The organism is Streptomyces sp. Rer75 (assembly GCF_013414305.1).
Lineage (GTDB): Bacteria > Actinomycetota > Actinomycetes > Streptomycetales > Streptomycetaceae > Streptomyces > Streptomyces himastatinicus.
The window spans coordinates 8,707,880-8,823,222 of sequence record NZ_CP058693.1; the positions used below are offsets into that span (position 1 = coordinate 8,707,880).

A 115,343-nucleotide genomic window follows, 5' to 3' on the forward strand; every position below is an offset into this window, starting at 1 on the left:
AGGCAGGCTCGTGTCGAACAGCTGTGGCAGGAAACTCGAGCGGGTGGCCTCGCTCGGTGCTGCGCCGTCGGGACCGCCGTACTTGCCCGACAGCCAACCGCCCGCGAGAGGACTCCAGGTGAGCGCGCCCATTCCGTACTTCTGCACGGCGGGCAGCACGTCCCGCTCGATGGCGCGGGCCAGGATCGAGTACGGCGGCTGCTCGCTGCGGAAGCGGACATGACCGCGCTTCTCGGCGACCCACTGGGCCTCGACGATCTCCCCGGCGGGGAAGGTGGAGGAGCCGACCGCCCGGACCTTGCCGGAGCGCACCAGGTCGGACAGCGCCGACAGGGTCTCGTCGATGTCGGTGTTCGGGTCGGGGCGATGCACCTGGTAGAGGTCAATCCAGTCGGTTCCCAGGCGGCGCAGGCTGTCCTCGACCGCACGGACGATCCAACGCCGGGAATTGCCCCGGTGGTTGGCGTCCGGGCCCATCGGGTTGTGGAACTTGGTGGCGAGGACGACGTCGTCCCGGCGGCCCTTCAGGGCCTTCCCGACGATCACCTCGGACTCGCCGTCGGAGTACATGTCGGCGGTGTCGATGGTGTTGATGCCGGCGTCGAGGGCGGTGTGCACGATGCGGACGGCCTCGTCGTGATCCTTGGTGCCCCACGCGCCGAGCATCATCGCGCCGAGGGTGTACTCGCTGACGGATATGCCGGTGCCGCCGAGGATCCTGCGGTTCATACCTGTTCCCATGCCCTTCGCGTGTCTGGTGTCGGAATCCACCCTGCCCGCCGGCCCCCGCACCAGCCAGACCCGGCGGATCCTGGTACCCGCAGGGCCAGGCTGGCCCCGACATGCCGGAGAATGGTCCGATGCATGCCGAGCCGGAGATCAACGCGTTCCTGAAGGCCCGCAGGGCGACCCTCGACCCGGCCGACGTCGGACTGCCGCCCGTCGGGACACGGCGCAGGGTGCGCGGGCTGCGCCGCGAGGAGGCCGCCCGGCTGGCGGGGATCAGCGTGGAGTACTACACGCGCATCGAGCAGGGCCGCGGCGGGAACGTCTCGCCGGAGGTGCTGGATGCCCTCGCCCGCGGGCTGCGGTTGACCGCGGCCGAGCACGAATACCTGCGGAACGTGGTGCGCCGGGCAGCGCGCGGTGGGGCCGCGCGGCGGCCGGTCCGGGAAGTACCGCAGGTCGTGCGGCCCGGCCTACAGGCGGTGCTCGACGCGATGGACGGCGTCGCGGCCCTGGTCTACGGCCGTGCCATGGACGTGTTGGCATGTAACCGGCTGGGCGGGCAACTGCTGTGCGGTTTCGCGCAGCGGTCGCCGGAGGAGCGCAACATCGCCAGGCTGATGTTCCTCCACCCGGACGTGGCGGCTACGCACCCGGAGGTGGCGCAGATCCGCCGCGAGGTCGTCGCCGTGCTGCGCGCCCAGGCCGGCCGCATTCCGGACAGCGATCGACTGTGCGAGGTGGTCGGCGAACTGCGGGAAAAGAGCCCGGAGTTTGCCCGACTGTGGGAGTCACAGGAGGTCGAGGGGAAGGGACATGGCGTCAAGCGCCTCGAGCACCCCGAGTACGGGCCGCTGGAGCTGCACTTCCAGGCAATGCGACTGCCGCCACCGGACCAGGAGCTGACGATGCTGCTGTACGCGGCAGAGCCCGGCTCGCCGTCCCAAGCGGCACTGCTTGCGCTCTCGGGAAGAGCCGCACCTCATGCAGACGCCGTTGGTTAGTTCGGGGCCGTGGGGGCTTGGAATTCCTCACGCGAGGCGGGTCGCCGTTCAGGGGGTGCGGTTCCGCGTGCGCTGACGGTGGCCCCTGACGTCGGGGCGGCTGATGTGGCCCGTCGGGCGCTGGGACTCGCCGAGCCAGAGCTGGGGGACGTGGCTCCGGACCGCGTCGACCACCGGCTGCTTGTTGGGGGCGGTGAGGGTGACGCGGTGGCGCAGGCGGGGGAGGCCGGGGTGCAGGGGCTCCTCGTCGCGGACCAGGCCCCACAGGATCGGGTCGTCCCGGTCGATGGGGCCGGTGGGGTACAGCTCCAGGGAGTAGATCTTCCCGTTGCGCCCGAAGTCGCTCCAGTAGAGGGCGACTCCGGAGAGGCTGTTCCAGGGAATGACGTTCCGCAACTCTCCCTTTTCGAGCCAGAGGCCCGTGTGGTCGATGAGGAGCCTGTTGCGGCGGTTCGCCCAGAAGGGCACGAAGAGGATGACTCCGAGAACACCGAGGGCCACCATGAACGCGAGTCCCACGAACCCGCTGACGGTGGACTCTCCCTTCTGCTGCCCCGTGGCGACCAGGACGGCACCGAAGATGCCGACGGCGCCGATGGCCATGAGGACGAGGGAGCAGGGGAGCCCGGTCATGGCGCTGCGGCGGCCGATGCGTATGACCGTGGCGTTCGGCGCGGGGGAGGGCGTGTGCGGCGACGACATGGTGCGTGAGCTTAGTTGGCCCTGATGCCCGGCCCTGCGGGGAGGGCCGGGCATTCCACGGAAGAAGGGTCAGACGGTGAGCAGGGCCTTGATGGCGCGGCGCTCGTCCATGGCCCGGTACGCCTCGGCGGCCTCGTCGAGCGGGACGGTGAGGTCGAAGACCTTGCCCGGGTTGATCTTCCGCTGCCAGATCAGGTCGATCAGCTCGGGCAGGTACTGGCGCACCGGGGCCGGGCCGCCGACCAAGTGGACCTGGGAGAAGAAGAGTTCCTCGCCGCTGAGGGAGACGTCGTGGTTGACGCCCACGAAGCCGACGTGCCCGCCGGGGCGGGTGCTCCGGATGGCCTGTTCCATGGACTCCTGGGTGCCGACCGCTTCGACGACGGAGTGGGCGCCCAGGCCGCCGGTCAGCTCCTTGATCTTCGCCGCACCGGCGTCACCGCGTTCGGTGACGATGTCGGTCGCGCCGAACTCGCGGGCGAGCCGCTGGCGCGGCTCGTGGCGGCTCATCGCGATGATCCGCTCCGCGCCGAGCTGCTTGGCGGCCAGGACCGCGAGCAGGCCGACCGCGCCGTCGCCGACGACCGCGACCGTCTTGCCCGGCCCGGCCTCGGCGGCGACCGCGCCGAACCACCCGGTGCCCAGCACGTCGGACGCGGCCAGGAGGCTCGGGATCAGGTCGGCGTCGGGCGTGCCCGGCAGGGGGACGAGGGTGCCGTCGGCGTGGGGGATCAGGGCGCGTTCGGACTGGGTGCCGACCTGGGCCATGAACACGCGGTGGACGCAGGAGGAGGGGTAGCCGGAGCGGCAGATCTCGCAGGTGCCGCAGGAGGCGACGAACGAGCCGAGGACGAACTGGCCGGGCTCGACGTTCTCGACCTCGCTGCCCACCTCCTCGACGACGCCGACGTACTCGTGTCCCATGGGCACGGGACCGTCGACGGAGTCGATGCCGCGGTAGGGCCACAGGTCGGAGCCGCAGACGCAGGCAGCCGACAGCCGGATGATCGCATCCGTCGGGGCGGTGATCTTCGGGTCGGCGACGTCTTCCACCCGGACGTCGCCGGGAGCGTGCAGGACAGCAGCGCGCATGAGGGTTACTCCTAAGGATGTGGAGAGAGCGGTTCAGGTGTTATCGGGGTGTGCGGCGGCCGCACGGGCGACGACCGTGCCCGTGGGTGCCGCCGATCGGCGTCGTTGGACGACGGCGATCGCGATCGTGGGGATCAGCGTGAGCGCGGCGATGGCGGTGCCCACGGCGGCGGGACCCGTGACTCCCAGCGGCGAACCGAGAGCGAGACCGGCGACCCAGGAGCCGACGGCGGTGCCGAGGTTGAACGCCGACACGGTCAGCGCGGACCCCAGGGTGGGGGCCCGGCCCGCGAAGCGGACGCCCAGGGAGATCAGCACCGGGTTGGCGCCGAGCCCGAACAGCCCCAGCAGCGTGACCAGCGCGATCGTGGGCGCGGCATAACCGGACAGCAGGCAGATCGCCAGCAGCAGGACCGTGGTCGCCGCGGCGGCCACGATCGTCGTCGCGTGCGGACGGTGGTCTCCCAGACGGCCTCCCACCAGGAAGCCCGCCAGGGCGCCGACACCGAAGCCGCCCAGGACCAGCGGTACCAGACCGGCGGCCAGCTGGGCCCGGTCGGTCAGCAGCGGCGAGACGTAGGAGTACGTCGACAGCACACCGCCGGTCGTGGTCGCGCAGGCAGCCAGCGCCAGCCACAGGCGCCCGGAGCGCAGAGCGGACAGCTCGGCCCGGACCGAGACCGTCTGATGGCCGTCGGCATCGCGCGGAACATGGCGGCCGATGAGCGCCATGGCGGCCACCGCGAGGGCGGCGAGTGCCCAGAACGGTCCTCGCCACCCCATGAGCTGCCCGGCGAATGCGCCGAGCGGCACACCGACGACGTTGGCGAGCATCGCACCGGAGCCCACGACGCCCAGGGCGCGGGATCCCGCGGCGGGACCTGCGGCACGGGCGGCCACCACGTTGGCCACGGCCCAGAACGCGCCGGTCGCCAGCGCCGTCAGAAACCGCGCCGCCAGCAGCAGCGCGAAGCCGGTGCCGAGAGCCACGACGACGTGCCCGGCCGCGAAGACGCCCAGGGCCAGGACCAGCGTCGACCGTCTGGGCAGCCGCAGCGTCAGCATCGCCATCAGCGGTGCGCCGACGATCATCCCGACCGCGAAGACCGTGATCAGCAGCCCGGCCTCCGCCACGCTGATCCGCACATCGCCCGCGATCTCCGGGAGCAGGCCCGCCACCACGAACTCGGTCGTGCCCATCAGGAACGTGCCCAGGGCGAGCACGTACACGACGAGCGGAAGCCGGGTGGGCGGATGCTCGCGGTCACCGACGCGCCGTACGTCGGCGGGGGCGTGGAGGGTTCCTCCTCGCGTGGTCATACATCGTCTCCGCAGCGGATCGAACTCAAGGTGCGCACCCCACGAAACCCCTCCTATCGCAGGCGTGGGAGGCCGGGTTTATGGGGGGTACAAGCTCAACCCCCCTCCGCCGGGATCCCGGCCGTAGCGTGGAAGGCATGGAACACCGCCCCGGCAACCGCTCCGACAACCGCGCCGACATCCGTGACTTCCTCTCCCGTCGGCGCGCCCAGCTCACTCCGGAGCAGGTCGGGCTGCCCACCAGCGGCCGGCGCCGGGTGCCCGGGCTGCGCCGCGAGGAGGTCGCGGTCCTCGCGGGGGTGAGCACCGAGTGGTACACCCGGCTGGAGAGGGGCCACATCAGCGGCGTGTCCGAGGACGTCCTCGACGCGGTGGCCCGCACCCTCCAGCTGAGCGACGACGAACGCACCTACCTGTTCGACCTGGCCAAGGCCGCCCAGCCCAGCCCCGCGGCCCGGCGCCGCCGCAAGGCCGTCGACGTCCCGCCCCGCGTCCAGTGGCTGCTCGACTCCATGACCCTGTCCGCGGCGTTCGTCAGCAACGGCCGCCTGGACATGGTGGCCACCAACGCCCTCGCCCGCGCCCTGTTCGCGCCGGTGTTCCACAGCCACACCACGGATGAGCGCGGCCGCCCCAACTTCGCCCGGTTCTACTTCCTCGACCGCGGCTCACACGACTTCGTCGACGACTGGGACGACGCCGCCGAGATCACCGTCGCGCTGCTGCGCGCCGAGGCCGGGAGGTTCCCCCACGACAAGGCGCTGCGCGAGCTGGTCGGCGAGCTGTCCACGGTCAGCGCCGAGTTCCGCACCCGGTGGGCCGCCCACAACGTGCGCATCCACCACGGCGGCGTCAAGCGCTTCCACCACCCCGACGCGGGTCCCCTGGAACTCACCTACCAGCCGCTGAACCTGCCCATGTCCGCCCACGAGGCACACTCCCTCACCATCTACACCGCCGAGCCCGGCACCGCGGACGAAGACCGGCTCAAGCTCCTCGCCAGCTGGGCGGCGACCCGGGCTGAGGCAGCAGGCCCTCCCAGGGACAGAGAGTCATAGGCGCTTCAGGCGCCACTTCGCACGGCCGCGCCGGGATTCGCCGGGCCCGGGCCGTGGGTATGTGTTTCCGGAACGCCGCGCACCAGGCACCGCGCCCGCCCCATCGCTCACTCCGCTCCACGTGTCACCGTCGTGCACCGCCGCCGTACGCCACGCCACGCCACGGAGGAGATGTCCATGCGCCGTAGCTCAGGCCCCCTGGCCGCTGTGATCGCGTTCCTCACCTTCCTCGGGCTGCTGCTGCCCACCGGCGCCACCGCAGCCACCGACGCCGCCTCCGGGGACGCGCGGGCGGGCGGGGCGGCCGGCCCGTTGCCGTCCGTCGTCCCGCGCCCGCAGGAGATGGCCCGGCTGGGCCCCGACGTCAGGGTGCCCGCCCACGTGCGCGTGGTCTACGGCGACGGGGTGGACCGACCCACGCGCGAACTCGTCGCCTCCGTATTACGCCGGGCCGGGGCGCAGCGCCTGCGGGGCGGCCCCGGACCGGGGCTGACGGTGACCGTCGGGCGGCTCGCCGACGCGCCGGTCGCGGCGGCGCTGCGGGCCGCCGGGGGCCGGGTGCCCGCGGAACTGCCCGCGGAGGGGTACGCGCTCGCCGCGCGCGGCAGCGCGGTGGCGCTCGCGGGCGCGGACGCCGACGGGACGTACTACGCGGCGCAGACGCTGCGTCAGCTGGTCACCGGCGCCAAGAGGATCGCCTCGGTGGCGGTCGTGGACCATCCGCTGATGCCGCTGCGCGGCGTGATCGAGGGGTTCTACGGAAGCCCGTGGACCCACGCCGAGCGCATGGACCAGCTGGCGTTCTACGGGGACGTCAAGATGAACACGTATGTCTACGCACCCAAGGACGACCCGTACCACCGGGAGAAGTGGCGCGAGCCGTACCCGGCCGACAAGCTCGCCCAGCTCGGTGAGCTGGTCCGGCAGGCCATCGGCCACCACGTACGGTTCACCTTCGCGCTGTCCCCCGGCAATTCCCTCTGCTACAGCGATCCCGCCGAGTTCACGGCGCTCCGGGCCAAGCTGGGGGCGCTGTACGACCTCGGGGTGCGCAGCTTCTCGGTGCCGCTGGACGACATCAGCTACACCCGGTGGAACTGCGCCGCCGACCGCGCCGCCTACGGCGAGCCCTCGCAGCGGGCCGCGGGCGAGGCGCAGGCCGATCTGCTGAACCGGGTGCAGAAGGAGTTCCTGGACGCCCGCGAGGGCACCGCGCCGCTCCAGACGGTGCCGACCGAGTACGGCGACGTCACCGACACCGCGTACAAGAAGGCCCTGCGCGAGCGGCTCGACCCGCGGGTCGAGGTCATGTGGACCGGCACCGATGTGGTGCCGCCGCGCATCACCGTGGCCGACGCCGCGCGGGCCGCCGCCGTGTGGGGGCGCAAGGTGTTCGTCTGGGACAACTACCCCGTCAACGACTACGGCCAGGCCGGGGGCCGACTGCTGCTCGCCCCGTACGACGCCCGTGAGCCCGGTCTGCACCAGCAGCTCTCCGGTCTGGTCCTCAACCCGATGAACCAGGCCGCCGCCAGCAAGGTCGCCCTGTTCGGCGGGGCGGACTTCGCCTGGAACGACACCGCGTACGACCCGGACCGCACCTGGCGGACCGCCGCCGCGTATCTGGCCGGGGACCATCCGGACGCGGCCACCGTGTCCGCGCTGCTCGCCTTCTTCGACACCCAGCACCTCGCGCCCACCTTCGGTGACGAACCCTGGCAGCCCCAGGCGCCCGAACTGACCGCCCGGCTCGCCCGGTTCCGTACCGACTGGGACGCCGGACGGCAGCGGACGGCGCTGAACGCCCTGCGCCCCTCCGCGGCGCTGCTGGCCACCGCGTCGGCCACCATCAGGGCGCGCGTGGCCGACCGCGGCTTCGTGGCGGACTCCGCACCCTGGCTGGACGCGCTGGCGCTGTGGGGCCGCGCGTTCGAACGCACCCTGGACGCGCTGGGTGCCCGGCTCGACGGCGACACCGCGCAGGCGGAGCGCTGGTTCGCCGAGGCGTCGTCGCTGGCCGCGCGGGCCGGGCGGATCCGCACGATCCCGGGCGAGACCCGCCCCGAAGGTCCGGTCCGCGTCGCCGACGGAGTGCTCGACACCTTCCTCGCGGCCGCGCCCGGACTCGGGGGCCGCCTGCCGCGATGAGTTCCGGCCGGGCCGCGAGTCTCTACTGATGAGCGTCGTAGCACGCCGTACGCTGCCCGGCACGAGACACCGCGGAGGACACCATGACGACCACGCCCGGCAACGCGAGCAGCAACCTCCCCGGCAAGCCGCCCGTCGTCGACCTGGCCACCTGGCAGGCGGCGCGGGCGGATCTGCTGGTCCGCGAGAAGGCGCACACCCGTGAGGGCGACGCGATCGCCGCGGCCCGGCGGCGGCTGCCGATGGTCGAGCTCGACGGGACGGTCGAGGTCACCGGCGCCGACGGGCCGGTCCCGTTCCTCGACCTGTTCCAGGGGCGCGACGAGCTCGTCGTCTACCAGCACATGTGGTACGACGGCGCGCCGCACCAGGGGCAGTGCGAGGGCTGCACCACCACGGCCTGGCACGTGCGGGACGCCGTCTACCTCAACGCCCGCGGCGTCTCGTTCGCCATCCTGACCACGGGCCCGTGGGACGAGGTGGCTCGCTACGTGGAATTCATGGGCTACACCCAGCCCTGGTACTCGGTGCGGGACGTGGAGGCGCCGGTCGGCGGCGAGATGGGGCACATCGCGTGTTTCCTGCGCGAGGGCGACCGCGTGTTCCTCACCTACTCCACGACGGGCCGTGGCAACGAGCGGGTCAACGGATCCCTCGGCCTGCTCGACATGACGCCCTACGGCCGCGGCGAGGCGTGGGAGGACAACCCCGAGGACTGGCCCGTGATCGGCGATGTCCGCGAGGGACACCCGGCCGTGGGCCGCCAGGCGTGCTGGTACTGGCGCACGGACGCCGACGGGAACGCCACCTGGGGCCCGACCAGCCGCCCCGTACCGCAGTGGACCCGGCCCGGCGCGACCCCCGTGGAGACCCTCGGACGGCAAGGCCACCACCACTGACCCCGGCTCTCACAGGGAGACGGGAAGTGAGCAGCGCCATGGTCGGTCATGATCGTGCCACGAACGCCGCTGTCGGCGAGGCGGACTTGATCATCGCCCGCCATGGCGTGGCACGGTTGCCGTTCCGGATCACACCGGATCACCAACGGGATCGTTCAGGAGCGGCATGGACATCGGCGTCTTCATCCCCATCGGCAACAACGGCTGGCTCATCTCGAAGAGTTCTCCGCAGTACATGCCGTCCTTCGAGCTGAACAAGGCCATCGTGCAGAAGGCCGAGGAACACGGCCTCGACTTCGCCCTGTCGATGATCAAACTCAAGGGGTTCGGCGGCGAGACCGAGTTCTGGGACCACTGCCTGGAGTCGTTCACGCTGATGGCGGGCCTGGCCGCCGTGACGGAGCGGATCAAGCTGTACGCCTCGACACCGATCCTCGCCCTGCACCCGGCGATCACCGCGCGCATGGCCACGACGGTCGACTCGATCGCCCCCGGCCGGTTCGGCGTCAACATCGTCACCGGCTGGGCGCCCGGCGAGTACTCCCAGATGGGCCTGTGGCCCGGGGACGACCACTTCGCCAACCGCTACGCCCGGGCCGCGGAGTACGTCACCGTGATGAAGGAGCTGTGGCACGAGGGGGTCAGCAACTTCAAGGGCGAGTTCTATGCCATGGACGACTGCGTGCTGTCCCCTGGTCCGGCGAACGGCCACATCGACATCGTCGCCGCCGGGCAGAGCACCACCGGCATGAAGTTCTCCGCCGAGCACGCCGAGTACAACTTCATCCTGGGAAGCGGCGTCAACACCCCGCTCGCGCTCTCTGACACCACGGCCACACTCGTGGAGGCGGCGCGCGAGACCGGCCGCGACGTCGGAGCGCTCTCGCTGTTCATGGTCATCGCGGACGAGACGGACGAGGCCGCCCAGGCGAAGTGGAAGGACTACCACGACAACGCCGACCACGCGGCGCTGGCGTACATGGCGGGGGAAACAGCCACGGACACGACCTCCGACGGCTCCTCGACCGTCAGGACCATCTCGCTGCCCGAGGGTGCCGTGAACTTCAACATGGGCACGCTCGTCGGCTCGTACGCGACCGTCGCGGCGATGCTCGACGAGGTCGCCGGGGTCTCCGGCACCAAGGGGATCATGCTGGTGTTCGACGATTTCCTCGAAGGCATCGAGAACTTCGGTACGCGCATCCAGCCGCTGATGCGGTGCCGGTCGTGACCGGAAGTCAATGAGCGATTGTCCGGTACGTATCGCGTCTATCTTTCCCGTATACGTGCCGAGTACGTGTTCTTCCTGTCACCGCTGTCGTGCTGGGGAGGCTGAACGCGGTACGCCTCCGGAAAATGCCTTGCCGACCGTGGTGGGGTGACAAGAAGATGCCGAGTCATGGGACATCTGGAGGCCGCGCATCTGGCCTACTTCCTGCCGGACGGGCGACTGCTGCTCAACGACGTCTCGTTCCGGGTGGGCGAAGGCACGATTGCCGCCCTGGTGGGGCCGAACGGGGCGGGCAAGACCACACTGCTGGGGCTTCTCTCCCAAGAGACGGAGCCACATGAGGGCACGGTGACCATCAGTGGCTCACTGGGGGTGATGCCGCAGTTCGTCGGTTCCGTGCGGGATGAGCGGACGGTGCGGGACCTGCTGGTATCGGTCGCGCAGCCCGCGGTACGGCAGGCCGCCCGAGCGGTCGACGAGGCGGAGCTCGCGGTCATGGAGCGGGACGACGAGGCAGCCCAGATGGCGTACGCCCAGGCGCTCAGCGACTGGGCCGAGGCGCGTGGCTACGAGGCCGAGACGCTCTGGGACATGTGCACCACGGCGGCGCTCGGGGTGCCGTACGAGAAGGCGCAGTGGCGCGCGGTGCGCACGCTCAGCGGGGGCGAGCAGAAGCGACTGGTGCTGGAGGCGTTGCTGCGGGGCCCTGACGACGTCCTGCTGCTCGACGAGCCGGACAACTACCTGGACGTGCCGGGCAAGCAGTGGCTGGAGGAGCGGCTCCGGGAGACAACCAAGACCGTGCTGTTCATCAGCCACGACCGGGAACTGCTGTCCCACGCGGCTGAGCGGATCGTCAGTGTCGAGCCCAGCCCGGCGGGCAGTGACGCATGGGTGCACGGTGGCGGTTTCGGCACGTACCACACGGCCCGGGAAGAGCGGTTCGAACGGTTCGAGGAACTGCGTCGGCGCTGGGACGAGAAACATGCCCAGTTGAAGCGGCTGGTGCTGGACATGCAGCGGTACGCGGCGCGCAGTGATGAGATGGCGTCGCGCTATCAGGCGGCGAAGACCCGGCTGCGGAAGTTCCAGGAGGCGGGCCCGCCTCCGGAGCCACCGCGCAAGCAGGACATCAGGATGCGCCTCGCGGGCGGACGTACCGGGGTCCGGGCGCTGACCTGCCGGGGGCTGGAGCTGGAGGGGCTCATGCGCCCCTTCGACCTGGAGGTCTTCTACGGCGAGCGGGTGGCCGTCCTGGGGTCCAACGGGTCGGGCAAGTCCCACTTCCTGCGCCTTCTGGCCGGCGAGGACGTCGCTCACCGGGGGGAGTGGAAACTCGGCGCGCGCGTCGTGCCCGGCCACTTCGCGCAGACCCATGTGCGTCCGGAGCTCGTCGGCCGCACGCTCGTCGAGATCTTGTGGACCGAGCATGCCCGAGACCGCGGCCGGGCGATGAGCGCCCTGCGGCGGTATGAGCTGGAACGCCAGGGCGACCAGCTCTTCGACCGGCTCTCGGGTGGCCAGCAGGCCCGTTTCCAGATCCTGCTTCTCGAATTGGCCGGAACGACCGCGCTGTTGCTGGACGAGCCGACCGACAACCTGGACCTCGAGTCGGCGGAAGCGCTTCAGGAGGGTCTGGAAGCGTACGAGGGCACGGTGCTGGCCGTCACGCATGACCGCTGGTTCGCGCGCTCCTTCGACCGTTTCCTGGTCTTCGGTTCGGACGGCGTCATCCGCGAGACACCGGAGCCGGTGTGGGACGAGCGCCGGGTCGAGCGACCCCGCTGACCAACTCGTGCATGCTCGCGCCGCGCCGCAGCCGCCGACGGGAACTCCCGGCCCGTCAACGGCCTGGCGCGGGGCGCCCCTGGACGGGCCGGGCTCACACGAAGGCGCTCCGGCCGGTGATCGACTTGCCGACGATCAGGGTGTTCATCTCACGGGTGCCCTCGAAGGAGTAGATGGCCTCGGCGTCGGCGAAGAACCGGGCGATGTCGTGGTCCAGCAGGATTCCGTTGCCGCCGAACACCTCCCGGCTCCAGGCCACGACCTCCCGCATCCGGGAGGTGACGAACGCCTTGGCGAGGGCGGAGTGTTCGTCGCGGAAGATGCCCGCGTCCTGCATCCGGGCGAGCTGCACCAGCATGCCCCAGGACGCGGTGATGTTGCCCAGGCTCTTGACCAGCAGGTCCTGGACGAGCTGGAAGCCACCGATCGGGCGGCCGAACTGGTGGCGCTCCCGGGCGTAGTCCAGCGCCAGTTCGTAGGCGCCGACCATCAGGCCCAGCGCCTGCCACGCCACCCCGCCCCGGGTGGCGCGCAGGATCTCCGCGACGTCCCGGAAGGAGCCGATGTTCCGGAGGCGGTCGGCCTCCGGCACCCGGACGTCGGTCAGGGTGATCTCGGCGTTCTCCACGATCCGGAAGGCGAGCTTGTTCTCGATCTTCGCCGGGCTGAAGCCGGGTGTGCCCTTCTCGACGACGAAGCCCTTGACGTGGTTGTCGTCGACGTCCCGGGCCCACACCACGACGTAGTCGGCGAAGGTCGCGTTGCCGATCCACTTCTTGGCGCCGTTCAGGACCCAGGTGTCGCCCTCGCGCCGGGCGGTGGTGCGCATGCCGCCCGCGACATCGGAGCCGCCGAGCGGCTCGGTCATGGCGAACGCGCCGATCTTGTCCATCGCGGCCATCGCCGGAAGCCAGCGGTCGCGCTGCTCCTGGTCGCCGCCCGAGTAAATGGAGTACATCGCCAGGCCGTTGTGGACGCCGAAGAAGGTGGACACCGAGGCGTCGGTGCGGGCCGTCTCCAGGGCCAGCATGCCGGACAGGAGGTTGCTGACGGCGGGGCGGTGCTCGCCGTAGCCCTCGTAGGGAAGCCCGGCGAGGCCGCTGTCGCGGAACAGGGCGACCAGCTCCTGCGGGAACTCGCCCCGCGCCCAGCTCTCGTTCACCAGCGGCTTGATCTTGTCGCGCATGAGGGAGCGGGCCTTGAGGAGGATCGTGCGCTCCTCTTCCGGCAGCAGCGACTCGTAGTGGTAGAAGTCGGCGGTCAGTTCGTCCGCGATCGGGCCGACGGCCGACGGCTGCACGGTGGTGGTCATCTCGGTTCTCCTCAGCGGGTGGCGTCGAACTCGGCGAGGACTTCCGCGGTGTCCTGGCCCGCGACCGGCGCCAGGCGGCGGATCGTGCCGGGGGTGGCGGAGAAGCGCATCGGGATGCCGATGGTGCGGACCGTGCCCTCGGTCGGGTGCTCGGCGGTGTCGAGGAGGTGGCCGTCGCGGACGTACGGGTCCTCGTGGGCGCGGTCCAGTTCCAGCACCGGGGCCATCGGGATGCTGTGCTTCGCGCACACCTCCGCCCACTCCGCGGTGGTCAGCGCCGGGGCGCACGCGTCGATCAGCGCGGCCAGGTCCTCGTGGTCGGCGCTGTCGATCGCCTCGCCGCCCACGCGCGGGTCCTCGGCGAGGTCCGGGCGCCCGGCGGCGGTGAAGAAGTCGCGGAAGTTCTGCGGGTTGTACGGGATCACGCAGGCCAGACCGTCCTTGGTGCGCACCGCCTTGTGCCCCTTGGTCATCGACAGCGGGAAGCCGGTGGGGCCGAGCTCGGGCTCGTAGGTGTGTCCCGCCAGGTGCTCGACCAGGTTGAACGCGATCAGCGTGTCCGTCATCGGGACCTCGACGAGCTGGCCCCGGCCGGTCCTGTCCCGGTGCAGCAGGGCGGCGAGCACGCTGTAGGCGATGGTCAGCGAGGAGACCTTGTCGCCGATGATGGTGGGCAGGTAGACGGGCTCGCCCAGCGCCCGGTCGGCGATGTCGACCAGGCCGGACGCGGCCTGCACGGTCTCGTCGTAGGCGGCGTTGCCGACCCGGTCCGAGTCGCTGCGGAACCCTTGCGCGTGGGCGTAGACGAGCCGCGGATTGCGGGAGGCGAGGGCGTCGTAGGACAGGCCCAGGCGGTGCAGCGCGCCGGGCCGCATGTTCGTGATCAGGACGTCGGCGGTGTCGATCAGTTCGAGGGCCCGCTCGCGCTCCGTCTCGTCCTTGAGGTTGAGGGCCACGCTGCGCTTGTTGCGGTTGACGTTGAGGTTCAGCGCGGTCATGCCCGGCGTGGTGCGGTAGTGGCCCACCCGTACCGTGTCGGCGGGCGACTCGATCTTGATCACGTCGGCGCCCAGGTCCCCGAGGATCTGGGCCGCGTAGGGGCCCATCACCACGGTCGACAGGTCGATCACGCGCACGCCTTCCAGGGGACCGGCGATGGTGTCCGTGATGTCCGTCATCGTGTGTGCCTTCACTCCTTGCCTCACCGCATGTGTGTATCCGGAAATCAAATTAACAAGGGTGGGGCGGGGAGTGGAATGATCATGTTGCTAAAGGCGGTGTGACCGCAGTGGTCATACCGCCTTTCGGATGCTCCGCGGGAGCTATACGTGGAGCGGCTCGGCAAATATCTCCCGGGCGGCGGCAGCGACTTCCTCCAGGTCACCGCCGTGGGCGCGGTCCTGACGCCACAGCAGTCCGGTCTCCAGACGGGGATGGAAATCGGAGAAGGGGAGGACGGTCACATTGTCCAGACGGTAATTCTGCATGGGGCTTTTCAGGTCCAGCATGGAAATCGAGAACGCCAGACCGCTCGAAACGATTTCGGAAACCGCGTCGAACGTGGCGCTGTTCAGGGTGATGCGTTTCTTGATGCCGAGGTCGGACAGCTGCTGGTCGAGTCCGCGGAAGTACGCGTGGGTCCCCGCCGCGGGGGAGCCCGCGTAGGCGAGGTCGGCCAGTTCCGCGAGCGCGACCGACTCCCGCCCCGGGAACTTGTCCCGGGGCACGACCGCGCCGAGCCGTTCCGACATCACCGGCAGCTGCTCCAGCGCCGGGTCGCCGCCGACCGGGAGCCGGGCCAGGGTCAGCGCCAGTCTGCCGTCGCACACCGCGTCGACCAGACGGTCGGTGGCGCCCGGCCACCGTGTGACCTCGAACCGGTCGCGGACCCGCTCGGCGAGGGCGTCGATCCGTTCGCGCAGGTCCGGGTGGATGCCGGTGGGTACGCCGAGCAGCAGGGTGGTCCGCCGCGGTCGAGTCGTCTCGTCCAGCCGCCACTTGATGGAATCGACCTGCTCCAGGACACCGCGCGCGATCGGCAGCAGTGCGCTGCCCGCCGGGGTGAGCCGCACATGGTGGGTGTCGCGGTCGAACAGCCGGTGTCCGAGTTCGTTCTCCAGATCCTTGATCCGCCGACTCAGCGGGGACGCCGCCATGTGCAGTTTGCGGGCCGCGGTGGAGAAGTTCAGTTCCTGGGCGACGGCGGCGAAGTAACGCAGGTGTAGGAGCTCCACGCGTCCACCCTAGCCACTGCGGAACCCACCCCCGGTCCGGTCGGCCCCCGCGCCGGGGCGGCGACCGCGGCAGAGGCCGCGGCGGCAGGCGACTGGGTGGTCGTGAGCGTGCCGTTCACGGCGTCCGTCTCGGCCGACCGGAATCAAGGGGCCGTTCCGCGTGGCACAGCGCCACGTGGAACGGCCCCGATGTGTGTGAGCACTCCGCAATCGGTGCCGATCAGTGGGTCCCGCACGAGCTGGAGTCGGACGCGCCCAGATTGACGGGGACGGTGACGAAGGAGAACTGGTTGCTGGCGCACACGCCGGGGAAGGCCGTGTTGCTGGAGTTGTAGACGTTGACGTCCGGTCCGTCGGCGGCGGCGCCGGTCGCGCCGACGGTGAGGGCCGCGGCGGTGAGGGCGAGCGTGGACAGGGCCGTCTGGATACGCATGGGATCTCCTTGCTGGGCTGGATGGCCGGATATGCCCGACTCCCTACGTATATTGCCCTTTGGTGGGGGATTGTGGGCTCAGGGTCCCTCCAATGGCGGAAGACGGCACCAGCATCACCAGCGCGAGGCTGGGGATCAGTGGCGGACCCCGCGGCAGCAGCACCGCCAGGGCGGCGGCCGCGCACCAGGCCACCCACAGGCGGCCCGCCCAGGCCATCGCGCCGCCGAGGGAGGTGTGTCGCAGGGCGCGGCGACTGGGGGGCTCTGTCACTCCCCCGATCACCACTCCCCGGCACAGCGCGGCCTGCCACCGTGCGCCGATGCCACGGAGAGTGGAGGACGGCGACACACCTGACCCATCCACGCCGGTCAGGAGCCCTCCCGCACCCGCCTCAACCTGGCGCGGTTCGCCCCCTGAGCCCCACCAACGGAGAATCATGCTCACCGTCAACGCCTACGCCGCGACCTCCGCCACCGCACCGCTCACCCCCACGACCATCGAGCGCCGGGACGTCGGCCCGCACGATGTGCTCATCGAGATCAAATACACGGGCATCTGCCACTCCGACATCCACCACGCCCGCAGCGAATGGGGCGGGCAGACCTACCCGATCGTCCCCGGCCATGAGATCGCGGGCATCGTCACCGAGGTCGGCTCCGAGGTCACCGCGCACGCCGTCGGCGACCGGGTCGGGGTCGGCTGCATGGTCAACTCCTGCCGGGCCTGCGAGCCCTGCCGACGGGGCGAGGAGCAGTACTGCCTGAACGGGCACACCCTCACCTACGGCGCGATCGACGAGGACGGCACCGTCACCCAGGGCGGCTACTCCACCCATGTCGTGGTGAACGACGACTTCGTGGTGCGCATCCCCGAGGGCATCGGCCTGGACGAGGCAGCGCCGCTGCTGTGCGCGGGCATCACCACCTACTCACCGCTGCGCCGCTTCGGCGCGGGCCCCGGCAAGAGGGTCGCGGTCGTCGGGCTGGGCGGCCTCGGCCACATGGCCGTCAAGCTCGCGCACGCCATGGGCGCCGAGGTCACCGTCCTGTCGCAGTCGTTGAAGAAGCGGGAGGACGGTCTGCGCCTGGGCGCCGACCACTACCACGCCACCAGCGACCCGGCCACCTTCGAGCAGCTGGCGGGCACCTTCGACCTGATCGTCAACACGGTCAGCGCCAGGCTCGACCTCGACGCCTACCTCCGGCTGCTGGCCGTGAACGGTGTCATGGCCAACGTCGGCGCCCCCGCCGAGCCGCTGTCCCTCAGCGTGTTCTCCCTGCTCATGCAGGGCCGGACACTTGCCGGATCGCTGATCGGCGGCATCCGCGAAACGCAGGAGATGCTCGACTTCTGCGCCGAGCACGGCGTGGGCGCCGACGTCGAGGTCATCCCGGTCGAGAAGATCAACGAGGCGTACGAACGGGTCCTCGCCTCGGACGTGCGCTACCGCTTCGTCATCGACATCGCCACCCTCGCCACACACCACCGGTGACACCCACCGGGGCCGGGGTTCAGCGTGCGGAGACCCCGGCCCGCTGGGCGAGGTACATCGGGTCGGTGGTCAGCCAGTCGTAGTCGATCCCGTTCCAGAAGGAACACCGGTGTCGTGCCGCGTACGCTCCGGAGTTGACGGCCCTGCTGCGGTCGCCGGGCAGCAGCGACATGAGCTTGGCGTCGCGGTACGACGGCCACGGCACCTGCCGGTGGGTCGTGGGGTTCCCGTCCCTGACGAACGCGCCCCAGTAGCGCATCATCGCCCGGGACAGTTTCCGTTGCTCCGGTGTCAGCGGCTTGGGGGACATGCTGGGCCACAGGTAGGGAAGCTCGGCGGCATGGGCCGCGCCCGCCGCGAAACCGGGCTGGGTGGGGCCGTGCGAGGGTGGGTTGCGGTCGCCGAATTCGTAGAAGTACGTCCGGGGCTGCCGGGACGCGAACTGGTCCGCCAGGCGCTGGTATTGGCAGCCGCCCATCCCGTAGAACACGCTGCTGTCGGTCCACAGCGCGCCCAGGGCGTACGCCGCGCCATACGGGCGGTTGCGGGCGTCGTAGGGGTAGCGGGCGAGCACCCCGTCGGCGTGGGGGCCGAATTGCTGCCCGATCACCCGCTCGTACTGCTCCTTGGTGGCGTGCGCGAACGGCAGCGCCCACTTGCGTATCTCGTCCCGGTTGGCGCCGATGAGGAGGGGAACGTCGGCGAACCTGCCGGAGCGCACCGCCACGCCCGGCGCGACGGGCAGTTCGGGAACCCCGGACACGGGCAGGGGGCCGTTCAGGATGCCACCGAAGTCGCGCCCGGCGGCCAGCAGCTCGTCCGGCCGCTTGGCCCGCAGACAGGCCGCGGCCGCCGCGGAACCACCGCAGCCTGCGGCGGTGGCGTAGCTCTTGCCCCGCGCGGTGGCCTGCGCGGACGTGAGACTCGGGCAGCCGCCGCTCTGCATGATGGCGCGGTCGAACAGGCCGCGCGCCGGGGGCGAGGCCATCAGGGCGCACACGGACTGGCCACCGGCCGACTCGCCCGACACCGTCACGCGGCCGGGGTCCCCGCCGAACGCGGCGATGTTCCGCTGAGTCCAGCGCAGCGCCGCCTGCTGGTCGAGCAGGCCGTAGTTGCCACCGCCCCGCTCGCTCAGTCCGGGCAGGTCGAGGAAGCCGAACACGCCCAGCCGGTAGTTGATCGTGACGACCACGATGTTGTTGGTCCGCGCGAGCTGTGAGCCGTCGTAGAGGTCGCCCGAACCGCTCATGAAGCCCCCGCCGTGGATCCAGAACAGCACCGGCAGCGGACGGTCCGTGCGCCGTTCGGGGGCGTAGACGTTGAGGTGCAGGCAGTCCTCGCTTGTGTCCGCGCCACCGCCGGGGGCCGTTTGGGCGCAGGCCGCACCGGGCCGGTCCGCCGACCGGACACCGGGCCATGCGGGTGCGGGCGCGGGTGGCTGCCAGCGTCGGTCGCCGACTGGTGGCGCGGCATACGGGATGCCGAGGAACCGGCCGACCCCGTTCGCCGCCGCGCCCTCGACCACGCCCTTGTCGGTGGCCACCGTCAACGGGCGCGACACCGTGGGGGCGGCCGAGGGGACGGTGATCAGTGCGGCCAGGCTCACGACGGCTGCGAGTACTCGTCGGATCATGGTTGCCCTGGACCTCCCGGACGGAAGCAGGACTCCATCGAATCACGGGCCGGTTCTCACTCCTCGACCGGAGGCAGCCCCGTGGAGCTTGCGGATCTGGTCGAGCATCGCCGTAGCCTCGCCGACCGCGTCGGCCGCCGCCGTCACCCCGTCCGTGCTGCTCCTCTCGGCGCTGGACCTCGCTGGGCGCCACCGCCGGAGGCGCCCTGCTGGGCGCGCTGGTCGACGTGCCACCGATGGCCACCCCCTGAGCAGAGGAGGTTGTTTGGGGGCCATCGCGCCGGGCAGGCGCATGGTGTGCTTCGGACTGGAGGCACGCCCACGGGAGCAGCTCGGCTGCCCGGGGTGTGCTCTGTCCGGCACCCCAGGCAGTCGGCTTTTCTCCCACGGTGCTACCGACCACACGACGAGGGAGACAGGCGCATGACTGCCGTACGCACATGGGGCAAGCACTCGCACGATGACGCTCCCGACACTGCCGTCGAGTTCCGGCGCATTGCCACTCTGCCCGAGGGGCCCGAGAAGGAGGCGCTGCGGCAGGAAGTCGTACGGGCCTGGATGCCGATGGCGGAGCGGCTGGCCCGGCAGTTCCGCAACCGCGGTGAGTCCGCGGACGATCTGCGGCAGGTCGCGATGCTCGGCCTGGTCAAGGCCGTCAAGCGGTATGAGCCGGACCGCGGCAGCGCGTTCGCGAGCTATGCCGTGCCGACCATCGTGGGGGAGATCAAGCGCCACTTCCGGGACCACATGTGGGGCGTGCATGTGCCGCGCCGGGTCCAGGAGTTGCGCAACCGTGTGCGCGCCGCCGCCCAGGAGCTCACGCGCACCCCGGACGACCGTTCCCCGAGCGTGTCGGACATCGCCGAGCACACCGGGATGAGCGAGGAGGACGTGCTGCTGGGGATGGAGGCGATGGAGAGCTTCTCGGCGCTGTCCCTGGACGCCGAACTGCCGGGCGCCGAGGACGGCTACTCCCTGGCCGACACCCTCGGCGCACCGGAGCCCTCCTACGACCGGGTCATCCAGCGCGAGGCCCTCAAGCCGAGGCTGCGCGCCCTGCCCGAACGCGAGCGGCACATCCTCTACCTGCGCTTCTTCCGCGAGGAGACCCAGGGCCGCATCGCCGAACAGCTCGGCATCTCCCAGATGCACGTCTCCCGGCTGATCAACCGGACCTGCGCCCGGCTGCACGACCAGATCGAGGCCCCGGCGGCGTGATGACGCCCGCACACCGGCTCCAAGAGCCCTACCCGCACACCGCGATGCCCCGCTCCAGCAGACTGCCCAGCACCAGGCGGGAGCCGTGTTCGCACACACTCGTGGCCATCCGGTACGGGGAGCGGCGGAGCAGCAGATGGCGGGCCACGCTTCCGTCGGGGCGGATCGCCAGCACGCGCACGGTGGGGCGCGGATGGGGGCGGAACCTCCTCACGGCGGTCGATGCCGCCCTTCTGAGGGCGGGGGAGGCGTGGTGCAGCGCGTCCACGGCGGGTTCCCGCGGCCCGGCCAGGGCGACCCAGAACACCCCGTCGGCGCCCCGGGAGAGGTTGTCGGGGTAGCCGGGCAGGTCGGCCACGAGGGTGTCGTCCGTCCCCGTGCGCCGACCGGTCAGCCAATGGCGCCTGATCCTGCGGGCGCCGCTCTCCGCCACGGCGACGAACGACTCGTCAGGGGCCAGCGCGACTCCGTTGGCGAACCGCAGCCCGTCCCGCAGCACCTCCGGCTCGCCACCCGGCCGCAGTCGCAGCAGCCGCCCGGTACCCGTGTCCTCCAGGATGTCGCTCAGCCAGTCCTCCAGGGCGTAACGGCGGCTGGAGACGGTGAAGTAGAGGGTGCAGTCCGCCGACGTGGCGACGTTGCTACAGAACCGCAGCGGGACGCCGTCCACCTCGTCGGCGAGGACACCCACCGTCCCGCCCCGCGGGTCGACCCGCAGCAGACCGCGCCGGGCGTCGCACACCAGGAGTTCGCCGTCGGGGGAGGGGACCATCCCCAGTGGCCTGCCACCGGTTTCGGCGATGACTTCGCCGCGGGCGAGGCCCGCCGTTTCCGACAGGGTCAGCCGCCAGATCGCCCCGTCCGCGGTCCCGGTGAGGATCCGGCCCGCGCCGTCGAGGGCCACGTGTTCGGGCCCCCGCGCGTCACGGGCGACGATGCGCGGGCGGGGCAGCGGCTCGACCACGCCGTCTGCCGCGGCGGACGAAGAGCGGTGTCGTCGCGGCATGGTTCAGCTCGCCCCGCGGGCCCTGGCCGCCTTGACGCACCGTGTCATCTCCTCGGCGTACGGCAGGGCGACGAAGGCGCCGATGGCCGCTCCTAGCGCCGCCAGATAGCGGGCGGGCAGCGGGTTCTCCTTGGGCAGCAGCTTCCAGTCCTCCGCCGTGTCGCCCCCGCGCAGCGTGGCGCGCACCTGCTCCCAGTGCAGACACGAGGTGAAGGCCAGAGCCGAAAGCGGCAGCACCTCCAGGAAGCTGTGGATGTGCTGTTCCACGGGGCGTACGTCACGCTTGCCGGTGGCCAGGCTGACGTCCCACAGGGCCGTCGCGCCGTGGACCACGGCCGCACCGCCCATGACCGACAGCACGAGCGGATTGACCCGGGCGAGCAGCCCCATCGCGACCGGGACGCCCGCCTCGGTCATCATGAGCGCGTGCAGCGCCGACTCGCGCGTGCCGGAGGTCTCCTCGATCCGGGTCCTGCGGTGCATGGCCCAGTCCGCCACGGCCGGTACGAACCACAGCGGCAGCACCCCGTACATCAGAAAGCGCCGGTTGGCGTCCTCGACATCCATGGGTTTCCGCGGAACGTGCAGGTCGCGTGGCCGTCGCCAACGCCGCCATGCGCGGGCCACCGGACTATGGGACAGAGCCATACCGCCTCCAAAGGAAGATCGGGTAAGCCGGGTCCCCCGTCGGCGTCCGGGGCAAACTGCGCTCTGATCCGTTCGGCGGAGGCCGGTCGGGCCGCTGCTGCCGGTGGCTCCCGGGCGGGAACCACCGGACGGCAGCCAGGTGTTCCGGAGCCCAGGGGGTTCGCCTGACGGCGCACCAACTGGATCGCGCGGTTCCCGCGGCGGTCCTCCCGGGCCCGCTTGACCTTGCCCGAAGGGGAGGGCCGATGGTGTCCCCGACCCGGAGGACCGGAGGAGAGGAACCCCCGTGGATGACGACGCGCTCCTGGCGGAGCAGATGGCCTACTACAGGGCGGGCGCGGCCCAATACGACCGGCCGTACGCGGAGCGCGAGGAGCTGCGGGAGCTGCTCGCCGCCGTCGACGGCCTCCCGATCGCAGGTGACGTGCTGGAGCTGGCCTGCGGTACGGGGCAGTGGACGCCGCGGCTCGCGGCGCGGGCGCGGTCGGTGACGGCCGTCGACGCGGCGGCGGAGGTGCTGGACCTCGCCCGGGCGCGTACCGCGTCCGCGCCGTGCGCCGTCCGGTTCGTCCAGGCCGACCTGTTCGCGTGGCAGCCGCCACGGCGCTACGACACGGTGTTCTTCGCCTTCTGGCTCTCCCACGTCCCGCCGGCGCGGCTGCCCGGCTTCTGGAACACCGTCGCCGCGGCGCTCGCGCCGGGCGGCAAGGCGATCTTCATCGACGACGGTCCCGCCGCTGCCGCGGAGGAGGAGGTCCTCGTGGACCAGCCCGCACCGGCGGCGCTGCGACGGCTCGATGACGGCAGCCGGTACCGCATCGTGAAGGTGTTCCACGAGGCCAGGACGCTCACCGGCGACCTCACGGCGCGGGGATGGTCGGTCCGCATCCGGACCGTCGCCGCCGGGAATTACATCGGCATCGCGGAACCGCCGACCGCCGACAGCGGCTGATACGGCTGTGGCAGCTGAGGTGACTGGGAGTCAAGTGGTAGATATATGCCAAGTTTGTTGGCCGGAATGGGTACTTCCGCCCTTCATCCGTGCCACACTGAATGCAGGCCCTCACCGCATCCCCCGTCGGTGAGGGCCTCTTTGCGGTCAGGCCCGCAGGTCTCTTCGCGGTCAGGCCCGCAGGGCCGCCAGGTGGGCCGTGCGGACCTCGGAGGTCTGGCCCTGGACGACGAGGAACAGGCCCTCCCGGGCGAGGCGCTGCGCCGGGTGGGAGAGGCCGAAGGCCCGGCCGCCGCCCGCGGCGATCGCGGCCGTGGTGGCGGCCCGCATCAGGTCGTACGCCCGGGCCTTGGCCACGAGCCGGTCGTCCAGCCGTTCGGCGGGCGGCACCTCGTCCACCAGGGCGTAGGCGTCGCGGCGTACCGCGTCCAGGCGGTCGCGCAGGACGCCCGCCGTGTCCTCCGCCTCGGCGTCGCCCGACGCGTCGAGGAGGTCGAGGGCGGCGCGGGCCACGCCGAAGACGGCGGGGTTGGTGTTGGTGTTCTTGGGGCGGTCCTCCGTCGCCCAGCGCTCGTGCGGCAGACGCACCGCCACCGCCTCGTCGGGCACCACCAGCCCGTCGAGCAGCAGTCCGACCGTGTGCGAACCGGTGAGCGCGGCGAGCTGGAGCGGGCCGGTGGCGGTGAGGCCCGGCTGCTCGTGGGCGTCGGTGACGCCGAAGACCACCTCGCCGTCCTCGGTGGCGCCGCCCAGCAGGAACAGGTCGTTCAGCCCCCAGCCGGTGTACCAGGGCACGCGCCCGTCGAAGCGCCAGCCGCCCGCCACCCGGGTGGCCCGCACCGGCAGCTTCGGGTGGGCGCGCAGATGCGAGAAGGCGATTCCGGCGAGCAGGGTGCCGTCGCTCAGCGGGCGCAGCCAGCGCTCGCGCGCCGCCTCCTCGCCCGTGGCCAGGGTCCGCACCGGCGTGTGGTGCTGGGCCTGGATGAAGAACGTCGAGCAGCAGGCGCCCGCCAGGATCTCGGCGATCTCCCGGCCGACGGCCGCCGGAGCCTCCGCGCCGCCGTACGCCGCCGGGGCGTTCACCCCCAGCACGCCCGACGCCTTGACGGCGTCGATGGCCTGCTGGGTGACGCCCTCCCGGTCGTGCGCCTCGGCGGCGGGGGCGAGGACGTCGTCGGCCAGCCGGCGGGCCGCGGCGACGAGGGGGTGGTCGGGCGTGGCGGTCATGCGGGGTGCTCCTCTGTGGTGGAACGAGGGGAACGGGGCTCGCCCAGGGTGAGCATCAGACGGTTGGCCCAGGCGAACACGGCGACGACGTGGACGAGGTCCAGGATCTCCGTATCGTCCAGGCCCGCGTCCGTCCGCAAGCCCGTGAGGTCGAGCGGCTGGTTCGGCTCGCGGGTGAGGCGTACCGCGAAGTCGGCCACGGCGCGCCGCCGCGCCGTGCCCAGGTCCGCGCCGGGGCCCGCGTCGAGGAGCGCCTGCGCGGGGCCTGCGTCCTTGGCGAGCTGCGCGAAGCGCCGCGCGTGGACGGACGCGCAGTACACGCAGCCGTTGACGTGTGAGACGGCGAGCGCGGCGATCTCCCGGTCGCGGCGGTCGAGCCCGCGCGGCGCGTACATGATGGCGTTGTAGAGCCGCGACCGCTCGCGCAGCGCCGTCACATCGTGGACGAGGGCCAGGTAGTACGGCGAGGTCTTCGCCGTCGGCAGCGACTCCTCCAGTACGGCGATCTGCTCGGGCGTGGCGCGGTCGACGTCCACCGTTTCCACCCAGGCGTCCCACTCCAGCGTGTCGAGCGTGAACGGGCGCCCCTCGCCCGCCACGCCGTACGCGGGGACCTCGCCGCCCTCCGTCGGGAGCCCGCCGAGCGCCCGCAGCCCGGCCGCGAGCCGCGCCTGGTACGTGACGAACGCGACGAGCTGCGAGGCCGCGACGACATCGGGGGCGCCCCAGCCCGCCTCCGTCAGCGCCGCGATGTCCTCCGGGCCCGCCGTGGACGGGGCCAGGACGAGGAGTTCGGCGTGGCGCAGCAGCGCCGCGAGGCGTGCGGTGGGGGCGGGCGCCGGGGCGAGACCCCGGTAGTGCGCGGCCAGCGCCCGCGCGCCGTCCAGCTCGGCGGTGTGGGCGGCGAGCGCGCCGCGCTCGGCCCGGGGGAGGCTGTCGGTGCCGGTCAGCAGCGCGTCATGGGCGCCCTGGGTGTGGACGTACGCCTTCTCGCGGTACGTCCGCAACGCGGCGGGCGTACCGGCGACGGCGTCGATCACGTCGGCCGTTTCGGACATGGGGGGTGCCTTTCGGGGGTTCCTGGCCTTCGAGGGTTCCTGGGGAGTGCTCAGCCCGTCGCGTCCTCGCTCGCCCGGTACGCGCGCAAGTACAGCCGCGCGCCCGCGACCAGGAGGATCGCCACGCACACCGCGAGCGCGGAGGCGAGGCCGAGGTCCTGGTCGGCGAAGGCCAGCTTCCTGATCTCCAGCGGGACGGTCGTCGAGGTGTCCATCGGGCCGCCGCCGGAGAGCAGATAGGGCAGGTCGAAGTCGTACGCCGTCCAGATCGTGCGCATCAGCATGGCGACGATCAGCGCGGGCGCGATCCACGGCAGCGTCACGTACCGGAAGACGCCGAACCGCCCGGCGCCGTCCAGCGCCGCCGCCTCGCGCAGCTCGCCCGGCAGGGTCTGGAGGCGGGCGAGGACGACGATGACGATGAACGGCACGTACTTCCAGCAGTTCACGGCGACCAGCGCGAACATCACGGTGGCCGGGTCGGCGAAGGGGTTCACCAGGGTGTCGCTCAGTCCGAGCGTCCGCAGCAGATATCCGGCCATGCCCGAGGTGTCGTTGAACGCGAAGCGGAACACCATCGCGGCGACCACGGCGGGCACGACGTACGGGAAGAGCACGAGCCCGCGGGCCAGGGTCTGGCCGCGCAGCCCGGCGTTGAGGAGCAGCGCGACGGCCACCCCGGCGGCGGCCTGGACCACCATGTTCCCCGCGACCCACAGCACACTGCGCCCGAACGCGCCGCGCACCGCCGGGTCCTCCCACAGGCGTCGGTAGTTGTCGAGGCCGAGGAAGGTGTGTTCGCGGGTGAGGAAGTCGACGTGGAAGAAGCTGTCGAAGACCGAGGCGAGGAAGGGGTAGACGGCGAAGACGAGCAGCAGCAGGAGCGCGGGCACCAGCATGAGGGTGCCGAGCGCGCGGTCGGACAGGCCCCGGCGCCGGGCCCGCTCGCGTGGCCCCGCGGCCGTGCGGGGCGTAGGGGATACGGCAGTCACTTCACGGCCCCCTGTCCGATGCCGCCGACGAGGAACTTCTGCACGATCACGAACAGCACCAGCACGGGTGCCACCACGATCAGCGCGGCGGCCATCAGCACGCCCCACGAGTAGACGCTCGTCTGGTCCATGAGCAGCGAGAGCCCGGGACTCAGCGTCAGCTTGTCCGGCTCCGCCATGAGCGTGGAGGCGAAGAGGTATTCGCTCCAGGCCGCGTTGAAGGCGAACACGGCGGTCGCGATGAGCCCCGGCACCGACTGCGGCAGCACCACCCGGACGAACGCGCCGAAGCGGGTGCAGCCGTCGACCATCGCCGCGTCCTCCAGCTCGACGGTGAGCCCGTGGAAGTACGAGCGCAGGGTCCACAGCGCGAACGGCAGCAGCGTGGCCGTGTAGATCACGACCAGCGCGCCGAGGTTGTTGGCGAGCCCGAACCGCGCCACCAGCTGCGAGACCGGCACCAGCACCAGGATCGGCGGCACCAGATACGCGAACAGCGACAGCTCCCCGATCCACCGCAGCCCCGGTATCCGGAACCGGACGAGCGCGTACGCGGCACAGGTGCCCAAGCCGACGACCAGCAGCGTCGAAACGGCCGCCACGAGCAGCGAGTTGGTGAGGTACGTGCCGAAGGACGAGATTTCGAAGAGGGTGCGGAAGTTGTCGAGCGTGAGCGTGTGCGGGAGGAACGTCGGGGGATAGGAGATGATCTCCTCGTCCGGTTTGACGGCCGTGAACAGGATCCACAGCAGCGGCAGATCGGCGATGAGCACGACGGCGGCCAGCGCCGCGTACTGGAGGGCACGCCCGAGGCGGAGCGGGCGTCCGTGGCGGAGCGTCTTCATGCCGCGGGCCTCCACTCCGGGTTGGCCGACTTCCAGTCGCGGGCCGCGAAGGCGAACTGGTCCACGGCCCGGCGCCACGCCTGCTCGGGGTCGTCGCCGCGCAGCAGGATCGACTGCACCATCGAGGCGTCGGCCGGGGGCGGTGCCCACGCCTTGCCCGCCCAGGGGCAGGGGTTGGAGAGCTTGCCGTCGTAACGCCCGTTCACGACCGAGCCCATGGCCATGTCGGGGCTCAGCGCGTGCGGCACGAGGTCGAGGATGGTGCGCACCCAGTCGCCGTGCTTCTTCAGGTAGGGGTCGTCCGAGACGTCGATCTCCTCGCGGAGCCGGGCGCCCACGGACTTCAGCGGCGGCACGAGGTGGCCGGGGACGGTGAGGGAGAACTTCAGCGCGTTCTCGCCGGTGGTCAGCTCCTTGAGGAACGCCCTGGCCGCGCGTCTGTGCCGGGTGTGCGCGAAGACGCTGTACTGGTTCTTGCCGCCGTACGCCAGCCGCCCGGTGCGGAACGGGCCCGCGGGGACCGGCAGGACGCCGGTGACCTCGGCGATCCGCGGGTTCTGCTCGGCGAGGTTGACGCCGAGCCTGCCCGCCATGGTGGCGAAGGCGGCCTTCCCGGAGATGTAGGTGTTCATCAGGTCCGGGTAGTTGGTGTTGTACGCGCCCTTGCGCGCGTACCGCATGATGGCGACGTGCCGCTTCACGGCGTCGAGCACCTCGTCCTTGCCGAACAGGACCTCGCCGTCCGGGCCGTAGTAGTCCCAGCCCGCCTGGTAGACGTACGGGGAGAGGAACTGGGTCGTCATCCCGGGGGTGTTGCCCGCGCCGGAGGAGATGCCGTCGATGCCGTCCCTGCCGTGCAGCTCGCGCACCGCGCCGAGGAACTGGCCGTAGGTGCGCGGCGGGTCGATGCCCGCGGTGTCGAGCAGGTCCTTGCGGTAGTAGAGGACGGAGGCGTTGGCCTGGAACGGCATCGCGTAGTCCTCGCCGCGGTGGACGATGCGGGTGCCGGGCAGGAAGTCGTCCTCGCCGATGTCCTCGATCATGCCGGTGAGGGGCAGCAGATAGCCCTTGACGGCCCAGTCGAGGATGTTCGCGGCCGGAGGCGCGAAGACGCCGATGTCGGTGCCGGTCTGCATGGCCGTCTGGAGGTACTGGAGCTGGTTCTCGTCCGAGTACAGCGTCATCTTCACGGTGACACCGGGGTGCCTGCGCTCGAACCTTTTGATCACGGAGCGGTAGAAGGCGAGCGATTTGGGGTCCGACTCGGTCGTGTAGAAGGGCACGACCGTGCCGCCGGACTCGGCGTCGGAGCACGCCGACAGCAGGGCGGCACCGGAGGAGGCAGCGGCCAGCGACAGCAGGCCGCGCCGCGACACGCGGGCGGGGGGCATGGTGGTCCAGGGGAGGGAGCGCGGCGGAAGAAGGGAGGTGCGGGAAGGGAACCGCTCAACATCCCGTGGTGGTGGACCTGCGAAGATCGAGGTACCGGCGCTTGGTGAGAAGCAGGGTCCGCACGGCCGCTCCCCCTCGGATACTTGTGCGCTACAGGTGGGCTTGAAGCTATGCGGTGGACTCGTCCGCTGTCAAAGGAAAGGTAAAAGTCATGCCGATGAACGCCGCCCCGGCGCCGTGTCGCCTGGTCGTGTGCCGGGACTGCTGCTGTGGCAGCCCCAAGATCACCCGCGTCGATCACACGGCCCAGGCCGAGCGGCTGCGCGAGGTGGCACCGGTGCGGATCTCCGACTGCCTCGACGTATGCGACCAGGCCAACGTGGTTGTCGTGCAGCCCTCCGCCGAGGGCCGTGCCGCCGGTGCGCGGCCGGTCTGGCTGGGGCTGGTCAACGACCCGGACGCGACCGAGGACATCGTCGCGTGGGTTCGCGCGGGAGGCCCCGGCGTCGCGCCGCGGCCGGAGATCCTGGACCTGTACGCGTTCGTCCCCCGTACGCGTCGTACGGATCCCTGAGGCGCGGGTCCCCGCCGGATCCCCGTGCGGCCGCGACACCGCGGCGCTCCACGCCACCGGCAGGAGGGTACGATTCCTCCCAGGGCTGACCAGTAAAGCCCTGAAGCCCTGGGATTCCTCAAAAGAACACGCTGAAACCCTTGCGGTTCGCTTCTGTCACAGCGTCATGCCCCGCCACATCCATCGCGCGTCACCTCGACCGACGATCGGAGTCCGAGCATGTCCCAGACCCCCTCCCGCCGCCACGCGCTGCGGCTCGCGGCCGGAGCCGCGGCCGCCGCCCCGTTCGCGTACGCGCTTCCGCAGGCCCACGCCGCCCCGGCCGCCAACGCCCCTGCCGACCCGGCCAGTTGGTCCGTACGCCCCTTCCCGCTGGGCCATGTGGCCCTCGGCGACGGTGTCTTCCGCCGCAAGCGCGATCTGATGCTCGACTACGCCCGGTCCTACCCGGCCGACCGCATCCTGGCCGTCTTCCGCGCCAACGCCGGGCTCGACACCCGCGGCGCCCGGCCGCCCGGCGGCTGGGAGACCTTTGATGGCAATCTGCGCGGCCACTACGGCGGCCACTTCCTCACCCTCATCGCCCAGACGTGTGCCGACACGGGGGAGACCGCGCTCAAGACCAAGCTCGACTACCTGGTCGGCGCGCTCGGCGAGTGTCAGCGGGCGCTGGCGGAGCACGGTTCGCCGAGACCCAGCCACCCCGGCTATCTGGCGGCGTACCCGGAGACCCAGTTCATCCTGCTGGAGAGCTACACCACGTATCCCACCATCTGGGCGCCGTACTACACCTGCCACAAGATCATGCGCGGTCTGCTCGACGCGCACACCCTGGCCGGGAACGAGCAGGCCCTTCAGATCGCCTCGCGCATGGGCGACTGGGTGCACAGTCGGCTCGGCCACCTGCCGAAGGCCCAGCTGGAGCGCATGTGGTCCATCTACATCGCGGGCGAGTACGGCGGGATGAACGAGGTGATGGCGGACCTGTACGCCCTCACCGGCCGCCCGGAACACCTCGCCGCCGCCCGCTGCTTCGACAACACCCCGCTGCTGGGCGCGTGCGCCGAGGACCGCGACACCCTGGACGGCAAACACGCCAACCAGCACATCCCCCAGTTCACCGGCTATCTGCGGCTGTTCGACCACACGGGGGAGACCGCGTACGCCACCGCGGCCCGCAACTTCTGGGGCATGGTCGCGGGCCCCCGGATGTACAGTCTGGGCGGCACGGGGCAGGGGGAAATGTTCCGGGCCCGGAACGCCATCGCGGCCACCCTGGACGGCAAGAACGCCGAGACCTGTGCGACGTACAACATGCTCAAGCTGAGCAGGCAGCTGTTCTTCCGCGAGCCGGACGCCACGTACATGGACTACTACGAGCGCGGCCTGACCAACCACATCCTCGCCTCCCGCCGCGACGCCCCGAGCACGACCAGCCCGGAGGTCACCTATTTCGTCGGGATGGGCCCGGGGGTGCGGCGCGAGTACGACAACACCGGCACCTGCTGCGGCGGCACGGGCATGGAGAACCACACCAAATACCAGGACTCGGTGTACTTCCGCTCCGCCGACGGCACCGCGCTGTACGTCAACCTCGCCCTCGCCTCGACGCTGCGGTGGCCGGAGCGGGGCTTCGTCATCGAGCAGACGGGCGACTACCCGGCCGAGGGTGTCCGTACCCTGACGTTCCGCGAGGGCAGCGGGCGGCTCGAGGTGAAACTCCGGGTTCCGGCCTGGGCCACGGGAGGCTTCACCGTCACGGTCAACGGGGTCCGGCAGCGCGGCAAGGCGGCGCCCGGCAGCTACCTCACCCTGAGCCGGGACTGGCGACGCGGGGACCGGATCCGGATCTCCGCCCCCTACCGCCTGCGCATCGAGCGGGCGCTGGACGACCCCACCGTCCAGTCGGTGTTCTACGGGCCGGTCCTGCTGGTCGCCCGGAGCGGGGAAACGGCGTTCCGCGCGTTCTCCTTCTACAAGGACTTCACGCTCCGCGGCGATCTCGCCGACGCGATCGCGCCCGGCGACCGGCCGATGCACTTCACCACGCACGGCCTGACCCTCGCACCGTTCCACCTCGCCGACGACGCCCCGTACCACGCCTACTTCAGGCGCGCGGAACCCGTCGTCGTGTTCGGCGCGACCGACTCCGGCGTACCGAACCGCGCCCGCGGCGACGACCTCACCTTCCTCGACGTGCTCTGGGGACAGGCCCCCTTCGCGACCTCCGGCCGCTTCGTCCGGGCGGTGCGCACCCTCGCCGACGCCTGGCTGTCCGAGGGGCTGTTCAGCCGCGTGGAGCGGGACGAGGTCGTCGCGGCCGCCGTCCGGGCGGAGCTCAGGGGCGGGGAATAGATCCGATGACATGAGCTGACGCCCGTCGAAAGTTTCGTAGTGCTGCGTCCTCTCTCGACAGGCAGGTCGGAATGCGCATCAATTCATCCGATCACTCCACTGTTGAGAGAGGGAACGCCCCATCATGCAGAGACCTGGCTTACCCGTCCGCGCCCTGGGCATCCTGGCCGCGACCGCCGCCGCCCTCGGCGTCGTCCTGGCCACCGGAACCGAGTCCTCCGCCGCCCAGGCCGCCGCCCGGTCCGCCGCCGCGCCCGCAATGCCTCCCGCCCCGCGCTCCTCCGTCGTCACTTGGGGCTCCAGCGCCTACCCGGCCGGAACCGCGACCCAGGACCTGACCTACCGGTTCGTCATCCACACCAGCGTCGGCGGCCGGGACCTGCGCATCCGGCTCTCCAACGCCTACGGCGACCAGCCGGTGACCTTCGGCCACGCCTACGCGGGCGTCCGCGCGTCCGGCGCGGCGGTCGTGCCCGGCAGCAACGGGCGGCTGACCTTCCGCGGCGCCTCGTCGGTGACCGTACCGGCGGGCGGCGTCGTGTACAGCGATCCGCTGCCCGGCCGGGTGCAGCAGCAGTCGGACCTCGCGATCAGCCTCTACGTACGCAGCGCGGGCACCCTCGCGACCGGCCACAAGGGGGCCCGCGCGACCCAGTACGTCGCACCGGCCGGTGACCACACCGCGGAGGAGGGCGCCGCCGCGTACACCCAGCAGATCACCTCCTGGTACTACCTGGACGCGGCCGTCGTGCGGCCGCGCCCGGGCACCGGCGCCGTCGTCGCCTTCGGCGACTCGATCACCGACGGCTCCGCCTCCTCCGCGGACACCAACCGCCGCTGGCCGGACTTCCTCGCCCGCCGCCTGCTCGCCGACCCCCGCTCCCGGCTCAAGGGCGTGGCCAACGAGGGAATCTCCGGCAACAAGATCCTCGCCGACGGCTCCGCCGAAAGCGCGCTGAAGCGGCTCGACCGGGATGTGCTCTCCCAGGCCGGAGTGCGCACCACGATCCTGCTGGAGGGCATCAACGACATCAAGGCCACGCCGGGCCCCACCGCCGATGAACTGATCGCGGGCTACCGGCAGATCATCGCCAGGTCCCATGCGCGCGGCGTCTGCGTGGTCGGGGCGACCGTCATGCCGTACGAGGGCTGGCGGGAGTACGAGGCCGTCGACGAGACGGTCCGACAGCAGGTCAACGCCTTCATCCGCACCAGCGGCGAGTTCGACGCGGTCGTGGACTTCGATCAGGCCGTACGGGACCCCGCGGCGCCCTCCCGGATGCTGCCCGCCTACGACAGCGGCGACCACCTCCACCCCAATGACACCGGTATGCGGGTGATGGGCGACGCCATCCCGCTCCGCGCCCTGCGCTGCGGCCGCTGACGCCTTCAGCCCTCTCCAGCCCCACCGCCACGGCCCCCGGCGCGCGCCGGGGGCTTCAACTCGACCCGGTACCGGGCATCTTGGCAACTCCCCGCCCGCCCCTTACCGTCACGAGCATCAGTGCAATGTCACACAGCGCCCTGTCGGTGGCCCAGCTCAGGCCCAGCCCCGAAAGAAGGCACAGTGAAAAGATCGCACTCTCTCCGGATCGCCACGCTGACCTCATCGCTGGCCCTGGCACTCACCGCCTGCTCCGGCGGCGGCCCGCAGGGCGCCTCGTCCGCGGCAGGACCCGGCGGCAAGGCGGCCAAGGGCGGCACCGTGCGCGTCCTGACCAGCGTGGCGTTCTCCCACCTCGACCCGGCCCGCGGCTTCGACGGCGGCGTGAACAACTTCTACCGCCTCATCTACCGCACCCTGACGACCCAGGGAGCGGCGCCCGGCAAGGGCGGTACGACGATCCGGCCCGACCTCGCCACCGACACCGGCACCCCCTCCGACGGCGGCAAGACGTGGACGTTCACCTTGAAGAAGGGGCTCCGCTTCCAGAACGGCGACCCCATCACCAGCGCCGACGTGAAGTTCGGCGTCTCGCGGGCCTGGGACCCCGAGATCGGCATCGGCTCCCCGTACGCCAAGCAGCTCATCGACGCCCCGGACGGCTACCAGGGCCCGTACGCCTCCGGCGACCTGCCCACGATCAAGACCCCGGACGCGCGGACGATCGTCTTCCAGCTGAAGAAGCCCTACGCGGACTTCGGCAGCGTCGTGGCCCAGCCCACGTTCGTCCCCTTCCCCAAGGGCACCGGCGGCAAGGGGCAGTTCGACCGTGAGCCCATCGCCTCCGGCCCGTACCAGGTCGCCTCGTACAAGCGCGGCGCCTCGCTGACGCTGGACCGCAACGAGCACTGGGACCCCGGCACGGACACCGTCCGCAAGGCCCTGCCCGACCACTTCGCCTGGACCTTCGGCCTGGACGGCGCCACGATCGACGAGCGCATGATCGCGGGTCAGGGCGACGACGCGAGCGCCATCGCGGGCGGGTCCGGCATCCAGCCCGCCACCGTCGCCCGGATCCAGACGCCCGCGCTGCGGGGGCGCACCCTGACCGGACTCACCGGCTGCACCACCTACCTGGGCCTGAACACCACCAAGAAGCCCCTCGACCGGGTCGCGGTGCGCCGGGCCATCGCCTACGCCGTGAACAAGGCGACCCAGGTCGACGCGGTCGGCGGCACGGCGAAGGCGCAGCAGGCCACGTCCCTTCAGCCGCCGACCGTCGTCGGCCGGAAGGCTTACGACCCGTACCCCAGCGAGGGCGGCAAGGGCGACCTCGCGGCCGCGCGGCGGCTGCTCGGCGAGGCGGGAGCCCTGGGCGGCTTCACCCTCACCCTCGACATCCGCTCCCAGCCGTCCATGCAGGCCCAGGGCGTGGCGATCCAGCAGGCGCTGGCCCCGCTGAAGATCAAGGTCAAGCTCAACACCATCGACACCGCCACCTATTACGAGGCCATCGGCACCCCCTCCCAGCAGCACGACGCGGCGATCACCGGCTGGTGCCCGGACTGGCCGTCCGGCGCCACCTTCCTGCCGCCGCTGTTCGACGGCCGGAACATCACCGCCAAGGGCAACTCCAACCTGGCGCAGCTGGACGACAAGGAGGTCAACGACCGGATCGACGAGATCGCCGCCATGAAGGACGTGGACGAGCAGAACGCCGCCTACGGCGAGCTGGACGAGCAGATCATGAAGCTCGCCCCCGTCGTGCCCCTGATGTACGAGAAGTACGTCGGCGTCGTCGGCAGCAACATCGCGGGCGCGTACCTCCACGCGGGCTTCTCCGGCGGCATCGACCTCGTCTCCGTCGGCCTCGCGGACCCGGACCGCTCCTGATGAGCGTCGTCGGCACACCGCTCCCGGACGCCGAGGCCCAGGGCCTGGCCACGAGCCCGGCGGCACCGCTGACCTCGGGCCGCCGCATCGCCGGCGCGCTGCGGCGCGACCGCGCCGCGGTGGCCGCAGCCGTGTTCCTCGGGCTGCTCTGCCTGATGGCGCTGTGCGCACCGCTGATCACCGCGCTCACCGGCTGGGGCCCGTACGCCTTCGACTCCTCCGCCGTCGACACCGGCCTCGGCGGCGTGCCCCGGGGCTCGTTCGGGGGCATCGGCTCCGAGCACCTCTTCGGCGTGGAACCGCAGAACGGCCGGGACATCCTCGCCCGCATCGTCCACGGCGCCCGCGTGTCCCTCCTGATCGCGCTGTCCTGCACCCTGCTCACCGGGGTGCTCGGCGTCGTCCTCGGCATGCTCGCCGGGTTCTACCGGGGGTGGGTGGATCAGGCGATCTCCCGGCTCATGGACTTCCTCATGGCGTTCCCCGCGCTGATCTTCATGATCGCGATCCTGTCCTCCCTGCCGACGGGGAACCGGGCGGTGCTGCTGGTGGTCGTCATCAGCGGCTTCGGCTGGCCGTATCTCGCCCGCGTCGTCCGGGGCCAGACGATGGCGCTGGCGAGCCGGGAGTTCGTCGAGGCGGCCAGGGCGTCGGGGGCCCGCGACCGCGACCTGGTGTTCCGCGAGATCCTGCCCAATCTGCGCGGCCCGATCACCGTCATGGCCACGCTCGCCGTGCCCGGCTACATCGGCACCGAGGCCGGTCTGTCCTTCCTCGGCGTCGGCATCACCCCGCCCACCCCGTCGTGGGGTCAGATGATCGCGAACTCGGTGAGCTGGTACCAGGTCGACCCGATGTACTTCGTGATCCCGGGCACCTTCCTCTTCCTCACCGTGCTGTCGCTGACCGTGCTGGGGGACCGGCTGCGGCACGCCATCGACGAGGGGGAGGCCGCCGCCTGATGACCCGCTACCTCCTCGGACGGCTCGCCGGTGTCGTCCTCATCCTCTTCGCCGTCTGCCTGTTCACCTACCTCATCTTCTTCCAGCTCTCGCCCGATCCCGCGGTGATGATCTGCGGCAAGACCTGCACCGAGGAGCGGATCGGCGCCATTCGCGAGGCGCTGGGCCTCGACCAGCCCTTCCTCAGCCAGTTCGGGGCGTTCCTCGGCGGGATCTTCGCCGGGCGCGACTACGGTTCGGGCGCCACGCTCGTCCACTGCCCGGCGCCGTGCCTCGGCTACAGCTTCCAGACCGACGAATCGGTCTGGTCCATGATCACCGCACGGCTGCCGGTCAGCGCCACCCTGGCCGTCGGCGCCGCGGTGCTGTGGCTGCTCGTCGGGGTGGCCGCCGGGCTGCTCAGCGCCGTCCGGCAGGGGAGCTGGTGGGACCGCGGGGCGATGGCCCTGGCCCTCGGCGGCATCAGCGTCCCCAACTATGTGCTGGCCCTGGTCCTTCAGTACGTGCTCGTCGTCAGGCTCGAATGGCTGCCGTTCCCCTCGGACGTCGCCTTCTCGGACGATCCGGCGCGGTGGTTCCAGGCGTATCTGATGCCGTGGATGGTGCTCGCGGCCGGATACGCCTGCCTGTACGCGAGGCTGACGCGGACTCAGGTGATCGAGACGCTGTCGGAGAACTTTCTGCGCACCGCCAGGGCCAAGGGGCTCAGCCGGCCCCTCGTCCTGCGCCGCCATGCGCTGCGGCCCGCGCTCACCCCCGTCACCACCCTCTTCGGGATGGACTTCGCGGGGCTGCTCGGCGGGGCCCTCATCACCGAGACCGTCTTCGGCCTCGGCGGCATCGGGAAGCTGGCCGCCGACTCCATCGCGAAGAACGACCAGCCGGTGATCATGGCGGTCACGCTGCTGGCGGCCTTCTTCGTGGTCGTCGGCAACGTGGTCGTGGACCTCGTCTACACCGCCCTGGACCCGAGAGTGAGGATCCGATGAGTGCACGGCCGGGGCTCCTCGTCGTGGAAGACCTCACCGTCACCCTGCCCACCACCCGCGGCCCCGTCGACGTCGTCAAGGGTGTGTCCTTCACCGTCGACAGGGACGACACCCTCGGCATCGTCGGGGAGTCGGGCTCCGGCAAGTCCATGACCAGCCTCGCCATCATGGGGCTGCTGCCGCGCGGCGCGACGGCCACCGGCAGCGTCCGCCTCGACGGCGAGGAACTGCTCGGCCGCTCCGACCGCGAGCTGCGCCGGATCCGGGGCGACGGGATCTCCATGGTGTTCCAGGACCCGCTGTCCTCGCTCAACCCCTATTACACGGTGGGCCTCCAGATCGAGGAGGCCTACCGGGCCCACCGCGGCGGCTCGCGGAAGGCCGCCCGGGCCGTGGCCGTCGAGGCGCTGACACAGGTGGGCATCGCCGACGCCGAGCGGCGCGCGGGCCACTACCCGCACCAGTTCTCCGGCGGGCAGCGCCAGCGCGTCATGATCGCCATGGCGCTGGTCTGCTCCCCGTCCCTGCTGATCGCGGACGAGCCGACGACCGCGCTCGACGTCACCGTCCAGGCGCAGATCCTGCGGCTGCTCGCCGGGCTCCAGGAGCGGACCGGCACCGGGATGGTCCTCATCACCCACGATCTGGCCGTCGTCAGCTCCCTCGCGCGGCGGATCCTGGTGATGCGCGAAGGCGACCCGGTCGAGTACGGGGAGGCCGAGCGGATCTTCTCCGACCCGCACCATCCGTACACGCGGGCGCTGCTGGAGAGCGTGCCGCGCATCGACGACGACACGGAGGTCCCGCTGTGAGCGCGTCCCCCGGCGAACCACTGCTGCACGCACGGGAGTTGACCAAGACGTTCACCGGCCGCGGCCCCGGCGGAGTGCTCGGCCGGAGGGTCGCGTTCACCGCCGTCGACCGGGTCAGCTTCGACATCCGCGCGGGGGAGACCCTCGCCGTCGTCGGAGAGTCCGGCAGCGGGAAGTCCACCACCGCCCGGATGGCCGCCAAGCTGATGGAACCGACGGGCGGCAGCCTGGAGTTCGCGGGTGAGGACGTCACCCGGGCCAGGGGGCCCGCGCTCGCCCGGTTCCGGAAGGACGTCCAGGTCGTCTTCCAGGACCCGTACTCCTCCCTCAACCCACGGCACACCGTGGAACGCATCCTCATGGCGCCGCTGGACTACCAGGGCATCGCCCCCAAGGGCGGCAGGCGCGCCCTCACCAAGGAGCTGATGGAGCGGGTCGGGCTGGACCCCGACCACTCCGGGCGCTACCCCGCCCAGTTCTCGGGCGGGCAGGCCCAGCGCATCGGCATCGCCCGGGCGCTCGCCGTGGGCCCGCGGCTCGTCATCTGCGACGAGGCCGTCTCCGCCCTCGACGTATCGGTCCGGGCCCAGGTGCTCGACCTGCTGCGGCGGCTCCAGCGCGAGAGCGGCTTCGCATACCTCTTCATCGCCCACGACCTCGCCGTGGTGCGCCGCATCGCCCACCGGGTGGCGGTCATGAGCGAGGGACGCATCGTGGAGGCGGGCCCGTGCGAACGGGTCTTCGCCGACCCCCGGGCCCCGTACACCCGCACCCTGCTGGCCGCGATCCCGCGCATCAATCCCGCCTGGGACCGCGCCCGCCGCGCCCGCCGCCCACGGGCCGACGCGGGGCGGCCGGGCAACGACCGAGCGAGCGACCAGTCCTCAGGAGGCACCACCCATGACTGACCGGACCACCCCCGGCCGCTCCGGGCCCATCCCCACCGAACCGGACCCCCGCCTGCCCCGGCTGGCCGAACTCCCCGGCTTCGCCGCGTACATGGGCCAGGGCTGGGCCACCCCCGACCGCACCCCGCCCACCACTCCCGGCGCACCCGAGGCCGCCGCCGCACACCGCGCCCGGCTCGGCGCGCTGTTCCCCGGCCGGGCCGTCGTCGTGGCCGGTGGCGGCGCCCCCGTACGCAGCAACGACACCCGCTACGACTTCCGCCCGGACAGCAACTTCTCCTGGCTCACCGGCTGTACGGCCGAGGACGCCGTCCTCGTCCTGTGGCCCTCCGGCACCGGACACGACGCGACCCTGTACCTGCCGCCCCCGGCCCACCCCGGCGAGCCGGGTTTCTTCTCCGACGCCACGTACGGCGAGCTGTGGGTCGGCGCCGCCCCCGGCCCCGGCGACTGGGCGGACGCGCTCCAGATGGAGGTCCGCCCGTCCGGAGAGCTGGAGACCGCACTCACCGGACTCGCCGATCCCCTCACCACCGGCCCCCTCACCACCGGCCACCACAAGCACTCGGCCGAACTGGAACGCACCCTCGCCGAACTGCGCATGATCAAGGACGACTGGGAGATCGCCCGCCTCCGCGAGGCCGTCGACCGGACCGTGTCCGGATTCGCCGCCGTGGTCGCGGAGTTCCCCACCGCCCTCGAAGGCCCCGGCGAGCGCTGGCTGCAAGGCACCTTCGAACGCCACGCCCGCACCTACGGCAACGGCCCCGGCTACGCCACCATCGTCGGCAGCGGCGCCCACGCCCCCACCCTGCACTGGGTGCGGTGCGACGGCCCGGTACGCCCGGACGACGTGGTCCTGCTCGACATGGGCGTCGAGACCCGCGACCTCTACACCGCCGACATCACCCGCACCTTCCCCGCCTCCGGCCGCTTCTCCGCCGCGCAGACCCAGGTCCACGACCTGGTCGAGCGGGCCCACCGCGCGGCCCTCGCCCAGGTGCGCCCCGGGAAGCGCTTCACCGACTTCCACCACGCCGCCATGGAGGTCATCGCCCACGGACTCCACGACTGGGGCCTCCTCCCGGTCTCCGCCGACGAGGCCCTCTCCGACCGAGGCCAGCACCACCGCCGCTGGCTGGTCTGCGGCATCGGCCACCACCTCGGCCTCGACGTGCACGACTGCGCCCAGTCCTCGTACGACGCCTACCAGGGCGCCGAGATGGCCCCCGGCATGGTGCTCACCGTGGAACCCGGCCTGTACTTCCACGCCCACGACCTGACGGTCCCGCCGGAGCTGCGCGGCATCGGGATACGCATCGAGGACGACATCCTGGTGACTCCCGAAGGCTCCGAAGTGCTCTCGGCCGACCTGCCGCTGGACGCCGCGGGCCTGGAGCGCTGGATGAAGGAGTCCGCTCCGGACTCTGGACAGGACTGAACAGGTATGGCTAGCTTCTGGACATGACTGAACAGGTCCTCAAGCATCAGCGCATCGCCGGCGTCCTGGCGCGTGAGATCCACAGCGGCGCTCTGGAGCCGGGCAGCAGGCTGCCCGGTGAGCATGCGCTGACCAGGCGCTTCGCGGTGAGCCGGAACACCGTCCGGCAGGCGCTGGACGAGCTGAGCAAGCGGGGGCTGATCTCCACGCATGCGGGGGTCGGCTCGTTCGTCACCTTCGACGGCGGCCTGCTGGACAACCGGCTGGGCTGGACCAGGGCCCTGGCCGATCAGGGGGCCCGGGTCAGCACCGAGGTGCTGCGGCTGGAGGCGGTGCGCGATGCGGGGCTGGCCGGGGAGCTGGGGATCGAGGGCGCCGAGTTCCTGGCGCTGGACCGGCTGCGGATCCTGCCCGAGGGCACCCCCGTCTCGCTGGAGCGCAGCAGGGTCCCGTTGCTTCCGGCGCTCGCCGATGTGCCGCTGCGCGGACTGGTCGACGGCTCGCTGACCAAGACCCTGGCCGCGGCGGGGGTCCGTGCCACCCACGGCGACGAGTGGGCGTCCGTGGCCGGGCTGGACGCCGACGAGGCTGGCCTGCTGCGGCGCGCCGAGGGAGACCTGTTCCTGCGCACCCGCAGGGTCAGCCGCGGGTCCGACGGCCGCGTCGTCGAACGCGTCACCAGCCTGCTGGATCCCGCCCGCTTCCAGCTGCACCTGGGCTTCGGCGAACCGCCAAGCTGAACCGCCGCCCGCACCCGCCACCATCCCGCAGCGACCTCCCGCACCGACCACAGGAAGTCTTGATGAACCACCAGCACGACCGCGCACTCGGAGCCCTGTACGGCCTGGCGATGGGCGACGCCCTCGGCATGCCAACCCAGATCATGCCCCGGCGGTCGATCGTCGCCCGGTTCGGCGCCGTGACCGGGTTCGAACCGGGCCCCGCGGAGAATCCGGTGAGCGCGGGACTGCCCGCCGGGTCGGTCACCGACGACACCGATCAGGCCGTCATCGTGGGCCGCCTGCTGGTGGACGGCAACGGACACATCGACCTCCTGCGGCTGGCCCGGGAGCTGCTGGAGTGGGAGCGCGCCATGAAGGCCAAGGGCTCGTACGATCTGCTCGGCCCCTCCACCAAGGCCGCCCTGGAGGCCGTCTCGCGCGGCGTGCCGCCCGAGGAGGCGGGCCGGTCGGGGGCCACCAACGGCGCCGCCATGCGGATCACTCCGGTCGGCGTCGCCTTCCCCGACAAGCCGCTCGAATCCTTCGTCGACCACGTGGCGGCGGCCTGCCGGGTCACCCATGACACCACCCTCGGTATCGCCTCCGCCGCGGCCGTGGGCGCGGCGGTGAGCCGTGGCGTCGGCGGCGGCGGTCTCGAGGACGCCATCGCCGCGGGCATCACCGCCGCCGCGGCCGGTGCCGAGCGCGGCCACTGGGTGTACGGCGCCGCCATCGCGGCCCGTATCGAGTGGGCCGTGGAACTGGTCTGCGGCCTGCCCGAGGAACGGGCCCTGGACCGCATCAGCGACCTCGTGGGCACCAGCGTCGCCAGCCAGGAGTCGGTGCCCGCCGCCTTCGCCGTACTCGCCCTGGCCGACGGCGAACCGTGGCGCGCCTGCCTCCTGGCGGCGAACCTCGGCGGCGACTGCGACACCATCGGCGCCATCGCCGGCGCGATCGCCGGATCCCTCAGCGGCGCCTCGGCCCTCCCCGCCGACGCGCTCACCACCCTCCGTTCCGTCAACGGCCTCGACCTGGAGCCGCTGGCCACCTCCCTCCTCGCGCTGCGGGCCGCCGCAGCCGGGTGACCCACCTGCCGTATCCGCGCCACACGCCCGGTCCCCGGGGCGGCGCGGACGGCCCGCAGCCCCGCACAGAAAGACAGGTACGACCATGGCCGCTTCGCAGGACGACCGCGTCGGCGCGGTGGAGACGCGCGGCATCGAGCCGGTGCCCGACACCGAGCGCCACGGCCACCCCGGGCAGATGTTCTGGACGTGGTTCGCGGCGAACATCAGCATTCTGGGGCTGCCGCTCGGCGCCGCGCTCGTCAGCTTCCGCGGCCTGAACATCTGGCAGGCGGTCATCGTGGCCGTCATCGGCTCGTTCGGCTCGTTCGCCCTGGTGGGCGCGTTGAGCATCGCGGGCAAACGGGGTGGCGCGCCCGCCCTGACCCTCTCCCGCGCGGTGTTCGGGGTGCGCGGCAACGCGGGCCCCACCCTCATCACCTGGCTGAGCCGCCTCGGCTGGGAGACCATCAACACCACCACGGCGGCCTTCGCCCTGCTGGCCCTGCTCAACGTGGCGTTCGGCGTCCGTCAGAACGCCGTCCTCACCGTGGTCTGCCTGCTCGTCTTCATCGGCTGCACCCTGCTGATCAGCGGCCTCGGCCACGCCACCATCATGTGGATCAACAAGTGGGCCACCTACGCCTTCGGCGTGCTCAACCTCGTGGTCATCGCCTTCCTCGCGGCCACCGTGGCGTGGGACAAGGTCTTCCAGGCCCCGGCGGGCCCGGTGAGCGCGATGGTCGTGGGCACCGGGATGATCGCCGCCGGCACCGGTATCGGCTGGGCCAACGCGGGCGCGGACTACGCCCGTTACCTGCCCCGGCAGATCCCCGGCCGCAGGCTGGTGGCCGCCTCCGCGTTCGGCGCGGGCATCCCGCTGGTGGTGCTCATCTCGCTCGGCTCGCTGCTCGCGGCGGGGCAGCCGGACCTGGCCTCGGCCGCCGACCCGGTCTCGGCCATCAACGCGATGCTGCCGTCGTGGATGTCGATCCCGTATCTGATCGCGGCCTTCGGCGGGCTGCTGCTCTCCAACCACCTGTCGGTGTACTCCGCCGGGCTCACCATGATCACCCTGGGGATTCGGGTCCGGCGCACCGTGGCCGTCGGGCTGGACGTGGTCGTCACCTTCGCGGGCGGCATCTACTTCATCCTCATCGCCAAGGACTTCTACGGGCCCTTCATCACCTTCCTCACCCTCCTGGCCGTGCCGATCACCGCCTGGGTCGGGGTGTTCGCGGTCGACCTGATGCTCCGTCGGTCCTACGACCGCGCGGCGCTGATGGACGTGGGCCGCACCAGCCGCTACTGGTTCCGGGGCGGTGTCCGCTGGTCCGCGCTGACCGCGTGGGTGGTGGCCATCGTGGTGGGGTTGCTCTTCACCGAGGCCGCCACCAGCTCGACCGACGTATGGTTCGCCGGACCGCTGTCCGACACCTGGATCGGCACCAACGGCCTGGGGTGGGTCGTGACCCTCGCCCTCGCCGCGGGCGTCTACGCGCTGCTGCGGCGGCTGGGCGGCGCCACGACGCGTGCCGACGAGACGTCCGAGCCGCCCCTGCCCCCGCACACGCTGCCCGAGCCGACCGCACAGGAGCCCGCATGAGCGGCGCGGACAGCCGGCTGGTGCTGCTCGGCAACGCGATCGTCGACCTGGTGATGCGGGTCCCCGCGCCGCCCGAACGCGGTGGCGACGTGGTCGCCACGGACACCACCTTCGTCACCGGCGGCGGCTTCAACGTCCTCGCCGCCGCGCGCCGCCTCGGCCTGCCCGCCGTCTACGCCGGAGGCCATGGCTCGGGGCCGTTCGCGGACCGGGTGCGCGCCGACCTCGCGCGGGAAGGCATCGAGGTGCTGCTGCCCCCGCTGCCGGACACCGACACCGGCTTCTGCGTCGCCCTCGTCGACGACCACGGCGAGCGGACCTTCGCCACCAGCCTCGGTGCGGAGGCCCGGCTGACCGAGGCCGACGCGGCGGCGGTGCTCGCCGCGCTGCGGCCCGGCGATCTGGTGCAGATCTCCGGCTACGGGCTCGCCCACCCGGCGGGCGGCCCGGTCCTGGCCGGGCTCATCGCGCAACTGCCCCCGGACACCCGGGTGTTCCTCGACCCGGGGCCGCTGGTCTCCGACATTCCCGAAGACGTGCTGCGCGTGGCCCTCGCACGCTGCGACTGGATCAGCTGCAACCAGCGCGAGGGGCGGCTGATGACCGGGCTGGACGACGCCCCGCGGACCGCCGCCGCGCTCGCCGCCCGGCTGGGCCCGGACACCGGGGTGCTCGTCCGCGCCGACGCGGCCGGGTGCTGGCTCGTACCGCCCGGCGGCGAGGCCGTGCACGTCCCCGGCCGCCAGGTGACCGCGGTCGACAGCAACGGCGCGGGCGACGCCCACACCGGCGCGTTCCTGGCCCTCCTCGGCTGCGGACTGGATCCACTCGACGCCGTACGGGGCGCCAACGCCGCGGCCGCCTTCGCGGTCACCCGCCGCGGGCCCGCCACCGGGCCGACCCGCCGCGAGCTCCTCGGCTTCCTGGACGGCGACGCCTCCGCCGCCCCGGCACTGCGGTCAGTCCTCGGCGCGGGGCTCGGCCCGCCCGGCCCGCTCGGCTGAGGGCAGGTGCGTGAGCAGCAGGACGATCCCGGAGAGCAGGAAGACGCGCGTGGCGGCGTCCAGCCCGTTCCAGCTCTTCGACTGCCACATGGAGAACCACTCGCCGCCGATGGCGATGAACCCGGCACCGAACAGCAGCATCAGCATCAACAGGCCCACGGTGCCCGCCCGACGGGCACGGCGGATGCCCCTTCCGTCACCGCGCAGGCTCATGCCCCACAGGGCCGTCGCGGCGAGGAGGACCAGAGCGGCGAGGGTCTCCCAGACGATGATGGCGACGTAGGCGGCGTCCTGGAGCGCCGTCGACTCGATCGCCCGCCACATCAGGTCCTCGTCCTTGAACGTCGTGTCCATCGCCAGGACATGCCGCACGAACTGCTGGTTGGTGCCGAAGTCGGTGATGTTGCCGAACGCGACGAGCGCGATGTACAGCGCCATCGTTCCGGTGAGCACCGCCGACACGGCGGCGAGGGTGCGGGGCGAACGCAATCCGTCCGATCGCTCGCTCGCCACGTGTTCTCTCACCACGGCCACTTTTCCTCCCCCTGGATCCCCCTGGACCCTGCGTGATCCCGCTGATCGTGCTGGATCATCCACCATGCACGGGAGAACAGTCCAGCGGCGGTACGTGTTCCGTCGCCGCTACCACACCACGGGAACCCGCTCGAAGCCTCCCGTGAGCTGCCCCTCGCGCCGCACCAGCCCGGACGGCGGAACCGCCAGGTCGAGCCCGGGCAGCCGCTCCAGCAGGATGTCCAGGGCAACCTGGAGTTCGGTGCGGGCCAGTGCCTGGCCGACGCAGGAGTGCGCACCGGCGCCGAAGGAGATGTGCCGGTTGGGGGAGCGGCCCAGGTCCAGTTCGTCCGGGTCGCGGAACATGCGCTCGTCGCGGTTGGCGGCGTCGATGACCGAGAGCGTGGTGCTGCCCTTCGGGATCACCTCACCGCCCAGTTCGATGTCCTCCGTGAGGTAACGCGGCATGCCCGGCCCCCGGTTGACGTCGAAGCGCAGCAACTCCTCGACGGCGGTCCGCACCAGCGACCGGTCGTCCAGCAACCGCCGCCACCGGGACCGGTCGTCCAGCAGGACCGGTACGAGCTTCCCGATCGCGCTGGACGTCGTCTCGTGGCCGGAGACCATCAGCCCCCGCGCGATCTGCACCAGGACCGCCTCGGGCAGATGGCGGCCGGCGGCGTCGGTGATCCCGATGACCTGACTGATCAGGTCGTCACCCGGCGCACGCCGCTTCCGGGCCACGTGGTCGCCCAGATACGCCATCAGGTCCTCGCGCGCGGCGAGGATCTCCCGCTCGCCGTAACGATCCGGGCCGTACAGCGTGCCCGACCAGTACGCGAACCGGTCCCAGTCCCGCTCCGGTACGCCCAGCAGGACGCCGATGACCCGCACCGGCAGCGGATCCGCGAACCCCGCCATGAGGTCCGCGGGCCTCGGCCCGGCCTCCATCTCGTCCACCAGGGCATGCCCGATGGCCGCGATCCGCGGCCGCAGCGCGGCCGCCTGCTTGGCGGTGAGCACCCGGCCCAGCAACCGCCGCCACAGCTGATGCTGTTCGCCGGTGCCGCCCGGGTCCCGCGCGAAGCGCGGATCGGACAGCATCGCGTGCACATCCGCGTACCGCCTCCGCCACTTCTGCGTCCCCCACGGAAGCCCTCCTGAGCTGCACGACAGTCGGCGAACAGTTACTCACCCCTCGGAGAGCACGTCAACGCGGCTCCGCCGCGGAAGATCGGCCCGTTCCGAGGCCGCAGACGCGGGCGCGAGAAGATCCAGGACCGTCTCCAGAAGATCCATCGCGCGCGATCTCGTGCTCGGGTCGTGAAAGGCACCGAGCAGTTCCTCGACCCGGGCTCTCAGCAGGGCGTTCTCGTCGTGCCGGCCGAGGGCCGCATCGGCATGCAGCGCATCGGTCACGAGTTGGAAGGCACCGATGACCGACTCCGTTTTGGCCTTCGGGTCCCCGGCGGAGAACTGGAGGTCCGCGTACCTGTCGATCCACCACACCAGGCCGAGTCCGCCGTCGAGCAGGAGGTCGCGAAGCACTTCCAGGCGTGCGACGTGGGCTGCCCCCTCGACGCGGTGCCGTTCGGCGGCCTCGCTCCGGCGCCGGGCGGCCAGCAGCGTGTCCTCCCCGACGACCACCGTGCATCGGCCCGTCACGCGCAGCCTCTCATCGTCACGGACTTCCTCGCTGAGCACGCGGTTGACGGCAGTCTCCGCGGTTTCGGCCATGAGGACGGGGTATGTGCACAGGGCCTTTGTGGCGTGGTCCGTCAGCAGTGACCGCGCCACGGCGTCGCCGTGGAGGAGCGGAGCCTGTGGTGATGGCTCCGGTGCCCAGTCGTAGGCGAAACGCACGTCGAAATAGAGACCGTGGTCCGCGCTGGGCAGCTGGGCCGAGAAGGTCCTGCCGAAGGGCCGGGTCTCCTGCCCGGCGGAACCGGCGTCGCGTCGGCGGAAGAGACGCGGCCTCATGCGGTGCTGTGAGCGCTGGTCGCCGCCCGGGTCGCGGTCTCCCTGACCACCTCGAAGAGCCGCGTACGCAGCTGGGCGCGGAACGGCGCCGTGCCGGCGATGAGCCTGTCGAGTTCACCGCCCATCACGTCGGCCTGGGCCGAGAAGATGACGGCGACGACTTCTTCCACGGCGTCGCCGGGCAGCTCACCGGCTTCGGCCGCGTCGCACCACTGACCGAGCACGTCCGCCGCTCGCTCGCGTAGTTCAGGACACTGCCACGTGGCCCGCCAGCCTTCGCGGAGCAACGCGCGGACGGCCTCGCCGTGCTCCGCTTCCGCGGTGAGGAGGAGGGAGACCGGCGACGTGGAGGATTCGCTGTCGTCCAGGGCGAACACGTCGAGGAAGGCGGTGCGGCTGAACTCCCCCTTCTCCGAGGCGTTCTTCTCCGGCGTGGTCCAGTCGACGAGCGTCTTCAGCACCCGCGCCGCGAGATCGGTGTCGCCCAGCAGGGACCTCAGCGTGGTCAGCGCCACCGCGCGTACCTTCTCGTCCTCGGCTGTTCGCAGGATGTACTTCAGCCGGGTCAGGGCGACGCTGGTGTATTCACGGACCAGGCGCCGCCCGCACACCTGCGCGACGGCCAACTGGCGTTTGGGCGAGGTGATGCCCTGAGCCCATTGAGCGAGGACCTTGCGGACTTCCGGCCCCAGAACGGGGTTGACCGCGAGGTGGTCCAGCACGTCGACCGCGAGCTGCGTGTGGCGGACATTTCCATTGCGCAGCCAGTCCTGCGTCAGGCCGAGAACGACGTCGGCTCCTTCGGACTCGGCCAGCGTCGTCAGGACCCCGGCAAGCCTGGGGAGGCAGGTGTCGGCGATGCCCTGGGGCTGGCTGATCGCTGAGAGCCAGCGGGTGAGGACGGGCACGAGTTGCGGCCGCTCCCGCCAGACGTGTCCGAGCAGCGCCCGGTCTATGCCCGGGTGAGGCTTGGTGATGGAGACGGTGCCGTCCGGCGCGTAGTCGAGTTCGGCGTCGGCGCAGCGTTGGCTTCCGCCCGCGCCTCCCAGCGGGCCGCCCTGCCGCACCGGCCAGTGGATCTCCGGGTCCGCCAGGAGGGCATCAGCGGCGTCGAGGACGGTGCGGGCCCCGGCTCCGTCGAGGAAGGAGGCGGCGATCTGGAGGGCCCGTCGTTCCGGCGCCTCCTGTTCGGTGGAGCCGAACCAGTCGGTGAGCTTGTGCTTCCAGCCCTTGAAACCATCGAGCGCCTCCCTGTCCCGGGGGCCCTCCGCACGGAGGACGACGTGGGCCAGGCGTACGGCCTCGGCAGGCGGCTCGGCTCCGTGCAGCAGACCCGCGAACACACTGGACTCGTCCGTGAGCCATGAGGCGCGTCCGGCACGCTCGCGGTCGGCCTCGATCCGTCGGCGGGCGACCTCCAGGGCGGAGGGCCGGTCCATCTCCATGATCCTGACCGGTGAGGTCCGGCTGTTCATGGCGGTGCTGTTCCAGACGCGCGGGGTGGCGATGACGACCAGGAGGGTGTCGGTGCTGTGGGCCCGCATGGCGTATTCGGCGAGCCGGTCGTGGAACTCCTTGTCGAGCGGTTCCTTGACCCCGGCGAGGTTGAGCAGATATCCGGTGTGGGGCTCGCAGGGGATGCGATCGGCGTCGGGCTTCTCCCAGTCCGGGTACAACTCGAAGATTTCCCGGTCCTTGTCGACCAGAGCCGTATCGAGCAGGTCGAGTGCCGTAGTGCGGCGGCCCGAGGACTCCTTGCCCAGGAGCGCGATGACGCTGGAGTCGATCGGGTCGGCAACAGGGAACGGCTCCGGTACCGGCCCACCGAATCCCATGGGCGGCGAGACGAAGAGTGGCTCGCGGAGGATGAGACCACGGTCGACGGGGTGCGGACGCACCATGGCGAGGCCCGAAACGATGTTCTTGATGGTGACATTGCCGCGCGTCACCACCAGATCCCTTCCCGCGGACGAGCGGTCGACCGAGATCCCCTGGTATACCGCCTGTTCGAAGCCCTCGGGCCGATCGCTGTCGAGGCTCATCGCTGTCCTCCCTTGTAAACCTTGGTGTCGCGGCCGCCGAGGATGAAGTCCCCCTTGGCCCGCACGTCGCGGATGCTGATGCTGCTCCGGGCAGCGCTCTCCGTACGCGCGGAGTCCGCTGCCTCGGCGAGGGTGCGCACCTCGTCGGCCGCTTCGTCGGAGAGTGCCGCGACGCGTGCCAGCGTGGTGGTGGCGCGGTCGGTGAACATCGCCGCGAGGCTGTCGTGCTGTTCCCCCTCCACCGTGGAGAGAGACCGGTCGAAGCCGTCGAACAGATCCAGGACCGCGCGCCTCTCCTCGGGCGCGTGGCGGCCGAGGAGCGCAGCGCACCGGTTCCGTACGAAAGCCCAGGCGTCGGTGGCCATGGCGCCCACGACGGCGCTGCCGGCCAGTGCCGCGATCGCTTCGGGCGTGTTCATGCTGGGGTCCTCCCGCTTTGCGTCCGCCATGCCCGTCAGCGGGCGACCGTTCAGGGCGAGGCCGCGGATCTCGGCCTTGCTGTGTTCGGGGATCTGGATCCATCCGTATCCGGCGAACTCGTCGTGTTGCACGTGCACCTTGACGTAGTCGCCCGGGTCCAGCCCGTGGCTGTGATGCTGGACGACGTCCTGGTAGAGCCGGTCCGAGACGATGACGGCCAGGTTCGTGGTGCGGGTCCCCTTCAGCGCGGACTTCAGCGGCTCCGCGTTCAGGTAACGGGCGACGGCTATCGGTGCGGGACCGCTGTGTCCGAGCGCCGCGGTCCTTGCCACCCCGAGATCGACGGCCAGCCGAAGCCTCATCGGCTGCTTCCGTGGACGATGAGCGTTGCACTCCCCGAGGGCGACGGTGAGATTCCTGATGAACGCACCGAGCACGACCTGCTCCGGAGTGCCGGCGGGCAGCACGGCGAACTCCTGGTCCCCCTGCGGTTGCCGCTTCCACGACAACCTGTCCAGGCTGCTCAGGGCTGCCGCCCTGTCGAGCACCCCGACGAGTTCGGCCTGCGTCCGCTCCTGCTGCGGGATGTCCAGCCTGCTGTACCGCTCCACGTCTGCCGCCATGCAGAGATGGCGCGTGATGATGTCCTGTGATGCCATGCGACGCCTGTCTGGTGAAGTGACGGTTGTGGACCCGCTGCCGCGAGCCGGGCATCAACTGTGCAAGCAGACCGTGGAGAACATGGCGAAAGCCGTACTAATACGGTTTCTGTGGATGGCGGATCGGGGAGTCGGGCAGGCCCGCGATCCGACGAAGTCCCGGCAGGTCGAGTACCGTGATGCGGCGATAGCCGGTGGAGAGCAGCCCCTCTTGGCGCAGCTCTTTGAGCGCCTTGTGGGCCGTGACTTCCGAGGAGCCGGTCAGCGCGGCCAGTTCCGGCTGGCTCAGCGCGACACCGATGACGAGACTCCGGCGCACCTGGTGGCCGTGCGACAGCGCGAGTTCCGACAGCACCCGGGCAAGACGTGCCTTGACGGGGAGCCCGCCGTACTCCACCCGGCGGCGATTGGCCCAGCGCAGCTTCTCGACGACCATGCCGGAGAGCGTGATCGCGACGTCGGAATGGCGGTGGAGAAAGAGCCGCAGGTCTTCGTATTCCACGACACTGGCTGAAACCTCTCCACATGCGGTGACCGTCGCCGATCTCGGAGCATCATCGAGGGCGGCCATCTCGCCCACGATGTCGCCGCCGGCCCGGATCGCCAGAAGGGCTTCACGGCCGTTCTCCAGCTGAGCGGTGACCTTGGCGAACCCGGAGTGCAGCAGGACCACGTACTGGGAACGGTCGCCTTCCTGGATGAGGATCTCCTCCGGCGAGAAGCGGCGGCGGGTCCCGAGCTGGAGCATGTCGGCCCTGACGCGGCCCTGTAGCCTGCCCAGGAAGCTGCGCAGAGGCCAGCCGTCGGGTAGCGGAGGGCGAGAGCCGGCACGTTCAGGCCCGCAGGGAAGGTTCGGGGCAGCGCCCTCCAGTGTCAAGATCACTTCCTCCGGACCCACGACCACTCGACGAGGTTGGTTCAGACGTAGACGTTTGATGCGGTCTCAGGACATCACTGCCCGACTGGTACGAACAAGGGGCACTCACTCAGCAGTTGGCGCATTCGATTGCTGTGCCGTGCGCCCTTCGTGCGTCCCGGCACCGCATCCTCGAACCGGAAGCAAGGTGAGCCTAAGTTGGCGTGCCTGTAGTGCGGAGCTGACATAGTCGTCCCAGGTGGGCCAGGGGTTACGGAAACATCAACAAGTCTCTACACACACCGACTTGTTGTCGTATGTTGGGCGGATGAGTCCACGTGCCCCGGAGCCCCGACCTCCGTTCACATCAGTCGGCAAGACGGACAGAGTGCTGGCGATACTGATCATCATCGGTATCGCCTTCGGGGCGTTCTGGCTGGTCTCAAGCCTCGCCTCGTCCTACATAGGGTTCTTCACCTGATGCGTCGGCGCGGCCCGTGTGCACAGTGCTCCCGCCCATCGATCCTCCATCGACATTGGAAAAAACCTACACTGTAGGTTTGCTCTACAATCGTCTGTCTTACGGGTACGCTGATCGTCGTAGGTGCGAGGTCAACGTGTGTGTAACGTCCGAATCTCCCCGGATTCCTGCGTTACTCCGTTTAATCCAAAGGGGTTGGAAGACCTGGAAGTGTGAAGCGGAAAAGTCGCCATTGGCCCCGCTAATTCCCCCCACCTGCATCACTTCTCTGCACGAGGGATCCAGCAAGATGACAGTCATTGGACTCATCCTGTGAGGAGCAAGAGTTTTGCAGTTCAGCGTATTGGGTCCGCTCCAGGTTTGGGCTCTCGGGCAGCCTGTCGCCATAGGCGGCCCGAAGCAGCAGGTTTTGCTCGCGCTGCTGCTTGCCCGGGCCGGTGGTGTCGTGTCCGTTCCGCAGATCGTGGACACGCTCTGGCCCCGCAGGCCGCCGCAGACCGTGTCGGCGCAAATTCACAGCCGTATCTCCTCACTCAGACACATCCTCGGTGCGCAGACCATCGAGACCTTCCCCTCCGGCTATTCGCTGACGTCGTCCCCGGGTTCGATCGACGCCAAGGTCTTCGAGGAGGAAGTGGGCCGGGCCATCTCGTTACGGGCGGCCGGACGCCACGGCGAGGCAACGGCCGTACTGCGGACGGGACTTGGCAGATGGCGCGGCCAGTCGGCGTTCCAGCACCTGGAGGGCGAACCGTTCGACCGTGAGGCAAGCAGGCTCGAAGAGCTGAGAATCTTCGCTCTGGAGCAACGCATCGAGGGAGACCTGGAAACACGCGACGCCGCCGAGCTGGTGCCCGAGCTGGTCGATCTCGTCGCCGCGCACCCCACCCACGAGCGCCTGCACCACCATCTGATGCTCGCCCTCGACCGCAGTGGGCGGCGCAGCGACGCGTTGAACGTCTATCTCGGCCTCCAGCGGCGGCTGGCCGACGAGTTGGGCACCGACCCCGCCGCCGACATCCAGCACCTCTACCAGGAGCTGCTGTCCAAGGACCGGGTCGTGCCCGCACCGGCAGCCGATCCCCAGCCGGTGCGGCCACGGCCCCCGGCCACCCCGGCCCGCCCGGACCGCGGCGCGCCGGCAGGCGCCGTCGCCAACCAACTGCCGCCGGACATCTCCGACTTCATCGGACGCTGCCGGGAGCGGCGGCTCATCGTCGACGCGCTCACGTCCGGCGCCACCACACAGCCGGGCACCGCCGCGCGCGCCGTCATCATCAGCGGCATGACCGGGGTGGGCAAGAGTGCCCTCGCCGTCCACACCGCGCATCTGACGCGGGACAGCTTCCCCGACGGTCAGCTGTACATCGACGCGTCGGCCTTCCCCCGCAGCTGGGAGGGTCTCCGGGGCGTCCTGGGGCGGCTGCTGCACGGGTTGGGCGTACCGGCGGAGGAGCAGCCCGACTCCTGGCCCCTGCGCCAGGACATGTACCGCAGTCTCATCGCCTCGCGCAGCGTCATGGTGCTCATCGACAACGTCACCGAGGCGGACGACATGCGGGCCGTCATCCCCACGGGGGGCAGCTCCGCGGTGTGCATCACCACGCAGGTGTCCAGCCTCGCCGTCGACGGCGCCGTCCGGGTGCCGCTCGATGTGCTGGACGTGGACGAGTCCGGCGCGCTGCTGTCCTCCGGGCTCTCCCCGGAGCGACTGGAGGGCCAGGGACGATGGATCGAGGAGGTGCTGGCGGTGTGCGGAGGGCTGCCGGCCGCTCTCCGGGCCGTCGGCAACGTCCTTGCGGCCCGCCCTCACTGGTCCCTGAGGCGGTGTGCGTCCGCGCTGACCGGTGCCCAGGATCCGGCACGTGAGCTGAGCCTGCTGGGGCACAGCCTGGGCGAGGCCTTCGACGAGGCGTGCGTCCGGCTCCCCGAGGACAGCAGGAGCGCGCTGTCGGCCCTGGCCGCCGTCGACGCGGAGCGGCTGACGCCCACCACGGCCGGTGTGCTCATCGGCTGTCCCACGGCCACCGCGGCCGCCCTCCTCGACGAGCTGGCGGACCGCAACCTGCTGTGTCCCGTACGAGCGGGGGAGCCGCGGAAGTGGGTGTACGTCATGCACGCGCTACTGCGGACGCATCTCCAGGCCACGCTGCCCGACGCCCAGTACCTCACCGTCCTCGGCCGCGCGCTGCGGGAGGCGCCGCATCTCGTCCGGCGCAGGCCGACGCGGCCCGGTGAGGCGGCGGAAGCCGTGCTGGCGTTCGCCGGTGGTGGCCCGGCGGCCGCCGGATAGGGGCCGCCGGGGCCGGGTGCGGACCTCCGCACCCGGCCGTCCACCCGGCCCTCAGCGGCCGGTGGCGCCTTCGCCGAGCACCCGCAGAAGTGCCGCCGCCGCGGCGGACGTCTTGTGGTACGCCTGCCGGGGTACCAGCGACAAGGGCGCGTCCAGCACCTCGGACGTCGCCTCCTGGTCCCTGATCGCCGGGAGGTCGTGCAGGAACACCGCCTCCGTCTCACCGCTGAACCGCTCCATGGTGCTCCTGGTGACCCGGAACGGGGCGAAGCGGGACTGCCAGTCCGGGTCCTCGTGCGCCACGCCCATGGACTGCCACCTGGTGGTGTACAGGCCGTCGACGGGGTGCGGCGCGTCCGGCACCGAGTGGCGCTGGCTCACCACGTCCCGCCCGGCCGTGCCGTTCATCTCGGCCACCTCCTCGTCCGGGAAACCGGCCCCCTCGGGGCTGTACACGTCCAGCCGCATACCGGGGACCTTGCAGGCCAGCTGGGCCAGCGACCGCGCGGTGTTGTTGACCAGGCCGAGATAGGCGAGCCGTAGATTCTCCGCGCTGCCGAAGTGGTCCCGCAGCGCGCACAGGTCGGCGACCGCCTGCGTCGGATGCTCCTCGTAGGTCAGGGCGTTGACGGTGGCGGGCAGCGGCTCCGCGAGCTGCCGCAGCTCGTCCTGGGGGCCGTTGGTGCGGACCACCGCTGCGTCCACATAGTGCGCGAGGACCGCTCCGGTGTCCCCCCAGCTCTCTCCCGTCGACACCTGTAGCTCCGAGGAGCCCAGGTGCAGCGTGTGACAGCCCAGGGTGACCGCCGCGTTCCAGAACGACGACCTGGTACGGGTGGACGGCGCGGTGAACAGCAGGCCCACCCGGGCCCCCTGGAGCCGGTCCGCGAACTCCTTGGGGGAGTTGCCGAACCGGTACGCCGTCTCACCCACCTCCGCGACCTCGGCGGTGGTCAGATGCGAGAGGCTGAGGAAGGAAGTACGGCACGCTTCGCTGACGTCGAACACAGACTGCCTCCGGGAAGGTGGTGGGGGTACGGTCCTCGGCTCAGCGGCCGGGGGCGACCGCGTGGACGGTCTTCATCAGGTGTGCGGCGAGCTCGCCGACGATGGGCTTTCTGATCAGGGAGTAGTGCGTCGCCTGGATCTCGGTCTCCTGCGCGGGGCCCCGCGTCCAGTCGCCCCAGTCGGTCCTGGCCACCAGGCCGCGGCGGAGCGAGTCGGCGGCCCAGACCACGGACACCGGGGCGTCGATCACCTCCGGACTCCACCCCGTGAACAGCCAGTTGTGCAGGGAGGCCAGCACGGCACGGTCGGCGACGGCCTGGGGCTCCGCGGCCGGGCGGACCTGCCACAGGCGCTCGGCGGCCCGCAGGATGCGAGGGCCGAGGTCCGGCCCCGGCGGTTGACGGAACCGGGCACCCAGCCGCTCGGCCTGATCGGGTGTCAGCCCGCCGGACCCCGGGGGAGCGAGGGTGTTCAGCACGGTCAGCGGCCCCGCCGACCAGTCCGGCTCGGCCGGACGGGCGTACCGCACCGGCGAGCAGCCCGCGTCCCAGATCGAGAGGGAGTGGACCGCGGTGCCACGCCGTTCGAGGTGAGCGGCCACGCCGTGCGCGATCAGCCCGCCCAGCGACCAGCCCACCAGATGGCAGCCCCGGTCCCCGGCGACCCCGGCCACCGCGGTGGCATACGCCCGCATCATGGCCTCCGGGGACTCCCAGCCGGTGCGGGTGCGCGGGTCGGTGCGGCCGTCGAAGACGGCGTGGACGGCCTGCTGGTCCGGCAGGGCGTCCACCAGGTCCTGGTAGACGAGGGCGTCCCCGCCCAGCGGATGGAAGCAGACCACGGGGATGCCGTCCGAGGAGCCGCGCAGTTCCAGGAGGTGGCCACCGCTCTCCGCGGTGACCGGCTCGGCTGCCCGTCCTGCTTCCGGGGCGGTGCCCGGGGCGGCATCCAGGCTGCTCCGCAGATACTCCGCGCAGCGGCGCGGGGTGGCCCGCTCCAGCAGCGTGGCATGGGGGAGCGGGACGGAGAACTCATGGCGGACCCGCGCGATGAGCCGGGCGGCGAGGAGAGAGTGGCCGCCCAGCGAGAAGAAATGGGAGTCCGGACCCGCGGAGGGCACGCCCAGAACCTCCCGCCACAGCTCGACCAGCCGCCGCTCGATTCCGTCCCCGCCACCGTCCCCGCCACCGTCCCTGCCACCGTCACCGCCATCGGTTGCCGCCTGGGGCGGTGCGCCGTCCGTGACGTCCTCCGCGGGCGCCTGGGCACACAGCGCCCGCAGCGCCCTCCGGTCCACCTTGCCCGCGACCGTGGTGGGGAGCGCGTCCAGGCGGGTGATCCGCGCGGGCACCATGTACCCGGGCAGCTGGGCCGTGAGGTGCTGCCGCAGTTCGTCCTCGCCGACGGGCGAGCGCGGCGCCACCATGAAGGCGTGCAGCCGGGGCCCGCCCGGGTGGCCTTCGTCCACCACCGTCTCGGCGGCCTCCACGGCCGGGTGGGAGAGCAGGGTGGCGGTCACCTCGCGCAGCTCGACCCGGTTGCCGCGGATCTTGACCTGGTCGTCCAGTCTGCCCAGATGCTCGACCGCTCCGCCCTTCGCCAGCCGCACCCGGTCACCGGTGCGATAGACCCGCACGGGCCGGCCCTGCGGACCCCAGGGCAGCGTGGGGAAGCGTTCCGCCGTCAGCCCCGGCTGGTTCAGATAGCCGGGGCCCACGCCCTCGCCCGCGATATACAGCTCACCGGTGGCGCCGTGGGGCACCACCCGGCGCTTGTCGTCGGCGATGTACAGCGTGGCGCCGTGGACCTCCGTGCCGATCAGCGGCCGCTCCACCGTGGAGTCGACCTTCTGCACGGTGGAGTTGACCGTGCACTCCGTGGGCCCGTAGCAGTTGAACACCCGCAGACCGCTGCGGGCCAGCGGCCGCCACAGCGGAGCGGGCAGCGCCTCCCCGCCGGAGATCAGCCGCCGCAGCGGCAGGTCCCGGCGCTCCAGCAGCCCGGCCTCGACGAGCAGTTGCAGATGGGCGGGGCTCACGTCCAGCAGGGTGATGCCCGCCTCCGCCACGTAGGAGAGCAGGGCCTCCGGGTCCAGCCGTACCGGGCCGGGCACGATGGCCACGGTGGCGCCGTCCAGCATGGGCAGCAGCTGCTGCAACGACACGTCGAAGACGAGCGGGCCGTTGAGGGAGACGGTCTCCTGCCGCCAGTCCTTAACCTCGAAGCACTCCGCCAGCCCCGCCTTGACGTTCAGCATGTTCGCGTGGGTCGCCAGGGTGGCCTTCGGCCTGCCGGTGGTGCCCGAGGTGTAGATGGCGTACGCGATGTCGTCGTGCCGGGTGGTCCGTACGTCCGCGGTGTGGCGCGGGGCGGGCGGCAGGGCGCGGACGTCGATGAGCTGGGTGCCCGGGAGCGCGTACCCGGGCGGGCCGAGCACCCGGGTGAGCCCGGCGTCCTCCGCGATCCAGCGCTGCCGCTCCCGCGCCTCGCCCGGCTCGATGGGGACGTACGCGCACCGGGCCAGCCAGCAGCCCGCCAGGGCCGCGACCGCGTGCACGGAACGGTCGGCCACCACCCCCACGAAGGTGCCGGGACCGGCGCCGTCGTCGATCAGCGCCGCCGCCACGGCCTCCGCCCGGTCCACCAGCTCGCGGAAGGTGAACCGCTCGCCCGGTGTGCGCACGGCGGTGCGCTCCCCGTGCAGATCCGCCAGCGCCCGCACGATCCGGCTCGTGGGCTCCCGTACGGCGTTCCGCGGCGGGTAGGCCCGCGCCGTCAGCCGCCGCCGCCACTGCGGTGCGGACAGCAGCTTCAGGTCGTCCACCGGGGTGCCGGGCTCGCGTTCACCGTGCTGGAGCAGGGTGAACAGCGCCTCTGTGGCGCTTGCGACATACGTCTCGTCGAACAGGGACGCGTCGTACTCGGTCACCAGCCGCGGACCGCCCTCCCCGTACAGCAGGTTGAAGGTCAGATCGCAGCGGGCGCGCTTGGCCGCGTCGCCGTCGAAGCCGCTCGCGGTGACGGTGAGACCCGGCCACTCGCGCGGCCCGCCGGGCGGGGCGGCCTGCACCTCCACGGCGATCCGGTACAGCCCGCCGCGCTCCCCCGCGGGCCGCGCGGGCACCGCCTCGGCGATCTTGTCGAACGGCACATCGTCATGGGAGAGCGCGCCCATCACGGTTTCCTTGCCGCGGGCCAGGGCCTCGGCGAAGGACGGGTTGTCGTCGAGCGGCGTGTGCAGGGGAACGGTGTTGACGAAGAAGCCGAGGGTGGTGTCGAAGTCCGGCAGCTTGCGGCCCAGCGTGGTGCCCCCGAGCACCACGCCGGTGCTTCCCGAGAACCGCTGGGCGAGGATCTGCACCGCGGTCTGGAGGACCACGAAGGGCGTCACCTGGAAGGCCGTGCTCAGCCTGGCGAGAGCGGTCACGGTCTCCGGGGGCAGTGGTGTCTCGTGCACCGCGGCGGGGCCGGGGCCCCGCGCGCCCAGCGGGCTGGTCGCCAGGTAGTCCGCCGGGGGAAGCTCGGCGGGCAGCGCCGTCCGCCAGTACGCCAGATGCCGCTCGGCCGCGTCATCGGCGAGGATCGTCCGCTGCCGGCGTGCGAACTCCCGGAACGGGGTCGGTTCGGTGGCCGGTTGCCACGTCCCGCGGCCGGAGAAGGCGCGGTAGGCCTCGGCGAGTTCCTGCTCGAACACACCCAGGGACCAGGCGTCGACGCCGATGTGGTGGAAGGCGAGCGACAGCATGTGGTCGGTCGCGGACAGGCGCACCAGCCGGGCCCGGAACGGGGGTTCGCGCCGCAGGTCGAAGGGGCGCAGGGTGAAGGCACGCGCCTCGTCCATGGCCGCCGCGGCCATGTCCTTCTCCCCGTGGTCGTCTCCCTCACGAGGGAACGCCGCCGTGACACCGGTCAGGGCGGGCCTGTCGGGCAGCACCCGCTGGAGCACCTCGTCCGGGGTGTCCAGGAACACGGTGCGCAGGATCTCGTGCCGCCCCACCAGGGCGTTCACGGAGCGCACCAGCGCGTCGGCGTCGAGCCGCCCGCGCAGCCGCAGGCAGCGGGTCACGTTGTACGCGTTGGATTCCGGGTCCAGCTCCTGGGCGATCCACAGGCGGAGCTGGTTGGCCGCTATCGGTTCGGTGCCGGTGTCACTCATGGCGTGCTCCCTCCGGCGGGGTGCGGGTCAGGACCACAGGAGGAGGTTTCCGGTGCTGGACACGCCGATGAAGAAGGACAGCGTGACGCGCCGTCCGCCGCCTTCGTTGGCATGCACCCTGTGGTAGTTGCGGGGGTCGAAGAACACGGCGTCTCCGCAGCACGGGGACACCGTCACCCGTGGCTCGTCCGCCACCAGATGCGGCTGGTACCAGTACCCGTCGCGATGGTCCTCGTCGGCCGGCCGCCAGCGGCGCCGGTACACGGTGACCTCCCCGCCCGACTCGGGCAGGGACAGGTAGCAGTTGAAGGCGAGCTGGCACAGCGGGGTCTCGTCGAGCGCGCCGGGCAGTTCGCGCTCGACCTCGTCGAAGTGCAGGCCCGCGCCCTCACCCATCTCGCGGATCATGCCCGCGAACAGCGGTCGGCCGCCCACGGTGGCCGCGGTGGCCCCGCCGTGCCAGGCCGCGTCGAGCCGGTCCAGGGCCAGCCGGTAGGGGTCGCTTCCGGCCAGCAGCCGGGTGCGCTGCTGCTCGGCCTCCTTGGCCTGTTCCCAGTAGGCGTCGGCCACGGAGCCGTCGTTGTAGAAGTCGAACACGGCGGGGCCGAGTTTCTTGATCCGCAGCCCCACCACGGCGGCGTCGTACTGCCCCATACGGTCCTCCGCCAGGGCCGCGACGACCTGGCGGCACTCCTGCTCGGTGAAGAAGTTCCGTACGTGCAGCGCGCCCAGCACCCCGGCCGCCACCTGGTTCAGCCGCCTGCCGTCCAGCTTCTCCGCCACCTCGACGTCGAACAGGGTGTGGACGGGTGTCGCACCGCCGTGGGCCGTGCCGCGGTTTCCGTCGACAGCGTATTTCTGCATCGTGAACACCTCCGGCGCTCAGGTGGTCTCAACTCGGCCGGGACACCGCGGCCGGGTAGTAGTCGCACATCACGGTGGCCAGGTCGTTGCTCCTGCCGCGCGGACTGCGCGCACACCAGTCCATGACGGCGTGCCTGACGTCGTGCTCCTTCTCCTGGCTCAGCTTGAACATGGCGTCGCACTCCTCGACGTGCAGCTCGAAGGCGCCGACGCCGGGGAGGAGCTGCCGGAAGTAGCCGACCGAGGAATCCATCGACCACTGCTCGCCGAAGCGCTCCTCCAGCTGTCCGGCGGTGGCGGACACCACGCCGAGGGTGGCCTCCTCGTCCTCCACGAGCCGCAGCCGCCCCTGGACGTGCACCGCGGTGAAGTTCCAGGTGGGGGCGGCGGGGGTAGCGTCGTAGAGGGCGGGGGAGACGTAGCCCGCGGGTCCCTGGAACACCAGCCCGGCCGGTTGTCCGTCGGTCAGGGACTTCCAGTGCGGATTGGCCCGGTTCATGTGCCCGTGCAGCACGGCCCCCCGCCAGCGGCCGGTGCGCTCCAGCTCCTCCCGCTGCCGCGGCAGGACGATCACCGGCACATGGCTGGCGTACGGCGGCTGTCCGTCGCGGTTCGACATCAGCAGGGCCAGCGGATTGTCCTGGACGATCCGCACCGGCCACCGCTGGTCCTCGGTCCGGTAGTGCTCAGGTACGAACATCGCATCCCCTCATGGCCGCGGCGTCGGCCCGTACGGCGTCCGCGATCTCCCCGGCCCGTACGGCGGTGTTGGACAGCAGGCTGGAGGAGATCCCGTGGCTGTGCTCGGTCGCGCCCTGGAGGTAGATCCCGCAGTGCACGTCCCCCTCGGTGACGGCCCGGTACTGCCGGTCGGCCTCCACCCGGCCCAGCTCGTCGGCCTTGCACAGCCCGGCCATGCTGCCCAGCAGACCGCGTACGTCCGCGGGGCGGTAACCGGTCGCGTAGACCACGCAGTCGGCCCGCATCGTGGTGTGCTCCCGGCTGACCAGGGACTCCACCGTCACGTCCACGCCCTCACCGGCCGGCTCCACGGACGCCAGCCGGGAGGCACCGAGGATGTTGAGCCGGGGCCGTCCCCGCACCTTCTCCTGGTAGACCCGCCGGTACAGCTCGTCGATCAGCTCCGGGTCGACCACCGAGTAGTTGGTGTTCCGGTGGTAGTCGAGGAGCATCCGCCTGGTCTCCGGCGCGGCCGCGCAGTAGTCGTCGACGGCCGCCGGGTCGAAGATCCGGTTGGCGAACGGGCTGTCGTCGGAGGGGCTGTAGCCATAGCGGGAGAACACCGCGCAGACCTCCGCCGACGCGAACCGGGTGTGCAGGAACTCGGCCGCCTCGGCCGCGCTCTGCCCGGCGCCGACCACGACGATCCGCCGTGGCGCGGACGGCAGTTGCTCCACCCGGTGCAGCAGCTCGGAGGTGTGCCAGACGTGTTCGGAGCGCAGCGTCCCCGGTGGCAGATACGGCTCCAGGCCGGTGGCGACGACCAGGTTGCGGGTGCGCTGCACGACGGTCCGCTCCCCGGCCGCCGTACGCTGCCGGACCACGACGTCCATGTGCTCCACGGCGTCCCCGTGGGAGACCGGGCGCACGTCCACGACCTCCGAGCCGTAGGTGACCTGCTCCTCGAAGAAGCCCGCCACCCATGCCAGATAGTCGTGGAACTCGACCCGCGAGGGGAACAGCAGCTTGTGGTTGATGAAGTCCGACAGCCGGTCGGCGTGGTGGAGGTAGTTGAGGAAGCTGTACGGGCTGCGCGGATCGCGCAGCGTCACCAGGTCCTTGAGGAAGGAGATCTGCATGGTGGCGCCGTCCAGCAGCATCCCGGCGTGCCAGGAGAACCGCTCCTTGCGCTCGAAGAACACCGCCTTCAGCGGCCTGCCGGGGCCCGGCGGCGCGGGCTCGGCGAGCGCGGTGGCCAGCGCCAGGTTGGAGGGCCCGAAACCGATCCCGGTGACGTCGGCGACCTTGTTGTCCGTCATCTCCCGCTCCTCAGCCGTCCTGCCGGGTGCGGACCAGCGCCTCGCGCAGGCTTCTGGGCCGCATGTCGGTCCACACCCGGTCGATGTGTGCCAGACACGTCTCCCGGTCGCCCCGCGTCCCTTCCTCGTGCCATCCCGCGGGGAGGTCACGGTCGCCCGGCCAGACCGAGAACTGCTCCTCGTCGTTGACCACGACGCGGTACTGCCGCTCGTCACGCTCGCTGTGCATGGCTGTCTCTCCTCCGCTCGCTGACGTGCTCGAACGCTCGCTGACGTGCTTCCTGGCCGTCCGCGGCCACCGGGCCGCCCGGCCGTGGGTCACGGACGGCAGATCAGGACGCACGAGAGGGTGGAGGCGTTCGCCCGCGCCTCGTCCTCCGTGCACCCGGTCATCGGGAACACCGCCTCCGCCAGCACCTCCAGCCCCGCGTCCCGTACGTAGGCGGCGACCTCCTCGGGGGTCCGCCACAGATTGATGTGGTCCGGCGCCGGGCTGTTGACCGGGATGTTGACGAAGAGCCGGCCGCCGGGGCGGACAAGGTCCCGCAACCGGCGCAGCGCCGCCTCCGGTTCGTCCACGTGCTCCAGCAGCTCGCTGGCCACCACGTGGTCGAAGCGCTCGGTGGCCGGGGCCGTGCGCAGATCCTGCCGGTGCAGCCGCGCGGTGTGCCCGAGCCGGGCCAGTGCCTCGCGGGTGCAGGCGATGCTGCCCTCGCTCACGTCCCAGCCGGTCACACGGGCGCCGGCCCGCCCGGCGGCGAGCGCCAGCAGCAGACCGTGCCCCGGGCCGACCTCCAGCAGCGTGTCCCCTTCCCGCACCGCGGACAGGAAGTCCGTGACGTAACAGTGCAGGGCCCGCGTCTGGTTGACCCAGAACAGTTGCGAGAGCAGCAGCCCGTCGGTGTAGCGGGTCATATAGGCGGCGTCCAGGCCGATGCCGTCCAGGACTTCCTGGAAGGTCCGGTAGCGGTACTCGCCGGTCAGCTGGAAGTGGTAGTCCTCCTCCAGCATCCGTTCGCAGGTCCAGCGGTAGCTGTCCGCACAGCGGTCCAGCTCGTCACCGGCGATGGCCAGGACCGACCGCGCGACACTCTCGCAGAAGTCGAGATGTTCCTCCTCGCAGCCGCCGAACCGTACGGCGAGGAAGTCACCGTGCTCCGGCCACCGGGCCAGCACCCGCTCGGCGATCCGGGACAGCGCGGGCCGCCCCTCCAGCGCCTCCGGCAGCCGGGTGTGCTCCGTCGGTGCCGTCATCCCAGCCCCATCCGTCGCTTGATGGCATCGAGCCGGTCCGCGTCCACACCGGCGGCCCGCGCTCCCGCGGTGTCCACGGCGCGCCGGGTCAGCTCGCCGATGTGGCGGACGTACGTCTCCGTGAACGCCCGGGCGTCCTCGGCCGACAGGTGGTCGTGGGCGTGGGTCAGCTCGACGACGAGTTCGCGCTCGACCGCCGTCACCACAAGTTCCAGCTGGTAGCGGCGCGGCGCCTCGGCGCTCTGGAGCACGCTCGGCACCTGGGCGGGCGAGCCGAAGACGGCGTCGTCCACGGACCGTTCGAACCGGCCCAGGTAGTTGAAGCTCAGCTGGGACTGCGGCAGCTCCGCCAGCCGTGCCCCCTCCCCGCCGGAGAGGTACCGCAGCAGCCCGTACCCCAGGCCGTGGTGCGGTACCGCGTCGAGCCGGACGCCCACGGCCGCCACGTCGTCCGCGGGGTCGCCGCCGTCAGCGGCGGGCAGCGGAAGCCGGACGGGGAAGATCGAGGTGAACCAGCCGACCGTGCGGGACACGTTCGCCCCGCCCTCGACCACCTCCCTGCCGTGGGCCTCCAGATCGAGTTGCAGCTCCGTCGCGCCCGGCGCTCCCGGCCAGGCCCGCAGCAGCGCCGCCAGGAGCAGATGCAGCGGGGACAGGCCACGGGCGGGCGCCTCCCGCAACAGGGCCTCCGTGACGTCCTGGCCGAGCCGCCTGCGTACGGTGGCGCTGCGGCCGATCGTGTTGCGCCGCGGGCCTTCGCCGGGCACCTCCGGGGCGGTGAACGGCAGGGCCGCGGCCGAGGCGTCCGGGACGGAACGCCAATAGGGGAGCTGCCCGGTGACGTCCGGATGCGCCGCCCAGCGGTGCAGCAACTGCGCCCAGCGCCGGAACGAGGTCGTCCGCGCGGGCAGCCGGGGTTCCCGGCCGTCCTCCAGCGCACGGTAGGCGCGCTCCAGGTCATCGGTGAGCAGCCGCAACGAGATGCCGTCCACCACCAAGTGGTGCGCGACGAGCACCAGCCGCTGCCGGGCCGCCGGGCCGTCCTCCCGGAGCAGCAGGGCCGACATCAGGGGCCCGCTCGCAAGGTTCAGGGCCCGCTGCGCGGCCTCGACGGCCGCGTCCTCCCGCGCCCGCCGCGCCGCCTCCGGCTCCTCCGGCAGGCGCACCACGGTCAGCGGCGGCTCCGGGGCGGCGTCGCGCACCTCGTGCCGCCAGCCGTCTCCCGGCCCGCCCCCGGCCGCGTCCCCGGCCGCGTCGTGCCGGAAGACGCTGCGCAGCACGTCGTGGTGGGCCACGACCGCGCACAGCGCACGGTGCAGCAGCTCCGGGTCGACGTCCCGGCGGACCGGGAGGTACAGCGTCTGGTCCCAGTGGCGGGAGCCTCCCAGATCCTGTTCGAAGAACCAGCGCTGAACGGGCGTCAGCGGGACGTCCCCCAGCGGCTCGTCCTCCGCGTCCCGCGCCGCGTCCTGATCCGTGGCCAGCTCCGCCAGCCGCGCCACGGTCTCCGCCTCCAGCACCTGCTGCGGGGAGACGGCGATCCCCTCGGCAGCGGCCCGCGCCGCGATCTGCATGCCGATGATGGAGTCGCCGCCCAGCGCCCAGAAGCTGTCGTGCACCGAGGGTTCCGGCACCCCCAGGCACTCGGCCCAGATCCGGACCAGCACTTCTTCGGTGGTGTTCCGTGGCCGCCCGCCGTCCGCCGGGGCGGGGGCGGTGGTGGCGCGCTGCTCGTCCAGCAGCCGCTGGAGCGCTTCCCGCTGGGCGGGGGACAGCCGGGTGAGCCGTTCGGTGAAGCCCGAGGTGGTCATGACCGATCTCCTGTGGGTACGGGAATGTCTCCGGTCGTACGCGGGGCGCGGTGCGGGGGCGGGGCGCCGGGCGGGTGCGCGGCCGGTTCGGGTGCGGGCGCGGGCGCCCGGCGCCCGCGCAGATGGGCCCGCGCGGCGCGGTCGGACGCGGCGGCCGCGCCGAGTTCCGCGTCCACCTCGGCGAGCAGGGCACGCGGGGTGCGCACCTTCATCAGCCGACTCACGCCCAGGCCGACCGAGAACACGTTCCTGATCCGGCCGGTCAGCCGGATCGCCAGCAGCGATTCGCCGCCCAGCGCCAGGAAGTCCGCGTCCGGCTCCACCCGGCCCGTGGGCAGCACGTCCTCCCACAGGCGCAGCATCGCCTCCAGCGCGGGCCGCTCGCCGGAGGCCGCCACCGGGGAGGCGCGCCGAGGCGGCTCCGGGTCCGGGAGGGCGCCGCGGTCGACCTTGCCGCTCGTGGTCACGGGCAGCGCGGGAAGCCGGACGATGCGCCAGGGCAGATACGGAGCGGGCAGCTTCTCGCGCAGCGCCGACCGCAGCCGCGCCTCCGCCTCGGCCCAGTCCTGCGGCTCCGCGTCGTCGGAGGGGATGCCGGCGGGGACGACGTAGCCGATGAGGCGGCGTTCCCCGGCCCGTTCCCGGACGACGACCGCCGCGTCCCGTACGCCCGGCAGGGTGCGCAGCGCGGCGCGCACCTCACCCGGTTCCACCCGGTGCCCACGGATCTTGACCTGGTCGTCGGCGCGGCCGAGGCATTCCAGGGTGCCGTCGGCGTGCAGCACGCCCAGATCGCCGGTGACATACATCCGGCTGCCCGGCCGCGCCGCCAGGGGATCGGGCAGCAGCCGCTCCGCGGTGGCCGCCGGCCGTCCCAGATAGCCGCGGGGGACGGCGGCCCCGCCCACGCAGATCATCCCCGGCACCCCGACCGGCACCGGACGCCATGCCTCGTCCAGGACGTACAGATCCACCCCGTCGATGGGCGAGCCGACGCCGGGGCGCGCGGGATGGTCGCCCGGGTCGCCGGTCAGCCGCAGGCTGCTGACGACCTGGCACTCCGAGGAGCCGTACTGATTCTCCAGCCGGACCCGGCCCTCGGGGCCGTCCAGCAGCCGGCGGACCGGGCCGGTCACCTCCAGCGGCTCACCGGCGGTCATGATCTCGCGCAGCCGGGGGAGCCGTACGCCGGTCCGGTCGGCCGCGGCGGCGACCTGGCCGAGTGCCGTGGGCGACATGTACCAGCGCTCCACCCCCCGGTCCCGGGCCAGCGTCACCAGGCGTTCGAAGTCCGTACGGTCCTCCTCGTCGGCGAGGACGAGGCAGCCGCCGCTGCCCCAGGCGGTGAAGATCTCCTGCGCCGAGACATCGAAGGTGAACGACACCTGCGCGAGCGTCCTGGCGGGGGCGGGGACCGAACCGTGCGCCAGCTCCCAGTCGAGCATCCCGGCCACCACCCCGTGCTGCATGGCGACGCCTTTGGGACGGCCCGTGGAGCCGGAGGTATAGGTGACGTAGCACAGATCCTCGGGAACGCTCCCGGAACCGGGCGCCACCGGCGGCGCGCCCCCGGCGCCTTCGGGCTCGTCGAGGTCGGCGCGCAGCCGCGGCGGCCCCGCCCCGGGGAGGCGGTCATGGGTGCCCTCCTCCGTCACCAGGACCGCCGCCCCCGAGTCGGCGAGGAGGAACTCCAGCCGTTCGTCGGGGTGATCGGGGTCCAGCGCGAGGTACGCCGCGCCCGCCTTCAGCACACCGAGGATGCCCACCAGCGCCCGGGTGCTCCGCCGCAGCAGCAGCGCCACCACGGTGTCCCGGCCCGCCCCGAGCGCGGTCAGCCGGCCGGCCAGCCGTGCGGCGCGGGCGTCGAGTTCGGCGTAGCGGCACACCCGTCCGTGGTCGTCCACGGCCGGTGCGTCCGGGGTACGGGCCGCCTGCCGCGCGACGATGCCGTGGAGCGGCATCGCGGCGAGCGAGGCCCGGCCGTCGGCGGTGCGGCCCCGGGCGGGTCCCCGGACCACCGAGGGGCGCGCCGAGGCCTCCCGTACGGCGGACACCGGCCCGTCGAGACCGGCCGCCATCGCGGTGACGGCCGCTTCCACCCGCCCCAGTACGGTGCGGACCTCCTCGGGGCCGAACCGCTCGGGGTCGTAGAACAGCCGTAGTCCGAGGGCCCGTTCGCCGGGCAGCACCACGAAGGTCAGCGGGTACGTGGTGTCCTCGACGTAGCGCCACAGCGTCACCGAGGTGCCGGGGCCCAGGTCCAGAAAGGTGCCCTGGTCCGGGTAGTTCTCGAAGGCGACGATGCTTTCGAACAGGGGCGTCTCCGCGCCGCCGCCGCACGCCCGCCGCACCTCGGGGAGGCCCAGGTGCTGATGGGGGAGGGCGGCCGTCTGGCCGCGCTGGATGTGCCGCAGCCAGTCGCGCAGCGTGCCGCCGTCGGACGTGTCCAGGCGCTGCACCACGGTGTTGATGCACGGGCCGATGATGCCGTCGGCGCCGGGCAGGTCCGGTGGCCGGGACGCCACGGTGACGCCGAACACCTGGGGGCCGGGCCCGGTGTGCGAGAGCGCCACCGCCCATGCGCCCTGGAACCAGGTGCTGAGGCTCACCTTGGCGGCGCGCGCGGCGTCCCGTACGGCCGCCGACAGCGCCGCGGGCAGCTCGTGTTCCGCGCTGCCCGCCGCGGCGCGGCCCCGGCGCTCCCGCGCGTCGCCGGGGCGCAGGGCCAGCCGGTCCGCCGGGGGCAGGGTGCCGAGCCGGTCCTTCCAGAAGCGCGCGGCCGCCTCGTCGTCCTGCCGGTCCAGCCAGTCGACGTAGCTCCGGAAGGGCCGGGCCTCCGGCAGGGCCGCGCCGCCGCCGGACCCGTCCACGGCGCCCGCCCGGAAGACCGCTCCGACCTCGGCGAGGATCTTCGGCATCGACCAGCCGTCGATCACCAGATGGTGCACCGTCCACACCAGGAAGGTCCGGTCCCGGGCGTGCAGCACCGCGAGCCGCGTCAGCGGCGGCCTGGCCAGGTCGAAACCGCGGGCGCGGTCGGCGGCGAGGAATTCCTCGACACTCACCTCCGCCTCCTCGGGGGACAGGCCCGTCAGGTCCCGCTCCTCGACCGGCAGCGTGCAGGAGGACGCGACGACCTGGACGGGCGCCTCCACCTCCTCCCACACGAATCCGGTGCGCAGCACGGGGTGGCGCCGCACCACCGTCTGCCAGGCGGCGCCCAGGGTGTCCGCTCGCGGCGGGCGGGCCGGTGGTTCCGCCGTGCACGCGAACACGAACTGCTCGGTGTAGGCGCCCGGTTCCTCGGCCCGCAGCGCGTGGTAGAGCATGCCGGTCTGTAGCGGGGTGAGCGGATAGATGTCCTCGATGCCGCCCCTCGTGCCGTCGCTCATGCGGTGGCCCTCCCGTCCTCGGGTGTCAGCCCCTCGACCTGGTCCAGGAGCCTGCTGAGCGCGTCGTCGTCGACGTCGGCGAGAGCGGGCAGTGCCGCGCGGTCGACCTTGCCGTTGACCGTCAGCGGAACGGTCGGCACCCGGTGGATCCGGGTGGGCACCATGTGGTCCGGAAGGGTGTCGCGCAGGGCGTCCCGCACTCCGCCGAGCAGGTCGGGGCGGTCCGGCGGGGTGACGGCGTAGGCGACGAGCCGGGAGCGGCCCCCCGGCCCCGGTTCGGCCACGACCGCCGCCGCCTCGACGCCGGGACACTTCAGCAGCGCGGCCTCGACCTCGGCGGGCTCGATGCGGTAGCCACGCACCTTGATCTGGTGGTCCGTCCGGCCCACGAAGGTGAGTTCGCCGCCGGGCAGCCGCCGCACCCGGTCCCCCGTGCGGTACATCCTGGCGCCGGGCCGTCCCGCGTACGGATCGGGGAGATACGCCCCCGCGGTCAGGCCGGGCCGGTCCCGGTAGCCCCGGGACACGGCGAGCCCGCCGACGTACACCTCGCCGACCGCGCCGACCGGTACGGGGTCCAGCTCGGCGTCCAGCACATAGAGCCTGACGCCGTCGAAGGGCCGTCCGATGGGCAGCGTGGCGCTGAGGTCGGCGGTGTGCTCCTGCCAGGTCTGCACGATGGTGCCCTCGGTGGGGCCGTACGCCACGAAGAACCGGCAGCGATCGGTCCACCGGCGCCGCAGCTCGGCGGGGATGAGGTCTCCGCCGGTGAGGGCGAGCCGTACGCCGGGGACCGCCGCGGGGTCGACCAGGGAGAGCAGCGCGGGCGGCAGATACATCAGCGTGGCCCCGCAGGCGCGGATGACGCTCTCGATCGACTCTTCCGCCCGCGCCACGTCCGGTGGGCCCAGGCACAGCGTGGCGCCGCAGGCGAGCGCCATGAAGATCTCCCACACCGACGCGTCGAAGTTGAAGGAGACGACCTGGAGCACCCGGTCCTCCGGGCCGATGCCGAAGTCCGTTCGCGAGGCGGTGATGACATTGGCCAGGGCGCGATGGGTGATCTGCACCCCCTTGGGCCGGCCGGTGGTGCCCGAGGTGTAGATGACATAGGCGAGCTGGTCGGGTCCGGTGTCGGGTCCGGCCCCGGCCCCGGCGTCGGGTCCGGGTGCGGTGTCCGGAACGGCACCGACGTCGATGATCTCGGGGACCTGGGCCGCCACGGCGAACGCCGGAGCCTCCCCCCGCGTGAGGACGGCGGACAGCCGCGCGTCGCGCGCCATGTAGGCCAGCCGTTCGGCGGGGTAGGCGGGGTCGAGCGGCAGATAGGCCGCGCCCGTCTTCAACACGGCCAGCAGCGCTGCCATCTGTTCGGGCGAACGGCCGATGTGGACACCCACCAGGTCCTCGGGCCCCAGTCCGCGCGCGGCCAGGGCCGCGGCCAGGGCGTCCGCCCGGGCGTTCAGCTCCCCGTAGGTGACGCCGCCGCCCGCGTGCCACAGCGCCTGGTGGTCCGGCCGTGCCGCGGCCTCGCGCTCGACCATGCGGTGCACCGGCAGCCAGTCCGCCTCGCCCTCCGCCCCGCCGTCCGCCGCGCCGTCCTCCCGCCGTGGGGCCGCCCCGCCGAGCAGCGCGGTCTGCTCCTCGGCGGTGAGCATCGGCAGCCGGGTGGCGGGCTGCCGGGGGTCGGCGGCGGCCAGAGCGCGCAGCGACGCGACGAAGTGGCCGTGCAGCCGCTCGGCCGTGGCGGCGTCGAACAGGTCGGTGGAGAACTCGACGTACCCCGCCAGCTCCCCGTCCCGCTCCTCCAGGTACCAGTTGAGGTCGAACTTCGAGGTGCCCGTCCCCGGGTCCATGAGCCGCGCCCGCAGCCCCGGCGGCGGCACCGCCTCCCGGCCGTCGGCGAACAGCACCAGGGCGCACTGCACCAGCGGCGGCACCCCCGGAGCGCGCCGGACCCCGGCGGCGTCGGCTATCGCGTCCAGCGGCAGCTCGGCGTGGTCCTGGGCGGCGGCGATGTCCTCGTGCAGCCGGGTCAGCAGCGTGCCGGTGCCGGGACGGTCCTCCAGCCGGATCCGCAGCGGCACCGTCTTGGTGAGGTAGCCCACCACCTGGTCCAGCTCGGGCCGCACCCGCCCGGCCACGGGGAAGCCGAGGACGATGTCGTCCTGGCCCGTGTACCGCCGCAGGGTCAGCGCACAGCCGGCGGCCAGCGCGGTGAAGAGGGTGACGCCCCGCTCCCGGGCGTACGACGTCAGCGCCCCGACCACCGTGCGCGGCACCCGTACCGGAATCCGCGCGCCGCGGAAGGTGCGGACGGCCGGGCGGGGGCGGTCGGCGGGCAGCTCCAGCACCCCCGGCACGCCGTCCAGACGCTGCCGCCAGAAGTCCGCCAGCCGCTCCCGCCGCTCGTCGGTGAGCCGTCCGCGCTCCCAGGCGGCGGCGTCCACGGCCCCCAGCGGGGATTCGGTGCCGTCCCCCGTCGGGTCCCCGCCGCCGTACAGCCCGAGCAGATCGTCCACCAGGACGCGCAACGACCAGGCGTCGCATACGAGGTGATGCAGGACCAGCACGAGCAGGACGCTGTCGTCCGTCAGCCGGATCAGCGTGGCCCGCACGGGGGAGCGGGCCAGGTCGAGCGGGGCGACGGAGACCTCGCGCACCAGCGCCTCGGCCCGCTCCTCCCGCTCCTCGGGCGGCAGACCGCTCAGGTCCTCGATGTGCCAGTCGGGGTCGGGCCGCTCCCGCACCGCGGCCACCGCCCGCCCGTCCCGCTCGGTGAAGACGGTGCGCAGCGCGGTGTGGCGTCGCGCCAGCTGCTCCAGCGCCGTGCGGATCCGCGTCTCGGCCGGGCCGCCGTCGGGCCGGTCAGCTCCGTCGAGGCTGCGGGCGCTGTCGAGCCGCAGGGTCAGCGGTACGTTGTACGCGGCGTTCGCCGGGTCGGCGCGGTAGAGCGCGTACAGCCCCTCCTGGCCGGGGGACAGCGGCAGTTCGGTGCCGCGGGGCTGCCGGGGGATCCGTGCCGCCTCCGCCGAGGCCTCCCGCAGGGTGCGGCGGAAGTCGCCCAGCCGGGTGGCGGGGGTGAGCGACCGCAGGGGCAGCTCGACGCCCAGGGACCGCCAGCAGGCGGCGAGCACCCTGACCGCGCGCAGCGAGTCCCCGCCCAGGTCGCTGAAGAGGGCGTCGTCGTCCGCTCCCGCCCGGCCCAGCACGGACTTCAGAGCCTCGGTCAGGGTCTCGTCGACGCGGTCGTCGAGCGAGCCCTCCGGTGCGGTACCCGTCACCAGGTGTTGTGTCATGCCGGTTCCTCCGGTTCGCGCGCGGTACGGCCGTTCGGCGTCGGTGTGCGGTCGTCCCCGGCGAGCCGCGCAAGACCGGCGGCCGTGGGGGATGTGAACAGGTCCTGGGCGGTTGCCGCGGTGCCGAAGCGGTCGTTGAAGCGCTGCGCGATGCGCATGGCCATCAGCGAATGACCGCCGAGGACGAAGAAGTTGTCGTGGAGGCCGATGCCGCTGACGCCGAGCGTCTCCTCCCAGATGCGCAGCACCGCCAGCTCCCGCTCGTCGCCCTCCACGACGCCGTTTCCGTCCGCCGTGACGTCGCCGGAGGCGATCGGCGCGCCGGCGCCGTGCGGCTCGGAGCCCGCGGAGCCCGGCCCGGCGAGCAGCTCGTCGGGCGGTCGGAGCGAGACGGCCAGCTGATGGACCGGAAGGTGTCCCAGGGCCTCGGTGAACAGCTCGCAGGCGTGGCTGGGGTCCAGGCCCGGGGCGAGATCCCGCGAGGTCAGTTCCCGGTGCCGCCGTTCCACGTCCCGCGCCATCCCGGTGCCCTGCCAGCGGTCCCAGTCCAGGGACAGCGCCGGGATGCCCAGGGTGCGTGAGGCGTGCACGGCGAACGTGTCGAGGAAGGCGTTGCCCGCGCAGTAGGCGGCCAGCCCGACCGACCCGGCGAAGGAGCCCAGCGAGGAGAACAGCGCAAGGAAACCGGGCCGCTCACCCGCCGCGTCCAGGGCGTCCACCAGCGCGTACGCCCCGGTCACCTTGGCGCTCAGGCCCTCCGCCAGGTCCTGCGGGGTGAGGAACTGGAGCATGCCGCCGCCGGGCGCGGCGGCCGCGTGGACGACGCCGTCGAGGGCGCCGAAGCGGGCGCGGGCCTCTCGTAGGACCTCCGCCATCCGGGCGCGGTCGGTGACATCCGCCCGGCGCACCAGGATCCGCGGATCGCCGTCGAGGGCGTCGCTGTCCTCGGCACCGCGCCCCACCAGGACCAGCCGGGCGGCGTGGCGCTCCGCCAGATGCGCGGCGAGGTGGCGGCCCGCGCCGCCGAGGCCCCCGGTGATCAGATACGTGCCCCCGTGCACCAGGGCCGGGGCATCGCCGCCGCGCGCCAACGGCATGAAGCGGCGGGTCCAGCGGTGGCCGCCCCGGTAGGCGGCGACGGGGTCGGCGCCGCGCTCCGCGGTGGTCTCCGCCGTCAGCGTCGCGGCGAGGGCGCGCAGTTCGGTCTCCGCGCGCTCGCCGGGGTCGATGTCGGCCACCCGCAGCCGTACGTGCTCCAGCTCCAGCGGCAGCACATGGGCGGCCCCGGCGAGGCAGGCCGCGACCGGAACCGGCCGTTCGGCGCCGGTGACGTCGAAGGCCGCGCGGGTGACGAGCGTCAGCTCGGCCGGTGCGGTGGTGCGCCCCAGCGCATGGGCCAGGGCCAGGAAACCGGCGGGCACCGGCTCCTCGTTCGAACTGCCCGACCACAGGTCGAGGATGCGCAGGGGCGCGGCGCCGTCCTCAGGCCCGCCCGCGCCGTGCTCCTCCCGCGCGGCGGTCAGCAGCCGGGCGCACTGGTCCGGGTCGGCGGGGTCCAGGACGTAGGCATGCCCGTCCCGGTGGAACGTGCAGTCGGCCGCCCCCGCGCGCGCCACCAGCGGGTTCGCCCCCTGCGCGGTCAGGTGCCGCAGCACCTGGCCGGCGAGCGGGGAGGCGTCGGCGAGGACGAGGGGACGCCCCGGCGGTGTGGCCCGCGGCGCGGGCGGAGGCGGCGTCCGCTGCCAGCTCGCCGCGTACAGCCCGGGCCCGGCCGGGGCACCACCGGCCGGGGTGCCGCCGGGCGCCGCGGGGGTCTCCCGGGCCGAGGGGGCGGGGGCGAAGGTGCGCCGGGTGAACGGGTAGCGCACCGACGGCTGCCGGGTTCTGGTCTCGTCGGCGTAGAGCGCGGCGGGGTCCACGTCCGCGCCGCTCACCCAGAGTCCGCCCAGCGCGCCGAGCAGCACCTCGCTGTCCTCGCTCGGGGCGTCGGGATGCGGCAGCGTGTGCACGACGGTGGCCCGTTCGGTGCGCGGATGGGCGCGCACCACGGTCGAGAGCGTGGTGCCCGGACCCACCTCGACGAAGACCGGCCGCTCGGCCCCCAGACCGGCCGTCACGGCGGCCAGCCCGTCGGCGAAGCGGACCGTGCCCCGCAGATGGTCCACCCAGTAGCCCGGGTCGGCGACCTCGTCTCCGGCGAGCCGTCCGGTGACGTTGGAGATCAGGGGCCGGGAGGGCGGTCGGAGCGGGATGCCGTCCAGGAAGGAGCGGAACCCGGGCAGGGCCGGATCCACCAGGGCCGAGTGCGCCGCGGTGGCGATGGGAACGCGACGGCAGTCGATCCCGTCGGCGGTGAACCCGGCGCGCGCGGCCTCGATCGCCTCGCCCGGCCCCGAAATCACGCACATTCGCTCCCCGTTGACCACGGACAGCGACAGCTGTGGCGTGAGCCGTCGGCGTATCTCCTCCTCGGAGGCCGCGACGCTCAGCATCGCGCCGCCGGAGATGCCGGACAGGATCTCGCCCCGCCGCACGACGACCGACAGCGCGTCGGCCTTCTCGAAGACCCCCGCGAAGTACGCCGCGGCGTACTCCCCGAGGCTGTGTCCCAGGAAGACGGTGGGGCGCACCCCGCGCGCTTGCAGGACCTCGCCGAGGGCCGTCTCGGTGAGGAAGAGCGCGGGCAGCCCGACGACCGGGTCCGCCAGCGGGTCGGGGGCGCCGGTTGCGCGGTCGCCACGGGCCGACAGTGCCTCGCGTATCCGGGCGCGCAGCTCCGGGTCGGGCAGCAGGTCCAGCCCGTCGTCCAGGGCGCGGCGGAAGACCGGCTCGTCCTCGTAGAGGCCCCGGCCCATGCCCGCGTAGTGCGCTCCGCCGCCCGGGAACAGGAACACTGTCGCGTCCGGCCGCTCGGCGTCCGCGTCCCCGTACAGCAGGGCCGGTGTCCGGCCCGCCCGGAGCCGGTCGAGGGCCGTGCGGCGGTCGGGTACCACGGTCGCGAGGCGGCGCCGCATGGGGTGCCGTCCGGCCAGGGTGTGGCAGACGTCCCCGAGGTCGGCCTCCGGCTCGGCCTCCAGGGAGTCGGCGCAGGCGGCGGCGGAGTGGCGCAGCGCGGTCTCGTCCCGGGCCGAGAGGGTGATCAGGTGCCAGGGACGCCCGGACGGCAGCCGGGGCGCCGCGGGGGCCTCTTGGAGGATCGCGTGGGCGTTGGTGCCGCCGATGCCGAAGGCGCTGACCGCCGCCCGGCGCGGCCCGTCGCCCGGCTTCCACTGCCCGCCCTCGCGGTCGAAGCGGAACGGGCTGTCGGCGACGTCCAGTTCGTCGCCGACCCGGGACAGGTTGACGCTCGGCGGCAGATGGCCGTGGTGCAGGACGAGCACGGCCTTGAGGAACCCGGCGATGCCCGCGGCGACATCGGTGTGCCCGATGTTGGCCTTGACCGAGCCCACGGCACACCGGCCGGTCTCGGTGGCGCCCCGGGAGCGGTAGGCGCGGGTGAGGGCGGAGAGTTCGACGGGATCGCCCAGCCGGGTGGCGGTGCCGTGCGCCTCGACGTACCCCACGGTGTCCGGGTGCACATCGGCGTTGGCCAGGGCCTGGGCGACGACGCGCTGCTGACCGACGAGTCCGGGCGCGGTGTAACCGACCTTGTCCGCACCGTCGTTGTTGACGGCGCTGCCCTTGAGCACCGCGTAGATCCGGTCGCCGTCGGCGAGGGCGTCCGCCAGCCGTCGCAGCACCACCACACCGGCCCCGTCGGCGGGTACGAAGCCCCCCGCGTCGGCGTCGAACGGGCGGCAGTGGCCGTCCGGCGACATGATGCCGCCGGGCTGGTAGCGGTAGCCGCGCGGCCGGAGCGCCGTCCAGGACACGCCCCCGGCCAGCGCCATGTCGCATTCGGCGGCGAGCAGACTCTGCGCGGCCAGGTGCACGGCGACCAGCGAGGTGGAACAGGCGGTCTGCACATTGATGCCGGGCCCGGTGAGGCCGAGTTTGTGGCAGACCCGGGTCGGCAGGAAGTCCTTGTCGTTCGAGGAGATCTGCTGGAACACGTCCATCGGGCTGGTGAGTAGTGCTTCCAGCGGAGCGGGCTGATGGGTGCTCACCGTCTGGCCCGCGAACACCCCGATGTCGCCGGGGAAGCCCGCCGGGTCGTGTCCGGCGTCCTCCAGGGCGCGCCAGGCGCATTCGAGGAAGATCCGCTGCTGCGGGTCGAGCATCGCCGCCTCGGCGGGGGTGTAGCCGAAGAAGTCGGCGTCGAACGCGTCCCCGTCCGGGACGAGGCCTGCCGCGCCCACGAATTCCGGGTGGCGGATGATGTCCTCAGCGACCCCCGCGGCCCTCAGCTCGGCCTCGTCGAACCGGGAGACGGCCTCGACGCCGTCCCGGATCAGCCGCCAGTACTCCTCGGGGTTTCCGGCCCCGGGGAAGCGGCAGTCCATGCCGACGACGGCGATGTCGAGCAGCCCTTCGGCCCCGGTGTCCGGTGCCGGGTGTTCGGGGTGATCAACGTGCATCGCGTGTCCTCCCCTTCCTGGCACGCAGCGCGCTGACGGCGGCGTGCCGTTGGTCACGGGCGGCGTCGGGAGCGGGGTCGGCAGCGGGACGCGGCGCCCGGCCCCCGGCTGCGGTCTTCCGGTCCGGATCGGTCGTCCGGTCCGGAACGGTGTCCTGGTCCGGACCGGTGTCGTGGTGTGGAGCGGTCTCGCGGTCCAGATGGGCGGCGAGCAATCGGACGTTGTGGGCGCGGAACAGCTCGGTCATCGGTACGCGGGTCCGCCACCGGGTCTCGATGCGCTCCCGCAGCCGTACGAGATCCACCGAGGTGCCGCCCAGGGCGAAGAAGTCGTCGTCGGCGCCGACCCGTTCCAGGCCGAGGATCTCCGCCCACATCGCGGCGAGCGCGGTCTCGGTGCCGCCCTGCGGCGCGAGGCGGCCGTGCTCCGGCCGCTGCCGGTCCCGGCCCGGATCGGGCAGGGCGGCGTAGTCGGTCTTGCCGTGCGAGGTGAGCGGCAGGCGGTCCATCACCACGAAGGCGGACGGCACCAGATAGCCCGGCAGCAGGGTGCGCAGATGCCCGGCCAGCCCGGAGGAGGTCGGCGGCGTGGCGCTCGCGGCCTCCACGTACGCCACCAGCCGGCGCTCCTGCGGAGTGCCGCCCCGAGCCGTCACGGCGGCATTGGCCACGTCGGGGTGGCTCCGCAGCGCCTCCTCCAGCTCACCCGGCTCGACCCGGACGCCCCGGACCTTCACCTGCCGATCGGCGCGTCCCAGGAACTCCAGCTGCCCGTCGGTGCGCCACCGCACCAGATCGCCGGTGCGGTACAGCCGTTCGCCCGGCTGTGCGGTGAAGGGGTGCGGTACGAACCGCTCGGCCGTCAGCCCCGGCCTGCCGAGGTAGCCCCGGGCCAGTGGCGCGCCCCCGATGTGGAGTTCACCGGGAGCGCCGACGGGGACGGCGTTCATCGCCGCGTCCAGGACGTACACCTCGGTGCCGCCGATCGCGCCCCCGATGCCGGGACGGCCGCCGCCGGGCGCACACACGCCCGCCGTCGCGGCCACGGTGGTCTCCGTGGGGCCGTAGGCGTTGACCATCCGGCAGCGGCCGGACCAGCGGTCCGCGAGCGACGCGGGCAGCTCCTCACCGGCCGCGACGAGCACCTCGACCCCCAGGTCGTCCCCCGCGGGGACCGAGGACAACACCGAAGGGGGCACGGTGAGGTGGGTCGCCCGGCTGCCGCGCACCTCGGCCGCCAGCGCGCTGCCGGAGAGCGGGCCGGTGTCCTCGGGCAGGCACAGGGTGCCGCCGCTGAGGAGCGCCATGACCATCTCCCACACCGAGGCGTCGAACGTGACCCGGGAGAACTGGAGCACCCGGGCGCCGCCCAGCTCCCCGAGCAGCCCGCGCTGCGCGGCGGCCAGGTTGACCACCCCCCGGTGTTCCAGGGACGTCCCCTTCGGGGCGCCGGTGGAGCCGGAGGTGTAGATGACGTACGCCAGGCTCCGCGGCGACGCGCACGGCTCCGGCACGGGCGTACCGGACGAGGGGGCGTGGCCCGTGGCGCTCCACCGGTCCAGGCGCAGCACCGGCAGGGTGTCCGGGACGTGGCCCGGCGGCTGCTCCCGGTCGGTGATGAGCAGAGCGGGGCGGGCGTCGTCCAGGACGTACCGGATGCGGTCGGCCGGGTGCTCGGGGTCCAGCGGCAGATAGGCTCCGCCCGCCTTCCACACCGCCAGCACGGCGGTGACGAAATCCGGTGTGCGGTCCGCCATCAGGCCCACCAGGCGCTCCGCCGCCACCCCGCGGCCGCGCAGGACGGCCGCCAGCCGGTCCGAGCGCTGGTCCAGCTCTCGGTAGGTGAGCCGGGTTCCGCCCTGTTCCACCGCGACCGCCGACGGGGCGGCGGCCGCCTGCCGGGCGAAGGCCTCCTCGGCGCGCTCCGGTCCGCCCCGCGGCAGCGCGGGGCCCTGCCCCGACCGCAGCAGCCGCTCGTGCTCCGCGGGGCGCAGCAGGGGCAGTCGGCTCAGCCGCAGCCCGGGGCGGTCGAGGGCGGCGGTGAGCAGCACCTCGTAGCGGTCGATGAGCGCGTCGACGGTGGCGGCGTCGTACAGCCGGGTCGCGTACTCGGCGCGCACGGTCAGGGTGTCGCCGTCGTCGGCCACCACCCACGACAGATCGAACTTCGCGCAGCCGTTGTGCACCGGCACCGGCTCCACGGAGCAGCCGTCCAGCACCAGCCCCGGGTGCGGCGGTTCGGTGCCGAACGTCGTGTGCACCAGTGGCGGCAGCCCGGGGTCCCGCTCCCGCACGACCTCGCCCACCAGCCGGTCGAACGGCACCTGGTGCTCGACGGTGTCCCACACCGACTCCCGCACCCGCTCGGTCAGTTCACCGAAGGCGGGATCGCCGGACAGATCCACCCGGTACACCAGGGTGTTGACGAAGCAGCCGACCACGTCCTCGTCCTCCGCCCGCGGCCGCCCCGCCCAGGGGGAGCCCACCAGCAGATCGGACTCACCACCGGAGCGGGACACCAGCGCGCAGTAGGCGGCCAGCAGTGTGACGAACGGGGTCACCCCGTGCTCCAGCGACACCGACCGCACCGCCGCCGCGAGGCCACCGTCCAGGCGGCGCACGCGCACCGCACCGGCCAGGTCCTGTACGGCGGGCCGCTCCCGGTCGGTCCGCGGGCCCGACCCGGCCGGTGGGCCGTCCAGCCGTCCGCGCCAGTGGGCCAGCGCCTCCTCGACCTCGCGTTGCCAGGCGGCGGTGGCCTGCCGGGCGCTGTGCGCGCGGTACGGGACGGCGGGGGAGAGGGCCGGGGGTTCCATCCCGGCCGCGTGGGCCGCGTAGGCCGCGGACAGCTCGTCGAGGAGGATGCGCAGGGACCAGCCGTCGACCACCGCGTGGTGGAAGACCAGCGAGAGCACATGGTCGCCGTCCGCGAGCCGCAGCAGCCGCGCCCGCATCACCGGCCCGCCGCGCACATCCACCGGGCGCAGCGCCTCGTTCGCCACGGCCGCCCGCCAGCCGCCGGGTGGCGGATCCTCGACCGGCAGGTCCGGCCGGAAGACCGGGTCCCGGCCGTCGTGGACGCGCTGATGGAGGGCGCCGTCATGCCAGTGCAGTGTGGTGCGCAGCGCCTCGTGCCGCGCCACCAGAGCGGCCAGCGCGCACCGCAGCGCGGCGGTCTCCAGCGGGCCGCGGATCCGCAGGACGACGGGGACGGTGTACGCCGCGGTGTCGGGGTGGACCTCCTCCACCAGCAGCAGGGCCTTCTGCTCGACGGAGGCCGGCTGCCCCGCAGGGCGCCCGTGGCCGGTGCGGCCGCCGGGCACGAGCCCGGTGCGTACGGCGCTGTCAGTCATGGGCTCCTCCTGGGCCGTCGTGGTGGTCGCCTGCCGAGTCGGCCCGGTGGTCGTCGTCCGCCGGGCTGGGGATGTCGTCCGCCGATGTCACGCGCACCTCGCCCCCGCCGTGCGCCCGGTGTGGGCCCGCGGCGGCGCGGAGGAATGCGACGGCGGGGTGGTTTCTGCCGGTGTCCCGGTAGTGGAAGACGAGTTCGGCGGCGCCCCGCTCGGCCGCCCGGTCCACCAGCGAGCGCAGCAGCACGTCCTCCACACCCTTGCCCATCACCACGCAGGACACGGAGAACAGCTCCACGTGCCACGCGCCCTCCGCGATCCGCACGCCGATGACCGCCGCGGTGCCGTAGTCGCCGTACCGGTCGCTGACGCGCGCGGACAGCAGCAGCCGCCCGGCGCCGGCGGCGGTGGTGAACCGCTCGGGGGCGTGGGGCAGGGCGAGGGTGAAGTCATGGGCGCGGTCCGCCACGTCCGACTCCGCCGCGATGTCCTGCCCGTCGTGTTCGGTGAGGTGCGCACGGACGCCGAGGTCGCGCAGGAAGGCGGCGTAGTCGTCCCCCGCGCCCGCCGCGTCATCGGTGGCGGCGGGCCTCGTGTCCGTGGGGGCGTCGCCGGGGTGCGCGGTCACCGGCGGCACCAGGTCGAACGCCCCCGCGTCCAGCAGCCCGAGCCTGGCCCGGTCGGCGGAGCCCTCGCAGACGACGATCCGGCCCGGCGGCTGTCCGGCCTTCGCCTCCCCGGCCTTCGTCTCCGGGGCGCGCGGCCCGGTCAGCACGGCGACGGTGGACGCGGTCACGCCCCGCGCCGCGGCGAAGGCGGCCACGTCCTCCGCGACCGTACGGCCCTCCGCGATCCACTCGGCCGGCACCCGGGCGAGCTCGGGCGCCAGCGCGGCGAGCGCCCGGCGGGCCTCCTCCGCGCGGCGGCCGGTGCGGTACGCGAGCGGACGCTGCGGGGGCAGCTCCTCCAGCGCGGCGGCCAGCTCTGCGGTCAGCTGAGCGGCCACGTCCTCGCCGGGCGGCGCGGCCGGGCCCAGTACGAGCCCGTCGAGGTCGGCCAGCACCCCGTGACACCCCTGGCCGTGCCGCGCCAGCAGCACCCGCGCCAGCTCGCCACCGAGCCGGAAGAACACGTCCTCGGTGAACGGCACCCGGGCGAGCCGGAAGAGCGCCGGGTGGGAGGCGTGCCGCACACCGACCGTGCGGACCGCGTCCTCCAGGTCCACCACACACGCGTGGGGATCGTCCGCCAGACGTGCTCGCACCGCCTCCCGTGACGCCACGGCGCGGGCCGCGGCGCCCCGCGGATCGCCGCTGTCGTCCACGCCTCGAGAGGGTGTGCACGGCAGCGGGGGCAGCACCCACACCAGCAGGGCGCCCCAGCGGCGGGCCGCGTCGAGGGCGGTGGCCGCGAGCCGTTCCAGGTCCCGCGGATCGCCGCCGGGCCCCTCGGGCCCCTCGGGTCCCGCGGAGTCACCGCGCGCGGCACCGGTGGCGGGCCGGTCCTCCGGCCGGGCGCAGACGACGACCGCGTCGGGTGTGAAGCACGCGGTGGCGCTGTCGTCCCGCAGACACTCCTGCGCGATCTGGTTGAACGGCCCCAGGAACACCTCCGGTTCGGCCCCCGCGTCGTCGAGCGGGGTACCGAGGTGCGGCACCAGCGGGTCGGCGGTGAACGAGGCGAGCACCGCGATGCGCAGACCGGGCGCGTCAGGGGCGGTGCGGCGCTGCCAGGCGCGCACATTGCGGCCCGCGTCGGCGGGCAGGACGGGCGTCATGGTGCCTCCGGGGACGCGGGGGCGGCAGCGGCGGGCGGGCCGGGGCGCTCCAGGGTTTCCTTGAGCGCGCGGAGGAAGGCCATGGCCGTACGGCCGTTCAGCACCCGGTGGTCATAGGCCAGCCCCAGGTTGACGACGCGCCGCCGGCGGGGAGTGCCGTCCGCGTCCAGCACGACCTCCTCCAGCACACCGGGCAGCACCACGCTGCAGGTGTGGCCGGGGAAGACGATGGGCCGGGCGAGGACGACGTCGTCGTCGGTGTGGAGCGAGAGGGCCACCCCGCTGTCCGCGAGGTGTTCGGCGCGGAAGCTGCCCCGCAGGGATCGCATCCGGAACTCCATGAGCCGGTGCGCGATGTCGGCGCACGACAGGGTCTCCGCGTTCCGTACGGTGGCCACGAACAGGCCCTGGCCGGTGTCGATGGTGACGCCCACGTGCGCGGTGGGATGGGTGCGGACCGCGTCCTCGCCGACGAGCGTGGCGAAGCAGTACGGGAAGCGCGGGCGCAGCGCCGCCATCGCGGCCACGAGCAGCTCGGGCAGTCCGATGAGGGCCTGTTCGGTGCGGCTCAGCCCGGCGGCGTGCTCCAGCGCGGCGTCGACGTCCACCCGGACCACGACGAAGGCCGAGGGGACGGTACGGTGCGACGCGCTCACGGTGGCGGCGACGGCCCGCTGCTGGGCGGACAGCGGCTCGGTCCGGCCGTCTGCCGTCTGCGCCCCTTCCGGAGCTTCGGCCCGCCCCGGTGTGGTTGATGTGTTCGCCAGCAGCTCTTCGACATGCGAGCGCCGTACGACCGTGCGGCCCAGGCCGTGCAGGCGTTCCGGCGGGATGCCGTGTTCCTCGGCCAGTTCCCGGGCCGCGCGCGTCACGGTGCAGGTCTCCGGCGGCGTGTCCACGGCCCGGCCCGGCGGCGTCCGCTCCGCGGTGCTGCCGCGCTCGTACGCGGCCCGGTCGGGGTGCAGGACGGCCACCGAGTCGCCCACGGCGCAGTCGCTGCGGGCCATCACCCGCCGCTCCAGTACGCCGTCGCCGGGGCTGGCGAGTTCGACCACGGCCTTGGAGGTCTCCAGCAGCGCGATCTCCTGGCCGTCGGTGACCTCCTCGCCGTCCTCGGCCAGCCACTCCAGGAGCAGATAGGCGGCGTCGTTGCTGTTGAACTTGGGAATCCGCACCGCGGTCACCGCAAGGCCCTCCTGACGGCGTCGAGGATGGTGTCCTGCTGCACGAGGACCTGCCTCTCCAGATGCGGTGCCGCGGGGATGACGCTGTCGCGGGAGGAGACCAGCTGCACCGGGCGCCGCAGCCGGCCCCACAGTTCGTCATGGAGCCGGGCGGCGACCTCACTGCCCCAGGTGCCTCCCGCGGTCCCTTCCTCCACGACGGCGATGTGCGCGCCGTCGTGGAACGCCGCCACGGGCGGCCCGGTGTCGAAGGGATGGAGACGGGAGGGCACCAGCAGCCGGCAGCAGATCTCGTCCTCCAGCAGCAGTTCGCGCATGGCGCCCAGCGCACGGTGCACCATGCCGCCCGCGGCGATGAGCAAACAGTCCGCGGTCTCCTCGCCGGCCACGCCGACCTCGGCCCAGCGGCCGGATCCGCCCAGGTAACGGACCTCGAAGAGGTCGTCCACCGCTCGCCCGGTGACCATCCGGCGGGCATAGAGGGTCTTGTCCTCGAAGAACACGCACGGTTCGCCGAGGGAGAGCATGTGCGTCAGGACCGTGTGGTTGTCGTGCAGGGGCGACATCTCGAAGAGGGAGAGGCCGGGCACCCCGATGAAGTGTTTCTGCGGGCTCTGGCTGTGCGTCGGGCCGTAGCCGCGGTTGCCCCCGACGGGGCAGCGCACCACCAGGCGCAGGGGCACCCGGTGGCCGTACATGGAGACCGACTTGGCGGCGAAGTTGACCAGGGGATCGAAGCAGAGGGTGGCGAAGTCGCCGAACATGATCTCGGCGATGGCACTCTCCCCGCACAGCGCCAGCCCGCTCGCCATGCCCACGATCGCGCCCTCGCTCAGCGGCGTGGACCGCACCCGCTCCGGGTACGCCCCGGTCAGCCCCTTGGCGATCTTGAAGGCGCCACCGTACGGGTCGGCCACGTCCTCGCCGAGCAGATACAGATGCGGGTCGTCGGCGAACAGGGTGTGCAGGGCGCCGTTCAGATCCTCCGCCACGCGGGGTGCGTCGGCTGCCGCCACGCGGGGTGCGCCGGCCGTGCGCGTCACGCCGTCCCTCCCGTTTCCGTCGGCTGCCACCGCGCGGGCGGCCGCGCCACCACCTCGCTCACCAACTCCGCCACCAGGGCCTCCTGTTCGGCGTCCAGGCGGCGGAACTGCTCCGGCTCGACGGCCGGGTACAGCCGGTACCAGTCGTTGCGCCGGGCCTCCTCGACCACTTCGGGGGGCCGGGTGTCGTCGCCCTTGCTGTGCGGGCCGAGCCGGTGGGTGGCGAACTCGACCACCAGCGGGCCGCCGCCCGCGCGGACCCGGCCGACCGGTTCCGCCAGCCGCTCGCGCGCCGCGTTGATGTCGATGCCGTCGATCCGCTCGTATGCGATGCCGAAGGCGGCGCTGCGGCTCGCCACGCTGCCCGCCATCTGCGCGGATGTCGGCGTGGACTGGGCGATGCCGTTGTTCTCGACGACGACGAGCAGCGGAAGCTGCCACAGGGCGGCCATGTTCAGCGCCTCGTAGACCGCGCCCTCGCCCCAGGTGCCGTCCCCGATGTGCACGACCACCAGTTCCGACCGGCCGCGCCGCTTGGCGTGCAGGGCCATGCCACAGCCCACGGGAAGGCTCTCCCCCTGCACACCGGTGGACAGGAAGCGGTCCCGGTGGACGTGCTGGCTGCCGCCCACGCCGTCGCAGACGGCCCCCTCGCGCCCCAGGATCTCGGCCAGCAGCCCCGCCGGGTCGTCGTACCGCGTCAGGTAGTGGCCGTGTCCCCGGTGGTTGCTGAGGACGTAGTCGTCCCGCAGGAGCGGGCGCAGCGCGACGGGCACGTATTCCTGCCCCAGGCAGGTGTGCACGGTCCCGTGCAACTCACCGGCGGCGAACAGGTCGAGCAGCGCGGTCTCGAAGTGGCGGATCAGCAGCAGGGTCCGCAGGTCCTCGTCGCTGACCGCGGAGAGCGGCCGGGTCCGGACGGCCGTTTCCAGCATGGTGTCAGACATTTCCCTTCTCCGCTCTCGCCGCGGGCACCGCTCCGACCGCCACGCCCTTTTCGCGCAATGCCGAGCGAATATCACCGACCGAGGTGATCCGGGTGAGTTCCGCATAGTCGAAGGAAACGCCGTAACTCTTCTCCAGGCGCATGATGAGATGCACGTGCCGCACGCTGTCCCAGTTCTCCAGTTCGCCCGGGCGGGCGGAATCCACGACCCGGTCGGGCGTGATGCCCAGGACGTCGGCGACGATCTCGGTCAATTCCACTCCGGACACCTTTCGTCATCCTTGCCGGGCCATGGCGCGGTTCGCCGGGCGGCCGGAATCCCGGGACGTCGCCCAGGCGACCGTCACATCGGCCATATCCGCGGTGATCCGGCACAGGGAATCCTCGGCGTGGCCGAAGACATTGGTGAGGGGTGAGGAAACGCGCTCCCTCGGCGGCACCGTGACCATCAGCGGTCTGCCGCTGTGCAGCCGGAACGCACGGAGAGCCGCCACCAGATCGCCGAGGACGGCGTCCAGCGCGCGGGCGCAGCGCGCCCACCCGCGGCCGTCGCCCGTGTCCGCGGGCAGCCACGGGCGCCAGGCCAACGGAACGATCCCGGTGCCGCCGTTCGCCGCCCGCAGGTCCCCCGCCTGATCGACCAGCCGCCGGAAGGTGCGGTCCGGGCCCGGCGCGGGCCCGGGCGGACCGGCCCACCCGGCGGCGGGCTCGTCCGCCGCCGGCGGGACCGCGGGCTCGTTCCCGGTCGTCAGCAGCCCGGCTACCCGGTCGGCCAGCAGCGCCAGGAACGTCTCGGTGTAGGGCAGATGCGCCAGCTGGTCCAGATACGGGTCGTGGACCTCGCCGGTCTCCAGGTGCCCGGCCCAGCCCTCCGCCCAGGCGGCGGTGACCGCGGGCAGCCGGGCGACGCGGCGGGCCAGCTCCTCCTCGGCCAGGGCGGTCTCCGGATCCCCGCCCGAGGCGCGGCCGTCCGGCGGCGAGGGGCAGACGACCAGCAGGACCCGGCAGGTGTGGCGGGCGCAGAAGGACGCCAGCCGCTCGGTGAACTCCCGCACCGCCGCCCGCGGGGAGAGACCCTGGTGCTCCCGTCCGCCCGCGTGCCGGAACCAGTCCTCCCAGCGGACCAGGAGGATCACCGTACCGGCCTGCGGCGCGGTCAGCAGAAAGGGCGTCAATTGCCCGTAGGCGGCCCAGGTGATGCGGTCCCGGAACGCCTCGGAAAACGGATGCTCGGTCAGTTTTTCCCGGAACAGGTCGAGGGTGAAGGAACCTGCCACTGCGACGCCGCCGGATTCCCGGTATTCCGGGACGTCAAGGGCGGGGGAACGCAACTGTCCAGCCATGCACAAGCAACCTCCAGAGGGCTGATGTGAGGAGAGGGGAAGAGCGGTGGGGTGCCGCGGAGCACGCGATTCGGGAAGGACGCTACCGGTCGCTCCCATGAATGCACTGCGAAACCGCTATTGCTCTCCTACCGCCCGGGCACCAGCCGGAACGGGCGGGCTTATAGAGCGGAGGTAGGGATTCCGTACCGGTGCGGGTTAGCGTCCGGATGTTTCCACGGCGCCCGGCCCGGAGCCGGGCACCGCGCCGTATCCACGCATTTACGGAAGGGGACTTCGATGAACAGCACGGTGACCGCTTGGAAGGACACCACCTACCGGCAGGGCCTCGCGGTGGAGCCGGGACACCCGGCGGGCACGGTGGATCTGACCGCCGACCTGCCCGACGACAGCGCGATCGGGGCCGCCGAGACCCTCTCCACCCAGCCGTTCTTCGACTGCTGCGGCTGATCCGCCCGCAGGACCCGTGACACCACCGGTGGCCGCCCGAGGGGCGGCCACCGCGTGCGTCGAGGCCGTCGCAGGAAAGGACTTCCCATGCCGTCCAGCCCACCGTCCGGCGGGCACACCGCCTCCCTCGCCCCCGGCTTCTGGGCCGCGGCCTGCTCCGTACGGGAACGCCTCGGCCCGTCCCACCCGTCTCCGGATCCCGCGGACCCGGCCCTGGCGGCGGCCCGACTCGCGGGCTGGCAGGCGCTCGCCCCCTTCCGGGGCCCGGAGGAGCGCTTCACCGACGGGCTCCGCGCGGTTGGGGTGACGGCGCCACTGCTGCACCGGCTGCTCGGCGAGGACCCCGCGGCGCTCGCCGACCGGCTGCCCGGCCCCCCGGCCTGGGCGCAACGGGTGCGCTCGGCCCATCTGACCCCCCACCAGGCGGGTGAGGAGCCGCTGCCCGGCCTGCTGCGGGTCGCCGAGCCCCTGGTACGCCAGGCCCGGGCCCGGCTGCACGAGGAACTGAGCGGCCTCGGTCCCCTCCCCGCGGAACTGGACGGACTGTACGAAGCACTGCGGGCGAGCGTGCCCGTCAACCGGCTCGCCGTTCTGCTGAAGCCCACCATGATCCTGGAGATCAACGTGGCGCGCGTCCAGGGCCGCCTCGCGTCCGGACAGACCGGCGATGAGCGCTACGCCCTCTTCGTCGACTCGCTCTCCACGCCCGAGGAGCAGCACCGCCTGTGGACGGAATACCCGGTGCTGGCCCGGTGCGTGGCCGAACTGCTCGACGGCTGGGTGGCGGACCGCATCCGCTTCGCCCGGCATCTGCGCGACGACCTCGACGCGCTCTGCGGCCACCTGCTCTCCGGCGACCGCCCGGGCGGCGTGGCGGCCCTCCGCTTCGGCCACGGCGATGTCCACCGCCGTGGCCGCTCGGTGTGCCGGGTCGACTTCCGCGACGCGCCACCGGTGTTCTACAAACCGCGCTCGCTCGCGGTGGACGAGCAGTTCACCCGGCTCGTGCACCGCTTCAACGAGGACAGCCCGTACGCCCTGCGCACCCCGCGCACCCTGACCCGCGCCGACCACGGCTGGGCGGAGTGCGTGACGGCCCGCCCCTGCGCGACGGCACCCGGCGTGGCCGGCTTCTACTGGCGCACCGGCGCCCTGCTCGCCCTGGTCCACGCGCTGCGCGGCACCGACTTCCACCAGGAGAACATCATCGCCGCCGGTGAACACCCCGTGCTCGTCGACCTCGAAGCACTGCTGCACCCCACCGCCCCCCGGAAGGCGCAACCCGGTACGCAACCTGGTACGCAGCCCGACGCGGACAGGGACGGGGCGGAGGAGCCCGCCCGCGCCGCCCTGCGCGAGTCGGTGCGCGCCACCGCCCTGCTGCCCGCCAAGGTGGTCCTCGACGGGGCCGCGGCGGGCGCGGGCGCCGCGGACTACAGCGGACTGAACGGAGCCGCGGACCAGCCCTCCGTCGTCCCGGTGCCCGTCGAGAAGAACACCGGGACCGACGAGGTGCACATCGTGTGGGAACACGTGCGCACCCCCGGCGCGGAGAACCGGCCCCGGCTGCCGGACGGCACGTACGCCCGCCCCGCGGACCACACCGCCGACATGCTGGCGGGATTCCGCCACGGCTACGACTGGATCAGCGCCCGGCGCGCGGAACTCCTCGCCCCCGGCGGCCCGGTGGCGGGCTTCGCCCGCGCCCCGGTGCGCTTCCTGCCCAGGGCGAGCTTCGTCTACGCCAAGGTGCTCACCGAGAGCATGCACCCGGACTTCCTGCGGGACGCGCTGGAACGGGAGCGCAGCACGGCCCGGCTGTGCGCCGGGCGCCACGCGGGACCGGCCGGCGAAGCCGTCGTACGCGCCGAGATGGACGCGGTGCTCCGCGGCGACATCCCGCTGTTCGAGGCCCTGCCCGGGTCGCGGAAGCTGCTGCTCGACGACGGGCGGTGGGTGCCCGGCTTCTTCGGGGAACCGGCCCTGAGCGCGGTGCGCCGGCGCATCGAGGCCATGAGCGACGAGGACCGCGCGTTCCAGGAGCGCATCATCGCCGGGTCGTTCGCCGACGGTGTCGACGTCAGCCTGCTGGAGACCCCGCCCGCCCGTCGCCGTCGTACCCGGGTCCGCCACGCCGACCCCGGCGAACTCGTCGCCGCCGCCACGGACATCGGCGACCGGGTACGGCGGCTGGCGATCGTGCGGGACGGCCGGATCGGCTGGATCGCACCGCAGCCGGTGGCCCACGGCGTCTGGGACCTCGCCCCGCTCGGCGAGGACCTTTACGCCGGGCTGTCCGGCATCGGTCTCTTCCTCGCCCGGCTGGGCCGGATCAGCGGTCAGCAGCGCTTCGCCTCGCTCGCGCTGGACGTGGCCGACGAGGTGGTACGCCGGGTCCGCGCACGCGCCGCCGCCCCCGGCGCCACCGGCCGTGCCACCGCGGGCAACGGCACCGACCACGACGACATCGGGGCGTTCGGCAGCTGGATGGGGCCGCTGTACTTCCTGGCCCACCTCGACCGGCTGCACGGCGGCACCCCGCATCTGGCCGCGGTGCGCGAGCCGGTGCTGTCCGCCGCGGAACGGGCCCTGGGCGGCACGAAGGCGTTCGACGTGGTGGGCGGCTCTGCGGGCTGCGCCCTGGTGCTGCTCGCCCTGGACGACGCCGGGCTCGACGTCGACGGACGGGCGGCCGCCCTCGCCCGCCGCACCGCCCGGCACCTGGTCACCGGCGCCGTGCCCGGCGGCACCGGCCGGAGCCTGGCGTGGCCGCACCACCGGATCGACAGCGCCCGCCCGCTCACCGGTTTCGCCCACGGCACGGCGGGCATCGTCACCGCCCTGGCCCGGCTGGCCTCCGTCGCCCCCGGCGAGGGCTGCGCCGCGGCGGTGGCCGGCGGACTGGCGTACGACACCGAGGTGTTCGACGCCGGGGCGGGCAACTGGCCCGACTTCCGCGGCGAGGCGCCCTCGCCCTTCCGGTCGCTGTGGTGTCACGGGGCCGCGGGCATCGGCATGTCCCGGCTCGACCTGATCGGCAGGCCGGGCACGGACGGCCGGGAGGCGGAGCTGGCCGCCGACGCCATGGTGGCGCTGCGACCCGACGCCACCGGCCACGAGGCGGATACCGAAGCCCACCGGCTCACCGGCCGGGGCAGCGACAGCATGTGCCACGGCGACCTCGGCAACCTCGAACTCGTCCTGCTCGCCGAGCGAACCGGGAGGATCCGGCCCGGCCGTCTGATGCGCTCGCTCGGGGAGAAGCTCGACGCCGCCGCGGAGGGGGACTGGGTGTGCGGCTCGCCGACCAGGAGCGAGACTCCCGGCCTGATGACCGGCCTGGCGGGCGTGGGGCACCAGTTGCTGCGGTGCGCCTGCCCGGACCAGGTGCCCTCCGTCCTGCTGCTGCACCCGCCGCTGCCGGACCACTCCTGAGCGGTGGATGCCCCCAGGGCGGCGTCCGGGGGCCGCGCACCCGGACGCCGTACCCCTGCTCAGCCCGGCTGCCCCGCCTCCTCCGACTCCGCTTCCTCCGACTCCGGCTCGGGCGCCCCGGCCCGCGCGGCGCGGCCCGGCAGGGCGAAGAGCGCCACGGCCGCGCCGGCCAGGGCGGCCGCCACCCCGATGGTCATGGTGAGGGACTGGGCGTCGGTGAAGGCCGAACGGGCCGACTCGGCCAGGGCACTTCCGCCCGCGTGGTCCTTCGCGTACGACAGCGTCGCCCCGAGCGAGGACACCGCGTGATCGGGCAGGTCGTCCGGAAGGGCACCCCGGTAGGCGGTGGCGAGCAGACTGCCCAGACCGGCCACGCCCAGCGCGATGCCCAGCTGTTGGTGCGTGTCGTTGAGCGCGGAGCCCATACCGGCCCGCTCCGGGGGAACCGCACCGAGCACGGTGCTGGTGGCCGAGGGCCCCGCGATGCCCGATCCCACACCGGCCAGCGCCAGCCCGGCGGACACCGCCACATAGCCGCTGCCCTCGGACAGCGAGGCGAGCACCGCGAATCCGGCCGCGGTGACGGCGAATCCCGCCACGATGCAGGCCCGGGGCCCGAACTTCGCCGGTGCCCGGCCGCCCACGGTGGAGCCCGCGACGACCCCCGCCGCCAGCGGTATGGCCGCGAGCCCGGTCTCGAACGCGCTGTAGCCCAGGACCAGTTGCAGATACTGGCTCAGGATGAAGAGCGTGCTGCCCGTCGCGACCGTCATCACCGCAACCGCGAAGCTCGCCCCGGAGAACCGCCGGTCCCGGTACAGCCGCAGATCGACCATCGGCACCGCGGAGCGGGTCTGCCGTACGCCGAAGGCGACGAGCGCCACCACCGCCACCAGCACCCCGCCCAGCACCGCGGGGGAGGTGTACCCGTACGCCGGGGCCTCGATCAGGGCCCATACCAGGCCGGTCATCCCCGCGGTGACCAGGACCGTGCCGAGCAGATCCAGCCCGCGGCCGTCCCCGGCCCGCGTCTCGGGCACCAGCCGTACGATGCCCACCAGGGCCACCGTCACCACGGGGACGTTGATCAGGAAAACCCCGGCCCAGCTCCACACGTCGACCAGCGCACCGCCGAGCAGGGGCCCGGCGGCCATGCCCACGGACGCCACCGCGCTCCACACCGCGAAGGCCCGCGGGCGCTCCTCCGCGGGGAACACCGCGACGAGCACCGCGAGCGTCGCGGGCATCACCAGCGCCGCGCCCACGCCCATCAGGGCCCGCATCGCGATCAGCCATTCCACCGAGGGGGCCGCCGCGGCGAGCGCCGACGCCACGCCGAACACCAGCAGCCCCACGACGACGGTGCGCCGCCTGCCGTACCGGTCGGAAATCACCCCCGCGGTGATGAGAAGCCCGGCGAAGACCACCACATAGGCGTCGATCACCGCCTGGAGCCGGCCCGTCGAGGCATCGAAGGCGTCGCCGATGGCGGGCACCGCGACATGCAGAACCGTGTTGTCGATGACGATCACGAGGAGTGCGGCACACAGCGCCACCAGGATCGCCCACCGTCGCGGATGACCTTCTTCGTCGCTCATGGTCCTCCCTCGTTGTGTTCTCAAACAGTGTAGGAATACATCCAGTACTGTAGGAGTAGCGGGCGGGAAACGGCAACGAGGTAGGCTGCGGCCTCGTGAGCGCGAAGCCGAACGGGAACAAGGGAAAGACGACGCTGGAGAACGCACCGGGAGCGGTATGGTTCCGCGCGGAGAAGGCCTCCCGCGCACGGCCTCATCTGTCACACGAACGGATCATCGCCACCGCTGTCGAGCTGCTGGACCGCGACGGCGTGCAGAAACTGAGCATGCGCCGCCTCGCGGAGCGGCTCGGTGCCCATGCGACCAGCCTCTACTGGCATGTGGCCACCAAGGACGACGTCCTCGATCTGGCCCTCGACGCGGTCTTCGCCGAACTCGACCTGCCCGACGAGCACAGCGCCTCCTGGCAGGACGACATCGAGGCGTTCATGACCGGGTTGCGGTCCGTCCTGCTGCGGCACCCATGGGCCGCGGCCCTGGCCAACTCCCGCCCCCTCATGGGCCCGCACGCCCTGCGGTCCTCGGAGTTCGCCTACACCGCGCTCACCACCGGCGGCTTCGACGGGGTGCACCTGTCATCCGCCGCGGCCACCATCACCCACTATGTGATCGGCTCCGCCTCCTCCGAAGCGGTGTGGCGCAAGCGCTCCGACGAGGCGGCCACCCGCTCGGCCGTGGACGCCCACCTCCGCGCCCACATCGACGAATACCCCACCCTCGCAGGCCACTTCCCGCTCCTCGACGAGGACGACTGGGACGCCCACTTCCACCGCGGCATGCGGCTCCTGCTGAGCGGCCTGACCGCACCCGAGGCCCGCGGCTAGGCCGCGTCCGCGACGTCGTGGCGGGTCATCCGCCCGGCGACACGAAGCCGGACTCGTAGGCGGCGATGACCGCCTGGGTGCGGTCCCGCGCCCCGAGCTTCGCCAGCACGGAACTCACATGCGACTTGACGGTCTCGGTGCCCACCACCAGGCGCGCCGCGATCTCCGCGTTCGACAGCCCGCGGGCCACCAGCCGCAGCACGTCCCCCTCCCGCTCGGTCAGCGCGGCACGCTCCAGGGCCGCCCGGCCCTCGGCGCTGCCGTCGTGCTCACCGTACGAGGCGGCCAACTGGCGGACCGCCGCCGGGAACAGCAGCGAGTCGCCCTCGGCCACCAGCCGCACGGCGTGCACGATCTCCGCCGGGCGCGCCCGCTTCAGCAGGAACCCATCGGCGCCCGCGCGCAGCGCCCCGTACACATACTCGTCGTTCTCGAAGGTCGTCACCACGATGATCTTCGGCGGGTCCGGCACCGTGCGCAGGACGGTACGGGTGGCCTCGATGCCGTCCATCAGCGGCATCCGTACGTCCATGGCCACGACGTCCGGCCGCAGCCGCCGCACCAGGGGGATCACGGCGGCACCGTCGGCCGCCTCGCCCACCACCTCGATGTCCGGTTGCGCCTCCAGCACGGCGCGCAGGCCCGCCCTCACCAGAGGCTCGTCGTCGACCAGGAGAACGGTGAGCATCCGCCCAGCATAGGCGGTGCCTTGATCACCGCAGCGGCAGATCGACGTGGACCAGCCACTGGCCGCCGTCCGGTTCCGTCCGGGCCTTCCCGCCGAGCAGCGCCGCGCGCTCACGGATCCCGCGCAGCCCGCTGCCACCGCCCGTGACGGCCGACGCCGCGGCCGCGGACAGGGGGTTGCGCACCTCCAGCCGCAGCCGCGCCTCGTCCACGGCGATGCGGACGCGGACGGGGACGGGACCCGCGTGACGCAGCACATTGGTCAGCGCCTCCTGGAGGATCCGGTAGCCCTCACGGGACACCGGGCCCGGCACCCGCTCCAGCGGACCGGTCACCTCGGCGTCGATCCGCGCCCCCGAGGACCGGGCGGAGTCCAGCAGACGGCCCGCGTCGCCGAGGGCGGGCCGGGCGCCGGGCGGCCGTGCCGTCTCGCGCAAGACCATCAGAACGCGTTCCAGATCCTCCAGCGCTGCCCGCCCCGACTCCTCGATGGTCTCCAGCGCCCGATCGGTGAAATCCGGGTCACCGGCCGTCCGGGCGGCACCTGCCTGCACCACGGCCAGGGTGAGGGCGTGGCCGAGGGAGTCGTGCAACTCCCGTGCGATGCGGTTGCGTTCCAGCAGCCGCTCGGTACGTTCCTCCAGCTCCGCCAGCCGCTCCCTGGGCGACGGGCCGAGCAACCGCCGGGCGGCCTCCGCCATGAGGGCGCCCGCCCCGGCGGCCAGGGCGATCAACACCAGCAGGGGAACCGGTACCAGCAGGGCGTACGCCCAGCCCGTGCCGGACACCTGCAACGGCGCGTCGCCCACGCCGGGCTCCCCTGCGGACGCCCCGGCCAACGACAGGGACAGGGCCATCAACTGCCCCGTCACCAGCGCGACGGCGAGCCCCACCTCCAGGCGCAGCACCAGCCAGGCGCCCGTCCTGGCCCGGTCGCTCCACGAAGCGGACGGAGCGGCCGAGACCCCCGGATCCTCCTCACCGGGCACGCGCGCGTGCGGCCCGGGAAACAGCATCAGCCGCGCCTGGAGCCCCTCCGCCCGGCGCGTCTCGGGCACCATGGCCGCCGCCAGGACCAGGGGGACCGGCAGGACCGCGATCAGCGCCCAGTCGGCCGCCGACGGACGGAACAGCCCCGGATAGATCATGGCGCAGACAAACGGCACGATCGACCCCACCAGCAGATGAAGCCAGCGGGTGTAGGTGACCGCACGCGTCAGCGGCAGCAGGAGGCGCGGCATCCCGCCATCGTGGCAGAGCGGGCGGGGCAGCGGCTCCCCCGCGCGGGGGAGACGGTCTCCTCCGGCGGGGGATGTCCGCCCCCGGCCGCCCGGCCAGGCTTGACGCCATGACCACCATCGACGTGCACGACCTGACCAAGGAGTACGGCAGCACCCGGGCCGTCGACCGGCTCACGCTGAGCGTCGAACCGGGCCGGGTCACCGGGTTCCTCGGCCCCAACGGCGCCGGCAAGTCCAGCACCATGCGCCTCATCCTCGGCCTCGACCGCCCCACCTCCGGCACCGCCACCATCGGCGGCCGCCCGTACGCGACACTGCGCGAACCCCTGCGCACGGCCGGGGCGCTGCTCGACGCCCAGGCGGCCCACGGCTCCCGGACCGCCCGCGACCATCTGCGCTGCCTCGCCGTCAGCAACCGCCTTCCGGGCCGCCGCGCGGACGAGGTGCTCGAGGAGACCGGCCTCGCCACCGTGGCGGGCCGCCGCATCAAAACCTTCTCGCTGGGCATGCGCCAGCGTCTCGGCATCGCCACCGCGCTCCTCGGCGACCCGCCCGTGCTCCTGCTGGACGAGCCCGCCAACGGCCTCGACCCGGAAGGCATCGTCTGGATCCGCCAGCTGCTGCGCCGACTCGCCGAGGAGGGGCGCACGATCCTGGTCTCCAGCCACCTGATGAACGAGACCGCCACCTACGCCGACCACCTCGTCGTCCTCGCCCGGGGCAGGCTCCTCGCCGACGTCTCCATGTCCGACTTCATCGAGCAGCACAGCCAGGCGCGGGTACGGGTGCGCGCGGGCGACCCCGCCCGGCTGCGGGCCGCGCTGCTGGGCGACGGATACACCGTCCTGGGCGATGAGGACGGCGGATGGGTGGTCGAGGGCGCGAGGGCCGAGCAGGTCGGGGCCGTCGCCGCGCGCGAGGGCATCCCCGTCCTCGAACTGGCCGATGAACGCGCCTCGTTGGAGCAGGCATACCTCGCCCTCACCGCGGACGAGGCGGAGTTCGCCGCCGCTGCCCCGACCACCTGACTTCCCTGATTTTCCCGACCACCTGAACAGGAGGCCCGACCATGTCCGTCACAGCGGTGCTGCACTCCGAGTGGCTCAAGATCAGATCCATCCGGGCGAGCTTCGGCTCCCTCATCGCGGTCTTCGCCGCCACGCTCGCCATTACCGTGCTGGTCTTCGCCACCGTCGGCCGGGCGGAGCTGGACGGCACCGAGGACCCCGTCTTCGGCGCCTTCTACGGAATCAACTTCGCGCAGATCGCCGCCATCTCCTTCGGGGCCACCGCCGTCTCCTCCGAGTACGCGAACGGCGCCCTGCGGATCTCCCTGTCGGCCGTGCCGCTCCGGGGCCTGTTCTACGCGGCCAAGACGGCGGCCGTGGCCGGTGCCGGTCTCGCCGTGGGCCTCGCCACCGCCTTCGCCGCCTTCTTCGCGGGCCAGGCGTTCCTGGGCGAGGACGCCATCGGCCTCGGCGAACCGGGAGCGCTGCGCGCCTGTGTCGGCGCGGGGATCTACCTCGCCCTGATGGCCCTGTTCGCCGCGGGACTCACCTTCCTGCTGCGCAGCGCCACCGCGGTGCTGAGCCTGCTCATCCCGTTCATCCTGATCGTGGGCTTCGTGGTCGGAGACATCGCCGGGAGCGCCGCCGACTATCTGCCGGACCGCGCCGGACAACAAGTGCTGCACCAGGCCCCGGAGGGGAGCGTCGGCCCCTGGACGGGCCTCGCGGTGACGGCCCTGTGGGCGGCGGCCGCACTCCTGGCCGGATGGCAGGCCGTGCGCCGACGCGATGCCTGAACGTCACGTGTGAGGCGCGTTTTTCACTCCAAAGAGATTCCATGACGGGTGAATTCTCCTGGCCGCCCTCGGTAATCTTTCATGCGCTTCGGAAAATATTCGAGGCGCGGCGAACTGTCGGCACTGGAGGGTGGGGACCGCATGGGCGCACTACTGGACCAGAAGTATGAAAAGCTGTTCGCCTTGCTGGACGCTAATGGCGACGGAGTGATCGCCGAAGACGACTTCGAACTGATGGGTGGCCGCGTTCTGGCCGCCGTCGATGAGGAGCGCACGGCGGCCAAGGGCAAGGAGTACGCCGACGCGTTGATGACGTACTGGCGGGCCCTGCGCGAGACGGCCGACGCCGACGGCGACGGGCGGATCGACAAGGGCGAGTTCCGTCAGGCCCTGCACCAGGTCAGCGACCACTTCGAGATGCTGATCGGCCCGCTCTACCGGGCGGGCTTCCACCTCGCCGACCGGGATGACGACGGCCTGGTCGGCAGGGAGGACTTCGTCGCGGTCATCTCCGCCGTCGGGGTCCCCGAGGCGGAGGCCGGGGCGGCCTTCGACCGGCTGGCCGAGCACGGCGGGCAGCTGACGAAGGACCAGCTGATGACCGCCGCCTCGCAGTACTACCGCGACGAGGACCCGGCCAACTCGGCGAGCCATCTGCTCTTCGGCGCACTGTGAGCTGAGTCCGCGGCGGGCGGGGGGAGGGGGCGGAGATGGGCACTGCCGTCATGGCGGGCCGGGCACAGGTGTCGCTGCTGACCGAAGTGCTCTTCGACGGGCGATTCGACGATCTGCACAGGCCCTGGACGGAGTATTTCCGTCGGGACATTTTCCGATACCGCGACGGATTGTCGCTGTCGGAGCGTTCCGCGCTCGCTTATGAGCGTTTACGGGTCGTCAATGAAGGAATCGCATCCGTCGAGGAGTTCGTCACGGCGACGGACCGGCTGGTGTCGCTGCACGAGTGGCTGGGAATGGTCGACGGCTCGCTGACCACGCTGGCGACCATTCACTACAACCTGTTTCTCGGCAGCCTCCTCCGCCTCGATCCCCGCCGCACCGTGGACCTCGCACCGTTCACCCGCCTGTGGCGGTACGGCACCGTTCTGATCACCGAACTCGGCTACGGAAACAACGCCGCCGCGCTGGAGACCACGGCCGTCCACCAGCCCGAGGCCGACACCTTCGTCCTGCACACCCCGTCGGCCGGGGCCCAGAAGTTCATGCCCAACACCGGCCCCGCCGGGGGCGGCAAGAGCGGACTGGTCGCGGCCCGGCTGATCGTCCGCGGCCAGGACTGCGGCGTGTTCCTGTTCCTGGTGCCGCTGCGCGACGAGCGGGGGCCGCTGCCCGGCATCCGGATACGGCCCCTCTCGGAGACCCCCGGTTCGGCGGTCGACCATGCCATCACCTCGTTCGACCACGTCGTGCTGGACCGTACGGCGCTGCTGGCCGGTGACCACGCGGACCTGACCGCCGAGGGCGCCTTCCGCAGTGCGATCGGCAGTCGGCGCCGCCGGTTCCTGCGGTCCATCCAGCGCGTCACCACGGGCAAGCTCTGCCTGGCCGCGGCGGCGCTGGGCGGAGCCCGGGCGGCACTCACCATCGCCGTGCGCTACGCCCATCGGCGGCACACCTTCGCCCCGGCGAGCCGGACCGGTGTCCCGCTCTTCGCCTACCGCTGCAACCAGACCAGGCTGCTCGGCGCGGCGGCCCACGCCTACGCGGCGACCTTCCTGCTGCGCGAGGCCACCCGCCACTGCACCGGGCGGGACGACCCCGAGTCGGCCGAGGCGGAGGTCCTCGTCGCGGCGGCGAAGGGCTGGATCACCTGGCAGGCCAGGGACATCGCGATCGAGTGCCGCGAACGCTGCGGCGCCCAGGGGCTGTTGTCGGCCAACCGCATCGTCGACCTGCTCACGCCGATCGAGTCCACCATCACCGCCGAAGGGGACAACCTCGTCATCTGGACGAAGGCCGCCGCCGACATGCTGACCGGGCGCGGCTACAGCCCGCCCCCGGCCCCCGCCGCGCGGACCGGACCGCCGACCGGCCGTACCCACCTGCTCGAGCTGCTCGTGCGGCACGAGCTGTCCTGCCTCCAGCAGGCCCGCAACCGGCTCAGCCGGTCCAGCGACGGCCCGCTGGACCGCTGGAACCAGGCGGTGAACCCGGCCCTGGACCTCGTCGACGCGTACGCCACCCGGCGCGCCGCCGAGGCGTTCCTGACCGCTGTCGACCGCGTCGCCGACGACGCCATGCGCGGCCTGCTGGAGCAGGTCTTCCAGCTGTTCGCCCTGCAACGCCTCGCCCCCCAGGCGGGCCTGCTGCTGGCGGACGGCCACCTCACCGCCGACACGGTCCGCGACCTCGCCCCCGCCGTCGACCGCGTCGCTGCCGCACTGGCCCCCCACGCACCGGCCCTCGTGGAGGCGTTCGCCATCCCGGACGACATCCTCCAGGCGCCCATCGCCACCGACGGTTATGCCGCCGCCTACGACGACCCGGCCGGGCCCTGGCAGCCATGAGCGACGCGTTCACCCGGGAGCCGCCCTGGGACCCCCGGCGCTTCCCACCGGCCTCCCGGTCGCCGCGGCCCGTGCAGACGGCGCGGATGCTCCGGGACCCCCAGGGCTACGCGCGCTCCCTGCGCCGCCGGTTCGGGCCGGTCTTCTCGCTCCGCACCTACCCCTACCGCGGTGCCCTCGTCTGCGCCGCCGACGCCGCGGCCAACCGGGCGGTGCTGACCGACCACGAGCGGTTCACCGGCGGTGACGGCGCCGCCCTGCTGGCGCCCGCGGTCGGCGCCGGATCGCTGATCTGCACGCCGCCGCCCCTGCACCTGACCCACCGCAAGCTCCTGCTGCCGCCCTTCCACGGGGAGCGGATCACCCGCTGGGGGCAGCGGGTGCGGGAGCTCGTGCACACCGGCCTGCCCGAACTGCTGGGCGGTGACGGCGTTCCCGTGCGGCCGTGGGCGCAGCGGCTGACGCTCGACGTCATCCTGAGAGTCGTCTTCGGCCTGACGGACCCGGCCCGCGCCGTCACCTTCCGCCGCGCGCTGAACGCGTTCGTCGACACGGGCAACCTCGCCGTGCTGTTCCTGCCGGGGCCGCTGCGGCGCGATCTCGGGCCGCTGTCGCCGGGCGGCCGCTTCCACCGGCTCCGCGCGGCCGTACGGGACCTGGCCCGCGAGGAGATCGCCGCGCGCCGGGCCGCGCCCGACCGCGCCCACCGCGACGACGTGCTGTCCATGCTGCTGGACGCCCGCGACGAGCACGGCGCCGGGCTGGACGACGCACAGCTGCTGGACGAGCTGACGGGCCTCGTCCTGGCCGGTTACGAGACCACGGCGACCACGATCGCCTGGACCCTGCACCTGCTCGCCCACCATCCCGCCGCCCGCGACGACCTGGTCGCCGACCTCGACGCGGGCTCGGACCGCCTGCTCAAGGCGACCGTCAAGGAGTCCGCCCGGCTGCGCCCCGCCGTCTACAACGCCATGCGCACCGCGGCACACGACACGGAGCTGGGCGGCCACCCGGTGCCCCGGCACGCGTTCGTCGCGGCGCTGTTCCCGGTCACCCACCTCGACCCCGGGTTATGGCCGGAACCCGACGCCTTCCGGCCCGAGCGCCATCTGGGCCCGGACCCGGTGCCCTACGCGCTGACTCCGTTCGGCGGCGGCCTGCGGCGCTGCATCGGGGTGTCGCTGGCCCAGCTGGAGATCGAGACCGTCCTGACGGAAATCCTCGCGACCGCCGTCCCGGAACCGTCCGGCCCCCTGGAGCCGGCCCGGCTCCTCGCGGTGACGATCGTCCCCGCCCGGGGCGGACGGATCCGGCTCCGCTCGCGCCGGGCGCACCGCCCAGCCTCACGCATCTGGGACTTATAGACTTTTGACGGAAGTCGTTCCGAACCCCATCGGGGTGAGCACGGATGACCAGCAGCAATGGACCCGCCGTCTCGCGCGAGGAGTTCGACGCGCTCTTCGAGACGGTCCGGACGTGGGGGCGCTGGACCCCGGCCGGTCGCGGCGCGTGGAACCGGGTGACCCCGGAGCAGGTGCGGCACGCCATCGCCCGCGTACGGTCCGGGGTGGTCGTCCCGCTGGCGCGGCCCTGGAACACGCGGTCCGCGCCGGACAACCCCAAGCCCGCGCTGCACCACATGACGGACCTCGGCGACGTGGAAGCGCCGGAGCCCTCCGTGCACAAGGACTTCCTCGCCGCCGACTACCACGGCAAGGGCATGACCCATCTCGACGCGCTGTGCCACGCCGCCTACCGGGGGCAGCTCTACGGCGGCCGGGCGGCGCATGAGGTGATCGACGCCGCGGGCGCCCACTACGCGGCGGTCGGCGCGCTCGGGCCGCTCGTCACGACGGGCATCCTGCTCGACCTTCCCGCCGTCCTGGGGACCGCCTGGCTGGAGCCGGGGCAGGCGGTGCACGCCGAGGACATCGTCGCCGCCGAACGGGCGCTGGGGGTGACGATCGGGGAGGGGGACGCGGTGCTGCTGCGCTCCGGGAGCCTTCGCCGTCGAGCGGAGCGCGGCGCCTGGGATCCGGACGCGGCGAGCGCGGGGCTGCACGTGGATGCCGTCCCGTTGCTTGCCGAGCGCGGTATCGCCCTGCTCGGCGGGGACGGCGACAACGACGTACGGCCCTCGCCGGTCGAGGGCATGCACTCGCCGGTCCATGCGCTCGCCCTGGCCGCGATGGGGGTGCCGCTGCTGGACAACCTCGATCTCGAAGCGCTCTCCGCCGCCACCGCCGAGGCGGGTCGCTTCGCGTTTCTGCTGGTCGTGGCACCGTTGAACGTACCGGGCGGCACGGGCTCACCCGTCACTCCGGTCGCGGTGCTGTGATGGGGGACCACAACCCGGTCACCATGCGTGAGGCATCGAATGCGTGTTTTTCTGCTCTCCAGGGCATTGCCCGTACCCGTTATTGTCGAAGAGTGGGCTTTTGGGGCTAATCACAGCAAATTGCTAGGAGAGGCGTGATTCAGTCCGGTGAGGAAGCGATCCTGGCGGGGCTCGTGGCAGGCGGCATCGGGCCCGCACGTTCGCGTGAGCGCTTCCTCGAGGGGGAGGCGGTTCAGGCAGGCGTACGAGGTCTGATCCTGAATTCGTGGCAGCGCTGCCGGGTCCTGGGCCTGCCGCTGGGCGGCTTCGAGCTTCCGTACCGGGAGTTCGATCCCGAGAACCGGCTGGTCCGTGCCGCCGCTCCGGTGCTCGACCGGCTGCGGGCCAGGTACCAGGGCAGCCCGATGAACATCGCGCTCGCCGACGGAGACGGGACCGTGCTCCAGCGCCGCTTCGGCGACGACGCGTGGGCCAGAACCCTCCCGCCGATCCAGCAGACACCGGGCTTCGTCTTCGCCGAGCAGTTCGCCGGTACCAACGGCATCGGCCTCGCCCTGGCGGAACGGCGGCTCATCCAGGTCTACGGCGCCGAGCACTTCTCCGAGCGCGGCCTGACGAACGGGTGCAGCGCGATACCCGTCCGCGACCCGCTGAGCGGGCGCATCGAGGGCATCCTGTGCCTGGCCTATCCGCGCACCTCCGGGCATCCGGTGCTGGACGGCGTGCTGCGCAGGGCGGCCCAGGCCATCGAACGGCGGCTGCTGGCGCAGAGTTCGGCGCGGGAGCGCGGGCTGCTGCGTGCGTACCTGGACGCGGCCGGTGCTGCGGGCACCGGCGGGGGCGGCGGGCACACCATGAGGGTGGACTCCTTCGTCCAGGGGCTGCCCCGCGGCGACCAGATGATGATCAAGGAGTGGGCCGCCGAGCTGCTGTCGCACGGGCAGCGGGCCGCCGTCGACGTGATCCTGTCCGACGGGCGGCGGGTCACCCTCGTGAGCCGCCCGATGACAAGCACGGCCGGGGTGGAGGGCATGGCGATCGAGGCCATGTTCCCCGACCACTCACCGAGGCCGCCCCTCACCCTCCCCCCGCACCTCACCCTCCCGCCCCCCTCCGGCCGGGGCGCACAAGCCGCCACGACGTCCGCCCCCGAGGCCCCGGCCGCCGAGGCGCGCCGCGCCGAGCGGCGCCACGTCACCGACGGCATGGCCGGGCTGGTGCTGGTCGGCGAGCCGGAGGTGGGGAAGTACGCCCTGGCGGCGCGGCGCCGCATGGAGCTGCTGTCCGAGGCCAGCGCGAGCATCGGCACCACCCTGGATGTGCGCCGCACCGCCCAGGAACTCGCCGAGACGGCCGTCCCGGGACTGGCCGACTTCGTCACCATCGACCTGCCCGACGCCGTGCTGCGCGGCGACGAACCCCTCGACCCCCGGCACGACCTGCGCCGCGCGGTGATCCACGGCATCCGCGACGACTGCCCCTTCTCCCCGATCGGCAAGCGGATCACGTACCACCCCATCACGCCCCAGCTGCGCTGTGTGAACACCGGGCACGCGGTCCTCGAACCGGACCTGGAGACCGCCGCGGGCTGGCTCATCCAGGACCCCGAGCACACCACGCGGCTGCTGTCCCACGTCCGTTCCCTCATCGCCGTCCCCCTGGTCGCCCGCGGCACCGTCCTGGGCATCGCCAGCTTCTACCGCTCGCTCGACCCCGCGCCGTTCGGGGACGACGACCGTTCGCTGGCCCAGGAGCTGGCGACCCGCGCCGCGCTGTCCATGGACAACGCCCGGCGCTACACCCGCGAACACAACATGGTCCTGGCCCTCCAGCACAGCCTGCTTCCGCACGGCGTGCCCGATCAGGACGCGGTCGAGGTCGCCCACCGCTATCTGCCCGCCGAGTCCCGGGTTGGCGGCGACTGGTACGACATCATCCCCCTGCCCGGCACCCGCGTCGGGCTCGTCGTCGGCGACGTCGTCGGCCACGGCATGCACTCCGCCGCCACCATGGGACGGCTGCGCACCGCCGCGCGCAGTTTCGCCGAACTCGACTTCCCCCCGGACGAGGTGCTGACCCACCTCGACAACCTGGTGCTGCGCCTGGACCGGGAGGAGAGCAGCGAGGGCTCCGGCGACGGATTCGGCATCATCGGCGCGACGTGTCTGTACGTCGTCTACGACCCGACCTCGCAGCGCTGCGCCATGGCCCGCGCCGGTCACCCGCCGCCCGCGCTGGTCCGCCCCGACGGCACCGTGTCGTTCCCCGACCTGCCCGCCGGGCCCCCGCTCGGGCTGGGCGGGCTGCCCTTCGAGACCGCCGAGATCGAGGTCTCCGAGGGCAGCCAGCTGGTCCTCTACACCGACGGGCTGATCGAGGACCGGCACCGTGGCATCGACGTGGCCCTCGACCGGCTGCGCGCGGTCCTGGCCCACCCGGAGCGCACCCCCGAGGACACCTGCCAGGCGGTCCTGGACGACGTGGCGCCCGTCCACCCCTGCGACGACATCGCCGTGCTCGTCGCCCGCACCCATGCCTTCGACGCGGACCGGGTCGCCACCTGGGAGCTGCCCGCCGAACCGGCCGTCGTCCCCGAGATCCGGGCCGCCGCCGACCGGCAGCTGGCCGACTGGGGCCGGGAAGAGGTCGCGTTCGTGGCGGAGCTGCTGCTCAGCGAGCTGGTCACCAACGCCCTGCGGCACGCGAGCGGGCCCATCCGGGTACGGCTGCTGCACGGCCGCACCCTGATCTGCGAGGTCTCCGACACCAGCAGCACCTCCCCGCATCTGCGCCGGGCGGCCACCACCGACGAGGACGGCCGCGGTCTGTTCCTCGTCGCCCAGCTGGCGCTGGCCTGGGGCACCCGCCACACCCCGGACGGCAAGGTCATCTGGGCCGAATGCCCCCTCGGCACCCCGTGAGACCGGGGGCGCCGAGCCGTTGGCCCGTTGGGGTAACGGAGGCGCCGAGACCGACTCATTTCAGTAAATACCAAGATCAGTGCAGCTAAGGTCGCGGATGTGAGGTGGGAATGCTCGCCAGGTCGGCCCGGAGACGTCCGTGGATGACACCGTCGACACCTCGGTGAACTCCCCGGCCGCGGGAGCGGAACCGCTCGTCCGCATCCGGGGCCTCAGCAAGCGTTTCGGCGGCACGCTCGCGCTGGACCGTATCGACCTCGACATCCACCGGGGCAGCGTGCTCGCGCTGCTCGGCCCCAACGGCGCCGGGAAGTCCACGCTCATCAAGGTGCTCGCGGGATATCACCCCGCGGACGGCGGGACGGTGACGGTGGCCGGGCACCCGCTCGGGACCGAGGCCGCCTCCCGGAACATGTCCTTCACCCATCAGGACCTCGGCCTCGTGGAGTGGATGACGGTCGCCGAGAACATCGCCCTGACCACCGGCTATCCACGCCGTGGCGGGCTGATCTCCTGGCGGGGGACCCGGGCGCGCGGCGCGGAGGTCCTGCGGACCGTCGCCGGACACCTCCCGGCCGACGCCCGGATCGCCGACCTCGCGCCCGCCGAACGCTCACTGGTCGCCATCGCCCGCGCCCTCGCGTCACGGGCGCGGCTCATCGTCCTCGACGAGCCGACCGCCAGCCTCCCCGCCGCCGACTGCGCGCGGCTCTTCGACGTCCTGCACACCCTGCGCGACCTGGGGCACGCCATCCTCTACGTCAGCCATCGCCTGGACGAGGTGTACGAGGTCGCCGACGCCTTCGCGGTGCTGCGCGACGGCCGCCTCGTCAGCCGGGGCCCGCTGGCGGCACACGGCGCCGCCCGTCTGGTGCGGGACATCGTGGGTGACGAGCCGACCGGCTACCGGCCCGGCGCCGCTCCCGCCGGAGGACCGGCGGTGCTGACCCTCGACGGCGTCCGGACGGCCCAGGCCGGACCCGTCTCCCTCGAACTGCGGGCCGGGGAAATCCTCGGCCTGGTGGGGCTCACCGGCGCCGGGCACCGGGGGCTGGGCCGCGCCCTCGCGGGCGCCCGGCCGATCGTCGCCGGGCGGGCGCTCCTCGACGGGCGGCCGTACCGCCCGCGCACGGTCGCCGCCGCCGTCGCCTCCGGGGTCGGCCTGGTGACCGGCAACAGGGTGCAGGAGGGCTGCGCCGCCGAACTGACCGTACGGGAGAACCTGCTGGCCAACCCGCGTACGGGCGGTCCACCGGCGCGGCACTGGATCAGCCCCCGCCGGGAGCGGGCCCAGGCCCTCACCCTCATCGAACGGTTCTCGGTGCGGCCCCGCGACAGCGAGGCTCCGATCGCCACCCTGTCCGGCGGCAATCAGCAGAAGGTCGTGCTCGGCCGCTGGCTCCGGGGCGGGCTGCGCGTGCTGATCCTGGAGGAGCCGACCGCGAGCGTGGACATCGGGGCCAAGGCGGCGATCTACCGCCTGCTCGACGACGCGCTGGCGGCCGGTCTCGCGGCGGTGCTCATCTCCACCGACTTCGAGGAGGTCGCGGGGGTGTGCCGCCGCGCCCTGGTGTTCGTCCGGGGCTCCGTGACGGCCGAGCTGAGCGGCGCGTCGCTCACCGTCGCGGAACTCACCCGGGCGGCCTCGGCGCTGCCCGCGTCCGGGACCTGAGGCCCCCGATGACACCCCCGCCCCCGCCCTCGCCCCGATCCCGCCTCTCCGAAAGGCCGGGGTCCGGCCGGGGCCGGGCGGGCGGGCACCTCATCGGTACGTACGGCCTGCTGGCCCTCACCGCCCTGCTGTTCCTCATCTTCTCCGTGACCCTGCCGCGCACCTTCCCGACCCTGGACAACATCTCCTCGATCCTGACCAACCAGTCGGTCCCGGCCCTCCTCGCGCTCGGCGCGACGGTCCCCATCGTGACCGGCAACTTCGACCTCTCCATCGGATACGGCCTGGGCCTGGCGCATGTGATGGTGATGCAGCTCATCGTCCACGAAGGGTGGCCGTGGCCGCTGGCCTGCCTGGCGGTGATCATCGGGGGCACGGTGGTCGGGGTGTTCAACGGTGTCATCACCGAGTTCGGCCAGATCGACTCGTTCATCGCCACCCTCGGGACCGGGAGCATGCTCTACGCCGTCACCGGCTGGGTCACCGGCGGCGGCAGGGTCGTCCCCGGACCGGAGGGCCTGCCGGGCGCCTTCACCGACCTCTACGACTCCACCTTCCTCGGCCTGCCGGCCCCCGCCTTCTACGTGCTCGCCCTGGCCGTCGCCCTCTGGCTGCTGCTGGAGCGGCTGCCGCTCGGCCGGTATCTGTACGTCATCGGCTCGAACCGCCGCGCCGCCGACCTCGTCGGCATCCCCACCCGCCGGTACTCCGTCTGCGCCTTCGCCGTATCGGGGCTGGTCGTCGGCTTGGCGGGGGTGCTCCTCGCGGCGCAGCAGCAGCTCGGCAACCCGAGCGTCGGCCTCGACTATCTGCTGCCCGCCTTCGCGGGTGCCCTGCTCGGCTCCACCGCGATCAAACCCGGCCGCGCCAACGCCCCGGGCACCGTCGTCGCCGTGGCGGTCCTCGCCATCGGGCTCTCCGGCATCGGCCAGCTCGGTGCCCAGTTCTGGGTGACGCCGCTGTTCAACGGCGGCACCCTGCTCGTCGTCGTCGGCCTGGCCGGTTACTCCGCGCGTCGCCGGCTGCGTACGGGCATCACCGCGGACCGGAGGAGGAGTTCCCGTGCGGCCCCGCCGTAGGACGGCCCTCATCGCCGCCGTGCTGGTGGCGGCGGGCGTCCTCGCCGGTTGTGAGCGCGGCTCGTCGGCCGGGGGAGGGGACTCCACCGCGGGGCCGCGCGGCTGTCCCGCGGTCCTCGCCCGCGCCAAGGCCGCCGTCGAGCGCGCCGAGCGGAACGACGTCCCCTGGAACGGGCCGACGCGCGGCCCCCGGGCGGTGCCCGGCAAGACCATCGTCTATGTCGCGCAGACCATGACCAACCCCGGAGTCGCGGGCGCCGCGCAGGGGGTACGGGAAGCGGCGAAGGCCATCGGCTGGAGGGTCCGGGTGATCGACGGCGGAGGCACCCCGGCGGGCATCCAGGCGGCGCTGAGCGAGGCCGTCACCCTCAAGCCGTCGGGCATCGTCATCGGCGGCTTCGATCCCAAGTCGACCGCGCGGCAGGTCGCGCAGGCCAACGCGGCGGGCATCCCGCTGATCGGCTGGCACGCGGTCGCGTCCCCCGGGCCCAGCACCAGGCCCAGGTTGTTCACCAACGTCACCACCAGGGTCGAGGACACGGCCAGGATCAGCGCGGACTGGGTGATCGCGCGATCCAACGGCAGGGCGGGGGTCGTGATCTTCACCGATGCCTCGATCCCGTTCGCCAGGAACAAGTCCGAGCTGATCAGGAAGGGGTTGGCCAGATGCCGGGACGTCAGGCTGCTGGCCTACGAGAACATTCCGATCCCCGACGCGGGCAGCCGCACCCCCCAGGAGGTCTCCTCCCTCCTCTCCCGCTTCCAGGACGAGTGGACCTACTCCGTCGCCATCAACGACCTGTACTTCGCGGACGCGGCCCCGGCCCTCCGCGCGGGCGGCAGACGGGGCTCCGGCCCTCCCTTCAACATCGGGGCGGGCGACGGCGATCCGTCGGCCTTCCAGCGCATCAACCACCGGCAGTACCAGGCCGCCACCGTGCCCGAGCCGCTGTCCCAGCAGGGCTGGCAGATGATCGACGAGTTCAACCGGGCCTTCTCCGGCCGGGCCCCCAGCGGGTACACCGCCCCGGTCCACATCTCCACGGCCGCCAACAGCGCGGGGGCGACGAGTTGGAACCCTCCGGGCTATCGGGCGGCGTACCGGAAGATCTGGGGCTCCTGACGTCGGGTGGTGCACGACTCTTGACAGGGGCTGTGGGGGCGCCGTTCTCTGGAACCGATTCCAGAACCGATTCCAGGAGTCAGGATGACGATCGCCGCCACCGTCAGCGTCCACGATCCGCAAGGCCCCGGTGCGTCCGGGCTGACCATCAGCGGCATCGACGTCGTGGCGGTGCGCGCCCCGCTGGCCCGGGAGTTCAAGGGCAGCTTCTACCGGATGACCCACCGCGCGACCCTGATCACCCGGGTGCGCACCGAGGAGGGCATCGTCGGGGAGGCGTACGTGGGGGACGAGGACGGCGCCCTCGCCGACATCGCCGCGATCATCGCGCGCGAGATCGCCCCGCGGCTCGTCGGCGAGGACGCCTTCGCCACCGAGCGCTGCTGGGACCTCGCCTATCCGGTCACGTACGACATCCTGCGCGACCGCCGCCACGGGCTGGTGGCCCTGGCCGGGGTCGACACCGCGATCTGGGACGCGGTCGGCAAGGCGCTGCGGATGCCGCTGCACCGGCTGTGGGGCGGCTACCGCAGGGAGATCCCCCTGGTGGCGATCGGCGGGTACTACGGAGAACCGCTGGGCGCCATCGAGGACGAGATCGCGTTCTACAAGGACCTTGGCCTGGCCGGGATGAAGTTCAAGGTCGGCGGGGCCTCGCCCGAGACCGACGCCAAGCGGGTCGCCGCCGCCCGGGAGGCGGCCGGTGACGACTTCGTCATCACCGTGGACGCCAACCAGGGCTACACCGTCGCCGACGCGCTGGAGTTCGCCTGGCGCGTCGAGGACCTCGGCATCCGCTGGTTCGAGGAGCCGGTGCGCTGGCACAACGACCGCCGTTCCCTGCGCGACGTGCGCATGCGCACCCGCATCCCGGTCGCCGCGGGCCAGAGCGAGTACAGCGCCAGCGGCTGCCGGGACCTGATGGAAGCGGGCGCCGTCGACGTCTGCAACTTCGACGCCTCCTGGTCCGGGGGACCGACGGCCTGGCGCCGCACCGCCGCCATCGCCACCTCGTACGACGTCCAGATGGGCCATCACGAGGAGCCGCAGGTCTCGGCGCATCTGCTGGCCGCCCAGCCGCACGGCACCTACGCCGAGTGCTTCCACCCGGACCGGGACCCGTTCTGGTGGCATCTGATCGCCACGGAACGGCGGCTGGTGGACGGCAAGCTCCAGCTGTCCGACGAACCCGGCCTCGGCTGGGAGCTGGACGAGGACTACATCGCCAGGTACCGCGTCGAGCTGGGCGCCTGAGATGGCGTCCGACCCCGGCTTCGGGATGCGCGGCAGCCGACCGCACCGGGTGGCGATCCGCGAGGTGGCCGAGCACGCCGGAGTGGCGGTGTCGTCCGTGTCCCGCGTCATCTCGGGGCATCCGGACGTCAGCGAGGCGATGCGCGAAAAGGTCATGAAGGCCATCGACGAACTGGGCTTCGTCCCGGGGCTCGCGGCGCAGAGCATCCGCACCGGCGCCACGAAGACCATCGGCTTCGTCATCAGCGACATCCGCAACCCGCTGCTCGCCGAGATCGCCCACGCGGCCGAGACCCGGCTGCGGATGCGCGGCTACACGCTGCTGATGATGAGTTCCCTCCACGACCCCGAGCTGGAGGCCGACCATCTGCGCCGGCTCGCCCAGCACCGCGTGGAAGGGCTGCTGGTGTCGGTCACCGACGAGCAGAACCCGGAGACGGTCGGCCTGCTCGCCCGGGCCGGTGTCCCCGTCGTGCTGCTCGACCGCGACATCCCCGACCTGCCCACCGCCTCCGCCGCCCGCTTCGACCACGCCGGGGGACTGACGGCCGCGGTACGGCACCTGGCCGACCTCGGGCACCGGTCGATCGGGCTGGTCGGCGGCTCGCCCCACACCCGTCCCTCCCGGGAGCGCGAACAGGCCCTGCACCGGGTCGTCGCGGAGCTGCCCGGGGTCACGGCCCGCGTCCACAGCGGGGACTTCGCCAAGGAACACGGGGCGAAGGCCACGTACGCGCTGCTGACCGGTGAGGACCGCCCGACGGCGCTGATCGCCGGATCCAATCAGATCCTGGTCGGGGTGCTGTCGGCCCTCGCCGAACTCCCCTACGAGATCCCCCGGGATCTCTCCCTGGTCACCTGCGACGACGCCCCGATGGCGGCCTTCCTGCGGCCACGGCTCGCGACGATCCGCAGGGATGTCGCCCGGATCGGCCGCGACAGCGCCGATCTGCTGCTCGAGGCCCTGGCCGGTGCGCCGCCGCGGTCCGTCGAGCTGCCGACCCGATTCGACCGGGCGGGGTCGTGTGCCGCCCCGCCCCCGTTCCCGTCCCCGTCCCCGGACCGGTGACCGCACCGGTCACCGCAATACGCGTCACCGCGCCACCGCTTCACCGAAGAAGCAGGGAGAAGCCATGTCCGCCCCCTTGTCGTCCGGCGTCACCAAGGGCGTCGTGCCCCCATCCCCGACCGCCGCCGAGGACGCGGCCAATCTGCGCCGCGCCCGCTGGGGCGGCCTGGCCGGAACCGCCCTCGAACAGTACGACTTCGTCATCTACGGGACCGCGTCCGCGCTGGTCTTCAACGCGGTGTTCTTCCCTGACGTCAGCCCCGCCGTGGGCTATCTCGGCAGCTTCGGGGCGTACGCCGTCGGCTTTCTCGCCCGGCCGCTGGGCGGCCTGTTCTTCTCCCGCTTCGGGGACCGGCTCGGCCGCAAGTGGGTGCTGGTCACCACGCTGTACCTGATGGGCATCGCCACGTTTCTGATCGGCCTGCTGCCGACGTACGAGACGATCGGGCTCGCCGCGCCCCTGCTGCTGGTCGTGCTGCGCTGCCTCCAGGGATTCGGCGCCGGTGCCGAAATGGCCGGTGGCACCGTGCTGCTGGCCGAGGCGGCGCGGCCCGGCAGACGCGGCCTCACCGCCGCGCTGGTGTGGGTCGGCGCCTCGGGCGGCACGGCGCTCGGCGCCGTCGTGTGGCTGGCGGTCCAGCAGCTGCCCGACGACGCGATGATGAGCTACGGCTGGCGGCTGGTGTTCCTCAGTTCCCTCCTCGTCACGCTCCTGGCCTACCTGCTGCGGCGCAAGCTTCAGGACCCCCGCGTCTTCACCGAGGCCGTGCGGGAACAGGCCCGGGAACACGCCGGGGAGCGGCGTCCCTCGCCCATCAAGGACGTGTGGACCAACAGCCGCCGCAATGTGCTGCGGGTGTTCGCGATGGTGGCCGGGGTCAGCCTCAACTCGTACACGTACCAGGTGTTCATGGGCAGCTACCTGGTGTCGAACGTCGGCGCCGACAAGGCCGTGTTCACCCGCGCGCTCCTGATCGGCGCCGTGTGCGGCATGGGCGCGGCGCTCTTCTTCGGCTGGCTGTCGGACCGGCTCGGCCGCCGCCCCGCGTACACCACCACCGCCCTCGCGATGATGATCCTGCCGGTCCCCGCCTTCCTGATGCTGGACACCGGCAGCTCCGTGATGATCACGGCGGTCATCATCCTGGGCTTCGTCTTCGCCGCCGAGGGCTCGGTGAGCGCCCAGGCGGCGTTCCTGCCGGAGATCTTCGGCAGCCGCTACCGCTACGCCGGGGTCACCATGGGCCGCGAGCTGGCCTCCGTCGTCGGCGGCGCCGGACCGCTGGTCTGCTCGGCGCTGGTCACCTGGGCGAGCGGCAGCTGGATCCCCGTCGCGGCCCTGATGATCGTGAGCATCGCGGTCAGCCTCGCCGCCACCTGGCGCACCCCGGAGACCCGCGACCGGGACCTGTTCTCCGAGGCCGACGCGACCTGATCACCCCAGCGACAGCCGAAGGGCCCTGAAATGCACACGCCCCCGCACATGCCTACGCTCCCGCACACGCCTGCGTACATCGGCGGCAAGCACATCGACGGCGCCGAGACCTACGACAACATCGACCCGGCGGACGGCCGTTCGCTCGGCACCGTGATCCGCTCCGGCCGACGAGAGATCGACCTCGCCGTCGAAGCGGCCGGGGCCGCCCAGCCCGGCTGGTACGCCACGCCGGTCGCCGACCGTGCCGTCGCCCTCACCCGCCTCGCCGACGCCATCACCGCCGAGTCCGAGACCCTGGCCCGGCTGGAGAGCGAGGACACCGGCAAGCCGATCGGGCAGGCGCGCGCCGACGCCGCCGTCTGCGCCCGCTACTTCCAGTTCTACGGCCACGCCATCGACACCTACTACGGCGACACCATTCCGGTGCGCCCCGGCATCCAGGCCTACACCACGCGCGAACCCTTCGGCGTCACCGGGCACATCGTCGCCTGGAACTACCCCATGCAGCTGTTCGCCCGGGGTGTCGCCCCGGCCATCGCCACCGGCAACTGCGCGGTCGTCAAACCGGCCGACGAAACACCCCGCACCGCGGTGCGGCTCGCCGAACTCGCCACCGCGGCCGGCCTTCCGGACGGCGTGATCAACATCGTGCCCGGCATCGGCGCCGAGGCGGGCGCCGCGCTCACCGCCCACGGGGGCGTCCGCCAGGTCGGCTTCGTCGGCTCGACGGCCGTCGGCGCCCAGGTCGCGCACGCCGCCGCCGAGCGGGTCGTGCCCGCCACGCTCGAACTGGGCGGCAAGTCCGCGCACGTGGTCTTCCCCGACGCCGACCTCGACGCCGCCGCCGAGGCGGTCACCAAGGGCATTCTCCAGAACGCCGGTCAGACCTGCTCGGCCGGCTCCCGGCTGATCGTGCACCGCGACGCCCACGACGCGCTGGTGGCGCGGCTGACCGCGGCGTTCTCCGCGGTACGCATCGGGCCCGGCGCCGACGACCCCGATCTGGGGCCCCTGGTGTCACGCAAACAGCAGGCCCGGGTCGCCGGTTTCCTCGACGGCCTCACTTCGGGCGAGGTGCTGGTCGGCGGCGCGGCCCCCGACGACCAACGGCTCGGCGAGGGCGCGTACTTCGCCCCCACCCTCGTCGACGGTGTCGACCCGGGCAGCCGCCTCGCGCAGGAGGAGGTGTTCGGCCCCGTGCTGGCGGTGATGAGCTTCGACCGGCCCGAGGAGGCGGTACGGCTGGCCAACTCCACGCCGTACGCGCTGATGGGCGCCGTCTGGGCGTCGGACATCAGCCGCGCCCTGACCACCGCCCGCGGCATCGAGGCCGGGCAGGTGTACGTCAACGCCTTCGGCGCGGGCGGGGGCGTGGAGTTCCCGTTCGGCGGTTTCCGCGGCTCCGGCTACGGACGGGAGAAGGGGGTGGAGGCGCTGGACGCCTACACCCAGAGCAAGACCTTCATCATCAAGCTCTGAACGGCGGCCGCACGCCGGAAAGGACACCGAGGACCATGACCGCCGTCCCCTGTACGACGCCACCGGCCGACCGGCAGCGTCCGACCGACGAACACCTCGGCCACCTGGCCACCCGCGCCCGCGAACTCATCCTGCGCACCGCCCACCAGGCCGGGGCCGGGCACGTCGGCGGCTCTCTGTCCGCCGCGGACCTGCTGGTCACCCTCTACTTCGACGAACTGCGGATCGACCCCGCACACCCCGGCGCCCCGGAGCGGGACCGCTTCATCCTCTCCAAGGGCCACTGCGCCCTCGGCCTCTACGTCGCCCTCGCGATGCGCGGCTACTTCGACACCGCCGAGCTGGCCGACTTCGACAAGGGCGGTTCGCGGCTCCAGATGCATCCGGACATGACCAAGCTGCCCGGGATAGAGATGTCCACGGGTTCGCTCGGACAGGGCCTGTCCGCCGGGGTGGGCATGGCGCTCGGCGCGCGGATGGGCGGGCCCGGTTCCCACCGGGACGCGCGGACGTACGTACTGCTCGGCGACGGGGAGTTGCAGGAGGGCATGACCTGGGAGGCGGCGCATGTGGCGCCCCGCTACCAGCTGGGCCGCCTGGTCGCGATCCTGGACCACAACGGCCTCCAGCAGTACGGGTGGCCGCGCGGCGCCGACGACCGCGGCGACCGCCGCGACCCCTGGGCGGGGGTCGATCTGCGGGCCACCTTCACCGGGCTCGGCTGGCGGGTGCTGGAGATCGACGGCAACGACATCGCCGACATACGGGCGGCGCTCGCCGAGGCCCGGCGGTCCGAGGCCACCGGCCCGCCCACGATGATCCTCGCCACCACCCGCAAGGGGCGTGGCGTCTCGTTCACGGAGATGACCATCCGGTGGCACACCGGTGCCCCCGACGAGGAGCAGCTGGCCGCGGCGCTCGCCGAACTCGAAGGGACAGCCGGATGATGACCCGTACGGCATCGATGCGCGAGGCATGGGGCGCCACTCTGGTCGCCCTCGGCGAGGAGGACACCCGCACGGTGGTGCTCGACGGCGACCTCGCCTCCAGCACCAAGGCCGACGCCTTCGCCGGGGCGCACCCCGACCGGTTCCTCCAGATGGGGATCGCCGAACAGAACCTGGTCGGCGTCGCGGTGGGCCTGGCCACCACCGGACTGGTGCCGTGGCTCTCCTCCTTCGGCGTGTTCTTCTCCCACCGCGCCGTGGATCCGATCCGGATGCTCGTCGCCCAGACCGACGCCAACGTGAAGATCGCGGCGGGATACACCGGGGTGTGCTTCGGCATGGCCGGAAAGTCGCACCACGACCACGCCGACCTCGCCGTGATGCGGGCGATGCCGCGCATGACCGTGCTGGCACCGGGCGATGCCACCGAATGCGAGGCGTTCACCCGCTGGGCGCACGAGCACGACGGCCCGGTGTATCTGCGGCTCGCCCGTGATCCGGGCCCCGGACTGCCCGCCGGGGACACTGCCGTGGGGCCCTTGCGCCCGCTGCGCGACGGGCCGGACGGGGTGCTGGTCTCCACCGGCGCGCAGACCGCCCGCACCCTGGAGGCCGCCGAGCTGCTGGCCGCCGACGGGCTCGACCTGCGCGTCCTGCACGCCCCGACCATCAAGCCCTTCGACGAACGCGGCCTGATCGAGGGGTGTGCGGATCAGCCCTTCGTCGTCACCGTCGAGGAGCACTCCACCTACGGCGGGCTCGGCGGCATGGTCGCCGAGGTCACCTCGGCCGGGCCGCGCCCGCTGCCGGTGCACCGCATCGCGCTGGAGGACACCTGGGTCGAGACCGGGTCCAACGACTATCTGCTGGAGCGGTACGGGCTCTCCGCGCGCGCCGTCGCGGCCCGCGTCGCCCGGCTGGCCGGGGTTTCGAGGTGACCGTACGGGGACCGTTCGGAGGGGATACCACCATGTCCACCACACCCACGGCCGTGATCTCCGGCGCGGCACAAGGCATCGGCGCCGCCACGGCCGGGCACCTCGCCGGGCAGGGCTGGCGCGTCGTCGTCCTCGACCTCAACGGCCCCGGCGCCGAGGCGGTGGCGGCCGCGCTCGACGCCGCACATCCGGTGGCCGGGGGCCACCTCGGGCTGGGGTGCGACGTGTCCGACGAGAGCGCGGTCGGCGCGGCCGTAGCCGGGGCGGCCGACGTGAGCGGGCGGATCGACGCCGTGGTCGCGGGCGCCGGGAACCTCGTACGGGGCCCGGCGGCCGAACTGGACCTCGGGTCCTGGCAACGCCATCTCGACATCCACCTCACCGGCAGCTTCCTGCTGGCCCGTGCCGCGTTCCCCCGGCTGAGCGCCGCACGCGGCTCCGTGGTGACCATCGCGTCCGTCGGGTCGACCTTCGGCCTCCCGCGCCGCGTCGCCTACTCCGCCGCCAAGAGCGGCATCGTGGGGATGACGCGGACGCTGGCCGCCGAATGGGGGCCGCACGGGGTGCGGGTCAACGCCGTAGCGCCGGGCTACGTCAACACCGAAATGGTCCGCTCGGGCCTGGACGCCGGGACCCTGGACCGGGACGCCCTGCTGGCCCGCACCCCGCTGCGCCGACTGGCCGAACCGGAGGACATCGCCGCGGCCATCGGCTTTCTGGTCTCGCCCGGGGCCGGATTCGTGAACGGAGCGGTGCTGCCGGTCGACGGCGGCCTCACGATCGACGGCACCTTCGATCACATCGTGGACCACACCGCCGACCACATCACAGCTCGGTGAGCTGTCCGCGCATCCGTACCGTCTCCGCCGGGTCCCAGCCCTCGCGCGGCACCGACGACAGCAGCAGCCGGGTGTACGGATCCGCCGGGGCGTCCAGTACCCGGGCCGTCGGGCCCGTCTCGACGGCCCGGCCGCGCCGCATCACCAGCGTGTCGTCCGTGACGTGCCCGACGACGGCCAGGTCATGGCTGACGAAGACCAGCGCCACCCCCGTCTCCCGGCGGATCTCGGCGAGGAGCATGAGGATCTGCGCCTGGATGGACACGTCCAGCGCGGCCACCGCCTCGTCCAGCACCAGCACCTCGGGTTCCACGGCGAGCGCACGGGCGATGGCCAGCCGCTGGCACTGGCCGCCGGACAG

87 protein-coding genes (2 of these 87 running past the window's edge) are annotated in these 115,343 nt (G+C 72.6%); 43 read left to right on the forward strand and 44 right to left on the reverse strand.

All coding sequences use genetic code 11. The features are described 5' to 3' along the window. Positions 1-729, reverse strand: the 5' portion of a protein-coding gene (locus HYQ63_RS37355) for an aldo/keto reductase (protein ID WP_179938107.1). Its footprint begins 300 nt before the window's first position; 729 of the gene's 1,029 nt are visible here — the first part of the coding sequence; its start codon is at positions 727-729; its stop codon lies beyond the left edge, outside the window. A 131-nt stretch (positions 730-860) separates the two neighbouring features. Between HYQ63_RS37355 and HYQ63_RS37360 the strand changes: the two genes are divergently transcribed. Then, entirely contained in the window at positions 861-1,730 is an 870-nt protein-coding gene (locus HYQ63_RS37360) for a helix-turn-helix transcriptional regulator (protein WP_179938108.1), read from the forward strand. 48 nt (positions 1,731-1,778) lie between these two features. Here the strand turns inward: HYQ63_RS37360 and HYQ63_RS37365 are convergent, their stop codons facing one another. The 3 genes from HYQ63_RS37365 to HYQ63_RS37375 form a co-directional block, all read right to left on the reverse strand. Further along, entirely contained in the window at positions 1,779-2,432 is a 654-nt protein-coding gene (locus HYQ63_RS37365) for a hypothetical protein (RefSeq protein WP_179938109.1), read from the reverse strand. Positions 2,433-2,501: 69 nt separating this feature from the next. After that, positions 2,502-3,524, reverse strand: coding sequence for a zinc-dependent alcohol dehydrogenase family protein (locus HYQ63_RS37370; protein ID WP_179938110.1), 1,023 nt, complete (start codon positions 3,522-3,524; stop codon positions 2,502-2,504). Between the two features lie 33 nt (positions 3,525-3,557). Continuing rightward, entirely contained in the window at positions 3,558-4,844 is a 1,287-nt protein-coding gene (locus HYQ63_RS37375; protein ID WP_179938111.1) for an MFS transporter, read from the reverse strand. A gap of 137 nt (positions 4,845-4,981) precedes the next feature. Here HYQ63_RS37375 and HYQ63_RS37380 point away from each other — a divergent pair, with 137 nt between their 5' ends. The 5 genes from HYQ63_RS37380 (at position 4,982) to HYQ63_RS37400 (ending at position 11,968) form a co-directional block, all read left to right on the forward strand. Then, positions 4,982-5,902, forward strand: coding sequence for a helix-turn-helix domain-containing protein (locus tag HYQ63_RS37380; protein WP_179938112.1), 921 nt, complete (start codon positions 4,982-4,984; stop codon positions 5,900-5,902). 177 nt (positions 5,903-6,079) lie between these two features. Next, positions 6,080-8,050: a beta-N-acetylglucosaminidase domain-containing protein gene (locus tag HYQ63_RS37385; protein WP_179938113.1), complete on the forward strand. Its 1,971-nt coding sequence runs from the start codon at positions 6,080-6,082 to the stop codon at positions 8,048-8,050. Between the two features lie 83 nt (positions 8,051-8,133). Next, positions 8,134-8,949 carry a DUF899 domain-containing protein gene (locus HYQ63_RS37390; RefSeq protein ID WP_179938114.1) on the forward strand — a complete coding sequence of 272 codons (816 nt, stop codon included), beginning with the start codon at positions 8,134-8,136 and terminating at the stop codon, positions 8,947-8,949. Positions 8,950-9,115: 166 nt separating this feature from the next. Next, positions 9,116-10,180: a pyrimidine utilization protein A gene (rutA, locus tag HYQ63_RS37395; protein WP_179938115.1), complete on the forward strand. Its 1,065-nt coding sequence runs from the start codon at positions 9,116-9,118 to the stop codon at positions 10,178-10,180. A gap of 168 nt (positions 10,181-10,348) precedes the next feature. Then, positions 10,349-11,968, forward strand: coding sequence for an ATP-binding cassette domain-containing protein (locus HYQ63_RS37400; RefSeq protein ID WP_179938116.1), 1,620 nt, complete (start codon positions 10,349-10,351; stop codon positions 11,966-11,968). A 94-nt stretch (positions 11,969-12,062) separates the two neighbouring features. On the opposite strand, the gene HYQ63_RS37405 is transcribed toward HYQ63_RS37400, so the two are convergent. From HYQ63_RS37405 to HYQ63_RS37420, 4 genes are all read right to left on the reverse strand, one after another. Next, the gene (locus HYQ63_RS37405; protein WP_179938117.1) at positions 12,063-13,280 is read right to left on the reverse strand and encodes an acyl-CoA dehydrogenase family protein; all 1,218 of its coding nucleotides are present in this window, start codon (positions 13,278-13,280) and stop codon (positions 12,063-12,065) included. An 11-nt stretch (positions 13,281-13,291) separates the two neighbouring features. Then, entirely contained in the window at positions 13,292-14,458 is a 1,167-nt protein-coding gene (locus HYQ63_RS37410; RefSeq protein ID WP_179938118.1) for a CaiB/BaiF CoA-transferase family protein, read from the reverse strand. A 144-nt stretch (positions 14,459-14,602) separates the two neighbouring features. Continuing rightward, positions 14,603-15,514 carry a LysR family transcriptional regulator gene (locus HYQ63_RS37415; RefSeq protein ID WP_179938119.1) on the reverse strand — a complete coding sequence of 304 codons (912 nt, stop codon included), beginning with the start codon at positions 15,512-15,514 and terminating at the stop codon, positions 14,603-14,605. Positions 15,515-15,734: 220 nt separating this feature from the next. Then, complete coding sequence (locus HYQ63_RS37420) at positions 15,735-15,947, reverse strand: hypothetical protein (protein WP_179938120.1); 213 nt, start codon at positions 15,945-15,947, stop codon at positions 15,735-15,737. Positions 15,948-16,384: 437 nt separating this feature from the next. Here HYQ63_RS37420 and HYQ63_RS37425 point away from each other — a divergent pair, with 437 nt between their 5' ends. Then, a complete protein-coding gene (locus HYQ63_RS37425; protein ID WP_179938121.1) occupies positions 16,385-17,440 on the forward strand; it encodes an NAD(P)-dependent alcohol dehydrogenase in 1,056 nt (351 codons plus the stop codon). Between the two features lie 19 nt (positions 17,441-17,459). Here the strand turns inward: HYQ63_RS37425 and HYQ63_RS37430 are convergent, their stop codons facing one another. Next, positions 17,460-19,076 (reverse strand): carboxylesterase/lipase family protein, encoded by a 1,617-nt coding sequence (locus HYQ63_RS37430; protein WP_179938122.1) that lies wholly within the window; start codon positions 19,074-19,076, stop codon positions 17,460-17,462. 423 nt (positions 19,077-19,499) lie between these two features. Between HYQ63_RS37430 and HYQ63_RS37435 the strand changes: the two genes are divergently transcribed. Then, positions 19,500-20,294, forward strand: coding sequence for a SigB/SigF/SigG family RNA polymerase sigma factor (locus HYQ63_RS37435; RefSeq protein ID WP_179938123.1), 795 nt, complete (start codon positions 19,500-19,502; stop codon positions 20,292-20,294). Positions 20,295-20,322: 28 nt separating this feature from the next. Here the strand turns inward: HYQ63_RS37435 and HYQ63_RS37440 are convergent, their stop codons facing one another. Together HYQ63_RS37440 and HYQ63_RS37445 are read right to left on the reverse strand one after the other, a co-directional pair. After that, positions 20,323-21,300 (reverse strand): SMP-30/gluconolactonase/LRE family protein, encoded by a 978-nt coding sequence (locus HYQ63_RS37440; RefSeq protein WP_179938124.1) that lies wholly within the window; start codon positions 21,298-21,300, stop codon positions 20,323-20,325. Positions 21,301-21,303: 3 nt separating this feature from the next. Continuing rightward, entirely contained in the window at positions 21,304-21,948 is a 645-nt protein-coding gene (locus HYQ63_RS37445) for a diguanylate cyclase (RefSeq protein ID WP_179938125.1), read from the reverse strand. Positions 21,949-22,234: 286 nt separating this feature from the next. On the opposite strand from HYQ63_RS37445, the gene HYQ63_RS37450 reads away from it, so the two are divergent. Further along, on the forward strand, positions 22,235-22,900 hold the full coding sequence (locus HYQ63_RS37450; protein ID WP_257232394.1) for a class I SAM-dependent methyltransferase: 666 nt from the start codon (positions 22,235-22,237) through the stop codon (positions 22,898-22,900). Between the two features lie 171 nt (positions 22,901-23,071). Here HYQ63_RS37450 and HYQ63_RS37455 read toward each other — a convergent pair whose 3' ends face one another. Genes HYQ63_RS37455 through HYQ63_RS37475 form a run of 5 tightly spaced genes read right to left on the reverse strand, consistent with a single transcriptional unit; the run spans position 23,072 to position 28,413 of the window. Beyond that, positions 23,072-24,127: an acyl-CoA dehydrogenase family protein gene (locus HYQ63_RS37455; protein WP_179938126.1), complete on the reverse strand. Its 1,056-nt coding sequence runs from the start codon at positions 24,125-24,127 to the stop codon at positions 23,072-23,074. Then, on the reverse strand, positions 24,124-25,185 hold the full coding sequence (locus tag HYQ63_RS45260) for a peroxidase-related enzyme (protein ID WP_257232395.1): 1,062 nt from the start codon (positions 25,183-25,185) through the stop codon (positions 24,124-24,126). The genes HYQ63_RS37455 and HYQ63_RS45260 overlap by 4 nt, the downstream gene beginning before the upstream one ends. Before the next feature lie 50 nt (positions 25,186-25,235). Beyond that, entirely contained in the window at positions 25,236-26,177 is a 942-nt protein-coding gene (locus tag HYQ63_RS37465; RefSeq protein WP_179938127.1) for a carbohydrate ABC transporter permease, read from the reverse strand. Continuing rightward, the gene (locus HYQ63_RS37470) at positions 26,174-27,022 is read right to left on the reverse strand and encodes a carbohydrate ABC transporter permease (protein ID WP_179938128.1); all 849 of its coding nucleotides are present in this window, start codon (positions 27,020-27,022) and stop codon (positions 26,174-26,176) included. The genes HYQ63_RS37465 and HYQ63_RS37470 overlap by 4 nt, the downstream gene beginning before the upstream one ends. After that, positions 27,019-28,413, reverse strand: coding sequence for an ABC transporter substrate-binding protein (locus HYQ63_RS37475; RefSeq protein ID WP_179938129.1), 1,395 nt, complete (start codon positions 28,411-28,413; stop codon positions 27,019-27,021). The genes HYQ63_RS37470 and HYQ63_RS37475 overlap by 4 nt, the downstream gene beginning before the upstream one ends. Before the next feature lie 218 nt (positions 28,414-28,631). Between HYQ63_RS37475 and HYQ63_RS37480 the strand changes: the two genes are divergently transcribed. The 13 genes from HYQ63_RS37480 (at position 28,632) to HYQ63_RS37540 (ending at position 44,131) form a co-directional block, all read left to right on the forward strand. Beyond that, a complete protein-coding gene (locus HYQ63_RS37480) occupies positions 28,632-28,988 on the forward strand; it encodes a (2Fe-2S) ferredoxin domain-containing protein (protein WP_179940929.1) in 357 nt (118 codons plus the stop codon). Between the two features lie 219 nt (positions 28,989-29,207). Then, positions 29,208-31,343: a glycoside hydrolase family 127 protein gene (locus HYQ63_RS37485; RefSeq protein ID WP_179938130.1), complete on the forward strand. Its 2,136-nt coding sequence runs from the start codon at positions 29,208-29,210 to the stop codon at positions 31,341-31,343. A gap of 124 nt (positions 31,344-31,467) precedes the next feature. Next, complete coding sequence (locus tag HYQ63_RS37490; RefSeq protein ID WP_179938131.1) at positions 31,468-32,727, forward strand: SGNH/GDSL hydrolase family protein; 1,260 nt, start codon at positions 31,468-31,470, stop codon at positions 32,725-32,727. Positions 32,728-32,910: 183 nt separating this feature from the next. Beyond that, the gene (locus tag HYQ63_RS37495) at positions 32,911-34,620 is read left to right on the forward strand and encodes an ABC transporter substrate-binding protein (protein ID WP_257232396.1); all 1,710 of its coding nucleotides are present in this window, start codon (positions 32,911-32,913) and stop codon (positions 34,618-34,620) included. Further along, entirely contained in the window at positions 34,620-35,582 is a 963-nt protein-coding gene (locus HYQ63_RS37500) for an ABC transporter permease (protein WP_179938132.1), read from the forward strand. The genes HYQ63_RS37495 and HYQ63_RS37500 overlap by 1 nt, the downstream gene beginning before the upstream one ends. Further along, positions 35,582-36,571 carry an ABC transporter permease gene (locus HYQ63_RS37505; RefSeq protein WP_179938133.1) on the forward strand — a complete coding sequence of 330 codons (990 nt, stop codon included), beginning with the start codon at positions 35,582-35,584 and terminating at the stop codon, positions 36,569-36,571. The genes HYQ63_RS37500 and HYQ63_RS37505 overlap by 1 nt, the downstream gene beginning before the upstream one ends. Then, entirely contained in the window at positions 36,568-37,383 is an 816-nt protein-coding gene (locus tag HYQ63_RS37510; protein WP_179938134.1) for an ABC transporter ATP-binding protein, read from the forward strand. The genes HYQ63_RS37505 and HYQ63_RS37510 overlap by 4 nt, the downstream gene beginning before the upstream one ends. Beyond that, on the forward strand, positions 37,380-38,291 hold the full coding sequence (locus tag HYQ63_RS37515) for an ATP-binding cassette domain-containing protein (RefSeq protein WP_306664867.1): 912 nt from the start codon (positions 37,380-37,382) through the stop codon (positions 38,289-38,291). Before HYQ63_RS37510 ends, HYQ63_RS37515 begins: the two co-directional genes overlap by 4 nt. Then, entirely contained in the window at positions 38,284-39,732 is a 1,449-nt protein-coding gene (locus HYQ63_RS37520; protein ID WP_179938135.1) for an aminopeptidase P family protein, read from the forward strand. The genes HYQ63_RS37515 and HYQ63_RS37520 overlap by 8 nt, the downstream gene beginning before the upstream one ends. A gap of 23 nt (positions 39,733-39,755) precedes the next feature. Continuing rightward, complete coding sequence (locus tag HYQ63_RS37525) at positions 39,756-40,472, forward strand: GntR family transcriptional regulator (RefSeq protein ID WP_179938136.1); 717 nt, start codon at positions 39,756-39,758, stop codon at positions 40,470-40,472. 62 nt (positions 40,473-40,534) lie between these two features. Then, the gene (locus HYQ63_RS37530; protein WP_179938137.1) at positions 40,535-41,542 is read left to right on the forward strand and encodes an ADP-ribosylglycohydrolase family protein; all 1,008 of its coding nucleotides are present in this window, start codon (positions 40,535-40,537) and stop codon (positions 41,540-41,542) included. An 85-nt stretch (positions 41,543-41,627) separates the two neighbouring features. Then, the gene (locus tag HYQ63_RS37535; protein ID WP_179938138.1) at positions 41,628-43,127 is read left to right on the forward strand and encodes a cytosine permease; all 1,500 of its coding nucleotides are present in this window, start codon (positions 41,628-41,630) and stop codon (positions 43,125-43,127) included. Continuing rightward, the gene (locus HYQ63_RS37540; RefSeq protein WP_179938139.1) at positions 43,124-44,131 is read left to right on the forward strand and encodes a PfkB family carbohydrate kinase; all 1,008 of its coding nucleotides are present in this window, start codon (positions 43,124-43,126) and stop codon (positions 44,129-44,131) included. The genes HYQ63_RS37535 and HYQ63_RS37540 overlap by 4 nt, the downstream gene beginning before the upstream one ends. Here HYQ63_RS37540 and HYQ63_RS37545 read toward each other — a convergent pair. From HYQ63_RS37545 to HYQ63_RS37570, 6 genes are all read right to left on the reverse strand, one after another. After that, entirely contained in the window at positions 44,087-44,620 is a 534-nt protein-coding gene (locus tag HYQ63_RS37545; protein WP_179940932.1) for a DUF2165 domain-containing protein, read from the reverse strand. The genes HYQ63_RS37540 and HYQ63_RS37545 overlap by 45 nt on opposite strands. Positions 44,621-44,773: 153 nt before the next feature. After that, positions 44,774-45,748, reverse strand: coding sequence for a cytochrome P450 (locus tag HYQ63_RS37550; RefSeq protein ID WP_257232397.1), 975 nt, complete (start codon positions 45,746-45,748; stop codon positions 44,774-44,776). Positions 45,749-45,835: 87 nt separating this feature from the next. After that, positions 45,836-46,381, reverse strand: a complete 546-nt coding sequence (locus HYQ63_RS37555; protein WP_179938140.1) for a hypothetical protein — start codon at positions 46,379-46,381, stop codon at positions 45,836-45,838. Positions 46,382-46,620: 239 nt separating this feature from the next. Then, positions 46,621-48,666 carry a hypothetical protein gene (locus HYQ63_RS37560; protein ID WP_179938141.1) on the reverse strand — a complete coding sequence of 682 codons (2,046 nt, stop codon included), beginning with the start codon at positions 48,664-48,666 and terminating at the stop codon, positions 46,621-46,623. Further along, entirely contained in the window at positions 48,663-49,745 is a 1,083-nt protein-coding gene (locus tag HYQ63_RS37565) for a hypothetical protein (protein WP_179938142.1), read from the reverse strand. Before HYQ63_RS37565 ends, HYQ63_RS37560 begins: the two co-directional genes overlap by 4 nt. A gap of 97 nt (positions 49,746-49,842) precedes the next feature. Further along, entirely contained in the window at positions 49,843-50,493 is a 651-nt protein-coding gene (locus HYQ63_RS37570; RefSeq protein WP_179938143.1) for a Crp/Fnr family transcriptional regulator, read from the reverse strand. A gap of 932 nt (positions 50,494-51,425) precedes the next feature. Here HYQ63_RS37570 and HYQ63_RS37575 point away from each other — a divergent pair. Further along, positions 51,426-53,375 carry a BTAD domain-containing putative transcriptional regulator gene (locus tag HYQ63_RS37575; RefSeq protein WP_257232702.1) on the forward strand — a complete coding sequence of 650 codons (1,950 nt, stop codon included), beginning with the start codon at positions 51,426-51,428 and terminating at the stop codon, positions 53,373-53,375. Between the two features lie 51 nt (positions 53,376-53,426). Here the strand turns inward: HYQ63_RS37575 and HYQ63_RS37580 are convergent, their stop codons facing one another. The 18 genes from HYQ63_RS37580 to HYQ63_RS37665 all read right to left on the reverse strand — a co-directional run bounded on the left by HYQ63_RS37580 (position 53,427) and on the right by HYQ63_RS37665 (position 85,318). Next, on the reverse strand, positions 53,427-54,383 hold the full coding sequence (locus HYQ63_RS37580) for an ornithine carbamoyltransferase (RefSeq protein ID WP_179938145.1): 957 nt from the start codon (positions 54,381-54,383) through the stop codon (positions 53,427-53,429). Between the two features lie 40 nt (positions 54,384-54,423). Next, the gene (locus HYQ63_RS37585; protein WP_179938146.1) at positions 54,424-58,539 is read right to left on the reverse strand and encodes a non-ribosomal peptide synthetase; all 4,116 of its coding nucleotides are present in this window, start codon (positions 58,537-58,539) and stop codon (positions 54,424-54,426) included. A gap of 27 nt (positions 58,540-58,566) precedes the next feature. Beyond that, the gene (locus HYQ63_RS37590; protein ID WP_179938147.1) at positions 58,567-59,403 is read right to left on the reverse strand and encodes a 2OG-Fe(II) oxygenase; all 837 of its coding nucleotides are present in this window, start codon (positions 59,401-59,403) and stop codon (positions 58,567-58,569) included. A 28-nt stretch (positions 59,404-59,431) separates the two neighbouring features. Beyond that, entirely contained in the window at positions 59,432-60,103 is a 672-nt protein-coding gene (locus HYQ63_RS37595; RefSeq protein ID WP_179938148.1) for an FMN-binding negative transcriptional regulator, read from the reverse strand. Next, positions 60,090-61,403, reverse strand: a complete 1,314-nt coding sequence (locus HYQ63_RS37600; RefSeq protein ID WP_179938149.1) for a lysine N(6)-hydroxylase/L-ornithine N(5)-oxygenase family protein — start codon at positions 61,401-61,403, stop codon at positions 60,090-60,092. Before HYQ63_RS37600 ends, HYQ63_RS37595 begins: the two co-directional genes overlap by 14 nt. A 10-nt stretch (positions 61,404-61,413) precedes the next feature. Beyond that, positions 61,414-61,632 (reverse strand): MbtH family NRPS accessory protein, encoded by a 219-nt coding sequence (locus HYQ63_RS37605; protein WP_179938150.1) that lies wholly within the window; start codon positions 61,630-61,632, stop codon positions 61,414-61,416. 89 nt (positions 61,633-61,721) lie between these two features. Further along, positions 61,722-62,657 (reverse strand): bifunctional 2-polyprenyl-6-hydroxyphenol methylase/3-demethylubiquinol 3-O-methyltransferase UbiG, encoded by a 936-nt coding sequence (locus tag HYQ63_RS37610; RefSeq protein WP_179938151.1) that lies wholly within the window; start codon positions 62,655-62,657, stop codon positions 61,722-61,724. After that, complete coding sequence (locus HYQ63_RS37615) at positions 62,654-64,468, reverse strand: condensation domain-containing protein (protein WP_179938152.1); 1,815 nt, start codon at positions 64,466-64,468, stop codon at positions 62,654-62,656. Before HYQ63_RS37615 ends, HYQ63_RS37610 begins: the two co-directional genes overlap by 4 nt. Next, on the reverse strand, positions 64,465-67,860 hold the full coding sequence (locus tag HYQ63_RS37620; protein ID WP_179938153.1) for a non-ribosomal peptide synthetase: 3,396 nt from the start codon (positions 67,858-67,860) through the stop codon (positions 64,465-64,467). The genes HYQ63_RS37615 and HYQ63_RS37620 overlap by 4 nt, the downstream gene beginning before the upstream one ends. Beyond that, complete coding sequence (locus tag HYQ63_RS37625; RefSeq protein WP_179938154.1) at positions 67,857-71,159, reverse strand: non-ribosomal peptide synthetase; 3,303 nt, start codon at positions 71,157-71,159, stop codon at positions 67,857-67,859. Before HYQ63_RS37625 ends, HYQ63_RS37620 begins: the two co-directional genes overlap by 4 nt. Next, positions 71,156-75,676, reverse strand: a complete 4,521-nt coding sequence (locus HYQ63_RS37630; protein WP_179938155.1) for a type I polyketide synthase — start codon at positions 75,674-75,676, stop codon at positions 71,156-71,158. Before HYQ63_RS37630 ends, HYQ63_RS37625 begins: the two co-directional genes overlap by 4 nt. Next, positions 75,666-79,028, reverse strand: coding sequence for a non-ribosomal peptide synthetase (locus HYQ63_RS37635; protein ID WP_179938156.1), 3,363 nt, complete (start codon positions 79,026-79,028; stop codon positions 75,666-75,668). Before HYQ63_RS37635 ends, HYQ63_RS37630 begins: the two co-directional genes overlap by 11 nt. Beyond that, positions 79,021-80,802: a hypothetical protein gene (locus HYQ63_RS37640; protein ID WP_179938157.1), complete on the reverse strand. Its 1,782-nt coding sequence runs from the start codon at positions 80,800-80,802 to the stop codon at positions 79,021-79,023. Before HYQ63_RS37640 ends, HYQ63_RS37635 begins: the two co-directional genes overlap by 8 nt. Beyond that, positions 80,799-81,986 (reverse strand): 2-oxo acid dehydrogenase subunit E2, encoded by a 1,188-nt coding sequence (locus tag HYQ63_RS37645; RefSeq protein ID WP_179938158.1) that lies wholly within the window; start codon positions 81,984-81,986, stop codon positions 80,799-80,801. Before HYQ63_RS37645 ends, HYQ63_RS37640 begins: the two co-directional genes overlap by 4 nt. Beyond that, a complete protein-coding gene (locus HYQ63_RS37650) occupies positions 81,983-83,029 on the reverse strand; it encodes an alpha-ketoacid dehydrogenase subunit beta (protein WP_257232398.1) in 1,047 nt (348 codons plus the stop codon). Before HYQ63_RS37650 ends, HYQ63_RS37645 begins: the two co-directional genes overlap by 4 nt. Further along, complete coding sequence (locus HYQ63_RS37655) at positions 83,026-83,976, reverse strand: thiamine pyrophosphate-dependent dehydrogenase E1 component subunit alpha (RefSeq protein ID WP_257232399.1); 951 nt, start codon at positions 83,974-83,976, stop codon at positions 83,026-83,028. The genes HYQ63_RS37650 and HYQ63_RS37655 overlap by 4 nt, the downstream gene beginning before the upstream one ends. Then, on the reverse strand, positions 83,969-84,235 hold the full coding sequence (locus HYQ63_RS37660) for an acyl carrier protein (RefSeq protein ID WP_179938159.1): 267 nt from the start codon (positions 84,233-84,235) through the stop codon (positions 83,969-83,971). Before HYQ63_RS37660 ends, HYQ63_RS37655 begins: the two co-directional genes overlap by 8 nt. Positions 84,236-84,250: 15 nt before the next feature. After that, positions 84,251-85,318, reverse strand: a complete 1,068-nt coding sequence (locus tag HYQ63_RS37665) for a hypothetical protein (protein ID WP_179938160.1) — start codon at positions 85,316-85,318, stop codon at positions 84,251-84,253. A 279-nt stretch (positions 85,319-85,597) separates the two neighbouring features. On the opposite strand from HYQ63_RS37665, the gene HYQ63_RS37670 reads away from it, so the two are divergent. Both HYQ63_RS37670 and HYQ63_RS37675 read left to right on the forward strand, forming a co-directional pair. After that, positions 85,598-85,768 carry a mersacidin/lichenicidin family type 2 lantibiotic gene (locus HYQ63_RS37670; protein ID WP_179938161.1) on the forward strand — a complete coding sequence of 57 codons (171 nt, stop codon included), beginning with the start codon at positions 85,598-85,600 and terminating at the stop codon, positions 85,766-85,768. Positions 85,769-85,855: 87 nt separating this feature from the next. Then, positions 85,856-89,203, forward strand: coding sequence for a type 2 lanthipeptide synthetase LanM family protein (locus HYQ63_RS37675; protein WP_179938162.1), 3,348 nt, complete (start codon positions 85,856-85,858; stop codon positions 89,201-89,203). A 59-nt stretch (positions 89,204-89,262) separates the two neighbouring features. Here the strand turns inward: HYQ63_RS37675 and HYQ63_RS37680 are convergent, their stop codons facing one another. Beyond that, complete coding sequence (locus HYQ63_RS37680) at positions 89,263-90,801, reverse strand: MFS transporter (RefSeq protein ID WP_179938163.1); 1,539 nt, start codon at positions 90,799-90,801, stop codon at positions 89,263-89,265. Between the two features lie 95 nt (positions 90,802-90,896). Here HYQ63_RS37680 and HYQ63_RS37685 point away from each other — a divergent pair, with 95 nt between their 5' ends. After that, entirely contained in the window at positions 90,897-91,625 is a 729-nt protein-coding gene (locus HYQ63_RS37685) for a TetR/AcrR family transcriptional regulator C-terminal domain-containing protein (RefSeq protein WP_179938164.1), read from the forward strand. A 25-nt stretch (positions 91,626-91,650) separates the two neighbouring features. On the opposite strand, the gene HYQ63_RS37690 is transcribed toward HYQ63_RS37685, so the two are convergent. Continuing rightward, on the reverse strand, positions 91,651-92,313 hold the full coding sequence (locus HYQ63_RS37690; RefSeq protein ID WP_179938165.1) for a response regulator transcription factor: 663 nt from the start codon (positions 92,311-92,313) through the stop codon (positions 91,651-91,653). Positions 92,314-92,338: 25 nt separating this feature from the next. After that, positions 92,339-93,553 (reverse strand): sensor histidine kinase, encoded by a 1,215-nt coding sequence (locus HYQ63_RS37695; protein WP_179938166.1) that lies wholly within the window; start codon positions 93,551-93,553, stop codon positions 92,339-92,341. Positions 93,554-93,660: 107 nt separating this feature from the next. Here HYQ63_RS37695 and HYQ63_RS37700 point away from each other — a divergent pair, with 107 nt between their 5' ends. The 17 genes from HYQ63_RS37700 to HYQ63_RS37780 all read left to right on the forward strand — a co-directional run bounded on the left by HYQ63_RS37700 (position 93,661) and on the right by HYQ63_RS37780 (position 114,982). Next, positions 93,661-94,581, forward strand: coding sequence for an ABC transporter ATP-binding protein (locus HYQ63_RS37700; protein WP_179938167.1), 921 nt, complete (start codon positions 93,661-93,663; stop codon positions 94,579-94,581). 41 nt (positions 94,582-94,622) lie between these two features. Then, positions 94,623-95,357, forward strand: coding sequence for an ABC transporter permease (locus HYQ63_RS37705; protein WP_179938168.1), 735 nt, complete (start codon positions 94,623-94,625; stop codon positions 95,355-95,357). A 141-nt stretch (positions 95,358-95,498) separates the two neighbouring features. After that, positions 95,499-96,032, forward strand: a complete 534-nt coding sequence (locus tag HYQ63_RS37710) for an EF-hand domain-containing protein (RefSeq protein WP_257232400.1) — start codon at positions 95,499-95,501, stop codon at positions 96,030-96,032. Between the two features lie 35 nt (positions 96,033-96,067). Then, positions 96,068-97,882: an acyl-CoA dehydrogenase gene (locus HYQ63_RS37715; RefSeq protein WP_179938170.1), complete on the forward strand. Its 1,815-nt coding sequence runs from the start codon at positions 96,068-96,070 to the stop codon at positions 97,880-97,882. Beyond that, a complete protein-coding gene (locus HYQ63_RS37720) occupies positions 97,879-99,249 on the forward strand; it encodes a cytochrome P450 (RefSeq protein ID WP_179938171.1) in 1,371 nt (456 codons plus the stop codon). Before HYQ63_RS37715 ends, HYQ63_RS37720 begins: the two co-directional genes overlap by 4 nt. Positions 99,250-99,293: 44 nt before the next feature. Then, positions 99,294-100,223: a cyclase family protein gene (locus tag HYQ63_RS37725; protein ID WP_179938172.1), complete on the forward strand. Its 930-nt coding sequence runs from the start codon at positions 99,294-99,296 to the stop codon at positions 100,221-100,223. A 134-nt stretch (positions 100,224-100,357) separates the two neighbouring features. Continuing rightward, positions 100,358-103,144, forward strand: coding sequence for a SpoIIE family protein phosphatase (locus tag HYQ63_RS37730; protein ID WP_257232401.1), 2,787 nt, complete (start codon positions 100,358-100,360; stop codon positions 103,142-103,144). Positions 103,145-103,283: 139 nt separating this feature from the next. Then, positions 103,284-104,816 carry a sugar ABC transporter ATP-binding protein gene (locus HYQ63_RS37735; protein WP_179938173.1) on the forward strand — a complete coding sequence of 511 codons (1,533 nt, stop codon included), beginning with the start codon at positions 103,284-103,286 and terminating at the stop codon, positions 104,814-104,816. Between the two features lie 8 nt (positions 104,817-104,824). Beyond that, positions 104,825-105,895, forward strand: coding sequence for an ABC transporter permease (locus tag HYQ63_RS37740; RefSeq protein WP_179938174.1), 1,071 nt, complete (start codon positions 104,825-104,827; stop codon positions 105,893-105,895). Further along, positions 105,879-107,018, forward strand: coding sequence for a substrate-binding domain-containing protein (locus HYQ63_RS37745; protein ID WP_179938175.1), 1,140 nt, complete (start codon positions 105,879-105,881; stop codon positions 107,016-107,018). Before HYQ63_RS37740 ends, HYQ63_RS37745 begins: the two co-directional genes overlap by 17 nt. Before the next feature lie 84 nt (positions 107,019-107,102). Beyond that, positions 107,103-108,272 carry a mandelate racemase/muconate lactonizing enzyme family protein gene (locus HYQ63_RS37750; RefSeq protein ID WP_179938176.1) on the forward strand — a complete coding sequence of 390 codons (1,170 nt, stop codon included), beginning with the start codon at positions 107,103-107,105 and terminating at the stop codon, positions 108,270-108,272. Position 108,273: 1 nt separating this feature from the next. After that, the gene (locus tag HYQ63_RS37755; RefSeq protein ID WP_218929609.1) at positions 108,274-109,341 is read left to right on the forward strand and encodes a LacI family DNA-binding transcriptional regulator; all 1,068 of its coding nucleotides are present in this window, start codon (positions 108,274-108,276) and stop codon (positions 109,339-109,341) included. Between the two features lie 64 nt (positions 109,342-109,405). Next, entirely contained in the window at positions 109,406-110,776 is a 1,371-nt protein-coding gene (locus HYQ63_RS37760) for an MFS transporter (RefSeq protein ID WP_179938177.1), read from the forward strand. A 48-nt stretch (positions 110,777-110,824) separates the two neighbouring features. Then, positions 110,825-112,258, forward strand: coding sequence for an aldehyde dehydrogenase family protein (locus HYQ63_RS37765; protein ID WP_179938178.1), 1,434 nt, complete (start codon positions 110,825-110,827; stop codon positions 112,256-112,258). A 35-nt stretch (positions 112,259-112,293) separates the two neighbouring features. Then, positions 112,294-113,205, forward strand: a complete 912-nt coding sequence (locus tag HYQ63_RS37770) for a transketolase (RefSeq protein WP_179938179.1) — start codon at positions 112,294-112,296, stop codon at positions 113,203-113,205. Next, a complete protein-coding gene (locus tag HYQ63_RS37775; protein ID WP_218929610.1) occupies positions 113,202-114,143 on the forward strand; it encodes a transketolase family protein in 942 nt (313 codons plus the stop codon). Before HYQ63_RS37770 ends, HYQ63_RS37775 begins: the two co-directional genes overlap by 4 nt. Positions 114,144-114,175: 32 nt before the next feature. Then, positions 114,176-114,982: an SDR family NAD(P)-dependent oxidoreductase gene (locus HYQ63_RS37780; RefSeq protein ID WP_179938180.1), complete on the forward strand. Its 807-nt coding sequence runs from the start codon at positions 114,176-114,178 to the stop codon at positions 114,980-114,982. Here HYQ63_RS37780 and HYQ63_RS37785 read toward each other — a convergent pair. Continuing rightward, on the reverse strand, positions 114,969-115,343 hold the end of the coding sequence (locus HYQ63_RS37785; RefSeq protein ID WP_179938181.1) for an ABC transporter ATP-binding protein. The gene runs 483 nt beyond the window's last position; 375 of the gene's 858 nt are visible here — the last part of the coding sequence; the start codon falls outside the window, past its right edge — the gene reads right to left on this strand; the stop codon is at positions 114,969-114,971. The genes HYQ63_RS37780 and HYQ63_RS37785 overlap by 14 nt on opposite strands.

Excerpts from the sequence above, each read along its gene's own strand:
- HYQ63_RS37360 (WP_179938108.1), top strand. The coding sequence starts at position 861 with ATGCATGCCGAGCCGGAGATCAACGCGTTCCTGAAGGCCCGCAGGGCG.
- HYQ63_RS37365 (WP_179938109.1), bottom strand. The coding sequence starts at position 2,432 with ATGTCGTCGCCGCACACGCCCTCCCCCGCGCCGAACGCCACGGTCATA.
- HYQ63_RS37370 (WP_179938110.1), bottom strand. The coding sequence starts at position 3,524 with ATGCGCGCTGCTGTCCTGCACGCTCCCGGCGACGTCCGGGTGGAAGAC.
- HYQ63_RS37375 (WP_179938111.1), bottom strand. The coding sequence starts at position 4,844 with ATGACCACGCGAGGAGGAACCCTCCACGCCCCCGCCGACGTACGGCGC.
- HYQ63_RS37380 (WP_179938112.1), top strand. The coding sequence starts at position 4,982 with ATGGAACACCGCCCCGGCAACCGCTCCGACAACCGCGCCGACATCCGT.
- HYQ63_RS37385 (WP_179938113.1), top strand. The coding sequence starts at position 6,080 with ATGCGCCGTAGCTCAGGCCCCCTGGCCGCTGTGATCGCGTTCCTCACC.
- HYQ63_RS37390 (WP_179938114.1), top strand. The coding sequence starts at position 8,134 with ATGACGACCACGCCCGGCAACGCGAGCAGCAACCTCCCCGGCAAGCCG.
- rutA (WP_179938115.1), top strand. The coding sequence starts at position 9,116 with ATGGACATCGGCGTCTTCATCCCCATCGGCAACAACGGCTGGCTCATC.
- HYQ63_RS37400 (WP_179938116.1), top strand. The coding sequence starts at position 10,349 with ATGGGACATCTGGAGGCCGCGCATCTGGCCTACTTCCTGCCGGACGGG.
- HYQ63_RS37405 (WP_179938117.1), bottom strand. The coding sequence starts at position 13,280 with ATGACCACCACCGTGCAGCCGTCGGCCGTCGGCCCGATCGCGGACGAA.
- HYQ63_RS37410 (WP_179938118.1), bottom strand. The coding sequence starts at position 14,458 with ATGACGGACATCACGGACACCATCGCCGGTCCCCTGGAAGGCGTGCGC.
- HYQ63_RS37420 (WP_179938120.1), bottom strand. The coding sequence starts at position 15,947 with ATGCGTATCCAGACGGCCCTGTCCACGCTCGCCCTCACCGCCGCGGCC.
- HYQ63_RS37425 (WP_179938121.1), top strand. The coding sequence starts at position 16,385 with ATGCTCACCGTCAACGCCTACGCCGCGACCTCCGCCACCGCACCGCTC.
- HYQ63_RS37430 (WP_179938122.1), bottom strand. The coding sequence starts at position 19,076 with ATGATCCGACGAGTACTCGCAGCCGTCGTGAGCCTGGCCGCACTGATC.
- HYQ63_RS37435 (WP_179938123.1), top strand. The coding sequence starts at position 19,500 with ATGACTGCCGTACGCACATGGGGCAAGCACTCGCACGATGACGCTCCC.
- HYQ63_RS37440 (WP_179938124.1), bottom strand. The coding sequence starts at position 21,300 with ATGCCGCGACGACACCGCTCTTCGTCCGCCGCGGCAGACGGCGTGGTC.
- HYQ63_RS37445 (WP_179938125.1), bottom strand. The coding sequence starts at position 21,948 with ATGGCTCTGTCCCATAGTCCGGTGGCCCGCGCATGGCGGCGTTGGCGA.
- HYQ63_RS37455 (WP_179938126.1), bottom strand. The coding sequence starts at position 24,127 with ATGACCGCCACGCCCGACCACCCCCTCGTCGCCGCGGCCCGCCGGCTG.
- HYQ63_RS45260 (WP_257232395.1), bottom strand. The coding sequence starts at position 25,185 with ATGTCCGAAACGGCCGACGTGATCGACGCCGTCGCCGGTACGCCCGCC.
- HYQ63_RS37470 (WP_179938128.1), bottom strand. The coding sequence starts at position 27,022 with ATGAAGACGCTCCGCCACGGACGCCCGCTCCGCCTCGGGCGTGCCCTC.
- HYQ63_RS37475 (WP_179938129.1), bottom strand. The coding sequence starts at position 28,413 with ATGCCCCCCGCCCGCGTGTCGCGGCGCGGCCTGCTGTCGCTGGCCGCT.
- HYQ63_RS37480 (WP_179940929.1), top strand. The coding sequence starts at position 28,632 with ATGAACGCCGCCCCGGCGCCGTGTCGCCTGGTCGTGTGCCGGGACTGC.
- HYQ63_RS37485 (WP_179938130.1), top strand. The coding sequence starts at position 29,208 with ATGTCCCAGACCCCCTCCCGCCGCCACGCGCTGCGGCTCGCGGCCGGA.
- HYQ63_RS37490 (WP_179938131.1), top strand. The coding sequence starts at position 31,468 with ATGCAGAGACCTGGCTTACCCGTCCGCGCCCTGGGCATCCTGGCCGCG.
- HYQ63_RS37500 (WP_179938132.1), top strand. The coding sequence starts at position 34,620 with ATGAGCGTCGTCGGCACACCGCTCCCGGACGCCGAGGCCCAGGGCCTG.
- HYQ63_RS37505 (WP_179938133.1), top strand. The coding sequence starts at position 35,582 with ATGACCCGCTACCTCCTCGGACGGCTCGCCGGTGTCGTCCTCATCCTC.
- HYQ63_RS37510 (WP_179938134.1), top strand. The coding sequence starts at position 36,568 with ATGAGTGCACGGCCGGGGCTCCTCGTCGTGGAAGACCTCACCGTCACC.
- HYQ63_RS37520 (WP_179938135.1), top strand. The coding sequence starts at position 38,284 with ATGACTGACCGGACCACCCCCGGCCGCTCCGGGCCCATCCCCACCGAA.
- HYQ63_RS37525 (WP_179938136.1), top strand. The coding sequence starts at position 39,756 with ATGACTGAACAGGTCCTCAAGCATCAGCGCATCGCCGGCGTCCTGGCG.
- HYQ63_RS37530 (WP_179938137.1), top strand. The coding sequence starts at position 40,535 with ATGAACCACCAGCACGACCGCGCACTCGGAGCCCTGTACGGCCTGGCG.
- HYQ63_RS37535 (WP_179938138.1), top strand. The coding sequence starts at position 41,628 with ATGGCCGCTTCGCAGGACGACCGCGTCGGCGCGGTGGAGACGCGCGGC.
- HYQ63_RS37540 (WP_179938139.1), top strand. The coding sequence starts at position 43,124 with ATGAGCGGCGCGGACAGCCGGCTGGTGCTGCTCGGCAACGCGATCGTC.
- HYQ63_RS37550 (WP_257232397.1), bottom strand. The coding sequence starts at position 45,748 with ATGCTGTCCGATCCGCGCTTCGCGCGGGACCCGGGCGGCACCGGCGAA.
- HYQ63_RS37555 (WP_179938140.1), bottom strand. The coding sequence starts at position 46,381 with ATGGCCGAAACCGCGGAGACTGCCGTCAACCGCGTGCTCAGCGAGGAA.
- HYQ63_RS37560 (WP_179938141.1), bottom strand. The coding sequence starts at position 48,666 with ATGAGCCTCGACAGCGATCGGCCCGAGGGCTTCGAACAGGCGGTATAC.
- HYQ63_RS37565 (WP_179938142.1), bottom strand. The coding sequence starts at position 49,745 with ATGGCATCACAGGACATCATCACGCGCCATCTCTGCATGGCGGCAGAC.
- HYQ63_RS37570 (WP_179938143.1), bottom strand. The coding sequence starts at position 50,493 with ATGCTCCAGCTCGGGACCCGCCGCCGCTTCTCGCCGGAGGAGATCCTC.
- HYQ63_RS37585 (WP_179938146.1), bottom strand. The coding sequence starts at position 58,539 with ATGAGTGACACCGGCACCGAACCGATAGCGGCCAACCAGCTCCGCCTG.
- HYQ63_RS37590 (WP_179938147.1), bottom strand. The coding sequence starts at position 59,403 with ATGCAGAAATACGCTGTCGACGGAAACCGCGGCACGGCCCACGGCGGT.
- HYQ63_RS37595 (WP_179938148.1), bottom strand. The coding sequence starts at position 60,103 with ATGTTCGTACCTGAGCACTACCGGACCGAGGACCAGCGGTGGCCGGTG.
- HYQ63_RS37600 (WP_179938149.1), bottom strand. The coding sequence starts at position 61,403 with ATGACGGACAACAAGGTCGCCGACGTCACCGGGATCGGTTTCGGGCCC.
- HYQ63_RS37605 (WP_179938150.1), bottom strand. The coding sequence starts at position 61,632 with ATGCACAGCGAGCGTGACGAGCGGCAGTACCGCGTCGTGGTCAACGAC.
- HYQ63_RS37610 (WP_179938151.1), bottom strand. The coding sequence starts at position 62,657 with ATGACGGCACCGACGGAGCACACCCGGCTGCCGGAGGCGCTGGAGGGG.
- HYQ63_RS37615 (WP_179938152.1), bottom strand. The coding sequence starts at position 64,468 with ATGACCACCTCGGGCTTCACCGAACGGCTCACCCGGCTGTCCCCCGCC.
- HYQ63_RS37620 (WP_179938153.1), bottom strand. The coding sequence starts at position 67,860 with ATGAGCGACGGCACGAGGGGCGGCATCGAGGACATCTATCCGCTCACC.
- HYQ63_RS37625 (WP_179938154.1), bottom strand. The coding sequence starts at position 71,159 with ATGACACAACACCTGGTGACGGGTACCGCACCGGAGGGCTCGCTCGAC.
- HYQ63_RS37630 (WP_179938155.1), bottom strand. The coding sequence starts at position 75,676 with ATGCACGTTGATCACCCCGAACACCCGGCACCGGACACCGGGGCCGAA.
- HYQ63_RS37635 (WP_179938156.1), bottom strand. The coding sequence starts at position 79,028 with ATGACTGACAGCGCCGTACGCACCGGGCTCGTGCCCGGCGGCCGCACC.
- HYQ63_RS37640 (WP_179938157.1), bottom strand. The coding sequence starts at position 80,802 with ATGACGCCCGTCCTGCCCGCCGACGCGGGCCGCAATGTGCGCGCCTGG.
- HYQ63_RS37655 (WP_257232399.1), bottom strand. The coding sequence starts at position 83,976 with ATGTCTGACACCATGCTGGAAACGGCCGTCCGGACCCGGCCGCTCTCC.
- HYQ63_RS37665 (WP_179938160.1), bottom strand. The coding sequence starts at position 85,318 with ATGGCTGGACAGTTGCGTTCCCCCGCCCTTGACGTCCCGGAATACCGG.
- HYQ63_RS37670 (WP_179938161.1), top strand. The coding sequence starts at position 85,598 with ATGAACAGCACGGTGACCGCTTGGAAGGACACCACCTACCGGCAGGGC.
- HYQ63_RS37675 (WP_179938162.1), top strand. The coding sequence starts at position 85,856 with ATGCCGTCCAGCCCACCGTCCGGCGGGCACACCGCCTCCCTCGCCCCC.
- HYQ63_RS37680 (WP_179938163.1), bottom strand. The coding sequence starts at position 90,801 with ATGAGCGACGAAGAAGGTCATCCGCGACGGTGGGCGATCCTGGTGGCG.
- HYQ63_RS37690 (WP_179938165.1), bottom strand. The coding sequence starts at position 92,313 with ATGCTCACCGTTCTCCTGGTCGACGACGAGCCTCTGGTGAGGGCGGGC.
- HYQ63_RS37695 (WP_179938166.1), bottom strand. The coding sequence starts at position 93,553 with ATGCCGCGCCTCCTGCTGCCGCTGACGCGTGCGGTCACCTACACCCGC.
- HYQ63_RS37700 (WP_179938167.1), top strand. The coding sequence starts at position 93,661 with ATGACCACCATCGACGTGCACGACCTGACCAAGGAGTACGGCAGCACC.
- HYQ63_RS37705 (WP_179938168.1), top strand. The coding sequence starts at position 94,623 with ATGTCCGTCACAGCGGTGCTGCACTCCGAGTGGCTCAAGATCAGATCC.
- HYQ63_RS37710 (WP_257232400.1), top strand. The coding sequence starts at position 95,499 with ATGGGCGCACTACTGGACCAGAAGTATGAAAAGCTGTTCGCCTTGCTG.
- HYQ63_RS37715 (WP_179938170.1), top strand. The coding sequence starts at position 96,068 with ATGGGCACTGCCGTCATGGCGGGCCGGGCACAGGTGTCGCTGCTGACC.
- HYQ63_RS37720 (WP_179938171.1), top strand. The coding sequence starts at position 97,879 with ATGAGCGACGCGTTCACCCGGGAGCCGCCCTGGGACCCCCGGCGCTTC.
- HYQ63_RS37725 (WP_179938172.1), top strand. The coding sequence starts at position 99,294 with ATGACCAGCAGCAATGGACCCGCCGTCTCGCGCGAGGAGTTCGACGCG.
- HYQ63_RS37740 (WP_179938174.1), top strand. The coding sequence starts at position 104,825 with ATGACACCCCCGCCCCCGCCCTCGCCCCGATCCCGCCTCTCCGAAAGG.
- HYQ63_RS37750 (WP_179938176.1), top strand. The coding sequence starts at position 107,103 with ATGACGATCGCCGCCACCGTCAGCGTCCACGATCCGCAAGGCCCCGGT.
- HYQ63_RS37755 (WP_218929609.1), top strand. The coding sequence starts at position 108,274 with ATGGCGTCCGACCCCGGCTTCGGGATGCGCGGCAGCCGACCGCACCGG.
- HYQ63_RS37760 (WP_179938177.1), top strand. The coding sequence starts at position 109,406 with ATGTCCGCCCCCTTGTCGTCCGGCGTCACCAAGGGCGTCGTGCCCCCA.
- HYQ63_RS37765 (WP_179938178.1), top strand. The coding sequence starts at position 110,825 with ATGCCTACGCTCCCGCACACGCCTGCGTACATCGGCGGCAAGCACATC.
- HYQ63_RS37770 (WP_179938179.1), top strand. The coding sequence starts at position 112,294 with ATGACCGCCGTCCCCTGTACGACGCCACCGGCCGACCGGCAGCGTCCG.
- HYQ63_RS37775 (WP_218929610.1), top strand. The coding sequence starts at position 113,202 with ATGATGACCCGTACGGCATCGATGCGCGAGGCATGGGGCGCCACTCTG.
- HYQ63_RS37780 (WP_179938180.1), top strand. The coding sequence starts at position 114,176 with ATGTCCACCACACCCACGGCCGTGATCTCCGGCGCGGCACAAGGCATC.